Genomic DNA, 115,343 nt, shown 5'->3' on the forward strand with positions numbered 1-115,343 from the left:
ATACCAGCATCCTTTGCTTGTTGAACTCCGGCAGCAATCCCTTTTGAATCCGCTGCTACAATAACAATTAAATCTACTCTTTTAGTAATAAAACTTTCAATTTGTGCAAGTTGTTTGGTTAAATCATATTCGGCACTTTCTACAATTACCTTCGCACCCATATTTTTACCAGCTTCTTTAAACCCTTCTGCTACAGCTACATGATATGGATTATTCAACGGCCCAGCTGACAGTGCAATAGTTAGCTTATCCTTCTTACTTGAGGAAGAACTAGCACTATTACAAGCACTCATTAAACTGATTGAAATGATTAAGATTAAGCCAACAAAAGAATGAATATATTTTTTCAAATTATTTACCTCCTATCATTTTGTAAGTTTCTTTTTACTCTAATAAATTTGAGGATATATATTGCTAATTGAAAATGCATAGCAAATAATCAATTTACTCATAAACTCCTCCTTTTTAAGTTCACATAATAATTAATAGAATACGCTTTCATTTATGAATAAGAAACTAATTCTTCATATCCATCATCCTTTCTAAAATAATAATAAAAACGTAATATATATAATATTATAAAATTTTAAAATATTTAGTCAATATAAAATAAAATTTTATTTTTATGGATATTAATAAAATAAAAAATAAAAGCTAACAAAATTGTTAGTTTCAGACTGAAGACAAACTCGGCAAAAATCGAGTTTGCCTTCAGTCATTTTTGTTTAAATATAAAATTAGCAAAATTTTCTTGAGGTGAAATATATACTTTCAAAACATCATTCAAGTCAAAGAAATCAATTAGAAATGATCACACTTGACCAACTTGTACCTGAGAATCATTTAGTACGTAAAATAGAAGCATCAATCGATTTTTCTTTTATTTATGATTTAATTATTATTCTAGGAGAATACAGCTCCCCCCTCCGTGCAAACGTCTCCTTTTATGGTTATGTTGAAGAGATTAGAGTGAAAATAAGGCTCATTACAATTGCAAATGGAGAACATCTTTTTGATAAGAATTCCAAACATCTAATCGTTTAAGATTTTTTAAAACAGATGATTAAATTACTCCAAACAATAAGTATGAAAATATAGTGAAATTTAAAGCCTAAATGGTTCAAAAAATAAAGAATGTCTCCTTGTCAAAAAACTGACAACAAGACATCCCTTTTCTTTATTATGCGATTGAAATTCCATAAGAGCGGGCAATTATCCCATTCGAATTTGAAGTATTAGCAATAATGACAGTTGTACCTATGTTTACTTGCTCAAAAAGCCATTGGATTTCACTATTGTGCATTCGAACACAGCCTGAACTAACTGATTGCCCTACAGAACTTTCTTTATTGTTTCCGTGGATACCATAAGCAGCACCAACGCTTAATCCTAGCCAGCGGTTACCAAGTGGATTCCTAGGATCGCCTCCAGGAATATTCCCCTTGTACCATGGGCGGTTCTTAACTTTGTTTGAAATGACAAATTTTCCAGTAGGTGTTGGTGTTGATGACTTACCTGTTGCAACAGTAAAAGCTTTAACAAGTATACCATTGCGATAATAATTAAGTTTATTCGTCTTTGTATTAATAATTATCAATTGGCCAGTAGATAGTTTTGTGCTGTTTTGAGCTGTACTTTCCACTGCTGAAATAGAATGTGAAACACGCAATGTATATGGTTTACTTTGATTATTACTTCGATCCAAAACGATAACTTTAAGGATTGAATTCGCTTTTTGTTTAGCAATTTTTACAGTGAACTTTCTGTTTGAGCTAACAGTACTTTTTCCGATTAGATTTCCGTTCATATATACATTTACTGTTGTGAAAGGCTCAGATACTCCAGTAATATTCTGTGAACGATCATTGATAGAAGAAATAGAATGGATAGAAGGTGCAATCGTATCTTTTACACTAACCGTAGTAGGTTTACTTTTTACTCCTTCACTAACCCCGATAATGCTTATATTAGTAAATTCTGTCAATGGTTTAATAGGATCAGTAAATTCACCTTTTTCATTTGTTTTCACGGAATTTATAAATTTTGAATCGATATAAACTTCAACCTGACTATTTGAAAGAAATAACCCTTTAATAGTTGTTGATTGATTTGTTACTTGGTCAATAGTTGGAGTCGGTAAATCTAAAATAGTGAAATTGATTTCTTTATAGTTTACTAAATTTCGATCATTAAATTTAATCGAATCAAGACTATATTCCCCTTTTGTAAATGAACTCGTAATCTTCATTTTTCCAGAAAAAGAGTTTTTAGAAGTTTTTATTAGAGAAATATCTTTTTGATTCGTACCATTTGAAAATGTTAACGAAACTTGTTCAGCATTTTTTTTCGTTTTTAATAAAATCTCAATTGTCTGACCATAAGTAGCCTTTGTCGTGTTTAAGTTCATTTGTTCGATATGATTAGAGAACTCATTATTGTAAAAATGAAACTTAAATGTAGTAGCATTCGCTTTTGGAATGAGGAAAAGGATCAATAAAATTCCCAAAAGTATCCATATAATCTTATTAGACATCGGCTCGCTCCTTTTATCTATTAAATTACTTAACAAGAAGGCTTGAAGATTCAAAATTCATTTTTTGTTAAGTATGAATAACGTTACATTTTTGCAATTGCTATTTTTCATGTATCACACTCCTGAAAACTTATATCTGTATCATAGATTTTAAATGTAACAATTTTTGTCATAGGATGTTTCAAAATTGTAAACATTTCAATTCGATTATTGGCCAAGTTAAATGCAATAAAAAAGCCAAGAAAAAATTCTTGGCTTTTTTATTGAACTATTCTTTTTGGGGGGCTATGTAAAAAAGAAAACAGTAATAGAAGTTTTCTTTTATTACAAGTAACTTACGATAAATGGTATTGTGATGACTGTTATTAACATTAAAATCCAATTATGTTTTTTAAGGTTCTCTTCAAATTTTTGCATTTCATCTGCTGAAATTGGTTGAATGGGCTTCAATTAATCCCACCTTCTTTCTGTTTAAGTAAAATTTAAGGATAAGGTGATTATAATCTATTGATGTGAACTTAATGTGAACTTGTTTTAATTTTTTAAATTAAATATCAATCTTTTAGTTATGATCTAAAAACTCAAATTAAACCAGTATTTAATCATAATACTCATTATGTGTTTGTTACACAAAAATTCAAAATAATAAGATGCTTTAATCTCACTGTTTTTGAGATATATGCTTTAATTAATTCAATATTTTAAGTAAGGTTATGATCACACCTATATGTTCAGATACATGCGATATGTTATAAACTAATAATTCCCCAATTGTATTTGCATTTAAGAAATTTTCTTCTACATGTTTATTAAGTTGACCATTTAAAATATCGTAAATAGAATCAATCTGTCCCTTTAATTGCTCAATTAGTACATTCCATTCAGGTGGTTCATCGTTCCATTCAATTGGTTTTGTACCGTATGAAAAAAATGTTTGATAACTATCTGGTAACATTCTTTTGTTACCAGATAATCCAAGAACAAAGTAATCTGTAGAATAAAGAATATGACCGAATTGCCAATGAATATTATTTTTAAATCCTTCAGGTATCACATCTCTTTGGTTTTCAGGACACTTTTTTAATAAGTCCAACAATTTTTTATACTTTTTACTTAATAATTGAAAAACAAATGTTTCATTCATTTTTGGATCTCCTAATTTTTATCATTTTATTTACAAAATCCTTTTCTACTAATAAATTCTAAAAGAAGAGGCCATGACTTTTGTCATAACCTCTTCTAATCATTAACTTCCATGGCTACCCGTATACCAGATTCAATTGCCCCTTCCATCCAACCAGGTACAGATGATGTATGCTCTCCAGCAAAATGTACTTTTCCTTCCGGCGTTGCAAGGTAGGGACCAAGCTCCTTCAATTGATCCGGTTTTAACATAGAAACAGCCCCCGCTGCAAAAGGGTCAAGTGTCCAACTATAAGGAAAACCGGTAATAAATTCAGAATACACCTGATTACCAAATAAAAATGAGAGATCCTTTAATGCTAATTGAATTTGCTCATTTTCAGATAGACTGTCCCAATACAATGCATCATCTTCCCAAGTATAACTTGCAACAATAGTACCAGGTCCATCAGTACCTAGTCCACTACTAGGATAATATGAAAATCTTATTGGGAGGTCTGTAATTGACATTCCACCATAAATACCATCCTTTTCCCAAAATCTTGTTTTAAATTGCAAACCAATCTTAGTTGCAGCCATATAGTGAATTGTTCGAATCGCTCTCCATTTGTTATAAGAAAAAGAATGATATGGTACAACATCAACAAAATTTAACACAGAGAACGGGACGGTAAGAATAGCTAGATCAGAAGAAGTTTGAAATGATTCATTACTTTTTATATTTAATGTATGAATAACTATCTGTTCATGATTTTGAACCAATTTTGTCATCTTTTGCCCATAATAAATATTATTCTTTAATTGTGATAGAAACGACTTTGGTAACTGATCATTACCACCTGTAATTTCATAAAATGTAGGATTAGTAAAAAATATCATAAATTCTCTAAACACTGCTGTAAATGCCAATTCTGGAAAACCTCTTGTTCCAACATTTGTTTTTATTGATTCCACAGCACCTTGGGACAATGAAACACCGATTGGATTATATTTCAAAAATTGATCCATCGAATAATGATCAAATTGTTTCACTATATTTCCCCAATTCACTTCAGGGTTTTGATTAATATATTCGATTATCGGATTAATAACTAAATTTAATAATTGATCAGAATTAAGACCACTTTCAGATGCTACAACCGGAAAATTTAATATTTCCGGATTTTTGTCATATTTTTCTTTTGTTGTCTTAACGCCATTCACATAAAATAAATCATTTGAAGTAGTATTGATAAATTTATTTATCGGCAAATTAAATTTTTTAATATATTCCATTACAAGCTTATGAGTCTCTGGTATACGCATTGCGCCATAATCCAAGTATTGATCATTTACAAATGCACAACGTTCAGTATATACTCTCCCGCCTACACGATTATTAGCTTCTAGTAGGATGACTTGATGACCTGAATCCATTAGTAATGAAGCAGCCACTAACCCAGCCAAACCTGCACCGACGATTGTTATTCGTTTTGGATTTGTTGATTTAGGCAATCCATTACGTATGATAAATAACATTTGATCTTTAGAAGGATTATTGGCTAATCTCATTTTTATCACTCTTTCCATGATTTTTGTTCGTAGAAATTTTATTCTTAATTAAGCAAATTTAGAATTATTTATCATACAAATGGAGTGAGTGTTCTAATAATATTACGATTATTAATTTACAAGGATTATTATAGGTTACTTTTTCGTGTCACCCTCCAAATATTTTGGATTTTTTTATTTACGTAAATTCTTTCTTAAACTTAGATATCTTACCTACTATTGTTAGAAAGTACTCTATTTTAAACTATTTGATAGATGAGCTTGGATGAGAGTCATTGCCGCGTTTAAAAAGTTTTCACTACCTACTTCTGGTTTATGAATACGAGTTTCTACATAAGCCCCGCTATACAACATTTCTATTTGCGAAGCCAAAGATTCAGGATTTTTCACTCCAGAGTCTCGCGCAATTTGTGCAATTAATCCTTCATGATGCTTACGACATTTCAAAGCCGCTTGATGATTCAGGTGTATAGCATCTGGAAACTCAAGCAATGTATTTGTATATGCACATCCACGAAAATCTTGTTTGAGGATAACTTCTGAAAGTCTTTTAATTAATTCATTCAACTGTTTAATTGGTTCATTTGGGTACAGACTTTTAATTTCATCTATTCTAGCTAGATTTCGACTATGTCGAAGTTCTAAAAAAGCAATAACTAGATCATCCTTCGTCGCGAAATTTCGGTAAAAACTTGATTTTGCAACTCCTGATTCGGCAATTATACGATCTATACCTACAGCACGTATTCCTTCAGAATAAAATAATTCAGAAGCTACTCGTAAAATACGTTCCTTTGCAGTTTCTTTTGTCATTATAGTAACCTCTTTCTATTATAATAAAAAACTTCATTGACAAGAGACAGAACTGTCTGTATCATGTGGATGTACACGGTACAGACCTGTCTCCCTCATTTTAATGAAAGGTACGACAGTTGTCAATTATCTAACAAGAGTTGAAGAGGTGATCACATATATTTCAAAATTTTTTGTACGTAAATGGATTATAAAAAGAATTTCAAATGAAGAATAATCAATAGATAAATGACTTATTTCGTTAATTAAAAAGGAGAAATATTATGAAAAAAATGCTTTGGATTGTGTTACTAATGTCCTGTGGGGCTACATTTATCTCCTCATTATTCCCTTTATATGGGAAGTATTATCAACTTAGCAATTTAGAAATTAGTCTATTATTTGCAGTTTATGCGATTATATTGCTACCTACTTTACTAATTGTAGGAGCTAAAGGTAGTACTTGGGGTTTAAAAAGAGTGCTTCGATTCAGTATATGGATCTCTATAGTGTCAACATTGCTTTTCATTTTTAGTCAAAACGTTTGGATGCTTTACACAGCAAGGATATTAGAAGGATTAGCATACGGTGCTTTTACTGGTACAGCAAGCGCTTTTTTATTAAAGCAAACTACTCAAGATAAAGTAAGTAATGCATTAAAATTTTCAGGTATAATCGTAAATATTGGTTTTGGATTAGGTCCAGCAATTTCTGGGTTGATCGTACAATATATTCAGTTTCAACCTCTTCAGTTGCCGTTTTGGGTATTGATAATAATGCTATTTATTTCATTGATTTTGTTAGAAATATTACCAAAGAATGAAGAAGCTCTTTCAAATAAAAAAGCAAATACAAAAATTTCACTAGGTGTACCAAAAAATATTCGATCACATTTTATTTCTATTATTGGTCTACCTGCGTTTACTTTTTTCATGTTAGGTGGAATTGTATTATCACTAATTCCTTCTTTCGTCAAAATTGTCATTCATACAGACAATCTGGCTATTCCTGGTTTATTAATGTTTTTACTATTAGGAATAGGCTCATTAATACAGTTATTTCCATGGATTCAAAATCCAATTAAACGCATGAGGATTGGAGTAGTACTTCTAGCTATTGGCCCGTGGATTATTGTTGCTTCTGGTCACTCAGGGAACTTATTATTACTCTGGCTTGGTATGCTTGTGCAGGGGATTGGTGCAGGTTGGTCTTTTCAAGCTGCATTAAGATTTGCTGGACAATTACCTAAACCTGAGGAACGTCCTCGTGTCATTTCGGCGTTCTATTTATGTGCATACTCTGGTTTTATAATTCCTCCAATTGGAGTTGGAATACTGACACAATTTTTTAGCTTAAACTTCTCATTAATCATTTTAAATTCAATTGCTGCGGTACTCATTTTCTATGTGTTAATTTATTCAATTAAATTTAAGAAATATTATGAAGCAGTTACAACTCGATAGTAGTTTTAAATGATTAAAGTAAAAACATTTTTGAATCGACTAAAATATCAAAGGGCTGAATTTTCAGCCCTTTGATATTTTCACATTTAAATGTTGAAATCCTCATACCAGTTTTGAACCTCAGACGGAAATATAAATACGATCTTCTTATTGCAACCAATTTAATTCATTAAAGCATTCTTTCTTATTATCTTAGGGAGAAAAAAAATACGCCTTTAAAAAAGGAAAATTGATACTCCTTTTAAAAGAAGTATTAGTAATGCCTTAACTAAATAGTGTTTAAACCATTACAAACTGAGGTTATTGCTTTATAAAGGAGCTAAGCTAATTACACTAATTTAAGTCTGACATCCTGTAATACTCAATGTGCAGATAAAGGAGAATAAATGGAAAAAAGCAGAACCAACTAGATCTGCTTTTTTTAAATGAAATTATCTTACTTTTTATGCCATCGTAAAAATTCATTTTAAGTATTTTATTATTTTTCACTTTTCATTCGAAATTGGTTACAATTACTCCATCCGTATTGTTACCCGAAATTTCATAATTAATTTGATCATTTATGTTTATTTCTCTGCCTTTTGAAATAGGATAATATTTTATTGTGTAATTTTTCCCATTATTGTTAATATTTATTTGTTTTTTTGCCCTTAGGTACGCTAGATATTCTTCTAAAACAAAATTCTTTTCCTTCATTATCGCACTATGTGGCAAACCAACATAGCGGATATGCCAAGGTTCAAATTTAATTCCTGTTACATCCGTTTTATCTCTTGGATAACGTAAAATGAACCCATATTTCCAGGCGTTATTTTCTATCCATTTTCCTTCAGGCGCATTAGCCATCTTCATTTGTGTTGATCCTACATCAATAGACAAGCCTAAATTATGCTCGCTATACCCGGCGGGCAAGGCATATGCAGAACCTATTTCTCGATAAATTTTACTTTGCTTTTCAAAATCTCGATAACCACTATTTATGGTGAAATTAGTAACTCCATCTTGTTCTGCAGCAGCAATCATCTCTGAAAATCTCTGCGCTATTTCTTCTGACAAATAAATTTCGTTATCAAACAATTTGAATCCTACTGTCAATTCATTATGCGTAGATAGATTTATAATATCCGACCTAATACTTTCTTGTTGAACTGGAATTTTACTGTTGACCAACAGCAGATTTCCCTGATAAATTTGTTCTTCTCCAATCGTTATTTTAGGGATATTTTCAGAAGTATTTTTTTCCTCTACTTTGTTATCTACATTTATATGTTTTGGTATTTGACTTACTACTTTTGTTCCAAATAACGGTTCAACATTTATGAAAGTTAAATACACACACATTAGTATTAATAAAAATAGTAATCCCCACTTCTTCATATTTTTAATTTCCTCCCTAATCTATTAATTCATTTTCTCTTCTGATATGGCTGTTATATCTAGTAACCAATGAGAACTACTGCTTTTGGTATTCCGATAACTAAATAATAATTTGTCACTACTTTTTTAGGGATTCATTTTACTTACTCGATTCTTACATTGTTGTAATGTTGAATTATATATAAATTTAACTTTTTGAGCTTTTAGGTGAGAAGAAAAAATACCAAGAAAAAATTCTTGGTATTTTTTGGCGTATTCTTTTATCAATTAAGAAATACATTTTGATAATTATCTCTCGAGAATTACAATTTAAGATAATAAATTGGTAAATGAATCCAAATAAAAGTTAACATTAATAGAAATGGAAAAATAAAGGAGTGTTGAAACTCATGTAAATTGGATCTTAAAAATCTATCTATTTTGCTCAATTAATGTCACAGAAATATAAAATATTGATAGAAAAGTATCGTGTTGTCTTTTATTTATTTAAATAATAATGTTGCAGTCCACATCAACATATAAAATAATGGTTCTGCAATAATTAATAACATAACACCTCCTAGAAATAATATTGCAATAAGTTTCAGGATTGAATTCATTTTTCCCCTCTTTTATGACAAATTAACTTCTCTTTTTTATTTTTGTCTTTATGACTTGGTAAATTTGAAAAATCATATTTGTTTATTTAATTTTTTTATATTAGAATCCAGGTATTTGAACGCTTCTTTATTTAATAATTTTTCTTTTTACACGATCTCCAATGGTGCTTAGTAACTCATTTGTAATCGTGCCAGTCAATGAGGCTATCTCTTCACAACTTATCGTTTCAGAACCGTCTTGTCCAATCAAGGTTACTATGTCACCTTGTCGAATGTTGCTGATTTCAGTTACATCTACGGAAAGTTGATCCATGGAGATGTTTCCTATTATTGAAGCTCGTTGGCCGCAGATTAATACCTCACCTCCTAGTTTAGATAACTGTCTAGGAATACCATCTGCATATCCAATAGTAACCGTCGCAACGACACTTTCACGGGCTGCGGTAAAACTAAGTCCATAACCTACTGAATCCCCAGCTTTTATTTTGTTGACACGTGAAACTCTAGCTTTGAGTGATAAAACGGGCAATAAATTTATTTTTGAGCCCACAGAAGTGTCCTTTTTAGAGAGAACACCGTATATTGCAAGTCCCGGTCTAACCATATCCGATTGCATGTAGGGATGATTGATTATGCCATAACTATTAAGAATATGAATCTTTCCTGGGTTATATCCATTTTCTCGTATGTGTTCAGCTATTTTTTGAAGGCGATTATACTGTACACGCGTGAAATTAACATGTCGATCCTGGAGACTATCGGCTACGGCTAGGTGACTAAAGGTTCCTTTAATTTGTAAATTCTTCTGCCTGTATATCGATAATATTTTGTCTGTACGTACATAAGGTTCACCTAAACGGTTTAAGCCGGTATCGATTTTAACGTGAACTTTTATAAGTTTACCAAAATTCCCAAGACGCTCACCATCTTCTGCATTAACAACTGTTTGAGTTAGGTCGTAAACTAAAAGATCTTCCAAACGGTGTGTTGGCGTGTATCCAAGGATCAGAATTTCTTCTAGTATCCCATAGTTTCTCAGTTTGATTGCTTCATCTATTTCTGCTACGGCAAAATGATGTACCCCGGACTGTACTAACCGTTTTGCAATATCCACACTCCCGTGGCCGTAAGCATTTGCTTTAATAACTCCCATAAGCTCTGTTCCTCTAGGAAGGAGATCCATTAACGCAATAACATTATTTTCGAGCCTAGAAAGATCAATTTCGACCCATGCCCTATAGTCCTCACATATCATTTCCGGTCCCCCCATTTCAAATAATGCGTAGTTACGATAAAACCATCTACGTTATTACCAGAGATTGTCCAGTTACAATCGTTAGCCGGAACTGTAATAGTGGTAAAATTTCGCTCTGCAAACGTGAAATAAATTTCATATAAATGATCACCTAGCTCTAGATATAGATGTTTTTTCCCATATTGAAATTGTTTTATATAGTTGATATATTCTTCCAAACATAAATTCTTCTGATCAATAATGACTGAATGCGGATGTCCTACAAATCGATAATGCCAAGGTTCATCTGCAATACCTGTTATGTCACTTTTTTCATCTTTGTACCTACGGATAAAACCGAATTCAGTGGCTTCTTCTCGAAATTTTCTGCCTACTCCTTTATCTGGGAATTCTGGTCTGATATAATCAGTCTCCAATTGATGAATGCCAACATCCACGGCTAATCCAGTTTGGTGTTCACTCGCACCTGGTAAAGCAACGTACTTCGTAGTGAATTCTTTTCCGTTTTCTATTAAGGATTTACAATAGAGCTTATTCTGTGCTTCCCTCGTTCTGTAACCACTAACGATTGCGATTTCTTCCCTTCCTCCGCAATAATCAATTAAATTAGTAAGCTGAAACGTGCATGCTTTCTCTAATTGAATAAAAGGTTCTTCGGGTGATACGACTTGAAGCATATCTGTTGGCAAATGGATTAAGTCCGGAGAGAGCATCTTAACTGGGTGATTCCTGTTTACCAAAATCAGTTCTCCTTCATGTATTTGATTCTTTTGTAAAATAATGTGGTCAGTTTCCTTTTCTTTAAATTTGGGAACAGAACTCCAAATACTAATAGTTTTCTCCATTAAATCCCTTCTCTCTCCAATGAAGTTTGTATTAAGCGATCGAGTAGCTCTGTAAATCCGATTCCTGCTCCACGCATCATGTTCGGATAACGACTTGTCTCTGTAAATCCTGGAAGTGTATTTACTTCATTAAATAAGAGAGTTCCATCAGGCGTCAGGAATAAATCGATCCTTGCTAGCCCATTACACCCAAATAAGCGATAGATACATAGTGCGATTTCTTTTGCTTCTTTCTCCTTTTCGGGACTAATTCGAGCAGGCATATGAATAGTTGAACTGCTAAGCGTATACTTTTCAGTGTTGTCAAAAAATTCACCTGATAAGGAAATTTCATCTATTAATCCTATAGTAAGATCACGATTTCCCAAAACAGCACATCCTAATTCAATACCTTCAACATGAGACTCGATAATTATTTTGTTATCATGTTCCCACGCTTCATTTAAACCTGCTACCAATTCATCTCGGTTGTAAGCTTTTGAAATTCCAATTGAAGACCCAGATCGAGCTGGTTTAATGTAAAGGGGATAATCCAATCTTTCTGCCTCCAAAATAATATCTACATCCAATACTTCTTTTGTTGCTATAAAAAATGGAGGAACGTGAATTCCTGCCTCTTTAGCCAAAATTTTAGACAGAGGTTTGTCCATACACATTGCTGATGATATAAGATCGCAACCGATGAAAGGTATGTTCGCAAGTTGCAAAAGTCCCTGAATGGTACCGTCTTCACCGTTTATTCCGTGCATTACTGGAAAAACGACATCAAGTGAGGTAAAGCGGTATTCTGTATTAACAAGTTCAATTAATCCCTTCATGGAACGATCAAGAGATAATTGCGCGGGAATACAACCTGAATGGTCACTCCAGCAATCCTCTTTGATGGCTTCAACATCTCCACTGTATCGAAACCAGCGTCCTTGTCTTGTAATTCCGATCATTACCACATCATATTGATCTCTATTTATATGTTGAATAACAGAAGAAGCAGATGAAAGTGATACTTCGTATTCAGTAGAAACTCCACCAAATAATATTCCTACAGTAAGTTTTTTCATTTATATGCACTCCTTTGAGTAAATTTAATTCGTTGTCTTAGACACCTTATTTATATCACTGATGCAACCGGTTAACGTATCGATTAATCTTTCTGTTTCCTTACAGAATTGTAAGGTTTCCATTGTTAATTTCATTTAAGGATCATATGAAAATGGATGTGTTAAGAAATAAAATAGCGATCTATTTAAGCAAACAAAAAATAGCATCCAACCTTTGTAGTTGGATGCAAAAATAAAATCCTATTTTTAGCTCTAGATAAGATGTTTTTTTATTACATTCAAATAACTTTTAAAAATAATAAGGAAATAAACAATCTGATAGAGCAAGAAAGTGCTCAAAACGGTAATCGTGGCAGTGCCAACATCTAGCTTAAAAATCCTTTTCATAGCTTCTAAAGCAACTGTAGAGTGAATTGTTGCAACGATATACGGTAATAAGAACATAACGCCAATTTCAATTGAAATAATTTTTTTCATTTCCTTAAAAGATACCCCTATCTTATGCAATTGTTTATATTTCTGTTTATCACTTTCCTCATCCATATAATATTTGTTATAGATAAAGCTTCCTGTCGCTACAAAGAAAATAATGCTTAAGAAAAACGATAAAAACATAATCGTACCATATGCTCTTTTTTCAGTCTCATAAATATGGGATTTCGACAAAAATAATGAATTAGTATTATTTCCGAAATTTTTCTCAAACTTATCATAAATCGTATAAGTATCTGTCCAATCTTTCACATTAAAAAAATACTGAGCATATTTTGAAGGTATTAAATATTTGTTTTCAATGCGATTAAATAACTCATCATTAATCACATAAAATGAGTAATCTTGTTTTGGTATTGATAGTTCAATACTTTCCTTAATATGAACCTTCACTCCTCCAACCGATTTAAGAATATTTTCGGTTGGATTTTTTGGATTAATGATCTTAATGGCTTCATTCTTCTTTAAGATTAATGGTATTAAGTTTAAATTTTTTGCAAATTGATTATATACACTAGATTTCATTACAACTATTTCAGGGGCATTCTTTTGTTTAAGATATTTATTTTCGACAACTAATTTTTCATAAGATAGACTATTTTTCTTTAATTGATCTTCTATAAAATGAACTTCTTTTGCAGTAAATGGGGCTTCTTTATGATAACTTTCATACGTAAACGCTATCGGATATCTCTTTTCTATATCTCTTAAGGTATTTGTCCAAAAAGTGAAAGAAGCGCCACTTAATATTACAGCTGCTGTAGAAGTGATGGTAATAATGAAATACATTCTGGCATTATCACGTATGCGATGAAATAAATTAGAGACCCAAATTAGATTGGTGCTTCTTAAATAAAAGTATTTATTTTTTTTCAATAAATCAATTCCAAAAATAATGAATTGGGAAAATAATAAATAAGTGGCAATAACGACTATACCGATAATGATTAATATTAATTTCTCTAGAACAAACCCTGCAAAAATACCTCCTTTAGAAATAAGCCAATAAATCCAACTATTCTCTATTAAGTTACCAGAGATAAATACTGCATATATTTGATTTACAAAAAAAGATAATATATATCCTGAAATTAATAAAATAAAGGCTAAGAATGCAATATACTTTGAATATTTAGGAGCAGGACTAGCTGATATTGTTGCTTTTAGTAAATGCAGTATTTCTTTTTCCTTTACAAACAATGATGTGATTAATGAGACGAAAATGCCAAGTAACAAAAAACAAACAAGTGAAATAAGTATAGCTTTTATCGGAAAATAAAACGGTAAAGAAGGAAGCCTAAGAAGTTTTTCGATGATTTCCAAAAATAGTTTGGAGAACACTAAGCCAGTAATGATGCCGCTAATTGTTGCAGCCATACTAATTATCATATTTTCAATATAAATCATCTTAAGAAGTTGTCTTCTTGAAATGCCTAGCGTATATAGAATTCCAAATTCTTTATACTTTTTTTTCAATAATACACCGCTAGAATAAAATACATAGAAAAACAAAAACAAATAAGTAATAAATTCCGCGCCAAAAAGAGATACCTTGATATAGGACTTGAATGTTCCTTTTTCGGAATGAAGTATAAACATGGTCAAAGAGAAAAATAAAGTTGCGGAAATGAATATACTTAAAAAATATGCGAAATAAACCTTGCCATTGCGTATGACTTTTCTGGTCGCAAACTGTTTAAAATCCATAAGGATCTCCACCTAAAAGTGAAAGGACATCAATTACTTGTTGATAGAATTGCAGTCTACTCCCTCCACTATGAATTTCATTATAAATCAAACCATCTTTAATGAATATAATCCTCTCACAATAACTAGCTGCCACAGGGTCGTGCGTCACCATAATTGTTGTCAGCTTTTGTTCTTTATTAACTTTCTCAAACAATTCCATCACAGTTCTAGCTGATCTGGAATCTAAATTTCCAGTCGGTTCATCTGCCAAGAGTAGTGAAGGATTATGAATGATCGCTCTAGCTATTGCTGTTCTTTGTGCCTCACCACCTGAAACTTCATAAGTCCTTTTGTCAAGAAGATGATCAATCCGTAAAGTTTTTGCGATACTATACAACTTACTCTCTTGCTCTAATACGGAAATATTATCTAAGGTAAGTGGTAACACCACGTTCTCTGCAATTGTTAAAGTATCGAGTAAATTAAAATCTTGAAAGACAAAACCAAGCTCCCTACGTCTAAAGAGAGCTAAATCATCACTATTCAACTGTTTTGTATTAATACCTTTAATTTGAATTTCACCAGTTGTTGGTTGATCAACAGTAGAAATCAAATTAAGTAATGTAGTCTTTCCGCTACCCGATGGCCCCATAACTCCGACAAATTCTCCAGGTTCAATTGAAAAACTTATATGTTTTATAGCGTGAGATATTACTTCTTTTCCGTAGTTTTTACTTAAATGACTAACTTTGAGCATTTCCATTTTCTAGCCTCCTTTTAATCAAAATATATATCTATCGTTTCTTTACAAGCGAGTCATATTTATTACTCTATTCTTACATTATTGTAAGGTTTAAGCGTAAATAAAAAGAACATGTATAAAAGTAAAACATGTTCTTTTTATTATTAGATATGATTTGTTAAAATATTATCAAACAAAATACTGACCTTAGTACCTCGGTTCACTTCAGATTCAATTAAAATTTTATGATTTAAGTTTTCACAGATCTTTTTTACAAGATATAGACCCATTCCAGTAGATTCTCCTAATATTCTGCCGTTTTCACCTGTGAAGAAAGGTTGAAAGACTCTCCTAATATCCTTTGGATTTATCCCAATTCCTTCATCAATCACTTCCAATACAACATACTTTTCTTTTCTAAAAGCAGAAACTGTCAAATATTTTCCTTTCCCTTTAGAATATTTGATGGCGTTTGTAATCAATTGCTCAATTACAAATTTAAGCCATTTTACATCGGTATATACTTCAATTGCTTCATCTACTTTTACTTTAGGCATTATATTATTCTTGATAAATAGCTTTTTTTCTTGACTGATACTTTCCAATACTAACGATTTCAAGCTTTTCTTTTCGATCACAAAGTCACTTTCAAAGGAATCAATTCTAGCATAATATAAGGCCATATTTAGTCCTTTTTCAAGCTTTAATGCTTCATCACTCAAACCGTGTGCATAAGCTTCTCCAGCGTGTGCTTCAAGCTGAAGCCGGATGACCGAAAGTGGTGTCTTCATTTGATGTACCCATTGATTGATAAAGGTTAAATGTTCTTGATGTTTTTTGTTTAGTTGATTCATGTTTATTTCAAATAATTGGTATTGCTGCCGTAACAAAGAAGTTAGATGTCTTCCCCAAAAGGAATCACCTTGATCTAAAGAAGTTTCCTCAATAGAATCGAATTTACTTTTGAATAAAATATAGAGGTTTTTAGTTTTAATAAATTTCCACCCTAAAAAAACGGTAAGAATGAAAGAATTGAAAATAAAGATATATATAGTATCAAAAAGTGGAAAATTCCCAGCAAGAACACAATAAAAAGTAGTTAAAATCACGGAGAAATAATAAACAACAATAAACGGTTGGTGCTCCTTTAAAAATAAATTCATTATTCTAACCTCCTACCAACTCTTGTTTAATTTGTAGCCCAAACCCCTTATTGTTTGAATTCCATTCGCAATATTAAGGTCTTGTAGTTTTTTTCTTAGCCTTGTTACATTTACGTTTAGAGTGTTTTCTTCAACAAAATCGGAGTGATCCCACATTTGTTCCAAGAGATAGTCTCGGTTAACCACCTTAGGGTATGTCTGAATCAGACTTTCTAGCAAAATTGCTTCTTTTTTTGTCAAGAGGATCGTCTTACCTTGAAACGAGACTTCTAGTCTTTCAACGTAAAATTTTAATCCTTCCATTTCGATTATCCGCTCACCTAAAGGATTAGCATAATCCCCAATGGCCCGTCTTATATGGCTATTTATTTTGGCCATCACTACTTCATATGAGAATGGTTTTGTAATATAGTCATCTGCACCATTTTCAAGAGCCCTAACTTGATCCAAACCGCTTTCTCTAGCGGAAATAAAAAGTATAGGGACCTTAGATTTTTCCCTTATCCTCCTGCACCAATAAAATCCATCAAACCTTGGTAAATTTACATCAAGTAAGACTAGATGTGGTTTGATGAGAAGAAATTCTTCCATAATGTTTTCAAAGTTTTCAACAATTATAGCTGATAGGCCATATTTATCAATGTGTTCTTTAAGTAAACGACTAATTGAAATATCATCTTCAATAATATAAATCGTATAGTTCATAAAATACTATGCCTCCAAAATTGGATCCACTCCAGAATCTAGGAGCTTAATTCTCAGTAACCAATCCAAATATCTTTTCGTAAAATTAATTCAATAAATCCAATCATATATTAATATAATCTCATGAAAGTTAAATATTAAAACGTCTTTATCGATTTTTCGGTATAGTTTCGATGTATTTATGTTTAAAGACAATTCATCTGCTATATTTTGTTATATTTAACGTTCAAATATGAATAATACTAAAAAAACAAAATATAAAAGAATATCCCTACTCCATAAATTGGAATAGGGATATCTACTAACATTATTTTTTAGTCAAATTCAATCTGTGAACACTGCCACCCTGTGTACCTACAAACAAAAATTGTTCATCAGGGGAAAGTTCTAGTGCTGTAGCGTTCCTATTCTGTAATCCATTGGAAATATTTTTCCAAGTTTTCCCTCCGTCAACACTCATTAATACGCCTCGACCTTTTTTTAGAAGACCGTATTCTCTAAATGCACCCGTGGCTGCATAGATGATTTTGCTATTTTTCGGAGAAATAAGAATATCATTTATTTTTATATGAAGCTCATCACTTCCCACACCTTGTGCTTTTTCAAAGGTTTTGCCACCATTTTTACTTAAATATAAATGGTTTCCACCGACCACTATATGCTTTGGATTTTTAGAATCGATCGAAATACTGTTCACAGAAATATTTTGAATTTTCTCGAAAGTTTTTCCCTTATCCTTAGATAAGAATAAACCTTCGTTTCCACCTGCCCAAATTCGATTAGGATCCTTAGGATCAGCAGCTAATGCAAAGAAGATGTGGTTTTGTTTATACTTTTTCCAATTTACTCCACCATCTATACTTATGATGATTCCACGTTCATTCGTTAATGGAATGTAATAAGAAATGATGATTTGATTAGAATCGGTTGGACTAACTATCAAATCAAGTGGAGGTACTTTAGGTTTAGATTTTAGATCCCATTTTTTACCACCGTCTTTACTACTATAAAAATACGGTCCATCTGTACCTGAGCGTATTTTGTAAACAACATTCTGTTCTTTTGGAGAAGTAGCAATATGTTGTACAGCTTCTCCCACCATACCTTCACTTCCTGATGTTCCCCATTCTAAAACAGACGAATCAACCTTTTTTTGAGTTGGTAAAGGCGTCATGTAAGTATTTGAGATCGTACCTGCAAGTAATTGATATCCTTTAGAGTTACGAGCAATAGCTAAACTGTAAATATTTGCTCCAGGAATTCCAATTCGTTTATAAGACTCACCATCATTTTGAGTCTTATAGATTCCTGCTTGATCAGATGCTACATAAAATTGTCGTTTTTCTTTACCCGTAGATTTTGGACCTAATTCAAAATCAATTTCATACGATCTATACCCAGGGAGTGGTTTTTTCATTACTTTCCATGATTTACCCTTATCGTCACTTCTCCAAATCCCATCATATGCTGTCCCAACATATATATTCCTTTCTAGAATTTCAAGTCGAGATACACTCTTAAATGGTATACCATTGTGTGTTAATTCCTTCCAATCTTTACCTTTATTTAATGAAATGTACATACCATTCTTATCGGTATTAGTTGTACTTGCGATTAAAATATCATCATTTGCGTCAATCTCATTTATAAATGTACCATTTTGTGGAGTATACAATAGTTTTGATTTAGCAACACCAGAGAATACATCTTTAATAACATTTATTCCTTCAAAGTATGAGTAAAAGTAAAGGTCATTGTTATGAAGTTTTGATTTAGTAAGATTTGTCCACGAACCCGGCTTCTTTGTCCAATTGATTCCACGATCCGTGCTAACATAGATTTCGTGTTCAGTTATCATAACTAGTTTTTTCCCTGATTTATCTATCATTAAATCTACTATAAAGACGTTTGGAGAAGGTAAATTTTTCCATGATTTCCCACCGTCATTACTAGTTACTATTTTACCAATGTAAGTAGGATCACTTTGATAAGAATTAAGAGCTACAAACAGATTTTTGTCATTTGTAGGATCAACAACTATTGCTCTACCATCCCCATCTGCCGCAGGAAAATTTTGATACTCATTCCACGTTTTAGCGTTATCTTCAGAACGGAAAAATGATAGATGCTGCTTCCCTAAAACTCTCATTTGATTAGAATTCTTTTTACCAAAATTTATCAAACCAGTATTTGAGTATGGACCAACTGATTTCCAATTAGTCTCTTTTTCTTTATTTGGGGTTAATTTTTCCATATAACCTGAACCGATAATTGTCATTTCTTCATTTAAGGAATTTTTAATTTTCGAACTTGAATCAATTCGATAGATACCTGATTCATCAATTGGTAATTTAGCCTTCCACCATCTGCCTTGGTCTAAAACAGCAGTCACTTTTTTAGTTTTTCCATTTGGAGTTCTTAATGTCACTTTTGGTGCTTGTGACAATTGAACTGGACTGTAAATATAAGCCGTTGATTCATTTACAGTTGAGGGTGTTGGATCTGGTGTAGCAGTAATCTGGAAATGTCTTACAATAAACTGGTATGGTATCCTTAAATGTTGTGAATTTTTCCCAGTTTTAATTTTACCTTCTACCCAACCAGTGATATTCGTATCTTGTTCAGGTCGTTTCATGTTAATATTCACTGTAACATTAACCGGTCTACCGGGTTTTATTTGAATATGTGATGGGTTTACTGTAATAGCAGCTTCTGATTTTATATCGTCTTTAATAGTGAAATCGATCTCAACAGGTTTATCGCCGTAATTATTCAAAGTTAATGTTGCGCTTTTCTGAATTTTAGAATCTTTCAAATCTGCCATGCCGAAATTTAAGGCATTTGGAGATGCAACCACATTGGTTTCTACAGCAGCTTTGATATCCAATCTTCCAGCACCTTGTGAATCGACATCATATGATGAAAGTCGATTCACCGTTTCTTTTAAATTACTAGAAATATCAGTGCTCTTCCAAGTCGGTTTAAGTTGTTTCAATAGTGCAGCTGCACCTGCTACATGAGGGGCTGCCATGCTTGTCCCGCTTAATCTTGTATAACCAGAATCATTGTACTCAGTCTTAATGTACGTAGATTTTATTTCAACACCTGGTGCTACTAGATCAGGCTTTCCATTGAAGTCACCACGTGAACTAAAGCTTGCCATAAGATCCGTTCCGTCTTTTCCTGTCAACATTAATTTAACAGGTCCATTGGCCAAGTTTGACTTTATTTCCTGAGCTGTTGAGTCATCAGTCCCCATAGCAATCAATGAATCAAGCCTTCCATCCATTGAAGAACTTGCTTTGAATTGATGTTGTCCAATGAATTTGCTAAAAGGATTGGATTTTTCTAGAGATGATGTAACATTTCCTATTCCAGCTCCAGGACCAGCACTATCATCCTGGTCTGGCTGGAAAAATACGGTAGCGTATGCACCTTTTTCTTCTGCTCTGATTGACTCTGTATAGGCATGTAAATATGGATTAACATCGTGTGGTATTTGAATAAGTACAATTTTTCCTTTTACATCTTTACCTTCAAATTTTTCAGAACCACCTTTTCCAACATCTACCACCTCACGAGTTGTCGGTGCCTCTTGTGGATTTGCTGAAAAATCAAGGCGACTAACTTTCAAATTCTCTTTAACTGGGGAAATCATTTTCAATTCAGGAACTTTTATGCCACTTAAACTTGCCCCAACAGCAAGTACACCTTTTGCAATTGCTGGTGCTCCGATCGTACCGTAATCAGGGCCATTATTACCGGCAGCAGCAACTACAACTACACCTGCATCAACAGCATTTTGAGCAGCTTTCGAGACGGGATCGTTCTCATCACCTGCACCACCAAGACTCATATTAATAACATCTGCAGGGTATGGATTATCTGGGGATATAGATGCTTCTATTCCTGCAATAACATCGGAGGTACTTCCTCCTCCATTATTGTCCAAAACTTTATAAGCAGTAATCGAAACATCGGGTGCTACTCCCATTAAATTTCCATTCGCTCCGATAATACCAGCGACATGTGTTCCATGTCCTTGGTCATCCATAGGATCAGCATCTTTATTGACAAAATCATAACCACCAACAATTTTATGTCCAGCTCCAAGCGCCCCGCCAAGGTCTGGGTGTGTATAATCGACACCGGTATCAATTACTGCAACTGTGACTCCTTTACCAGTAGCATCTTGATTATTTTTGTCTTTTTTATTCCAAACATCAGTAGCGCCAATTAAAGGAACGCTTTTTGTTAAATTTGCTCGAACTTCCTTATCCGGATAAACTGCTTTTACACCAGGAAGTGAGCGCAATTCTTCTAATTTATTTTTAGGAACCTTTAATGACATACCGTTAAAAGAAAACGTAAATTCATTTGATTTGGTGTATGGAATTCGCTTATCCTTTACTTTTTGTAAGACTTTACCATGTGATTGTCTTAAGCTTTCAATTTGCTGGTTCAATTTTCTTTCTGTGTTACTTGAAGTAGCTCCGATCAGTTCCGTTTTCGGCAAGCTTTCAATGGCAGGTACGCCTTCCATCTCGACTATCACGCTTGTCATCTGATCATCAGGATTAATTTCTTGTGCCTTACTATTTGGAAAATCGAATAAAACATTAGCATTAGAGATTACAAGGGTTGAAGCAACAAAGCCAACTGCGGTTCTTTTCTTTAACCAATTAGTTCTTTTTTTCATTTCGTTATCCTCTCTAATAAAAATAGCATTTTTTTATTTTTGATTAAGTAATTAATTAGATGTTAAATGTTTAATTAAGTATTTTTTTAAAGACCAATTGTTAATTCTGTTTAAAAACGACTTAGCTTCTTCGTACTCCACCTTCCTATCTAAACAATTTACTATCTGCTACTTTTCCTCCTTTTTAAAATATCTGAAGCCATATATAAATGTAATAAATGGTTGGATATGTGAACAATACAGAATTTTAAATGGTTATGATTAAGTATTTAGATAATAAACACTTAAATGAAAAAAACTATGTCATAAGTACTATATTGTTAGAACTAATCACTTTAAAATAGAAAAAAATATTCTTAAATACTCATAAATAATCTAAATGTACTTTTAAAAAAAGGTGTAGTTGAAATTGTTAAAAAAGTGGGCTCGCATTATTAAGTTAATTTGTTGATTGATTTTATTTATTAGTTACGAATAAGCGAGAAAGAGGGATGTTTATACTTTTTAAAAGTTGAATAATATACCACATTATTAAGTACGAGTCCTCAGCTATTTAAGTTTTTTCTTCATAAAAAATACAGTCCCAATTTATTAGGACTGTAACTTAGATAAATAGGCATATTATTAAAAATTATTTTACTAAATCATATTTTCAGGTCTTACAATCCGATCGAATTCTTCCTCCGACAAATAACCAGTTTTTAATGCGGCCTCTTTAAGTGTCAAATTTTCGTTATAGGCTAATTTCGCAATTGTTGCTGCTTTTTCGTATCCAATATGAGGATTTAATGCTGTTACAAGCATAAGCGATCGATTTAGATTTTGTTCAATGATTTCTATATTTGCTTCTATGCCTTTTGCACAATGATCGTCAAATGAACTGACTGCGTCTGAAAGTAGTCTAACTGACTGCAGAAAATTATAAATAATGACTGGTTTGAACACATTTAATTCAAAGTTACCTTGACTAGCAGCAAAGCCGATTGTCATATCATTTCCAATTACTTGTGTTACAACCATTGTTAATGCTTCTGATTGAGTTGGATTTACTTTCCCTGGCATAATGGAACTTCCTGGTTCGTTTGATGGAATTGTTATTTCACCTATCCCACTTCTAGGCCCACTAGCCATCCAGCGGACATCATTTGCGATTTTCATTAAATCTGTTGCCAATGCTTTTAAAGCGCCATGTGTAAAAACAATTTCATCATGACTTGTTAATGCTTGGAATTTATTTTCAGCTGAAACAAAATGAAGTCCAGTTAACGAACTAATTTCTTCAGCCATCATCGTTCCGAAACTCGGATGTGCATTAATTCCTGTACCAACAGCAGTCCCACCAATTGCTAACTCGGCAACATATTTCATACTATCTATTATCATATTTTCACTTTTTTCAAGCATTCGATGCCAACCACTGATCTCTTGACCTAGAGTTATAGGTGTTGCATCTTGCAAATGGGTTCGGCCAATTTTTATAATCTGTTTAAATTTATTCATCTTTTCGTTTAATGTCATTTTTATATTTTTTATTGCAGGAAGCAATTGCTCATTTACTGCTAGAACACTTGCAATATGCATTGCTGTTGGAAATGTATCATTTGAACTTTGAGACATATTCACATCATCATTTGGATGAATTTTTTGATTGATTCCTTTTTCTTCTAAAATTTTATTACCAAGGTGAGCGATTACTTCATTAACATTCATATTTGTTTGTGTACCACTTCCTGTTTGCCATACAACAAGTGGAAAGTGTTTGTCATGCCTACCATTTACTATTTCATCTACTGATTCAACGATTGCATCTGCCTTTTCAATATCTAATATACCTAGTTTATGATTTGTAATTGCTGCACTCTTTTTAATTAGTGCCAAAGCATAAATTAATTGAATAGGCATTTTTTCAGCACCGATTTTAAAGTTTTCAAAACTTCGCTGTGTTTGAGCTCCCCAAAGTTTATCGACCGGTACTTTTATCTCACCTATTGAATCTTTTTCAATTCGATAATCCAATTTTTTGCCTCCTAGTTTATCATTACTAAAACATATGTAAATAGATGGTTTCGAAGTCATAATTTATATCATTTAAAACAACAACTTCATGTTTGTTTATGTATATTGCTTTGCTTAATGAAATAAATTAATGATAGTTTAAAATAAAAGTAAGCTAACCGAACAAAACCGATTAGCTTACTTTTATTTGTCTTTCATTTTCTATTATTTCTTTTTTTCATGTTCAAATTCATTATTTAACATTATATAAATTCTAAAGTGATTAATTAAAATAAAATTGCATCTAATGCATATTTTCCAGGACCAATTAAAGCTAACCCAATAGCAACTGAAATTAATGTTAAGTTGTATTCGTATCCATTAGCTGTTGCCCATAAACCATTTGGCCCATGAACTTTAATAATTGCTATTAACATTGTTGCCGCAATGATTAATCCTGCAACTGGTGTTAATAGACCTAATGCAAGCAAAATTCCAGCGATCAGTTCTGCTAACCCTGCTAAAAGTGCCATCATTACACCCGGTTTCATGCCGATTGAATCAAACCATCCACCTGTTCCTTTTAATCCATATCCACCAAACCAGCCAAATAGTTTTTGAGCTCCATGACCTACAAAAAGTAAACCGATTACTAAACGAATAATTAATAAACCAATATCTATCATCTTTAAATCCTCCTAATTGTTTTTATCTTTAATTAGAGATAATATTTTAAAAAAATTTTTATTAGATTGGTTACTACACAGTATTTAAAAGACCAATTCTATTATGAACCTAATAAACAATATTGCTTTTTACTATATATATTTCCCATATTAGTGCTTAAAAAGTAAAACAAAGAGTTTTGCATTCATTATCCAATAATCACACCTCCAATTATTTCAAATCAAAATATCTTGAATACGAGATAATAATATTATGAAAAAACAAAGATGTCAATATAGATTAATAAAAATTTTTTCTACAAGATTTGAGTTTACATTCTGAGGTTCTTTCTAATAAGTATTTGAATAAATCAATAATAGATGGATGATTACTTGACGTCTTTAGTTTGATCACTTAATCATACGTATTTTGCTTAAAAACAAATTACTAAAAAAAGTAATGGGGGGAAATCACGTTGAAAACAAGTGTTTTTTACAATATGAAGGAAAGTACCGTTCAATGACCTTTCAAATGTGGAGTCCATTCCCTTGTTTCTACATATGGATTTTGTAAATAACAACGTTCAATGATTTGTTTATCTATCTTCAGCCATTTCTAACAAGTTTTGAAAGGCAAGTTCAGGATCAACAGATAAACCAAGAACTTTTGCCCTTTTTTTGCCATAAAAAATCACCCCTTAAAATCAATGTGGATCAACTGTGATTTTATCAACATCTACTTTAAGGGGCATCTACCTTTGTTTTATATTATTTAAGACTTAACCTTTATGAAAAGTTTATAGCATCCAAGACCAATCATTTATTTGGAGTAGCATTAACACCACGGATGCCAATGCGATGTTTTTCATAAATTGGGTTTGTTCTCCCATTTTTTGCATTGGGTCTTCTAATGTCCAGAAATTGTGAACCGTAAATGCTGATATCACCAAGAATAAAACAAGTAATAATACTCCTAGACCAACATAAAAGCCAGTTAATATAGTAGCTCCTCCAATTATTAGCATAAGTCCCGAAACGATAACGGAAGTACCTGGCATAGGAATCTTTTTATATTGAGATGCTTGTTTTAACCCTTGGAAATTAGAAAAATGATTAAAACCCACCATTATAAAATAAACCCCAAAAAGAACACGACCTATTAACCATATAATACTCATTCTAAATTCATCCTTTTTTAGTTATTTGTTTTATCTATCTCGAATTAAAGTATTATTAATTCAAGATAGATGTTAATACTGATGCAAATTTGATTCTCTGCTAATGGAACGATTTGATCATCAAGCTAGCAATCTAGTCCGGCAAAACGAATCTAATGCCACGTCTGACTACAACAAGAAAAATCATACAGATACTAAAGTCCCGTAGAGGCCATTTAATGAATAAACGACATTTTTAGAAATTTGATACCTTAAAGTTTAGTACTACCATGCTCTATAATTATTTTATCGCAGCCTTTTTGAAAGTTTGTAAAAACACATTTACTGGCTGTAAACCTTGAATGATATATTGACCATCAACGATAAATGTTGGAACACTGTGGATACCTTTTGTATTTGCATCCCGTCTATCTGAATCGACTTCCTTAGTAAAAGCATCAGAATCAAGAATTTTTTTAGCTTCTTCCTTATTTAAGCCAACAGAGTCAACAATTTGTAATAATTCCTGTTCGTTATTTAGATTAGCCCCTTCTGTAAATAATCCATAGAAGAATGCTTCAGTTATATCTCTTGCTTTCCCAAACGATGCAGCCCATTTTGTTAAACGGTGTGCCTTTAACGTATTAGATGCCTTCATAATTTCATAATTGTAGTCAAGTCCAAATTGATTCGCTTCGTTTTTTATTTGTGCTGTTCTCAACAGCATCTCTGCCTTTGTTTTATTGAACTTTTTCGCTAACATCTCTACCGTTGGAATAGCAACCTCAGTAGATGCCTCAGGTGTTAACTGAAAAGATTTGAATTCAAATTCAATTTCTTCGTCGCTTTGTTCGATAACTTGATCTAATAGACGTTTGCCTATATAGCTAAATGGACATGTAAAATCAGCATAAAATTGTACTTTCATCATATTTCCCACCTTTTTTTAATATGTTCCTTGTATAAATGTTCCATTTCTATAACTAGCAAATGCTTCATTGATTTCTTCAACTGTATTCATAACAAATGGCCCTCTTGCAACAACAGGCTGTTTAATTGGTTTCCCAGCGAAAATGACAAATTTTGTTCTTTCAGTTGCAGAAAGAGGTATAATGTCTGCTGTTTCATTCTGTTCAAAGTGCACGACATCAAACGTATTAATGTGTTGTTCACTTATCTTAGCTTTTCCTTCTAGCATATATAAATAACTATTGTAGCCAGCTGGAATAGGAAACTCATAGCTTGCACTCTCTTCAAGTGAAACTACGGTGTAAAGGAATGGCGTAAACAGTTTTAATGGAGATGCCACACCATTCACTTCACCTGCATATATTTCAATCTTGCCTCCTTCAATAGGAAGAACTGGTACTTGTCTATATGGTAAATCTTCATATTGACCAGGTACTTTTTTGTCCTCACTCGATAAATTTACCCACAGTTGAAGTACCCGAACGTCTTCACCTGGGTCTGGATTCTCATTATGAATAATGCCGCTTCCTGCTGTCATAATTTGAAAATCCCCCTCATATAATCTTCCACCACCGCCTGTTTTACTATCATAATGTTGTAAATTTCCCTCAAGAACGTATGTCACAGTCTGTATCCCTTTATGTGGATGATCAGCAAATGTATTATGAGCAAATTTGTCATCAGCTAAAATGATAAAGGGATCATTATTCATTAAATTGTTAGGCTGCATCACATAGCGTAAGTGGCGACCATCACCTTGTTGCAATGGAATAGCTTGTGTTGTACGAATAGACAACATTATTAACACCCTCCTCATTATTTTTATGCAAAAATTTTATAGTTTTTGTCCATCAACCTAGTTAGATTTTAGCAATACTTTACCTGGTATTTTCTTTTCAATAATTGCTTCGTGAGCTTTTTTAGCTCCTTCTGCCGTTAATGGAAAAGTCATCGCAGTTTTTAACTTTAATCCCACTCGTTTATTCAAATCAAACAAGTAATTAATTGCTTCTTTTTCAGTCATTGAAGAAGACCTTCCACGCATTCCAATGATTTCAACGTTTTTATTGGACACAGTTGTTTGGGGATCAGTGGTTAACGTAACATAGCGTCCGCCTTCTTTTAATAAATTGACACCATTTTCAACACCTTTACCAAGAAGCGAAGCATCAATGACTACATCTGCTGATCCTTTTATTTTTTCCATCTCTTTTTTTTCATTGTAGTCTACAAATCGATCTGCTCCCAAGGAAAGTACATACTCTTCATTTTTCGTACTTGCAACTCCAATAACTGTCAATCCACAATCCTTTGCTATTTGTGCAGCTATACTTCCTACTCCTCCTGAAGCACCCAGAATCACTACAGTCTCTCCTTTTTTAATACGGCCATACCCAATTAATGCCCAATAAGCTGTAATCCCAACACCAGAAAAACCAGCTGCTATTTCTATATCCATATCCTCTGGCTTCTTAAAAATACGATTGTTATCTGCAACAACATATTCGGCATACCCAGCATTTTGCACCTTTGCAATGACTGTCTCCCCCACGTGTACGTTAGTAACTTGACTACCGATTTTTTCAACGATTCCTAGCACTTCAGTCCCGGGAAAAACTACTCTATTTAAGGGAATCCCTCCAGACCAAGCACCACTACGAACAATGGTTTCTACAGGATGTATGCTAGAATACAATACTTTGACTAAAACTTGATTTGAATTCATTTCAGGTACAATCACTTGAAATTCTTCAAAAACCGAAGGACCACCATATTTACAATAACCTACTGCCTTCATAAGTAACACTTCCTTTTCTGCTAATTGATTTTAAACACGTATGTCACATTCTGCATATCTTTATGCGGTATATGCAAATGCAAATAGATTATGCGCATGCTTGACATCTGCAATAATAATGGTGGGATAAAGGTTCGTTATCCCTTAAATCGTAAGGCTGAATCATATAGCGTAAACTATCAGTTTTTTTGTATACAACACATGTTGTATAATTGAATTATAAAAGGCTAAGCGCCATACTACCATAAACAGTTCTATCCATCTGTCGCTTACACAACATTTCTTGAAAATTGTGGCTAAAAGGCGAGGATATAAACGACTGAGACAAAACAAAATTTGCGAAAAAAAATAGCACACCAAACCCATTGGATTGGTATGCTATGACAACTATTATTTTTAATTTTTTTCAAGGAAAAGGATTAATACTTAAACTAGCTAACATATTATCTTTTTGATTTACTTTTGTTGGTCCAATCCTCTGCTTAGCATTTTCCTTCATAAGTAGCACCAAATGTTATTACATCTATCTCCTCTTAATTCTCGACATAACCTAAGCTACGAGCATCAGGATAAAATAAAGATTCATTGGTGGCTTCAGCCAGTTCAATAATATAGCCCGGTGCCAATAGTAATCGACCTTGAGCGCCCATGATGTTTTCAGTACGTGGTTGCAAGATTGGTATGCCTAACTGTTTCGCTTTTTCATACACTGCTTCAATGGAATCCACCACAAACATACTGTTAGTGTATTGAATGAAATCGGGTAATTCGCTCAACGACTTGTCATCAATCACCACAGCAGACACATTGCCCAATACTGATTGCAAGCCGATTACTTTCAAATTGAAGTATTCTTCCAAGCGAAACTCATACTCCAAAATACCGTCCATGTGCTTAAGATAGTTATTCACATAGGCGAATTCTTGTCCAGGTTGCAAAAAAGTCGTTCATAAGGACCAGAAACCAAGTGGTTATTTAAAAAAGTGTGTTCGACGGAACTATTTTTATGTTTACTCATTAAAATCTCCTCCTATAAACATCTTATCTACAACACATATTGTGAACTGCATCCGGAATTTCGCTGTAACTGAGAAAGTTGTATGGTCTGTATAAATACCATTAAAAACTCACTCCGTTACTAACGGTTAGCGTTGACAACACGTGTTGTATAAATGTATTATAAAATGCTAAGAGCCATACTACCATAAACAGTTCTTTAAATTTGTAGTTTACACAACACTTCTTAAAAGTTGTTGACAAAGGAGAGGTTAAAAAATATGAATACGCAATCGATGGACCCCCGTGCCGTTCGGACACGACAACTGATTATCGACGCTTTCAATCAGCTAATATCTACAAAAAATTTCGATCAAATATCTGTCAAAGATATAACAGCAGTAGCGACAATTAATCGAGCTACATTTTATACTCACTTCGTTGATAAGTATGTATTACTTGATGTGGTGTTAACAGAAAGAATTAAGGATATCATGAAGGGACAATTTAACTGTAATCAGGAACTCAATGAGGAAACAGTCGTGCAAATGTTTAAATCAATTGTGCAAATACACGAAAATATGCATACGCATTGTAGGCGAGGATATAATACATTTACTCAAATGATTGAGGAAAAAGTAAAAGAGCAATTAACGTTGATTGTAACCCATATCCTACAAACTGAAAATCGCTTAGAAGCTGCAATGTTTGCTTGGGCATTGTACAGTTCTTTTGTTGAATGGGAAAAAACAGGTCAAGAGCCAGCCGAACAATTTGCGAAGAAAGCCACAACATCACTACTTCGAATAATCGATTCGCCTCACCATATTTAAAGCAACTCCTATTTATTGCACATAAAATGGAGATAAAAGGTTGTCTAACTAAGTGTAGCTGATTCAAAGGTTGGCAACCGTGTTTTTTAAGCTGTTGTAGACATAGGGTTGATAATTAGTGTTTAACGTGATTTCCCTTTAGTAAAGGTAATGAGACTAATCTAACTTCAAAAAAAATCCCGATATACTCATTAGAGCAATCAGGATTTTTGTTTTGTAAATAATTATTCAAATTATTTAACTAATGTAAACTGAGTTAATTTAAACGAATCAACATTTATTAACTTATTTGTTGCAGCACTAGATTTTGTACCTGTAGCAACAATTTTAATAGTGTGTGCTTTGTTTGCTAGATTTTGAATATCGAAAACATTTACTTTATATTTACGACTAGAAGAGTAAAGATCAATTTGCTTGATTTTTTTACCATCGATATAAACATCAGCTCTACCCATATTCTTATCTTTTAAAGCATAAACAGTTATTCCTGTACCACTAAAATTATATTGAAGTGATCCAGTAGACCCTTTTGTTTGATTAATCGTGCCACCAGATGCACTCGTATATTTTAACTTACTCCAAGTTCCAGAGTATTTAACATTAGCATCAGTGTTCTCTACTGTTTTTGTCGTTTGCACTGAAATATTTAGACTATATTGGCCAGAGCCTTTTACAGCAGATGGTACCATGTAGTACATTCCAGTTTTTGTTGGTTTAAATACAATTTTTTCAGTAGATGTAGTACTAGCAGATTTTTTCAATTCTTTCGCACCATAAATAGTTGATGTACCAATGTTGTATAATGAAAGATCAAAGTTTGCATTGGAAGGGCCAGTTAATGCGATTTCATATGTTTTGCCTGCTAATAAATTTTTAGCCCAAACATCTTTAAAGTCTTTTGCGTCAGGATTAAGACTTCCTTTTGCAGTACCTGTTATATAAATTCTTGCTTTTGTATCATCATCATTTACGTAATTAATAGATTTTGAATATGGTGTCTCAGTTTTATCCTTTGTATTAATTACGACAACATAATTATACGTTTTTCCAGCCGTCATTGCAGTTGTATCTGTATAAGACGTTGTAGTGATCGGTGTTTTATTTAATTGTACATAATCAGTTTGTGATGAATCTTTGCGATAAATAGTATACGATTCAGCCCATTTTGGAGCAGTCCATGAAATAACTGGATATTTTTTTACCGTATCAAAAGATGTTTTTAATGCAATCGGATTATCTTTTACAATGAATCGATCTAAATTGATCCCTGTAGCAGATTTTCTTGCCGCTGGATCATTTTTTCCTGTCCATACAATTCTTATTGAGTGGTTTCCATAAGTTGTAAAATCATATTTTAATAAACTTTGTTTCGATTTTAACGTATCATTATAAAGCGATGGTGATGCAATCTTTTTACCGTCAATATAAACATCGGCAATTCCTTGAGAAGGATTTTTAAAACCTTGCCATTCAATGCTTGACCCAACAAATGAGAAATTAACTTCACCTATAGAATTTAGGACTCCTGCCATTCCTTCAGAGAATTGTTCATTGAATACTGGATTCCATTCTCCATCTAAAGTTACTGATTCTGAATCATCTTCATACGATCCACCGAAATTACCAGAATAAAGTTTGTAGTTTCCTGATCCTTTGAAGTCGTAGACATTTACAAAATAGATTCCAGTTCTAGGAGCAATAAAATTAATCTTCTCTTTTGATGAATTTATGTTCTCTGAGTAAGCAACCATACCATTCTTATTATTTACACTAGTAGTTGACTCATCATATACATACAAATCAAAATCGCTTCCTGCTTGTCCATTCAATGAGAATGTGATGCCTTGGCCTTCTTTTAATGATATTGCATAAACATCATTTTTATCTTTTGTAGAATCAAGACTTCCATTTAATACACTTTTATCTAATGGAATACCAGGTGTATCATTGTCATCAAAGTTATTTAAATTTGATGATTTAACTATTTTTCCTGTGCTTACAAATCCTTTTAGTGTTTCTAATTTTGCTCCTTTTGCACTTGTATATAGTTTAAGCATCTCTGGTGACATATTCGGATGTAAACCTAATAAAATAGCAGCAGCACCCGTAGTATGCGGAGTTGCCATAGATGTTCCACTATAGTAATCGTAGCTTTGTGTATAATCAGAAACATATTTAGAATTAATGACTGTCTTTGGATCATTCGATTGTACATAATCAGCCATGTAGAAAGGGAAATCATATCGATTAACCTCAAACTTAGTATCTTTATAGATCCCTTCAGATAAACCTTCAACATTTAAACTTGGACCCATGTTAGAAAAAACATTTAAATGTAAACTATCCTGTACAAACGATGATTTTTCTTGGCCTTCTAAGGCGTTAATCCCTGTTAATAATAACTTACCACCATTCGAAAGATAATTTTTTAATAACTCAGTATCTGATTTTGTTAAAGTAGCACCTTCTTCAGAGTTAAATCCAATACCATTTCCAGAAAACCAAATTACTGCATCGTATTGTGATAAATCAGTACTTTTCATTGATAAAGAAGATTCAGAACTGATTGTAACTGTATTTACTGAAGAATACTTAGATAACAATTTTTGATATGTCGGTAAATAGTTTTTAAAGATTTTTGATAATTCAGGGATGTCTTTGAGCATGTCTGCAAGATCATTTTCATCATCTTGAACTAGTAAAATCTTTTTATTCGTGTCCGTTAAATCTAAATAACTTAATGCTTTATCAAAAGCAGCCTGTCTTTGTTTTTCAGATATCTTTTCAAATCCAATACCATCAAAGATTGCTTTGTAATTGTCTCCAGCAATTTGAGCTGATGCTCCCGCTTTGTCAATTTTTAATAATTTTGTAATATCATCGATTGGATATTTAGGGATTGAACTTAAAATGTCAACTCCAGGAGCAGCAACATCAACAGATTCTGCACCATAATTCGAGAAAGGAGCTAAGTTACCTTTATTATCAACAGCAGCTACAGATAATATATTTGAACTTTCAAAGCTTGCCGGATAAGCTTCCATTTCATCATTATCCATTCCGTCATTACCTGCAGCGGCTACAAATAAGCTATTAGAATTTGCAATTGCTTCTTCAAGTAATGGATCATATTCTCCACCACCCCAGCTGTTATTTGTAATTTTTACGCCCATACTTTTAGCGTATTCAATTGCTTCAATCGCATCTGCAGAAGTACCTCCAAAAGGACCGATGAACTTTAATGGTAAAATTTTTACATTAGGAGCAACACCAACTACTCCTTTATTATCTTTTAAACTTGGACCTTCTAAAGCTGCAGCAATTGTACCGGATACATGGGTACCATGTTCATCTCCATCAAGTGCATCATAAACGGTATTATCATCGTTATAAAAATCCCAACCATTTACATCATCAACATAACCATTATGATCATCATCAATTTTATTATTAGGAATTTCCTTAGTATTTGTCCAAATTTTACCTGCTAAATCTGGGTGGTTAATATCTACGCCAGTATCGATTACACCAACTACTACTTGCGCTTCGGGTTTTGAAAGTTTTGAACTAAAATTAGTCCAGCTTTCAGGTGCATCGACATCAATATCTACTTTTCCTACACTATCATTAATCGTTTGACCTTTATTATTAAGTCCCCATAATTGATCATAAAAGTCATTCGCATTATTGAAGTCAGAAGCATAATATTTGTAGTTCGGTTGTACCGATTCAACATTTGGATCTTTTTTCAACTTAGTTATGTACTCAGTAGAGCTTTCACCAGTTGGGATTTTTACTACTTCAGCATTTAAATTCTTTAATTTCTTTGAAGACTTTAAAGAATACTTTTTCTGAAGAGTATTAATTTCACCTGAAGTTACTTTCTTTTTGTATTTAACGATTAATTCACCTGTTTGTTCATTATGTTTTGTTACGAACTGTTTATTTTTTAATTTATCTCTTAATTTAGTTTCAATTTTAGATTCTGCCTTTTTCGGGAGTACTTTACCACTTACTTTTGGTACTTCTTTCATTTGGCTTTTTCTAACGTTTTTACCAGAGTCTACCTGATTAGTAACTGAACTATTAGCCCCTGTTACTGATGCTGCTTGAACCGTTCCAGAGTAAATACTTGAAAATAATAGAATGGTAGATACAGGTAGCGCTAAATAATTTTTTTTCTTCATTGTTGAGCCCCTTTTTTAATAGATTCAAAGTAAATTAACTAGACAAACATATGTAACAACTAACCATTTCTCCATTTATTTAAATGATAGATTAGAATTTATCACTAAATGGATTAAACTTTATATATAGTTACATCAGTTCCAAATCAAAACAGTGAGTCCCCTCCTTTCTCTTGGAATTATTTTCTAGTAAACACTCGAAAATACCTTTTAGATTACGCAAAAACAGGAATTTTGGATTTAATAATTTAAATTTCCGAGCAGTTTCAAGGTCAAATTACCTATAACATAATTAACAAAACATGTGTTTTTCTTAATATTAATAGAGTAAAAGCTATAATTGTAACAATCTCTTATTAATCGTAAGGTGTCTATAATAAAATAACATATATTTTAATATTAATTTAAAATAAATAGAAAAAATTTCCTTATTTTTTGATTCCAGGGCAAATAAATTTAATTCAAATTTTTTATACACTAGAATTAAGAGTAAATTGGGGGAATAAAAGCAATTATGTTGCTTATTACATTTAATCGGGGAATTATTAATATATTTAGTGTTTTGTGAAGTGATATTTTGTCGAAGTGTTATTTTGATTTTTTGTACAATAATAATAATGAGATAGCAAAATAGCTCATTACTAAAATAAGAATCCAAACATGTACTTAGGAATACAATTAAAAAGAGTCTCCTAAAATATGGAGACTCTCGCTTTTTAATATTGATCGCTAAAAATTCGTTGATCCAAAATAGAATGAAAAAATTCTTCTATTTCTTTGATGTCCTCAGATGCAATTCCTAGTTTATGTTCCCAGTGTTCTGGATGGTCTATATCTTCTCTGCAAAGTAGAACCATTCTTCCACTTTGAATTGATACAACCATTGCTTTGCCTAGAAATTTTTCTGAAAAGATAACAGCAAAGTCGTAGCGATGGCTACCTGCAGCGATACAGTAATAATGAATGTTTTGGTTTTCTTTCTCTTCCGATATAATGTAGAAATTCATCCCTACCACTCCTTTTTTACACCATATTTTTTACTTTGAGCATCTTACACTTAAATCGAATAGTTGCATCGATTTTTAAAAAGAAAAGAGTGTATGAACCCCCTTACTTATTAATTAGCTAAATATGTCAATTTTCCTTCATTTTAATTGTTAAAATTTTGTGACAAATTAAAAAATATGTCGTAAATGCATCAAAACTATATACAAGTAATTAAATGTAACTTTATCTTTACATATTCAAATTATTTCTCATAAAAAAGTTAAGCATTTAGTTGTTTATCTTAAACTATTTATTTTACTGAATTTAACTTTTCGGCAAATTCTTCTTCTAAGATTGCCAAACAGACATGATCATACCATTTATCTCTAATTTTTAAGTTTTTACGATAATATCCTTCTTTCACAAATCCAACCTTTTCAAGGACGCGTAAAGACGCTAAATTTTCAGGATTTACTTCTGAAGTTACTCGGTGGAACTTCAAATCTTCAAATGCAATTTTCAAAGCAAGTTTCAAAGCTTCCGTCATATATCCATGACCATTAAATTTTTCCCCAATATGATAACCAACCATACAACTTTGTTTTGGTCCTCGTGTGACAAAAATGAACTGTACTTCTCCTATTAAAGTTAGATCATTTTCTTCTTTTTTAAAAATCGCAAAATCATATCTACTATCTTCTGCACTTTTTTCCATAAACTCTTTAATACTATTCATTTGACCTTCAATTGTATAAAAATCTTCCTTTCTTAACGTAGGAGACCATTTCTCAAAATGTTCTTTATTTTCAACATGTAACTGTAACTTAGCTTCTGCATCTTCAAATGTATATGGGCGTACGATAATTTCTTTCAAAATAACTCCTCCAATAACTGATCTATATCTACGATTCATTAACCATTAAATTTTTTGATTAAAATATACGGAAAATTGTTAATAATTAAATTTTATCATAAAAAATGACAAAAATGCTATTTCTTGCACATTATTGGACAAATTAAAAAGGGGTGATTTGATGGAAGTAAAGCCGTTGTCAGAAGTCGAAAAGTTAGCCTTAAAGAAACAAAAAATATTTGACCAAAGCCATCTCCGCTACATTTTAAGAAGTATGCTTGCAAGTATGTTTATTGGATTCGGTGTAATGGTTGCTTTCAAAACTGGGAATGGTTTTTATCTAGTACATTCTCCTGTTGCTTACCCAATCGCTGCATTAACATTTGGTTCAGCAATTGTTTTAATTTGGTACGGTGGTGGAGATCTCTTCACTGGGAATACATTTTATTACACCTATGCTGCATTGAGGGATAAAATGAAATGGCCAAAAGTTGTTGAGCTCTTGGTTTATAGTTATGTAGGAAATGTTTTAGGGGCATGTCTATTTGCTTTGATCATTTATACAACTGGACTTTTTGATACACAAGACTCAAGTACATTTTTATTATCAGTTGTCGAGCATAAAATAGATAATTCTATTTTTCATTTATTCTCAAGGGGCATCTTATGTAATTGGCTCGTCTGTCTTGCCTTTTTCATACCAATGTCATTTGGTGAAACTGAAAATTTAACAAAAATTACAGCGATGATGTTATTTGTGTTTTGTTTTTTTATGTCCGGTTATGAGCATAGTATTGCCAATATGTGCTCCTTTGCGATTGCTCTTGTAATTGACCATCCTGACACAATTACCTTTTCAGGTATGATACGTAATTTAATTCCTGTTACGATAGGTAACCTTATTGGTGGAGAATTTATGATGGCTGTAATGTATTATTTTGCAAACAAACCATTTTTTGATGAAGTAGATTCAAAATAAGATTTTGGAATAATCCAAGATCTTTTTTCTTTTTAAAAAGCCTCTATTAAATTAAAATGTTGATTTTCCAAACTAAAAAAGAGGCTGTCTGTTTAGACAGCCTTTAGAGTTTCTTATTTAACTACCATGGTAGTTGAATTATTCATATCTACTTCCTTTTGCAAATTCGATCCACTTAGGTTCTTCTGACAATAAAACAGAATAAGAGGTACATCTTTGCATCGCATCCAAAAATGAAACAATATTAGCGCTTTCCCATTCCTTCTGGTTATCTAAATTATCTTGTTTCATTATCTCTAAAAATTGAATCAAATCTTTTTTAGACTTAACTTTCTGCTCAATCTCATTAAATTTCAATATGCATTACCTCTCATCTTTGATAACAATTTTAACTTCCTTATCCAACTATTGCATCAATTCGTTGCATAAATGAGTGATTCAGGTCATTAAAAAAGGTAAATCTTTATTTAATAGGACTTACCCTTCTTTACTTCTTCAAAACAAATTGCATGACTTTTTATGTGCCTTAATTTTAGCCATGTATGTTTATTCCCGTATTTTTCCCTATATTGCATTTGAGACATATTAGTTGGTAGCTAATGATTTCTTTAACATCTTTATCATGTTAACAATATCAGGTGAATTTTTATGTTTTGATTTATAACCAAGATATATCTCATTTTTTATGAAACAGTTTGGGAGGCTTATTTTAATCTCCTAATCAATTACAGCATTTTATATATTTCAATAAGGTTCTTATCTGGGTCATGAAAATGTGCAATACGTGATCTCCATTCTTTACGATCGTGTGGTTTAGTAATAAATTCAATCCCATTTTCTCTTAACCGGTTATAAGTCATATCAACATCTTCTACTTCAAATTGAAGTAAAAATTTTGTTTGAGATCCCCCTTCTAAAAATATCTTTTCCTCTCCGACCACTTCTGCCATGGCTTTTCGGGATAAAAGCTCGATTTTCGTTTCTCCATTATTGAAAAGTGCATATTCCATTTCTTCCTCGTACCAACTTATTGAAAGTCCTAATAAATCTTTGTAAAAATTGGAACTTTTTTTAAAATCATTAACCAACAGTCTGATTTGTAATAACTTCAATTCAATCTCCTCCTATTAAAATTCCCTTCATTTATAAAAAAAACCTTATGTAAACTAAACCTGTAGCCCATCTACATTTCTAGTTACCATAAACTAAATATATTTTCTGAATTTAACTTCGATATACTTACGAATAATCCCTTCTCTAAATCAAGAGAATGGCCTGATTGTTGAATAGAATGACTCATCCTTTTTAAAAACTTTTTTGTCACTTAACATCTGAGCAGTAAAATGCACCTTGTATATTACGGTTTGATAAAATTTTCGGTAATCAAAAGAAAAAAGGAGATTTAGAGAAGCTCTCTCTAATCTCCTTTTCCATAGATAGATTCACAATTTCATTAGACTGTTTATTATCCAAATCAGTTAAATAATTATTAATCTATTATTGAAATTTTAAATTTATCCTTTAAAAAATGATAAAATTTACTTTCAATTGGGTTACTAGACATACGTATTTATTACCTCCAACCGAAAGTAATATCAATACAAGAATTACTATCAAGCTTTTTTTGAGATATTTTTATGATATGCCCCCCATTTTATAGATGGATATTGCAAAGTTTAACACATCTATTTTATTCTTGACTCATTCGAACTTTGGATTGATAAAACTCCATCTTCCATATAATATACTTGATCACAATAACTTAGCATTCGTTCATCGTGCGTCACCATAATTGCTGCTTTTTCTCTCTTCTTTACCTCACTAGCAATTAATTTTACAACTTCATGAGCTCGGTTTGAATCTAAGCTTGCTGTAGGTTCGTCTGCTAGAATGATACTTGGTTGATTAAATAGTGCCCTAGCAATTGCTACACGTTGACGCTCACCACCAGATAATTCATTTGGCATTTTTGTCAACTTATTACCTAAACCAAGCTCAGTTAGTAATTCAACTGCATATTGCTGGTCATTTTTAGTTAACTTTCCAGACATTTTTTTTATTAATATTAGCTGGTCATATACAGATAAGTACGGAATTAAGTTAGATGATTGTAAAATAAACCCAATTTCATTTAAACGAAAGTCTGCAAGTTGTTTAGCATTTAACGTTGTTACATCTTGACCATTTACGCTTACTTTTCCTGAAGTTGGTTTTAATAATGCACCAATCATTGATAATAATGTACTTTTACCAGATCCAGAAGGTCCAACAATGGCAACCAACTCACCGGGATTCACAGTAAAAGAAACTTCTTTTACTGCTGTTACAATCGAATGCCCCTCTTTATATTGTTTAGAAACGTGATGTAATTGAATACCACTCATTTATTCCACCCTCCCTAAAGCTGTTAGCGGATCAATTTTTGTAATTTGTCTGACTGAAACAACAGAGCTTAATAGGCTAATGACTAATAACCCTAGTGCATATAAACCAACAAGTTTAGCATCTAAAGTAAAAGGCATATTTTTTGGAAATGCGAGTGCAGTCAAATAAGTTAATATAATGCCAATCACAATCCCGAAAAATGATAAAATAAATACTTGTGCAACAATCGCTTTTGAAATAAATTGATTAGATGCTCCAATCGCCTTCATTACACCAAATTGAGCTGTTTTTTGAATCGTAATAACATAGAAGAAAACTGCTACGATAAATGCTGAAATGACTATTAGAAAAGCAAGCATCATTAAGATTGTTCCATTTTCTTCCTTATACCCTGGCATTTCTTTTACAGCTACTTTTTTTGTTACTGTTTCAATTCCATCTACCTGTTTATCCAGCTTTTTAGCATCCAATTGTGGTGCTTTTAAAACTATGGCTTGAACAGGATTATGAATATCATTGTCAGATCCTGGTGCAGCATATTGATAACTTCTCCAAGTATCAATATTAGCAAATAATACAGGTAAATGATTGAATGTTTCATTTTCAACAAATCCAATAATTTTAAACTTCATTTTAGAATTTGAAACTAGTAATTCATCACCAAGCTTGTACCCTGCATCTTTTAAACTCTTATTTGCAAGAACACCAAATTTGTCATCAGTAGAAAGCTGTTTACCTTCTACTACACTTGGCTCAATAAAAGAACTTACCTCTATCCCAATTATGGCAACATCGGTTTTTTTACTGCTATCATCCGTTTTTTCTTTTGAAACCGATCCTAAAGAGGATCCAAAACTAGCTGCATTTTTCACATCATGATTTTTTTGAATCTCTTCCAATAAATCACCAGAAATAATCGATTTACTAAATGTAGCACCAGCAGTTTTTTCATAAACAACATAGTTGGCATCTAAGTTCTTTATGGATGCTGCACTTAGAGTAGATAGACCATTTCCAAGCCCAGATAAAATAAATACTAGCCAAGCAATTAAAATAATAATAATGCTCATCATTAAATAACGAAATTTTGCATGCTTTAATTCCTTTAATGCTAAAAACAAATCAAACACTCCCTCTAAAATAAGTTACACATATGTCACTTTGAATAAAAAAATAACTTATATGTTTCTACATTGAATAGTATACATATAAGTTACACATATGTCACTTATTTTTTATTACACCACTTAAAATTAAATTCCTTATATAGTCCATCAACTTTTCATCATCTAATCCAGAGTGATTTGGAATTGAAATACTTTGAAAAATAAACCCAAGTAATAGCTCATTAGGTATTTCCATTTCAATAAAACCCTCTTTTTTCCCTTGTTGTATAATATGGACAAGGGGCATATATAATTCTCTGTGCATCAAAGACAGCTTCTTTTTCTTATTCTCGAGATGTGGAGCATCTTTCGTTGGAATAATATCTTGCATGCCAAGTATTAAATGTAAATCCTTGTACATAAAAATTTTTTTCAGCAATAAATCAATCTTTTCTAAAAAAGTTTGTTCCTCTGGAATGGTTTTAAAACTTATCAAAACATTATTCATTTCCTCAATCATAAAATCCAATAATAATTCATCTTTATTTTGATAGTATTTATAGATTGCTGCACGTGAAACGTCTAACATTTTTGCCAATTCTCCGATTGTGAAACCTTCGTACCCAGTTTGTAAAATTAATTTTTTAGTGCAAAGGAACAAATCTACTGTATTAAATTTTCGATCTCTCCCCATTTTTTCCCTACTTTCGATTTATTACTATAGTTTTGTTTTATCCGCTTGTAATATTGTAATTGACACAATTACTTTGTAACAATTATATCCTATTTATTAATTTAAATATAATTCTTTTATATTTAGTTTGGTACCTCTTTTCATTAAATCTTCCATTAATATGATAACATTACTTGAATTACTTAACCCATGATTATTCTAAAGCATAATTTTCAACTCAAGATTTTGTATACCTAACATTTTAGTTTTAATGTTAGTCCGTTTTCATATATTAAGCCTCCTATCACTTCAATATCAAATCAACACTCTTCAAATATTTGTCTCGGTAATTTTCCTTTCTTATTTTCTGATATAAAATTACGCTTGAACTCATCTGTGAAAGTGATTCCTTTCGTACTAACTGACTTTACGTGTTGGTTTTTGGAAAGTAGATTCATTTCTTTATCAGTAAATATTTTATCGCTCATCTACTATTTCCGCTATGCCGTTTTTTCTCATTATAAACAAAAGTACCCTATAGAGGGCACTTTTTTAAGTGTCTACTCTATAGGGTACTTTTTAATTTAGGCGTTTTTTTTTGCAATAACTTAATATGCTCTCTCATATGGTTTTGGAGTCAAAGGTTTCCCATCAAGAAGGATCGATGCTTCGTTTGCCCAATAAGGATTGCTTAACATCCCACGACCAACTGCGATTAAATCTGCTTCTTCGTTGCCAAGTACAGATTCTGCAAGATTTGCATCATCCAATTTCCCTACTGCAATTACAGGGATTTCTACTTCTTTCTTTATTTGTTCGGCCAATTTGACTTGATAGCCAGGATGAGAACCAGGTCTACCTCCTGAACCGATTGGACCTTCACCACCAGAGGAAATGTGGAAAATATCAACACCTGCATCTCGGAATGCTTTAGCCATTTCTACAGAATAATCAAGTCCATAGCCTCCATCAACGTATTCTAACGCTGAAATTCGCATTATAAGTGGCATGTCATCTGGCATGACACTTTTAGCCGCTTTTATGACTTCTTTTCCAAATAAAAATTTATCTTGCCCATATTCATCTGTTCTTTGATTCGTATAAGCAGATGCAAATTGGTGAATGAGATAGCCATGTGCACCATGAAGTTCAATTGTATCTACTCCTGCAAGAACAGCACGCTCTACACCTTTTTTGAACTTTTCAACCATTTCTTTAACTTCTAAAGTTGTTAACTCATGTGGAGTTTTTGAATTCTCGCTAAAAGGGTTTGGTGAAGAGGACACTGGAATTTGGGCATCTTCAGCTTTACGTCCTGCATGAGCAATTTGAATCGCAACTTTTGCACCATATTTATGACATTCATCGATAATACGTTTAAATGCCGGTATATGATCATCACTCCAAATTCCTAGGCAATAATCTGAAATGCGGCCACGATCTTCAACATTCGTCATTTCAATAATGATTAAACCTGTACCCCCAATCGCACGGCTAGTATAATGAACGAAATGCCAATCTGTTGGAATCCCATCTTTTAAATGGACTGAATATTGACACATTGGTGGCATTACGACACGATTTTTTAATTCTAATCCTTTGAATATGAATGGCTTGAATAAATTAGACATAGTCAACGTCCTTTCACAAATTGTTTATTTAAACTTTAATCCCATATTATCCCAACCTTGTAAAAAATTCTATTTAACTGCTCAGTTCACTAAATTTATCTTACCCAAGAAATAGAATAAAAAAGTAGAAAGCATAGAGCCCTCTACTTTTTAGGTTGATATCGTTTCAAAAATTCCAAATCGTGTGATAAGCACGTTTCCATGAAAAGAAAGTGAAAATCATTAGCAAGACTAAGTAAATCATTTCACCAAATGGAATAAAAGTGATCCCCCAGTGAATTAAGGCCAATATTCCCCCTAATAATAAGGCAAACAATATTTTGATACCCGAATTTTGTTGAGCATCCTCAAATGACTCTGAAAATGGGAGTGTTCCTTTAAGATAATTTGAGCAAATAACTGTATATAAAATCGAGCTAACAAAGACAACTAATAAATCGGGAATGATTTTCATACCAAAGATTCCAATAAATAGTATGCTTAAAATAAAATAGACAGGAAAATATAGATTAGCGATAAATACCTTTAAAGTTGCACTATATAAAGGTGCAAGGTTTGATACTGGCGCTGTTTTATAGATCCAAGCTCCTTTATATTTCCCGGAATATTTTAGCATTGAAATTGCATTCGGAATGATTAAGCAAGACATATAAATTGTTAAATAACTCTTACTTACGATTAGATGTTGATAGGAGTGAATTTGTAATTGATTAAATAGAAAAACGATTGGAAGAACGAATGATAATCCTAATGATGGATAAACCTTTAGACGGAATTCCCGCTCATTTCGCATCATGTTATCAGCGAATTTAAAAAATACTTTTTCTTCATTATTACGGCAAAATACGCTAGATAGCCAATTCTTCCACTTACTGACTTTTTTTCTATTTAAACCACTATTATTAGATAATTTTTGAAGATTTTTCTCAAAGGATGGGATCATTAAACTATATAGCATGATTGCAATAATAGGTATAATTACTGCTAAAATAGTAAATCCAATAAGAAATGTATTGGTGTTACGATTTAAAATTAACTCAAATGGTGCCCCAAACCAAATAGGTGGAATTAGAAAATGATACCAAGTTGGTGAAAATGACAGATCAAAATTCACAAAGCTAAACGCTCTAGCAACAAGTTGATAACCTACTGTAATCGAGATTGATAGACCGATTTGAACGTAATTGATAATATCTTTTAATTTTTCACCATCAAAAAATCTTAAAATATAATAATAGATAATCGCTGTTAAAACTACTATAAATAAATTGACAAGAAGAAGTTCTACAATCGCTAAAAATAAAAATAAAATACCGTGTCTAAATGTCCCGACTATTACTGGTAATGCTGTAATAGATGTAGTTATTAATAAAAGATAGATTGATATATGTACCATTTTAGCAGCTGTAATCGTCTTTTTTCCAACCGGTTTTGTAAGAAGGATTCCCTTGTCTTTCACATCTAATAAGACAGTTGAAAAATCCGAGATCATCGATGTCATGATGAGAAACATAACAATGCCAAAGAAAGCGCTCATTTCATATACATAGCTTTTTCCAAAAATCACTAATGGAATGAGCATCAAACTTAGTAAAACATACATTCCTAATGATTTTATTATTCCATTTTCTTCATCTTTCTTTGTTTTCTTATTGTTTTGATTAAAAATGGTCGGTGTCCTACGACGATCCATTGTTAATTTAACGACTAAAATTTTACGCATGATTTGATATTCAACACCAAACAATTCAAATAGCGGTCGAAAAAAGTCTAAGATTTTTAGCATAGGGAAATCCTTCATATTATTCCCCCTTAACAATGGATACGAATTCCTCAGCTAAAGATTGATGTTCATTAAACCCTGTAAGCTGATTGAAAATCTGTTCCAATGATCCTTCTTTATTTTGCTCCTTTAACTCTTTAAAACTACCATCTGCTACGATTTTGCCATCATTGATCAAAATAATTCGATTACTTATTTTCTCTACTACATCCATAATATGAGACGAATAAAAAATCGTTTTCCCATTAGCAGCCAAAATGGCTAGAATTTCTTTAAATACCATTACACTATTAGCATCAAGTCCACTAAGTGGTTCATCCAAAAACAATAGGTCAGGATTATGTATTAAACTGGAAATGATAAGGACTTTTTGCCTCATCCCCTTTGAAAAAGAAGCAATTCGCGATAAGTAAACTTCCTCTAAACCAAATACTTTCATTAACTTCATAGCCTTCTCATCAGCTTCATCAAAATCCATCCCGTATAATTCGCCAACGAATGTTAAATACTCTCTAGCTGTAAGATTATCGTATAATTCAGCAATTTCAGGAACATAGCCAATTCTCTTCTTGTATTCAACATTCTGTTCTGAGATTTCTTCCCCAAAAATCTCAACATTCCCAGAGTAATTACTTTCTAATCCTAATAAAATTTTAATAGTTGTACTTTTACCTGCTCCATTCGGCCCAATGTAACCAATAATTTGTCCACGATGGACTGTTAAATCAATTCCTTTTAAAACAGATTTAGCCCCATAGTCCTTCTTCAAATCCTTTAAACACAATACGACTTCTTCTTTTGCTTCGATGATGATCACCTACTTTTAATTTAATACTTTAATATTAATAGACCATTAATCTTGTTGAAAAGAGTAAGATTTACCATATTTTGGATATTTATTGATATTTTCAGAATGATTTTTTGAAATGTAAAAACATGACATAAGATTTAGGACGTTCATTCGTGCCAATATAAAAAAGCATCGATCTGTATAATCGATGCTCCTTTAAAATTGAGTTTAATCTTTTAGCTTAATAATTATTGTAGTTAAACAGTCTGAAGCGGTGATTTTTCAATTAATGGAGATTTGTTTCCAGAATATAATACAGTCAAATTGTGAAGTGCTCGTGTACATCCAACATAAAGCAACTTAGCTTCTTGTTTCGTTTCTTCATAGTGCACATCATCTACATCGACAAGTATGACTGCATCAAATTCTAGTCCTTTAGAAAGATACACAGGTACTACTGAAATGCCACCTTCGTATTTTCTCTGTTTTGAATGAATAAAGGAAACTTCTTCTCCCGCTTTGCATAATTCACTATGTAAAATGGCACAATCATCTTCTGAGCGGCCAATAATTGCAATTGTATCCATTTTATCCTCTTTTAGTTGTTGAATCGTATTAATAATTACTTGAATTCGATTAGTTTGATCAACTTCTTGTATTTTAACTTTTTCTCCACTTCGAAATACTGGATTTGCTAAGCTAACAGGAATATTTGCCTTTTTTATAATCTCATTTGCAAAATGAATGATTTCCATTGTGGAACGATAGCTTCTATTTAACTCGTAATAAGTTACTTCTTTATCATTGAAAACATCTATAAATTCATTCCAATTATGAATCCCTTGATACTCGTGAATGGCTTGTGATAAATCTCCGAGAATGGTGAATGAATTTCCGATTGTCAATTGTTTTAATAATGCAATTTGAAAAGGTGAAAAATCCTGTGCTTCGTCGACTATTACATGATGGAATTTTTGCTTAGACTCAATTCCATAAAGTCGATTATGAATATAGACTAGCGGAGCCAAATCTTCCTGGTCCATCTCTTTCTTTTTACAATTTAAAGATGTAGATTTAATAATATCTGCTGGTATTTCGTATACAATAGAAGAACCATATGTTGTTGTGAATAAAGTTTTATAAAAGGAAAGTGCAGTATGTTTTGGCCATTGTTTCATATAAGAATTTAAATACTGGGTTGCTTTTTTCTTTTTCTCTTTTCTTCTGTTCGTTTCTTCGATCACTTTTAGCTCATTATCTATCCATTTCTTTAGCCGTGCTACAATGCGTTCTCTTCGTTTGGCAAGTGGATAATGTTTATATTCAACATCAAACCAATGTTTAAGTGTTTCTTTATCAATCATTCTTTTTTTCCATGGTTTGAAATCCTTTTCAGGAACAGCTGAGGCTTCATAAGTATCCAAACATTGATCAATATAGGTTAAAAATTGAGTCGAGCCTTTCCATTTCCCTGGACTATTATGATTAATTTCGATTCGATTGGTGCCAGTTGCGAACCATTTGTTTAAGTTATCTGATGAATCCTTTAATTTTACTTCATAGTCGAGAGTGTTTAATGCCCAATCAGAAAAGGTTGTTTGTTGAATGCCGCCTACTCCTAACTCAGGAAGTACGTTTGAAATATAATCTAGAAACATATTATTAGGTGCAAAAATAATCATTTTATCTGCCCTTAATGTTTCACGGTATTGGTAAATCAGAAATGCAAGTCGATGAAGAGCAACAGTTGTTTTTCCGCTTCCTGCCACCCCTTGAATGACTAAAGGTGTATTTTTGGATGAACGAATAATATCATTTTGTTCAGATTGAATGGTAGATACAATATCCTTTAAGCGATTATCTTTGTTTTCACTTAATCGATATAGAAGAAAATCATCAGTAGTTGATACATCTTGATCGCCTTTTACATATGTATCTACAACGCGTTGGAGATTTTTTTTGCGGATTACTATATTTCGTTTTAAATAGATCGTACCTTCAATCATACCTTCAGGAGATTCGTAATAAGCAGGTTCATCTCCCCCTGTAAACGAATAAAACATACTAGCAACAGGAGCACGCCAATCAATTATTAATGGATTTTCCGTAGCTTGTTCTGATATTCCTACTTTTCCTATGTAAACAGGTACTAACTCTTTCTGTTCCTCTTGAAAATCCATTCGACCAAAATAAGGTTCATTTTTAGCTAAGCGAAGATTTCTTCGATTCGTTTCTCGAATTCCTTCAAGAACTTGTTCGGTTACATCACTACCAGTGTATACGGGAATCCCTTCAAGTTTCGTTAGTTGCCGTTCCATTTCAGATAAAATTTTGTTTAAATACTGAAGTTCTTCATTAAATTGTTGTGTAGACATTTTTCTACCCCCTTTATGCCAATAAATAGCCGAATTTTCAGACGGAAAGCTATTGTATCAAGAAGTTCATTAAAAAGTAAAGAGGTTTTTAAAATAAAATTTATATTAGCTAAACAAATGCAAATAGATGGAAGTAGTATAAAATAAAAAAGAGAACCTGTAGAAAACAGAATTCATCTCCTTTTTAGAGACTTCACGTTATCTTAGGTTCTTCCCTAAATAGCATTTCTACAATAGAGACTTTATTGTTTATAGGTAAAATATCCTGTTTTAGTTCTTCCTCATCAAATAATACTTTCGTGTTTCAATCTTATATTCCTTACATTGATATACCTCTATCAACTAAGATAATTTTAACTTTAACCTTAATTTTTGATTGTTGAAATGCACCAACCCAATCATCCTCTACTTTTTTCCATTCTGAGTATTTAAAGGATCTAGCAAAAAGACCGAGGCCAATTGGATCAACCTTGTCATTTTGCAGAGATTTAACGAAAAGATTTAGTTCTTTTTGCAATTCATTTTCTATTTCTTTTACTAACTTTCCTTCTGACTTGTCATTTAATTTAATTGGAGATTCAGTAATAGCAATCGGTAGTTTGAGATTAATATTAAATTGGTATTTACCATCATCAAATTTCTTTTTTACGTTCCTTTTTATATTTTTAATATAAAAACTGATTTTACTATTCAAGATTGTATTTTCATTTTTTTTATGTTTATTCCCATTTAACCACATAGTTAATTGGCCTGCTTTTCTATCCTGTAAAATTATTAATAGCATTGTTTCCTTTAATGATAGAGTCCTTCGATATTGGTTTTGTTTGTTTAATAATATCGTACCACTTACTTCCAAAGCGTTATCTTTTAAAGTTAATTCTGGTGTATAAGGAGTAATACCTTTTTCAAAATTTATTTTGTAAAAATACCTTAATGGAGTACGCACAGAGACGTTTCTAAAATTTGCAGTTTTTAGTAACTGTGGAATAAATAATGATAAACTTGGCTTATTTTTTGGGCTAAAATCAAAAACATCTGAAACAGAACCATTAACAACTACTAAATCAGCATTAAGACGCATCTTTGGATCTCGATAAAATAAATCTAATAACGAATACCAGTTTTTTTGTTCAATTACTTTTCTACCAATTAAAACCGTCTGTACTTTTCCACCAGCTGTGATTCCTAGTGCTTTTGAATCAATAATATCTCTAGCTTCTCTAAATGATAAACTTTTAACTTTAAAATGTTCATTTTTTTCTTTAACATCTTTACTAAATACAGGACTTGCCATATAAATAACAACATCACCTTGCTGATCTAAATCGATCCCCCATATAAGAGCTATTGTGAGATCTTCAATATTTATTTTATCATTACAACCAGTTAATCCAATTAATAACGTAACCATTAACAAACATTTAGCAATCTTTTTCACTTTGTTGTCACCCTAAACTTATCTTTATTTACTATTCTAGCTACCCATAAAATTAAAGGTATTCCTAAAATAACAATTAGTCCTGTGTTAGAAATTATTTTTAATTGAAGACCAATTAATTTAAAGGTTGGAATGAATAGATAAGTACTAATGGTGATTATGCCAAAAATAATTAACACAAAAAGTGGAAATTTTTTCATTTTAAACAACTCATTAAATCCTACCAACCCGGCCCAAAAATATGTAACCCATGTTTTTGAAATAACCATAAATAATAATGATAATAGGATTACATCCATTCGTTCTAAAAACTGAAATTCAATAATACTTAACATCGCTATAACAGGTGAAAAAATATCCAATATTTCATACGGGTTAGCATTAACAAAACTAATAATTGTTACAAATAAATACATAAACGTACTCATCACATTAGCGGTAATTACACCTTTCATTGCTTTATCCTTTTTTTCTAAATATGGATAGATTAAAAATATTATTTCAATACCTAAAAATGACATTGTCGTTGTAGGTACAGCTTTTATAATAGGAAGCCAACCTTCTTTTATAATAGGAAATAGATTTTTAATGTTTGGCTCTTTTAATGTTAGAAATAGAATAACTATAAAAAAAATAATTAGCGGAAAAATCGTTTCAATATATTTCGCTATTAAATGAATACCACCTGTTATTAATTGATAACTAGGAATAAGAAATAAGAACAAAATGATAAAAGCACTAGTATGTTGAAGTAAATAAGTTTGAACAAATAATACAGATAACATTAATACTAAATAAGCAGCATATAAGAAGAAGATTGCTAGTAAGAAGAGACAAATTTTTCCAAGCACATTTCCTAAATAAATCGTAATTAAAGACGAAAAACTATCGTGTGGAACTTTTTGACTTAACTTTATATATAACATACTAAGTAATGTAGTGATTAAACCTCCCAAAATGATTGAAATCCAACTGCTAGTTCCTGCTATTTCAGCTAAATTACGTGGTAGAGATAACATCCCAATACCGACCTGTACACCAAATATTATTAGAACAAATTGATAGTATGAAATGTTAAATTTGCTTACATTCATTTTCTAATCACATCCAATTTTCACTTAACCCTTTTTAATGTTTTTATTTTGATTTTTCCAAAGATAGTTTAATGGCATTCGTATAAATGTATCCTTTAGCTGAGTAAATATAATTGGTGAAAGTGGTGAAGTATACGAAATATTGTAGCTCTTTAATGATAATCCGTGTACGATTAGGATCATCGTGCTTATTACTAGACCAAAAATGCCAAATAAAGATGCCATTAACATAATTGGAAATCTTAATATGCGTAAACTTGATGCCATTTCATATTTTGGAATAATGAAGGAAGAAATAGCTGTCAATGCTACAACGATAACCATAATATTACTTACAATACCCGCTTGAACAGCAGCTTGGCCAATTACAATTCCTCCAACTACTCCTACTGTCGTACTAATGGGTGCTGGTAATCTTATCCCAGCTTCCCTAAGCATTTCTAATGTAATTTCCATAATAATTGCTTCAAATAGTGGATCAAAAGGGACATGAGCACGTGATTCACCAATTGAAAAAAGTAATTTTAATGGAATAACTTCATAGTTGAACGAAACCATTGCAATATAAATTCCAGGTAAATAAAGTGTAATTAAGAATGCACAAACCCGAAGTAGACGATTAAAGGAAGCTACTAAAGTTCTAGAAGAATAATCATCAATACTTGTAAAGAATGATATAAACTCAGATGGTAAAATAATGACTTCAGATGAACGATCTAATATTAGAACGACTTTTCCTTTTAAAATAGACGTAGCCGCTTCATCTGGTCTTTCCGTCGTTATGATTTGTGGGAATGGTGAGAATTGATTTCTCTCCATTAATTGAGCCAATTGATTGGCATTTAACACTGAATCTACTTTTATTTCTGAAATTGTATTCTCTACAGATAATAAGAGATTCTCGTCAACTACACCATCTAAATAAGCAATCGACACGATGCTTCTATTATCATTTCCAATTTCAGTTTGTTTTGTTCGAAAATCTCTATTTTGAATAAATCTACGGAGCAAGGCAATATTATCTTGATATGTTTCAACAAAAGAAATTCTTGAACCTTTCAACGAATTATCGATATTTGGTGGCATGAATGATCTATGAGGTGGATTCTCTGTAGCATAAATAAAAGCAGATGAGATCCCGTCTAAAAATAAAATGCTCTTACCATCTAATACTGCTTTTTCGATTTTAGCAATTCGAATAGTACATTCCGTATTGTTATTCAAGAATATCTCTAAATCTTTTTTTGGCGAAATAATATTATTAATAAATGAATCAATTTTTTGCTCATTTACTAAACCAGATAAATAAATTAAAAGTGCAGCCTTTCCATCAATCATTAAAATTTTTTTTACAATGTCAGAAGTAGGAAAGATTGATTCGATGATTTCCAAGTTTTCATTGATATTTCCATCAGGATTTATTGTGAAATTATGGATATTATTTTTCTTATTTTTTTCGTTTCTTCCATTTATACTATCCACTTCATATTTCATCCCTTCTCTAAAAACTAAGACTATAAATCAATCGTCCATATAAAATTATCTAGAATAGTATGCGCTTTTTTGTACTTTTTCATTATTTTGAGTATAAATAATTATTTATAAAAAAATTTGTTTTCGAGAAGTTTTTATTCAAATAAAAAGGCATGAATCGGAAAATTATTGGATTCATGCCTAAGTTGTAGCTTGCGTTTTATGTTAGTTTATTAACTATTTGTATCTAATATTTTACTTAAATTATTTTTTGTGAAGTTTCTCTTTTGATTGGAGAAACTAGAATTTGTTTATTTTTCACATCATATAATCCACTTGGCGTTATACGAATAAATGGTAAATGGGTTGCAGAAAAAAATAGCAGGGTAAATGCAGGATCGTCGTATTTATACCCTCTTTCTTGTAACAATTCAATCATTTTTTTCTCAATTTTGATTAAACTGTCCATATCTAAGTTAGACATGCTACCTTTTAAAGATAAAGCTATTTCGTAAACAACTTTGTTATCTTCTACTAGTACTATGCCACCGCCGATTTCTTTCATTCTTTCAAAAGCTTTCAACATATCTGATTTTCTTTTGCCTAAGATTAAAATGTCTCCAGTACCAGAATAAGAACTTGCAAATCCCCCCATATATTGAGCAAATCCTTTCACAAGGGTATTTATTCTCCAAGTACCATCTCTTCCAACCATTAAAAGAAAACATTCATCATGTTCGTATGATAGTTCATCACATTCTACATCGATTTTACTTTCATATGGTTTAGTTATCACATTATTTATCAAGTTAATCCCATATGAGTTTGTAAGGCTCAGATCCTCTTTATGTAAAGTCCACTTTAAATCAAGTTTAGAGAAGTGGTATTTCTCCCAATCAATTGACAAATATTCATCAATCATCATTCCATCTCTCTTAATCCATTTACCTTTTGCTATAACGCTAATAGGTGTTGGATTTTCTTTACTATGTAGTATATTAAGATTTGCAATTCTTCCTGTGGCGATTGAACCATGTAAATGTTCCATATTATAATAGCAAGCTACATTATAACTTGCCATATTATATGCATCAATGACTGGTATTTCGTGACGGATTGCTATTTTAATTAATTCATCCGTCATCCCTTTTTCATAAAAATAGGGGTGTGAACCGTCAGTTGTAAAGAAAAATCGATCAAATTTTTGGATGCCTTGCTCTTTAATTTCCTTTAAAAGCACTTCTAAATCAGGTCGTATCGAAGAATGTCTTAATGAAACGATATAACCTTGCATTAAACGGGAAAGTACTTCTTTTCCTGTCATTGCTTCATGATCGCAATCTGCACCTAATAACATTAATTTAGCTAAAGTGCGTTCTGAAGCCCCAGGAAAATGCCCTTCGACTTTCTTATTTAATTTCTTTGTCTCTTGGATCCAGGTAAGCATTTGGTTGTCACCATTTAATAGCTTTGGCCACGCAGTTAATTCTCCACCTTGTAAAACCAATTCATTTTCAAGCCAAGATATTACATCAGTTGAATTAAATAGCTCATCATTATTTGGAAATTCAGATTGTGCATCAAAACGGCACCACCAATACATGCTTGAAGGAATATGTTTAAAATCATTCAATAGTTCAAATGCAGCATGACTAGGCAATTCTAAGAAGAATTTTAGATTATCGCATATTAATGTTGTTGTACCGAATTGTCCAGCATGTTTTGCTAAAGTAAGAGGATTATAGAGTTGATATGGGTGAGCATGAGGCTCAATATAACCTGGCACTATGTATTGTCCTTCACAATCAACCACTTCAATTTCATTTACGTTATTCGGAAGAGCTTCACCAACATAGACAATCCGATCATGATAAACCCAAATATTCGCATGCAACCATTGATTCAAATATGAATTTAAATACGTTGCATTTTTTAAAATGATATGCGGATTAATTACGCCATCAAGAACATTTACTTGTTTTCTAATCTCTTCATTACTCCATCGATAATTTTTCATCATATCACTCCTATTTTGTTAAGAAACTTATTGTACAAGAATCATATAAACAAACGTCACTCCCGCAATTGAAAGAAGTATCATTCACCTTTATAAATAAAGAATCTCAAAAACATAACAATTTCAAGCTCGTTCGTATTGAATTTTACAAGGTATCCAAAAATTCCTCCAATGAGTAATTTTATTTACAGGGAAATAGGATAAAGTCATGTCGTTTAAAGTTTCAACCATTGATTCTTTGTTGAGGGATTTCATGCCCTTTATCTTCTTTTCGACCGATCATAAGCATCTTCCAATCAAAAAACCTGTATAGACTAATTTCTACACAGGTTTACAAATTCCTATTTTGTCGATTAATATCTTCTTCAACATTTAATATTTCTTGCAATTTCATCCTTATTGTCAAAAACTTAAAAAAAACGAGCTACAGTAAATAATAGCTCGTTTTTGATCTTTATTATAATAAACATTCTTTTGATTTCATTATTTTCATAAAAGTAGCTTGCCTGAAATTGATCCTTTTACTTCTTAATTTCAAATGAAAACTCACCGTCAAATAAATCAACTAAACAGACTGACTATGACTTGTTGATATCTCCATTTCCACATTATTTTTTGATTTCCATAAGATAAAGAGTGAACAAATTACAAACAATATACAAAGTAAATAAACATTTCGAAAACCTGCTATTTGTGCAAAAAGACCTCCGCCTAAATTGCCGACTAAACTTCCGATCGTCGAGCAATTCGCATAAATAGATGCAGAAAAGCCAGGTGAGTTTGGTAATAAGTCGTTAAAATAACTTATTCCATTTCCCATAACAATCGCGATGTATGTTGCCTGTAACAACTGTGCAATAATTAATTCCCACGTATGGGTAGATATGCTTAAGATAAGGTAATAGAGTAAACCAATAAAACAGCCGTAGATCATTAATGCATGATTCGAGATTTTTTTAGAAAGTACTCCTAACACAAGCATGATTGGAATTTCCAAACCTGCACATATACTTACGACTAATCCAACATCAGTATTCGTACCATGTAACTCATTGACAATAAATAGTGGTGTGTTGATCCAATTAATCGAACTCACAGCAAATAATAAGATAAAAGCAATAAATGGTTGTCTGAGCTGTTTTCGTTTAGCTGCTGATACATTTGTCTTGTTTTTCTTTTTTAGATTGTTCGAAACTGGCTTTCTCTTTTCTAAAAAGAAGAATACTAGAAGTGTAATCATGACATAAATGCTAGATGTTCCCCAAAAAAGTCCTTCATATCCTCTTGCTCTTAAAATCAATGTGCCTACTAATGGTCCAATTAAAAATCCTAAAGAAACAAGTGATCTTAAAGTTGATAATGCTAAAGTTTTATCTTTAGATAAACTTGCATTTGCCGATTCCTGTGCGGATGCAAAAATTTGTGGCATAGCTGCTGCGCCTAATCCATTAAATACAGCAACAAAAACTAATAATAAATAATAGTTATGAAATATTAAAAAAGAAGCATAGCCAATTGCTGATGAAATCATCGCAATCATTATGAGCCATTTCCTGTCAATCCCTCGATCAGAACGTTCAGCAATAAATGTATTGACTAAAACACCACTTAATGAAATCACTGCCATGAAGATTCCAAATGCTCCAGAGCTCATCCCTATATATTTTGTAGAATACAAGGATAAATAAGGAGTTGTGATTGAAAGTCCAATCCCTACAAATAACAAGCAGATAACAAATAAACTATACCCTTTAATGGCAAATAGTTCTTTAATCCGTGTAACCAATATTTAGCACCCCTTGCCAAATTCTATATTTTAACGAGTAGTTTAAATTAACAAAAAAAACAACCTTGATCATGTATCATACTCACACATTTAACCAAGGAAAACGTTGATTATTTAGATATCTTTTCTATTATAGTACATTTGACTCTGTAAAAATATATTTTTCGAATGCATAAGCTACACCATTTTCATCATTACTTAATGTAACAACATCACTTGAGAGCTTTACTTCTTCTTCAGCATTACCCATGGCAATTGATAAACCGGCTATATTAAGCATCGGTAAATCATTTTTTTCGTCTCCTATAGCTACAGTATTTTCTAATGGAATATTAAAATATGATGCCATTGCTTTTAACCCATATCCTTTATTTCCATTTAAATGTGTAACTTCAAGATTAAAAGGGGAAGAACTAGTAACATAAGTCTCATCTATTAATCTTAATTTTTGTTCAAGTCTCACCATTTGTTTTGGATCAAGAGTTAATATAAGAAACTTTTGAATCGTAAAATGCTCATTATCGATTATTTCATGAACTTTGTTAAAAAATGAATGTCCGTATACCTTTGGAGATGTAGTAAACATTTTAAAGTGTCTGTTTTCAAAGTATTCTTTAGGAACACGGCCTGATGAAACAACTTGTTCAAAGCGTTGTTCCCAATTACTTGGGGCAAATATCCCCTTATTTGTAGAAATATTATACGGTAAGATTTCTTTCTCAACTTCTAAGGCGATTGCCTGAATTTGAGGTCCTCCTAAAGAATTTAATTCTATTAATTCTCCATTAACATATAATGCCGTCCCGTTATGCCCTCCAATTGGACAATTTAAATCATACTTTGAAAGTTCATCTTTTACTGAGTTTGGTGAACGCCCGGATAAAATCATAACGATATGTCCCGCTGCCTGGGCTTTTTTAATTGAGTTTAACGTCTCTTCACTTATAAATTTATTCGTGTTAAGTGTAGTACCATCTAAATCTAATGCAATTAGTTTCATAAGAATCTCTCCCTTAATGGGTTTTAAATTTCTTAAGTAATAGGTGAAATGATATTATTATAGTTTTGAAGATATGTTTATTCTATTTATTTATGCATATAAAAAATCAGAATTTCTTAGTTAAATACAACTTAACGTTAGTTACAAATCTGTTGATACAAATAATTGGCATCTTTTCCAACTCCATAAAGAAGCCCCGAGCCTCTACGAAATTGCCAAGGTAAACCTAGAAAGTATAAACCTTCAATCGTTGTAACTCCTCTTTGATGAATTGGATCTCCATTTGAATCGATTAGATCATCTATTTGAATCCAAGAATACTCCTCCTTAAATCCAGTAGACCAGATTACGTTATCCACATGCAGTTGAGTGTGATCCTCAAAATAAAACAGGTCATTATGTATGGATTGTGTTCTTGATTTCAGTTCGACTGTAGCATTTTTAATCAAATTTTTAAGTTCTAACCCAAAAATAGGATCGTGTCGCTTACTTAAAAACTGACCCACATTTGTATTAATATTTACATTTAATAAGCCTAATTTATCGAACCACCAAAAAGATTTTTTGTACCGATGGTTTGAGGTAAAAACATCATCTTTTGTCCAATTGACAAATACACTTTTCTTTCTTTTGAGAGTTCTACTGCAATTTGTGCTCCGGAATTTCCCCCACCAACTACTAATACAGATCCTTCTTTTAATTGATTTTGGTTTTTGTATTCAGATGAATGTACTTGGTAAACAGTTGAAGAGAGATTGCTTGAAAATTTTGGGATGAATGGTGTTTGAAAAGGTCCTGTTGCAACAACAATATTTTTTGCATGAAATTCCCCGACATTTGTTTTAATCGTAAAACTATTTCCTGCTTTAGATAATTTTTGAACAGAAGTGTTTAATTGAATAGGTAATGAAAAAAATTTTGCATATGTAGACAAGTATTCGACCACTTCATTTTTTGTTGGATAATCATTTTGATTTCCATCAAAAACGAAACCAGGCAGTGAACTATATGATCAAGGAGAAAATAAAGTTAAAGAATAATATCGTTTTTTCCAAACTTCACCAACTTCTTTTATCCTATCAATAATCAGAAATGTTAAGCCAGATTTTTTCAAATAATACCCCATTGAAAGACCAGCTTGGCCAGCACCAATGATTATTACATCATAATTCATCCAGATCACTTCCATTAATCGTAATATATGAATAGTTGTTCATATATTATTATACTTTTCTTATTTCATTTCTTTCAATACAAGTTTGAAAATAAAATAAAATAAAAAGGAAATAGATTTCTCTATCTCCTTTTACATTACTCGCGAAATTTCGCTTTTATATTGTTTATTAATACTTCACAAAGAAAGCAGTAAAATACATAATTAAAAGCCCTATTGTAAAACCAGCCAGATTTAACCAAGAAACAGACTGTTCATTATGTTTTTTATGGTCTTCAATGAGCATTTTCGTAATGACAAAGATTACTTGTAAAATAGCTCCTGCTCCAATTCCTAGGAAGATCGCTCCCCATATTGGTGAGAAGATAAAGCCACCGAACCAAGTTCCCAAAATTGCAGGTGCACCAGCAATTGCTCCTAAAAGGATGAATGTACTTATTTTTGGTTTTGTTTTGAGTAGCGGTGCTGCAATTCCGATTCCTTCTGTAATATTGTGAAGGGTAAAACCGATGATTAAAAATGTACCTAGTGCTGCTTCACCAAGCGCAAATGACGAACCAATCGCTAAACCTTCTCCAAAGTTATGCATTCCGATTCCTGTTGCCATTAACAGTGAAATACCAAATGGTGTATATCCGATACTTTTTTGTCGTTTTTGTTGATACTGATCAAATCCAATTAATAGTAAAAACGAAAGGACTGTACTGATAATCACAACCATATTCCCTTGGAAAACTGCTGGCGCCTCTGCTCCGATTTCAAATCCATCTGCAATTGTTCCGACAAATAGAAATAATAATAGTCCTACGGTAAGTGCTAGTATTGCATTAATCCAACTTCTTTTTAAGCGCTTCATAAATGGATACCATAATAAACCTAATGCGATTGGAACAATTCCCACATAAAAACCTATTAATCCATAATTCATAAAGTTTTTCCAACTTGGTTCGGGAGTTAAAGTTGCTGCAGCTACTTCACCTTCTGTAACAATTCCATTTGACGTAATTAACTTAATCACGTGAGGATCGCCTTCAACCCAAGGATAATAAATCGTAATCTTACCATCTTGAAATCTCTCTAAAGTCTGACTAGGAGTAACCGTAAAATTCCAGACTGAATCATCAACCATCAACTGGGCAATAGTTAGTGATTCAGGTCCCGTATTTTTAACATCTACTTCAAATCCAGCCTTAGTGATTTTTATTTTTTCAATATTTAATACTTCTATTGGTGCAGCAGGATCTTTTTCAACTCCAGCTCCATTCATAAATATCCAGCTTAATACGACAACCAATAAAACGAATGGGATAAGCCCTATCATAACCCCTTTTAGTTTCATCAACATTCACTCCTTTCTATTCAACCTCAAAGAAGCCCATCCAGCCTAATTCTGCAAATTCACTTACGTGAGCATGGAACATATATTTCCCCCTGTAAGGGAATCGAACCTCAATAATTCCTCGCTCTCCTTGACATTGCATGACTGTATCAGTAAATTGAGTCGGATTTTCATTAATTCCTGTTGGAATATAAGTGAAAAAATTCGCATGTAAATGAAACGAGTTTAATAAATCAAATTCAGTTAGATTACTTAAGTAAATACGAACAAGTTCATCTTTCTTTACCTTAATTGGATGATTCATGAATGCAAAAGCATAACCATTAACTGTGTAAAACTCATTTTCGCCATCTAAATCAAGATCGAATCCATTCATAACCATATTAAATTCTTTTGCTTTATCTCTAGGTTTTTTTGGATCAATAATAAAATTCCCATATAATCCCTTATGAATATGGCGTGCTAAAGGGAGTACATGACAATGATAAATCTGTAATCCATAAGGTTTTGCTTCAAATTCATAAGTAAATGATTGTCCAGGCATAACTGGTAATAGGCCATCCATTTTAGGTGGATGTATACCGTGAAAATGAATAGAGTGTGGATGGCTTCCCTTATTTGTAAAATGGAAACGTAAAAGATCACCTTCTGTACATCTAAAAGTTGGTCCAGGAATCGTCCCATTGAACGTCCAACCTGGAAATTTAATACCTTTGGCAATTTCAATTTCTTTATCAATTGCAACAACTGTATATTCTCGCAATGTTTTACCATTTGAAAGTGTCGATACTTTTCCATAATCAAATTCTGTTAGAAGGCGTTCAGCCATTTTATACCCTTCTGTTTTCGAAGAATCGATCATTGTATCGTGATTCATAGAATGATTGTGTTTATGATTTGTATGTTCTGAAGCGTTTACTTTATTAGTAAAAGGACTTAACGCATTTAAATACATACTTCCAGCAATTCCTAGCATGCCAGTTGTGCCAATCTTTAAAATATCACGTCTTGATACTTTTTTATTAGGCATAGTTTGACCTCCCCTAAAGTTTTTCCCAAGTGCAACTTTATTGTATTTGTCTATACTTTAGGATACGGACGGGTTTATTGTCAATAGAAAAATACACATTACATTAAATTTTTTTAATAAAAAAAAGATTGTACTTTTTGTAATCAATACAAAAAATACAATCTTTCAAATTTTTAAGATCATTATATGGAAAATAGTTGGATTCGAAAAATAAAAATCTAATAAAACATGAATACTTAGATATTCCAATCAACGTGAGTCCTTGGTGTTGAAGAAAATACCTGCGTTGTAGGTATAATAACGATTCCTATGATTCATTTAACTAGGACTATTTCTTCTCACTATGATCCTTATCTTCTATAATATCATTTGTTAAACCTTGAGTTGAGCGTTTAAACTCTTTCAGCGTCTGTCCAAAGGCTTTTCCAATTTCAGGTAATTTCTTAGGTCCAAAAATGATTAAAGCCAAAATTAAGATTAGTATCAACCCTGGTATGCCTATGTTTGCCATTACTTATTCCCTCCCTTTATCTTATTTATTAACTATTCACTAATGTACTTATCTATAAGACCATAAAAATAGTACTACAAAAAGATATTCCTCTTTAATCACATAAATTATAAACAGATTTCAACAAAAAGACCAAGATTTTTTTAGTTGATTCATTTTTTAAGTCATAACTTAAGAACTTAATTGAACGGAATTCTTTTACTATTTTTGACTTAAAAATGTACGCCTAACCATGCCCATTCATTATTCCTAAATTTGTATATATTAATTATACATACGAAAATTTGAATTTAGGAGTGATATGATAACTTCAACTAATAAGTTTGATGATTTTTTATTTGGTCGAAATTATGAGAATAACATTCATAAAAATGAATCAAATAGTGAACATGTAAAAGTAAAGGTTAAAGGTTCCCGTCATAAGAATCTAAAAAGTGTTTTTTCCAATCTACCTCCAGTGCCCGTTGAATTGAACCCTATTCCGTATCAAATTACGCCAATTGGTACGATTCCTATCTATTTCAAAAATTGTTAAAAACATATTTACACTTAACTTTTCTTAAAAAAAGTAATTCTAAAAAAATATAAAAGCCTGCGTTTTTTTATTAACGTAGGCTTTTTTAAATTAAGATTATGATCATTAGTTTATTAATCTTTAAGAGAATTATTTTATCAAGTAATGGACTAAGTGAAATAAATATTCTTCAATATTTTCATGTACTAAAGGAGAGTCCTGTTGATATGCGGCTTCAGGTGAATTTACGACAGGAAGGGGTTCGTATTGAATACAGATTAAAGTAGATGCTTTTATTGCAATAGCTTCCGTATCTGCTATGACAATAGCAACTGGCTCACCATAGTATCGTACTTTTTCAAAAGCAAGTAATGGTCGGTCTTTAATCGTTGTTCCTATAAGAAGCGGATAGTCTGTTCCAAATGATCATCCGTACTCCTTTGACCTTCTATGCTTTCTTTATATAAATATCACGTATAATTGCATAAGCATGAGTACTCGTTACGAGTTTGGCATGTAGTGTACCAACCTCTTGAACATCATCAATATATTTTACTCTCCCGGTTACTTTATCCCAACTTTCTTTTTTAGGAACACTTTTCCCAATGACCCTATTCTGCTTCACGACTTCCCCCTCCTTTTTACCACTATAAATTCCAATTAACCTTTGAATGATGGAGAAAGGTTAATTGAAAAAAGATATGTCACCTTACTACATATCTTTTTCAAGTATCTTCTATAATCCAATTCGATTGCCTTTTTCGAGTCTTTGAATCTGTTGTGAACCAACTTCAGCTAATTCTTGAAATTGTAGGATTGTTTGACGCATTTTTGGCAAAGCTTCTTGCTTAAAGATACTAATCGATTCAAATGCTGATATGACGTTTGTGAATGAAGTTTTTAGTGTTTCAACAGAAACTGCTGACTCCATTGCTTGCTTTTGGATCGCAACTCCTTGTTCCTTTAATAATCTAGAAGTGCCTTCAATAATCGTATTTGTTGTGTGATTTAATGCAGTGATTTTTTGTAAAACAATTTTTTGATTATAAAGAGCACTTGCTACAGTTACTGCTGTATTCAGTGCAGAAATCGTTACTGTTTTTGCACGTTCTACACCTCGAATTAATTCGCGATTATTCCGAATTACAACCTCATAAGACAGATCTCCTTGGTGATTGACAACTAGCATTTGCTGTAAGTCCATGACTCGTTGTCGTAACGGGTAGAGAACTTCTTCTGTGATGAATTTTATTTTTTCTTGATCTACCCCTTCGATTTTTGCTTTTTCAATCTGATTTTCAATTGACTCATCCATCAATGTTCCAAGTTTGATTTCTTTTTCTAGTGTTTTTGAAAGCATACGAAGTGAATGTTGTTCAAGCTCTAATGTCGTGTTATCATTTTCAAGAATTTTTTTCCCTTTATCAAGTGATTTTACGATATCTGCGATTGCGACATCTGCTTTTTCAAATCTCTGAAAATAGGAACGAATCGGATTAAATAACTTACCTAATAGACCCGACTTGGAAAAATTAATAACACTTGGATCTAAGTCCTTTAATTGAACTTGTAGCTCTGCTAATCCTTTTGCAACTTGCCCTCCTTCATCTCCACTTTTTGCAAGTTGACCAAGTGAAACCTTAAGAAGCGAATTTTTGTTCGAAGAAGATTTCATTGTCTGTAAACCAAATGATTCAATTGATTGAAGAATATCCTTTCGTTTTTCATATGTTTCCTTTGAAACCGTGTCTAATTCCATAATCATCGCTACATTTGCATCTGCTGTTTCTTTTAATTTCATTAATTCTTCTGGTACTGGCTTTACTTGCTCTTTTATTACCGCCTTGATTTCCTCTTCATTTACAACTTGCATAGAAAATGACATTTTTATATCCTCCTACTACTTAAAGTTGAACATTAAAGAGATTACGAATTTTATAGATTACGTCATCTGAATCTGCATTAATATTTGCCGCTTCGTTAATATTCGAAATACTTTCAAGCGCTTTAATATTAGCGTTATAACCAATCGTATATATTGGAATTTTATATGCTTTTATAATTTCTTTTACATTCTTTAATGAGTGGCCGTAATTGGTCTCCCCATCAGTAAGAACAAAAATGAGCGGCCTTACATTTGGATTTTTTTTCATTTCGTCTTTTAGCATATTAATTGCAACAAGGATTCCATCATTTGTTGCGGTATCTCCGCCTGCATCAAGGCTAGTTACTGCGCCAACAAATTTTGACTGTTGATTTGCATCATATTTTGCGATAGGAAGATTGATCGTTACGTCGGCCGAGTATGAGATTAAGCCAATACTATTATCTCTTCCTAAATATTTTTGACCTTTTAGTAGTGATTCTTTTAGCTCATTTAATGGTTTTCCATCCATACTACCTGAAACATCTGCTACAAAAACGGCAGCAATTGGATTTGAACTATTTTTCTTACCTTTCCAGAGTTTCTGTGCAGCGCTTAACGTATCTCCATCGATCGTTCTAAGCTCCGAACTGTAATTATTCAATCCGTTAAACCCATATTGCTTCGCTAGTGATTGAAGATTTGATTGACTAGTAAATTCAGCAAATTTTTTCAATATTTCCATTTTTTCATTTGGTAAATTCCCTAAAGCATAAAGTGGACTATCATGTCGTACACCAAATGGTATAAATTCGTAATTATTTCTTAAATCAGGTGAATTAACAAATGTTTGATATTCTAAAACAAAAGCATCTAAGACGCCAGATTCCGCTGCATCACTCATTTGTAAAGTCGTAGAAGCAGTGAACGGTACATTTGCTTGGAAGCTTTCAAACCCTTTTACAGCATTATCACTAAGTACATCATTTGAATCAAAGGAGTTCAAAGTCGATACTAAAAAATTTAATCCTGTTGAACTTGTAAACGGGTCGGTATATCCCATTGATAGTTCATTTTTCGTCATTGCCTCGATAACAGTTTTCGGATCGACTTTACGATACTTTTTCATTAACTCATTATATTTTGTTTTTGAAATGACAATTCCAGGAACATTCCCAACTAATCGCGAGGATACGACTTTAGTTTTCACACCACTTGCTGAAATCATTTGACCCCAAAGTTCATTAGAAGGTGTAAAGGCATCAGGAACATATTTTCCAGATTTAATAAAGTCTGTTGCCGTACCAGATGCAATGTTTCTAATTTTTACAGATACTTGCATACCATTTAGATTGAATTTCGCATCATTGAACTCATTTGCGACTTCGTTTAACCAACCATTTTTTCCATCACTTGATTTTTCAGTAGATGAAAAAATTTCAACAAAATGATCTGTCGTATTGTCGACGGAAACAGGAAATTTAGAAATATCAGGGAGTTCACTTGCAACATCGGCTGAACTTAAGTCAATTTGACCTTTAATTGGTTTTGCTTTTGAAATATTAATTTTCGAAATCATTTTAGCTAATTGTTGATGTTTATTTTTATCAGTAATTTTTACAACTTTATCTCCTGAAGTCAAATTAACTCCAATATAGACAAGAAGAAAAACTACAACGATCACAGCAATCGATGCAAAAAGAAACTTCCTCATTGTTATCATCCTTTCATTCATTGCCTATAAAATTTTGTTTGTTGAATTAACGAATCGATTTCTTTTAAACATTCCATTTTTTCAATATCATCGATCCCTATATCATCTAGTCTTGAAATTTCTAAAATTAATTTATCAATGTTAACTAAAATCTCTTCATTCGATTCAATTGCTCTTTTTACGAAGTTGATATATTCATTTATAAGATTTGTTTTCTCTTGAATTAATGATTTTGAGTATCGTAAGCCGTCTTTTCCCTTTATTTTTTTATAATCAAGTTCATCAAAAGTACTAATCTTATTTATGATGTTTCTTATTCTTAAATAAAATAATGTCTCAACCTCGTCCACAACAGATGCAAACTTGTTGTATGTAATTTCTGTTTTAGAAAATCGATCGGTTAATAAGTTATAAAATACGCCTTTTTTCATTTTCATTCGTTCGATTTGCCCAATTGAAGTAATAATATCTTCTTTTAGTACTTTATTATTTTTATATCGACTTAAAGCAAGAACAAAATCTTCATTTGATTTTAGTTGCTTAATTGGCTTTTCTTTAACAGGTTTAAAATATAGTTGAAACAGACTAAATAGAAGTACTACCAAATTCGCTATTATGAACGATACTCCAAATGCAGTTTGAAATGCACTCGCATTCATTACTTGGATTCCGATTAAACCTGGAGAGAATACGATCACATTCAAAATTGAAATGAAAGTGATTAGCCCCAAAAATTTTAATCCTTTTTTCATCCTTCACTCCTCCGCTACACTCTATTTATGCTCTATTACTCATTTATATTTATCAATTTGAATTTTTAGTTTAATAAAATAAAAGAAATAATGAATTGACATGAAGTTTTTCGATTAGATTCTTTTAACAAATAAAAAAAAGACTGCTAAACAGTCTAAACGACATTCTTCTAGGGTACTGCGCTATTGGGAGCAAAAAGCAGATCCTTTACACTGTCAATTAAGATTTTGCTTTCTCATTTTTTATTAAATACTTTTTTAAGAAAAAATAAAAACACCATTTTAAAACTCCATAAAAAAAAACGCATTGACATTTTTTTTCAATGCGTTTTAACTATTTATTCTGGATTATTTGGATTAGGGACAATTGGATTTACATTTTGATCTCCATTCTCGTCTCCTGTACCCGGTTTTTGATCACCTGGTTTCGTACCTTCTTCTGTCCCGTTTCCATTTCCTTGTCCATTACCATTTCCCTGTCCGTTTTCAGATCCTTGTCCACCTTCATTTATAGGTGGAGTAATTGGTTGTTCAGTTGAAGATAAATCGACAGTTACTGTAACAGGTCCGCTCTTACCTTCAGCATTTGTAGCGATAATCGTTATTTTTACAATATCACCAGGGACAATTCCATTAATACTAGTTGCAGTACCATGAATTTTTTGAGATTGTCCTGCTACACCATTTACAGTATAACTCACTTCAAATGACGTTTTTTGAAGCAGATTTGGAGGATAAGTCCAATTTATTGAAATATTACTTGTAACAGGGTCATAATTTGCCTTCACATTTTTTACAGACTCAATTACAATATCTTTAGGAATATCATCTACTTTTTCTCCTCGAATGTATAATTCATTTCGAATTTCTTCTACTGATGAAGGTTTTCTAAATACTGCGTTTCGATCTCCATTGGCAGCTAACATATCTCTTGCAATGAATTTTGCAATATTTGTTGATCCTTTACCAAGAAAATTATTCTTTTTATTTTTTTCATAACCTGTCCAAACGGCCATTGTAACATCAGAAGAATATCCGATAAACCAACTATCACGAGTTGCGTTATCAGGAAATCCGTATTTTTGTTTTACTTCATCAGTGTAGTTTGTCGTACCTGTTTTACCTGCCATGTCAAGGCCTGGTACATTTGCTCTTTTTCCAGTACCAAGTGATGTTTTTACTACATCGCGAAGCATGTCTGTTATCATATATGCAGTATAATCACTCATTGCTTGTTTAGGCTCAGTTGCAAATACTTTTTCCGTATTATCTGGATAGATAATTTTTTTTACGGAATGAGGTTTATTATAAATTCCGCCATTTCCAAAAGCAGCATATGCTCCTGCCATTTCCATAGCTGATACACCTGTGAATCCTCCTATAGAATAGGACTCATAATATGTATTTTTCGAGAAATTAAACCCTAAACCATTCGCAAATTCTCTAGAGCGATCACTTCCAACAGCCTGGAATGTCTTTAATGCAGGAATATTACGTGAATCAACTAATGCTAATCGAATTGAAATATCACCTTTATACTTTCGATCCCAGTTTCTAATAGGAGTACCATTAGAATAAGAATATGGCTCGTCAAGAATTTGATGATAGGTTGACCATTTTAAATACTGAATAGCTGGAGCGTAATCAAGGATCGGTTTAATTGAAGAACCCGGCTGTCTTTTAATATCAGTAGCAAAGTTTAAACCGCCAGTACTAGTATTTCTACCAGCGCCTACTGCTCGAATTTCACCTGTTTTCGTATCTAATAATACAAATCCAGTTTGAAATTCATCACTAGGATAAAAGCTTTTTCCTCTATTTAAAATTTCATCTGCTTTATCTTGGGCTTTAGGATCTAATGTTGTTTCAATCGTTAGTCCATCAGTATAAACATTTGCATCGCTGTTTTTTTCCACCTCATTTACGACCACATCGATAAATGAATTGTATTTTGTACCCCCAGATTCATGAACCTTTACTAAAGTTTTCATTGGAATTGCTTTTGCATTTGAATATTGTTCCTCAGTAATATAACCATATTTTTTCATTTGACTTAATACAGTATTTCGACGATTTTGCGACTCAACAGGATGCTTTGCAGGATTATAGTTATTTGGAGCCTTCACCATACCTGCTAAAGTTGCTGCTTCTGGTAAGGTAATTTTTGATAAATCTTTACTAAAATATGTTTCACAAGCTTTGGCTACTCCATATACTCCTCGCCCTTTAAGACCGTTTGAAAAGTAAACTTTATTTAAATACATTTCTAATATTTGATGTTTAGAGTATCTTTGTTCTAATTTAAAAGCTAAATACCATTCCTGAACTTTACGCTTAATTGTTTTTTGAGAAGACAAAAATGAGTTTTTTACGACTTGCTGGGTGATCGTACTTCCACCTTGTGAACCGAAACCTCCAGTAATATTCGCTAAAACTGCACCGAATACCCGTCGAATGTCTACGCCTTTATGCTTATAAAACCGCACATCTTCAGTCGCAATAAACGCGTCTTCTACAACCTTTGGAATTTGGTTGTATGACACTTTTGTTCGTTGTTCTCTACCTAATTCGGCTACGATTTTGCCATCCTTATCAACAATAGTAGAAGATAGCGGTACTTTGAGTTTTGATTCATCTAGTGCGGGTGCCCCGCTCACTAAATATGAAAATATTCCTACACCAATCAGTATAAATACAATTACGATTGATAATAATGTTACAGTAATTTTTTTCCATAAGCCTTCAGATTTATCAGTTACTTTTGAAGGCTTTTCCAGCCGTTTACGTTCCTCTCGCGAACGGTATTCATTTGCCATCTTAGTTCGCCTGCCTTTTTAGTAAAATAGATCTTTTTGGGCAAAAACTATACTTTTTTATAAATAGTAGTATTTTCTACACACACAACTTTCATGTACTGAAGAAAATCTTTACCAAATAAAAAAACAGATTAACCGCTCAGGGGTTCATCTGCTTCATAAAAGCTAATTAATTAATTATTTGGAGAAAACGTCTTTTCGATAAAATCAATTACTTTTTTAGTATATGGTTCTGGTTCTTCAATAAAAGTTGTAATATGTCCATGTTCTGTCAGCCATAATGTTTTATCGTTTTCATTAGGAATTTGATCATAGATCATTTCACTGCTACTAAATGGCACTTTCGTATCGTTCTTTCCATGGATTAATAAATAATTTGTAGAATGCCCTTTTTGAACTGATATGACAGGGGACACTTCTTTTGGGTCAATTTTTAATAAATGCTTCATCGAACGTAAAATGATTGAAGTAAAAGGTTTTTTAGGCAATTTTGACCATACACTTAAATTATCTTCCAAATAAGTTTGTAAATCATGAAATGGACTATCTGCAATAACACCTTTAACTTCCGGATGAAGACTACCAACAAGTAAACAGGTAGCCCCTCCCATACTCCATCCAAGCAAAACAATTTCTTGTTGGTTGCGCTCGTTAATCACATATTCTACTGCTGACGATAAATCATGTTGTTCATAATAGCCTATTCCGGTAGTCCTTCCACCTGATTTTCCACTATTACGGAAGTCAAACATCAGTACATTATACCCACGATCATGGATTGATTGCACAATTCGTAGGCCATTAATCTTTTTTTGACTTCGTTCATCGGTGTATCCGTGTGCAGTTATAACAGTTTTTGATGTTGGATTTTTTGCCGGTATCCACCATCCTCTTAGCACAACTTGATCAAGATTACTTTTAAATTCAACCTCTTCAAATTGCAAATTATAATCGGATGGGGTTTGTTCAGTTTTTCTCCTTAATGGATGCGTTAAGATTAAACCAACAAAGATCGGTATTAAGAAGAATAAGACAGGCGACAAAATTAATATCCAAATTAAAAATTTATTTATTTTTTTCCGTTCCATCTTGCACACTCCTTTTGTCTGCTAGCCAAATAGAAGTTCTTCTATTTAAATTATGAAATATGTTATACTTTGTTATTCTTAATGAACTTTTTATTCTGGCTAATCAAAAGATAGGGGTGCCGAATTTTTAGGCACCCCATTTATTCGTTTAATACGATAAAATGTAATGGCAACGATTTCGATTAATAACTAAATCATTGCCACTTCAACATTACAAATTCAAAAAAGCGTTAATTAATTACTAGCGTAAAATGATCATCGATTAAATTTAATATTAAAAACCGTACCATTTGAACTAGTTGTAAAATCAATTGTTGCATTATTTCTCTTAGCAATCGCATAGCAAATGGCTAATCCTAATCCTGTACCATTTTCTTTTGATGTGACAAATGGGGTTGAAATCCTCTCGATTATTTCCGGTGGAATCCCAGTACCTTCATCAATAATTGACATGACAATCTTATCATCTTCACTATAAGTATGTATTTTTACAATTTTTCCAACATCCATCGCATCTAAAGAATTACTAACCATATTTAAAAGAAGCTGACGGATTTCATTTTGATCAATGATTAAATTAGGAATTTTATTTAGCTCTCTAATAATCAATTTGTCCTCTTTTAATGCCCTAGTTTCAAGTAATGGATATAAAGTATTAATGATTTGATTTAAATTATGTTCTTCAAGTTTGTTGGGTTTTTTCTTTGCGATATCGAGAAATTCAGTAATGATTGAGTTTACCCGATTAATTTCATCGATCATTAGTTCAAAAATTGGACTATAGCTTTCAAAATCTTTATTTTGTAACCCTAATTGTAAAAACCCCTTAACAGTAGTGAGTGGATTTCTAATTTCGTGCGCTACACCAGCAGCCATTTCTCCAATTATTTTTAGTTTTTCATAATATTTTTGCTCTTCTTCCAATAGTTTTCTTTCAGATATATTACTGAAAATCGCCAGTATCCCATTTTGATCGGGTATCACCTTTATTTCATATGGGATAAGTGAGTACTCTGTAATTGTTTCGAACGATTGGATTTTTTGTTCCTTATAGGCCTTATTATAGTAATGATATACATCTGTATCCACATAATTAGGCAACGCATCCCACATACAAACACCAATTAACTCTTTTTTTGGCTTTTCAATCATTGCTTCAGCTGCTTTATTAATGAAAATAAATTCCATTTTCGAATTTAAATAGTAACATCCTTCTGCCATATTATTAAAAACTTCATATAAGTCAACATGATTAATTAATTTTTTTTCTTCATTTAATGGTAAATTACTATTTGAAATCAAATTCATCTTACTCCTTTGATGATTAAATATCTAAACTAATATTTATGAATTTTCAGAAATAATTACTATTTATATTTTTCTCTTAAATATAAAAATTTCCCAAAATAATCTATAAACACAAAAACCCCTTCATATTTACCCTTATTACTTAAGGGGAAAGAAGGAAAAAGTTAAAAACTAGTGTTATTTATTCTTTATCTAATTAAAAATTATATATCACTCTTATTTATTATAGCAATTGCTTTTTGGATCGACTGTATAATTCCTGTGTATCCAGTACATCTAGTTAGACTCATCTTCCGTTGAATTTAACTGACGATGAGTACTTTTACAGCCATAATCAAACCAGGAGTACATTATCCACATTCATACCCTCCCATCTTCTAAAAAGCTTACTTAATTAGGATGGAGTTCTACAACGGCTACCCATTCTAGCCCTAAAAGCTTTTTTAAGAAGGTACATATCCCTTTTCCCAATAAGTTTGTAAAAGGGGTCCACCAGCAATTATGCATGAGTCATTAAGAAATTGTTGTTTTAATATGTACGCTTTTTCAAGTGTATCTGGAAACCATAGAACAGGATAATGTGAGTTTACATGTCCTTGTTTAATCTCCATTAAGTACAATCCCCTTCGCTCTTTCATACGCTTCTTTTGTATCGATATCGAAAAAATCCAACCGATTGTCAAATTCAACTAATAAATTATCTAAATTAGTATGATTCCGAATAATTGCTCTTGCTCCTTCATCAGCATTTAACTTGAATAGACTAGGAATCGTATTTTGCGATAGTATAATTGGGGGTCTTGGGACACCTTGAAAACTTGCTGCTAAAAAAGGAAGTGTTGAATTCTCACTTACGCCCTTTAAATAGTTTCGATGTAATTCATTAATAGTTTGAATTGATAGAAAAGGTTGGTCAGCAAGGAGGATCATGATTCCTAAAGGCTTTGTTTTTTGAGCATGAGTTAAACCACATTTTAAAGAGTATGATTGTCCTTTGTTAGCACTAGTACATGGAACATGTGTCCATAAATCTTTATAATTTTTTTGAAATAGATCTTTACTTATCCAATTTAGTGAATCATTTTCTTTTGTTACGACAAAAACATGGTCGATATTAGAATGGATAAATTTACGTAAACCAAAACTTCCAATTGTAGAATCACCTAATGGAAGTGAAATTTTATTCTGTCCCATTCTTTTACTACTCCCTGCAGCAAGGAAAATTGCAACAATTCTACTATTCATGCTTAGATTCCTTCTTGATTCTTTGTCTTTGAATTAATTCAGCAATAATGCTAATTGCAATCTCTTCTGGACCCTCAGCACCAATTTGTAAACCAGCAGGACTATTTATTTCTGAATCTACTTTTTTCCCATCCATTAATCGCTGGATTCGTTTTTTCCCACCAAGAACTCCTAAATACTTTAGATTAATATTTAATAGATGATTTAATATTTCTTTATCTTTTTGGAATTGATGGGTAATGATGATAGCAGAATCAGAAGTAGTCAATTGAAGTCTTGGTATGATTTCACTTGGAAAACCTACAAAAATTTGGTCTGCGTCTGGAAAGTATTCTCTAGAACATAAATCTGCCCGCCAATCGGTTATCGTTACAAAGAATCCTGCAATTGATGCAAGTTTTACTAAAGGAATTGCATCTTTACCAGCTCCGAAAACGATTAAGCGAGGCTTAGGATGAAAAGTATGTAAATACACTTTAGTTGTAAGTGATTCAATTGCTCGAAGCCCACTTTTATAATGAGTATCATGTAATTCGTTTAAAACACTTTTAAGATGATCTAATATTCGTTCATTACAATTTCCAAAAAAGGTATTTTCATTTACTAAGAACAAAGTTTCAACCTTTTTATTATGATCAAATAAAATTTTCATCATCGATACACTCGTACCATTTAATAAGAATTTTTTTAATTTAGTTAGTAACTCAAACAGACTATCATCAATTGGCTCTAAAAGCACGGTAATAATTCCGTTACATCCTGCACCATTACCCCACGTTAAATCATCCTCTGCACTCATATCATAAGTAACAGTTTGAGGCGTTTTCCATACTCTTGTTTCTTGAACGCGATATGCCAAATCTGTTTCTAGACAACCAGCACTTAATAATCCAACCTCTTTCCCATTTCCCTTAAATAACATAGAAGTCCCTTCTTTCCGGTAAGCAGAGCCTTCAACATGTATAATAGTAGCTAATACATCACCTTCTTTTGATGATGTAATCTCATTTAGTATCTCATGGATACTTTCCATTAGATCCCTCCTAAAACCAATCCAACATTTTTAGTAAATATTAATATATAGTTCTATCATGTATGTGTTATGTCAGGATCCAATATTAATTAATCTTAAGAAGCAACAAAAAAAGATTAACCACAATTATGGTTAACCGATTATCAATATTTTTATTATTTTATACCTAACTTCTTCTTTCCAATATCAGCTAGTACAGTTTGTCCATCAATTGTTGGATGTATATCCCCTTGTATAATGTACGTTTCTTGTTTTTCATCAAACGCTGAAAAAGCGTCAGCTATTTTTACATTTTTGTATTTACTTGCAATGCTAGCAATTGTCGGATTAATAACAAACGATAATAATTGATTCGATAAATTATGCATTGGTTGATTATTTACTTGAAATGGATTATAGAAATTGTATACAACGATTGGAGCATCACTAAGTTCACGAATCTCCTGAATTATTTCATTTAAATTTCCTGCTAATTTTGGCATCATCGTAGCAATTTTTCCAGGTAGTTGCTCTATATTATTACTTTTTTTCAAAATATGTAACAAATCATTATTTCCAATATCCAAAGTTATATAGTCTGCATGTTTGACTGATTGTCTGAAATTAAAATCATTTTTTATAGCTTGCAAAAGATGATCTGATGTCCAACCTGGCACACCTAAATCACGAACTTCAAGGTTTGCGTTTTCGCCAATTAAAAAAGGGAACGCATAATCTGAAGGTATTTTATTAGTATTACCCAAATTGAAACCAAATGTTATGGAATCTCCAAGACTTACAAGATCAGTCTTAGTCTTTTCATAAGTATTTACATTATCAGCTTCTTTTGCAAGTGTTGTAGTTGAAACTAAAAAACATGCTAAAGAAAATGTAAGAACCGTACTAACTATTTTTCTTCTTATCAACAAATACGCCCCCTTAAATAAGTTTATTAAGATACTTAACTTCTTTTTATGGGTATAAAAAGTAGTAATTAAAGACTTAAATTACCAATTTTAAGGATTATACTTTAAATACTGTTTTATTAAATTATTTGTCTAAATGAACAAAAACATGTATCCATTTACTTAGTTTTGAAAATAATAGAAGGATTTTTACGAAAATTTGTTTTCAACAACGTAAAAAAGCTAACTGCATTAGTTAGCTTTCTATGAATTCGTTTAATCTAAATATAAATTAATTTGAAACTCCTATTCTCACACTAATTTAAATCTCAGCAACTTTTGAAGGGTTATTTAATTTATATTTAACTTCTTTGTTTAATTTCTTATCAACAACTTTCCCATCAAATTGATAAGATTTACCTACTTCTAGCTCTGCTGCCTTTAATGTTTTACTCAATGAACACCAAGCATTTCCTATTACTAAATCCTGTTCTCCTTTGACAGCTACATTTTCCCAAACAACAATCTCTTCTTCGCTATCATTAAAATGATTATATTTTGTACTAAATTCTTTAACAGAGCCGTTAAAATGAGATTTATCTGTTGGTAATGTAATTGATACTTCCTCTTTCTTATCAACTTTTTTCTTAGTAGCAGCTTTAGAAGTAGTTTCTTTCACTTTTGTTTCTGATGAATATTTCTTCTCAACACTGATTTTTGTTTCACTCTCGCCAACTGTGTATACTTTTTTAAAGCTTGGAGATTGCATTTCTTTTAAATAAGCAGGATGAATACATGTTAAATTGCCATCTTCAAATTCAATAATAATTGTATGATACTCATCCGTAACTCCATAAGTTTCATAGCCAATAAGTTTTACATTTACTTGAAAATCCTGTCCTTTAAATAAAAAATCATGTTTTGGATTTTTATTAAATAAACCCCAAGATCGTCCTTTTTCTAAATAATCTTCATCAGACAAAAACTTTGTAAATTCCCCTTTTGGAGGTATGTATTTTATTAACTCAGTTTTCTCATTTTGAACTAAATTTTCTGCCATTTTATTTACTCCTTTGGTAAATCTTATTTATTTCCAGTTTTTAGTAGTATTTAAATTAATTATATGTAGAAATTATAGTTTAGTTTGGAACTTTTTGTCCATCTTATCGTGTAAAGAATTAATTTTTGTGAATATATTTCGGTACGTGAAATCATTCAAAACGTCCAACTGTTCATTACATTTATCAAATAGTAACTTTTAAGTTCAATAATAAAATTACGGTAAATGAAATTTTTAAAACAAATCCACTATTTTATACTAAAATACAAAAAACGCCGAGATATTAACCGACGTTTTTAAATACTAAAATTCTACCTTATCAAAATGATAACAATTTGTTAAATAGGATGTTTTTGAATTTACGACTAACTTTTGACAATAATCTTCTAAAACTTTTGGTCCTGTAACAAATTTACTCATTGCAAATGTACCTTTTCGATATCGATCTGTTTTATCTCTTGAACTATCAAATCGGTAATAAATTAATTTTCCGTTAAATTGATACTCCGTAATAACTGGATCACCTTTTGAAGTAAATTCAACAAATCGAATAAAGTCAGGATTTTTATTTTTTACATTCTTAATAAATTTTTGAACTCGTTCATTATGATTAGTTGTTTTTCCTATGATGATATCTCCATTTTTTATCGCATCCTTTTTACTATATGATGCCGGGATTTTGTTCGTTGCTTTTTCTCCGTAATTCTCGATTTCTTTTTTTAACATTTCTTTCGTAAATCCACTTGCTTCTGCTACCATGAAATGATCGAAGGAAAAACCAATAAATAGTAAAAGCATCAACGGTATGATTGATTTATACATATTGCCCTCCAATTTACAATTAATAATATTGGTTAGTTTTTCCAATCTGTAATGACTTATGCAATTAAAAAAGGTACTCAAAAGTATTTTTTGACTTTTGAGTACCTTTTTATAACTTATAAAACTAGTCGATTATAAACCTAACTCACTCTTTACAATCTCTAATGTTTTCGTTTTATATTTACTCTCTGGTTTAGGTGCATTTTGTACGGAAGGATTTTGCATTAAATAGTTCTTTTCTACATATGCAAGATCTTTTGCATCTACTGTTCCATCAAAATTAATATCTGCACTTCGTTTATTTGTTCCCCAATATGTTTGAATAGATAACGCATCTATTACGTCAATTACATCATCGCCATTTACGTCTCCACCAAGAAGTGTAGGAAGAACAATCTTTTTATATTGACCTATTAATTCTCCACTTTCATTTTGCATACCAATTTTGAAATCATAAAGACTTTTAAAATGCCCTGGAACTTTTACAGTCATTCGGAGTGATTTGTCAGTAAGGGCTAAATGTAAAGCTTCAATTTTTCCATACTGAGTAAAAATTTGATTATACGTATTCCCCTCAGCATCTTGTAGTGATACATCTGCCCCTATCTTACTGTAATCTCTCCTACTATCAAACGCTCCACCACTTGTTAATAAACCTTGAGCATATAAAACAGATGTCATTTTCGAATAAGTCGGAACTAAATCAACAAAAGGTGCATTTGCGATAAGAGAATTTGTCATACCTGTTCGATTTATATATGAGCCAGAAGTATATACAAGGGAGCTATCAGGTCTTATGTCGAATTTATAATCCTTTACTTTGTATGTAACTTCCACCAATGGGATATCTCCATTTAAAGTTTGCGTATTAGTATCAGCTGCTTCAACCGTTACACTACTTGCTGAAGTTTTGGTTAGTTTCATTTCTCCTAGTTTACTAGAATCAGGATGCAAGTCAATATTTTCAATATATAAATAATCTGAAGCAACACTTAAATTTATCGTACCCATTTTAAAATCTGCTGCATTTTTCAAGACAATTTTTGCATGAATTAAGTCATCTGGTTTTGCAGTGTCTTTATCTACAACCGAAGTCAAATACGGTGTACCATTTTTCACGATTTTAATTGTCTTAGGTATAATACTGCCGTTACCTGCAGAATCGGTTACAATTAATTGAACCACTTTAGTACCTGTTCCAATCGGTACATCGTATTTAAATGTACCATCTTTATTTACAGGTATTTCTAGTGGTACTTCTCCTTGTGCTAGATCATAGACTTTATTCGCAGACTGATCTATCTTCATTCCAGCAGCTTTATTATTCTCAATATCTTGATCAAATACCGAGCCAGTTATTGTAACTGATTTTTGCCCTTCCTCATATTCAATTATATCTCCTACTGGTCCATCGATTGTATACTTAGGCTTTCTATTATCAACTACTACATCACGAATTTCTGTAAACTGTTTTCCAGTATCAGTTGTAGCAAGCATTTTAATCTTATAAAACCCATCCTCTGCAACGACACTTTTAGCACTTATTCCAGAGTTAACAAGCGGATTATACGTACCATTAAAGAGATACATATTAACTAAATCACCTTCGTTTAAACTAAATCCATCTACTGTTCCAATATACCCTATTTCCTGATTCGTTTTTCCATCCTCTAAAATGAAATCAATATTTCTTACATTGGATTTCATTTGAACTTGAGCAGTTATAGCCTTAATTGTGTTAGGACTTGAAGATCCATCTCTATAACGGTCTTCTGATAACCCTAGTGATGATGTTTCGAATAATCCTATACCTTCTTCAACAGCATGTACAGCAAAAGGAATTTTATAAGTTTCCCCAGGATCATTCTGGTTTGTATAAACGATATACCCTTCATAATTACCTTTCTCTGCTGTTTTCGGTATGTAGATGGACGCCTTCGTATTTTTTTGTGAATTTGCAGCTAGTTTAATAGTTGGTTTAATCGAAACTTTTACGCCATTTTTGTCAGCATCTTTTGATCCTCTTAAACCTGATTGAAATTTAACTGCTACATCAAATGTTTTTGTTTTATCACCTGTATTTTTAATGACAACTTTACGCTCTTCATTAACATCGTCGCTTAAATCCACTGAACCAAAACTTAGCGCACCTGTTTCATCTTTAATGGTTTTTTCTTTTCCATTTTTTAAAATTGGTGTTTCATTTTGAACTTTCATTTCAATCGACGAGTGAACCGCTTTATATATATCCGCTCGACCTGCTCCTGATTCAAATACACTATAGTCCTTACTTAAAGGTTCAGCCGTATTCATAAGAATGGCTTTAACATCGCTTGGTTGCAAGCTTGGTTTTGCTTGGAGTAAAAGTGCAGCCATACCTGCAACATTAGGTGTTGCCATCGATGTACCTGAAAGTCGTTCATATGCGTATTTATAATCATTTGGCGTATTTTTATTGATCATATAAGCTGGAACAGTGGAGAATACGCCAACACCTGGAGCCGTAATTTCCGGTTTAATTTCGTACGTAACACGGGCCGGCCCACGTGAACTAAAATCTGCTAATTCGTCTGCTTTTGTTTGAATTTGACCAAGTTCATTAAACGTAAATGTACTTGTTGTATTGATTTTTGATTTCAAAGCTTGGCCTTGGGCATTCGTTAGTGTGAAAGTTGGAATATAATCTAATCCTTCACCTAAATAAGAAGGGATTAAACCTTCATCTGGATTATTATTGAAAAGTAGCGCAGCAGCTGCACCATTTTGTTTTGCAAATTTTACTTTATCTCCCAAAGCAATATTATTTCCGCGACTTATTAATACAACTTTACCTTTTACATCTTTGTTTTTATAATCAGTCGATGCGCCATATCCAACATCAATAATTGAAAATGATTGGCCATTCAACTGTTCAACATGATCTGTGTAACCTTTCGCCATTTCTTGCAAGTCAGCAGAAGTTGTTTCTGTACCTGATTGAAGTACACTCTTATAAGTATGTAAATTATTTGGTTCATTACTTGCACCTACAGTCAGGGCAAGTGCTGCAGTACCTGGAGAACCTAATGTGTACAGATCATTTCCGTTGTTTCCTGCAGCGATTACTGCTGTAACACCGCTTAGTACCGCTTGATTAATTGCTATACTTGTAGAATAAAGTGGATTATTAATTCCTGCACCTAAAGATAGATTAATTACGTCCATTCCATCTGCTACAGCTTTATCGATACCTGCCAAAATACTAGAATCATATCCAACGCCATAAGGTCCTAATACACGATAAGCATATAAGTCTACATCAGGTGCAATACCTTCCATTTTATAATCGCTATCATTCTTTCCTTGACCAGCAATAATTCCTGCAACATGAGTTCCATGTTCAGTATAATACGATGCCCCATTTGCCCAGAAAAATTCGGCTACACCAGATTTTTTCCAATCTTCATATGTAGCTTCCATCGGGTCATTATCATTACCGACAAAATCGTACCCACCTTTATATACATCCTTTAAATCTGGATGATTATAGTCGATACCTGTATCAATGACTCCAACTTTAACTCCTTTACCAGTAAATCCTTCCTGATGAAGCTTGTTTACTCCTAGAAAAGAAAGAGCTGATTGATTACTCGATCCTCCTGTTTGCATTTTTTCTTGATTATTATCCACTTCAGCATGAACTTCTTCATTACTCCAAATTGCTTTAACAGCTTTCGATTTTAATAAGTTTTTAATTTGATTTGCTGGTAGATTCATTGAAACACCATTAAAAGCATGCCTATAAGATTGATTTACTTTATATTTAACTTTTTTATTATTGTCTTCTGTTAATACTTGTCCTAAATCCCTTGAAAAAGTTGCATGATCTTGATCAACTAAGCTAGTTGCCACAGTCTTTGTTAGCTGTTTACCCTTTAAACTTGATTCGAGCTGGGCGACTTTTGCTGGTTTATTATTAAATTCAACAATAACGCTCGTTTGAGTTGTAGCGTCTAAATTAATATCAGGATTAACCTGTAGTCCTGTCTCATTACTCGTTGAAAGTTGATGAAGTGCTGTCCTCTCGGCTTGTGATAAATTTGCTAGCATTTCATCTATTTTCGAAACTGTTGCAGCTTTTGATACAGTTGTTACATGACTTAGAGAGCCAAGAATAAAGCTGGAAGATAACGCTAATACTGATAAACTTTTAACGAACTTACTTCTAGAAATATTCCTTCCCATTTTCAACCTCCAAATTTTCAAAAAATAAAGTCTCTTTCATTATTTGTTATTCCGAATATTCAGTCAATTTGGTGATTCTTTTCCCTATTCATTCAACTTTTAAATGTTTTTTCAATATTTTTGGATGTTTTTCATCAAAAAATTCAAAAAAAGTTTATTAACTTATTTCCTTTTTTTCTATGACTCTGTTATATTTAAACGCGATAAGAAGAGACTGACCCAAAAAGTCATTTTTCAACGACCTTTTGAGTGCCTCTTTTTCAATCTTTAATTCACAAATCTACTACGAGAAAATATTTAGCCCAAGCTGATACTGGGTAATATGTATTCCTTCGCATTCTTATTTTAATCCTAATTGTGTTAAAATGCTGTCTAAAGTAGTGCCCTTATAAGTTGTCTTAGCCTTAGGTGCATTCGGCACAGAGCTGTTTCTCTTTCCGAAGTTTTTCACTACATAATTCATATCGTTTGCATCAACAACTTTATCGAAGTTGAAATCTGCTGATGCTTTATTTGTACCCCAGAAAGTTTGTACTTGAAGTGCATCCATTACATCGATTACATTGTCTTTATTTACATCGCCAGCAGTTAGTAGTGGCGTTACGTAACGTAATGTTCTGCCAACTGTTTCTCCTCGAACCTGATCAGATAATGTAAATTGTACATATTTTGTGAAATGACCTGGTACATCAACTTTAAATGTGTATGGTTTATTATCGGCTTTTACCCAATCAATTGAGAAAGCACCATTTTTAGAAGTAATTGGTATATCATAATTTGTTTTTCCATCATAGGATTTAAGGGAAACTTTAGCACCTATCTGAGTTTGATCAATAGCATAATTGATCTGATTTGTTGTCGGATTGATTAATCCTTCTAGCTGCATGTTTCCATTGAAATAAGATACTTTCGATGTATAAACATAATTTTCAATATAAAAATTGATATTTTTTGTTTCCACACCAGCTTGGTCGATAAAGTTTGCTGATGCTGTGAAAGGCACTCCAATTGATACAGCTTGATCCAATGTTTTTACATCAAAATTAAATAACTGTAAATCCTCTGGTAATTCTTTATCCCCTAAATAAGTAAAGTTAACAGTATATTTCGTTGTACTAGCAGAAGCTTGTGAAGTTGATACTGAAATTGTTGCGTCACCATATTGTTTTACGGCATCATTTAACTTAATGTTTTGAATTTCACCTTGTTTTGTAGCACAACTGATTACGAATGTTGCTTGATTTAAGTTTTTAATATTATTCGAACGAACTGTGTAATTTACAGAATCACCTGTTGTAGCTTTTTTTTCATTTGCTTTGAAATAGTAATAAGGCGTTGTATTTTTCGTAAAGACTACATGGTCGGTTGGCGTTTGATTTCTTGCTGTATCAAATGTGTAATAACTTACATCTAACCATTTAACTTTATCTGAAACATACATTTGCTCTTTATAATTACCATCTTTATCTGTAAAAACTGGTGCATTTGGGAACGGTGAATTATAGAAAAACACAATTCCATTTTTAGATTGGTCGACATTTATTCCATAACCTTTTGCTTCATCAACTTCAGGGTCAAACACATTAAATGTGTAGTCATAAAGCATTTCACCATTTGAATCTAGCTGACTATCTGAATACTCAACTACTTTTTGATCTAGTAAATCAAAACTTGTTGTTACCTTTGGATCTCCAGATTCAAATAATAAATCAGGCGCAGCCGTGAATGTTTTACCTGAAGCATTTGTCCCAATAAATCGTAATTTATAATGTCCTTTTGGAACTAATGCATTTTCAGAGCTAATTGGATTTTTAGCATCCCCAGTAAATGGGTAATACACGCCTTTAAATACTTGCTGAACAGTATATTCGATGTTTTCCTTTGCTAGACTTGCATCCATTGTACCTATATAACCTATATCATCACCTGTATTTGGATCTTGTAAAACGATATCAATTGTCTTCATATGAGATTGTAATGTCAAATATGCAGTAACAAATGGTTGAGCCGTAGCTGGCCAACGGATTTTATCTGTAAAGATTGGGTTATATAAACTAGCAGTTAGACCTTCTTTTACAACTCGTCCACCAAATGGAATTTGATATGTTTCTGTTGGATCGGCAGTATTAGTGAACGTAATATTTCCTTCATATGTTCCCTTTTCAGCTGTTTTTGGAATGTTTAAGTTAAACTTGATTGATTTCTGGCTAACTCCATTTAACTTTACAGATGTAGGACCTGTTAGCGTTACACTATTTTCAGGCGCATCTTTAGATCCTCTTAATCCAGTCTGGAAATTCACATCAACACTAAATGTTTTCGCTTTTTCACTACGATTCTTTAATATAATCGAACGTGAATCTGCGATATCTTGATCATTAAATGCAAATGAACCAAAGCTCATTGCACCTGTTAATTCTTTAATTGATTTTTGTTTACCATTAATAATAGTAGGTGTTTGATCAACTACTTCTAGCTCTACATTTGAGTGGATTGCTTCATATGCATCAACTCGTCCACTTCCAACTTCAAATACGCTATAATCTTTTGATAATGGATCTGCAGTATTCATTAAAATTGATTTGATATCTTCAGGCAATAAATCTTTATTTGATTGAAGTAATAAGGCAGATACACCAGCTACATATGGTGTTGCCATGGATGTGCCTGATAATCTTTCATATGCGTATTGATAGTCTTCTGGTTTTGAACCATCAACTGTTTTATCGTTTACATAGAAAGGTACCGTTGAAAGAATTGATACACCAGGTGCTGTTATTTCTGGTTTAATATCATAATTTACACGAGATGGTCCTCTAGAACTAAATGATGCTAATTCATCCGAAGCTGTTTGTAGTTTTGTGAAATCACCAAATGTGAAGTCAGTTTTACCAGCTTTAATTGCAGCTAAAATGGTATTACCCTCATCATTTGATACTGAAAATGCAGGGATCGCATCCATTGACTCACCTAAAAATGTTTGAATTGCACCTTCAGCTTTATTTGTTTCATCGTTATACATTAATACACCATTAGCACCATTTGCTTTTGCATTTTTGATTTTATCAATTAATGCAATTGTTCCTCGTTTAACAAACGCAATTTTACCGTTTAGATCTTTTCCATTAAAGTCCACTGGATTAGCTAATCCAACATCAACTAATTGATAAGATTTTCCCTTTAATGTTGTGAAATCATCTTTATAATTTCTTGCTAGCTGTCTTAAAGAATAATTTGTACCGTCTTGAACTCCTGCATATTGATAGACATCAAGTGCAATAGATGACGCTCCAACTGTTAATGCCAAAGCTGCTGCACCAGGTGAACCTAATGTATCCATTTGTTCTCCATTATTACCTGCAGCAACGACTGTCGTTACTCCACTAAGAACAGTGTTATTTACAGCCACTGAAGTCGCATATAACGGATCATTTAATGCTGCACCAAGTGACATATTAATAACATCCATACCATTACTAACGGCTTTATCTAATGCAGCGATTATATTTTCCGCTGTTCCACTACCATACGGGCCGAGTACACGATAAGAATAAAGATCTGCGTCTGGAGCCGCACCTAGCGTTTTGTATTCGCTATTTGCAACGCCTCGACCACCAATTATTCCCGCTACATGTGTACCGTGCTCTGTATAATATGGACTTCCACTTACAATTTCAGCTTTTCCTGATTTCTTCCAATCTGCATATGTCGTTTCCATTGGATCATTATCGTTGTCAACGAAATCATATCCGCCTTTATATGCATCTTTTAAATCTGGATGATTATAATCAATTCCCGTATCTAAAATACCAACTTTAATTCCTTTTCCAGTAAAACCTTCCGCATGTAACCGATCTAAAGCATCATATGGTGTATAGTTTTCAACATTTGCTTCATCTGCTTTTAGTTGATCATTTTCTTTTGGTGGATCAATTTTGAACGTCTCATTACTCCAAACTTTTTTAACTGCTTTTGATTTTAGTAGATTCTGAACTTGATTTGCTGGTAATGTCATCGAAACACCATTAAATGCACGTTTATATGATCGATGAACTTTATAATTCACTTTCTTCGTAGTTTCATTATTTACTAATTCTGCAACGTCATTTGTAAAAGTCGTATGATCTTGGTCAATTAAGTCTGACGCTGTTGATGCAGACAATTCTTTTCCTTCTATTGTAGCCTCTAGCCGAGCTATTTTTACTGGCTTATTTGCAAACTCAACGATAACATTTGTTGGTTCTGCAGAAGATTGATCAATCTCTTCGGAAATTTTTGGCCCTGTTGAATCATTAATTTTAATTTGATTAAGAGCATTTCTTTGTTCAGGCGTCAATTTAGCAAGCAATTCTTTAACATTTGAAGCGCTTACAGCTTTTGAAACAGGTACACCTTGTCCAAGAGAACTTATAACAAAACTTGACGATAATGCAAATACAGCCCAACCTTTTCCATTTTTCTTACGTTTCCCCATTAAAACCATTCCTTCCTCGAAGTCACAATAAATTGCTCGAAAAGATCTATTTGAAATACGAACATAAACATTCAATTTTGTTATGAAAGTAATTCAGTTTAGAAACCTTTACATCATCAATTATTAAGAAAATTCGAAATTCGGTCAATTGGGTTAAAATCGAGGCTCTATTTCAATAATTGCAATATTTTCACTGAAAATTCGACTTCTTTCTACTCAATTGTTTATAAACAAATCACGGACCCCTTCCCCCTTCTCTTGGGAAGTATCAAAAAGAAATGATTTAAATTTAGTTTTGGAGACACTAGAGGAAGTGGTACAAAAAAAAACTGCCTCAAATGTCGTTATCCAACGACCTTTTGAGACAGCCTCTTCATTGTCTTGCATTTCATTTTTTAGGAAGAGTATGAGCTATATGAACTTGAATGGCTGCGATGATGACGTCTTGATGATGAAGAGTGTCTGTAATGATGGTTTGATGATGAGTGTTTATTACGTCTTTTATGTTTTCGGTGACGTCGATGGGAACTTCCAAATATTGATTTAAAAAATCCAAGTTGGAAAGTTTCTTCTTCAAGGGAAAATCGTCCGACGTCAACAATTCGTACTTCACCATCCTTTGATAACAATAAATTATGATTATGTAAGTCGAATGCATATAAGCCTGCATTTTGAGCATCAAAAATCGCATGATTAATCTCTTCTTCATATTGTTTACGTAAATTATTACTATGTCCATCTAATTGGTAAAAAGTTTCACCAAATACTCGATCACTTACCATAAAATCATTCGTAAACGCATGAACTTTTGGGTAATATATACTTCGCTCTAGAAGGTGAAGTTTCATTCCATCATCTCGACTTTTTCCATCTTCTTTAAATACTTTTATAACATAATTGTCTCTAGTATAAACATCCCCATCTTTTCCACTTGCTAAGTATTCAAAATGATCTGCATGTTCTCCAAATAAAGTAAAATCCTGTATTTCTTGCAAAAGTGATTGTTTCATTCATAAGCCCCTTTCAGGTGTTAATAATCTTAAAAGTTAAAACTTTCTTTACAAGATATATTCTCTCATTACATTGTTTTTACCTACCAGCTATTTGAATTACAAAAAAGTTTTCTTTAATTTAGTAATTTGTATTAGCTATGAATTTTTTGGGATAATACTCTACTAACAGAGATGATTGGCATTAAGTAAAATTATGGTTCAAATGATACGAAAAAGCGTTGATAAAAAAGGAGTTAGTAAATATGCATGAAGTAATTATGAGCTTAATTGCAGGTTTAATTGTTGGAGTTGTATTTACACTCATTAAATTACCAATTCCGGCACCACCTGTATTTTCAGCAATTTGCGGGATTATAGGTGTATGGGGTGGAATGAAATTAGTTCAGCTATTTATATAATAAACCTGACTTTTATTTAATGATATTTTTATATTGATTGGAAACAATAAGATTGCAAATTAGAAATTATTCTACAATTTTGTAGTTTGGAGGAAAATAAATGTCATATATTATCTCAATCATTGGCATTATCTTGTTACTTATTATTTGCTGGCTATTGTCTAATGATAAAAAGAACATTAACTATAAAGCAGTTGCAATTATGTTAGTGGTTCAATTGATTTTAGCTTGGTTTATGCTAAAAACCTCAATTGGAAGAACCGTTTTACAAAAGATTGTCTCTTTCTTTAATAAAGTTTTATCTTTTGGTAACGAAGGTATATCATTTGTATTCGGTGATTTATCAACAAAGGGTTATTTCTGGATTAACGTTTTAATGATGATCATCTTTGTATCTTCATTATTATCTATCTTGACTTATACAAGAATTTTACCGTTAGCAATTAAATATATCGGTGGTGCAGTTGCTAAAATTACTGGTTTACCGAAGATTGAGTCGTTCGTTGCTGTAAATAGTATGGTATTTGGTGATACCACTGCAATTCTTTCAGTTAAAACTGAATTACATAAACTAACACCTAACCGTTTATTTGTTGTCGTTACATCATCTTTAGTAGCGGTATCATGTTCAATCTTAGGTGCCTATATGCAAATGATTCCTCCAGAATATGTACTAGTTGCATTACCAATTAACGTATTCTCAGGTTTAATTCTTTCTTCAATGGTATGTCCGGTTACTTCAGAACAGGATGAAGAAATTAATGTAAAAGAAATGATTAAAGAAAAATCATTATTTGAAGCCATCGGAAACGGTGCACTTGATGGTGGTAAAGTTGCCTTAATTGTAGGTGCAATGTTAATAACTTATATTGGTTTACTTGCCATGATTAATTTCGTTTTCAATTCAATTATCGGAATGACATTTACTCAAATTTTAGGATATGTTTTTGCACCAGTTGCTTTCATCATGGGGATTCCAACAGACGAATTAGTTCGTACTGGGTCAATTATGGGTACAAAAGTTGCTGCAAATGAATTTGTCGCAATGCTTGATTTCCAAAAAATCATTCCAACTTTATCAGCAAAAACTGTAGCGATTGTATCATCATTCTTAGTATCATTTGCTAACTTTTCTTCAATTGGAATTATATATGGTGCGGTTGCTGCAATTGATAAAAAACAATCAGAGCTTTTTGCTAAATTTGGGTTAAAAGTATTATTAGTTGCTACGCTTGGTTCAGTATTAACAGGAACAATTGTCGGATTATTTGTTAGATAATTCTTTCGATCACAATGAACGTAAAACAAAGCAGCCAATCTTTTTATTAGATTTACGGCTGTTTTGTTTAATGTAATGAATTTTTTATAACTAAAGAAGGAAATACCCTTAAATACTCACCTTCAAAATAAAAACCTCCTTCATTGTTTAGCATTTTCAATTACTATTTTAACCAAATCTCCTAATACGGTACGTGAAATTACAACTAATTTCAACAACATTTTAATAATTGTATTGTTAGTATTTATTTTGAAATAAATTGTTCAAAGAATAACATATTAAACAAACCAAAATCTCGTTAAAATAATCCAAGTAGAAATCTATTTTTGATATGACTGATTTGATTCTTGTCTTTCATGCTTAGATTTAGATGTATTAATTCAAGTTTTAAGGAGATTTAATTATGCAATTTGTTACTATACTCATCCTATTCTTATGTACTTTTTTCCCAATCTTACATATGGTCAATTCATTTCCGATTTTTTATAATAAGAAACGAAATATTGTACGGACTAATAAAAGCATTAGTATACTTATACCTTGCTTTAACGAAGAAAGTATTATCGAAACAGCTATAAAAGGTATAAATAGATTAAATTACTCAGCAAAAGAAGTTATTTACATTAACGATGGATCTGAAGATGGAACCATGAAAATTTTGCATGAACTTCTTCGCCTTACACCAATAGAGCGAAGAAAATCAAATCAGTTAAAGAGTAATAAAATCAAAAACTTCTATAAATCGACTATTTACCCTAATGTTTACGTAATTGACAAAGTAAATGGTGGAAAACATGATGCCTTAAACGCAGGAATCGAATATTCTAAAAATGAATTAGTTGTAACTTTAGATGCAGATAGTATTCTTGCCAACGACTCATTGCATATCCTGAATGAAGTTTTCCAAGATCCTGATGTATTAGCAGCAGGAGGAATGGTGCATCCTCTTCAAGGTGTCCATTTTAATCAGGAGAATATCGAGCGTACTTTATCGGTAAAGCATGTCATTCGATTTCAAATTTTTGAGTTTATAAAAGGATTCTATATTAATAGAGTTTCTCTTGCGAAATTCGATGCACTCTCCGTTATTTCTGGAGCATTTGGTGTTTTTAATAGAGAAATTTTATTAAAAGTTGGTGGATATAGAAAAACTTTAGGAGAAGATATCGATATTACTTTAAAATTTCAACAATACATTTTAAAAAATCCTGGTAAAAGAATGGTATTTGTCCCAAATGCAGTATGCTATACAGAGTGTCCAGAAACCTGGAAGGATTTATTTAAACAAAGGATTCGTTGGCAAAAGGCATTTATTGACTGTGTCATTTATTATTTTCCGATGCTTATAAAGACCTTTTTATTTCGTACAGTTTCTTTCTTCATGCTAATTGATTCATTTATTTTAGGTACAGTTGCTATTTATTTTACGATTTTTAATTTCGGCTATATGTTATTTACCAATATAGGACATGCTCAAAATCTACTATTATTCTATTTGCTTGGAGTCGTATCGTTAAATTTAATTTATAGTATCTTTGCTATGTATTTAGCTAATTATTATGGTGTTCAATTTAAAAGTAAAGATAAGATTAGATTGACAGTTACAATACTATTAGACCTATTTGTCTATCGTTTTGTAACATTATTTTTTGTACTATTTGGTACTGTTTCTTATTTTATAAACCGTAATGATTGGAACAAAGTTTCTCGATCTGGGAGAATTTATGAGCTAGAAAAGGATAAAGGAATGAAGAACGTTGGATAAAAAACTTGTTATTGTATATGCTGTTCTAATATCATCATTTATGATTGCATATCCGTTTATGAAAAGTAGTGCATCTTATTTGTCGGTAGCTAAACAACCAAATAAATCACTACAAACTACAAATTGTAAAACTTTCCAAAGTAAAGTACAAACACCACAAGAAATTCAAAAAACCCAAAATAAAGCTAACATTATTTTTACAATGGATGATGGGTGGGAAACGCAATTTACAAAAGGTTTTAAAATCTTAAAAAATAATGATATAAAAGGAAGTATTGCTGTCATTCCTTCAAAAATAGGTACCAAAGGATATATGTCATTACGTCAATTAAATACTTTATATCGTTCTGGTTGGGACTTGATGAATCATACATATTCCCATCGACATTTAGCAAGTTTAAATAAACAAGAGCAAAAAAGTGAATTAAACGATGCTCGAAAGTGGCTTAATCAACATTGTTTTACAAAAGCAAGTAATATCGCCGTTTATCCATATGGGTCTTTTAATGATGATACATTGAAAACCTTGCAGGAAGAACAATATCGAAGTGCTCGTACCATTAAGGATGGAATTCAAATTAACCAAATTAAAAAATATGAGGTTCGAACGATTAATTTACTTCCTAGTACAGACATTTTATGGGTAAAAGATCAAATTGACTTAGCAATTAAGAAGAAACAATCAATTGTATTTACTAACCATCGCTTTGAAAAAAAAGCTGATAAAGCGGGGATGAATTTTGATCCAGAAAAGTTTAAAACAATTGTTAATTATGTCGTGAGTAAAAAAGATGAACTAAACATTTTGACCTATTCCGAATGGCTAGATATAAAAGAGATTAAATAACTTTATATATTTAATTTCAAAAAGCTGCTGCGGCAGCTTTTTTTCTTGCAAATACGAATAGATGTGGTGGTATTGAATTCCTTTTCATCAGGGAACTTAATTTTGTTCAAGACTAATTTAAATAAGGAGCCGAAAGATCGACTCCTTTTTTTAACCCTTTTATTTAAGAATTTGGCTAATGCCTCCACTACCAAATTATGATCATCCTCTTGAGCTAAGCCTGAAACGGTTATGACGCCAATAACACCCGATCCTTCAATTTTAATAGGAAATGCTCCACCGTGTGCAGCAAATTCAGACGGACTGGCCGAGTAAAATTCGTTATATGATCTATTTTTCATCTCGTTGTAAAGTCTCATATAATAAGAGCTGACATGATGGCGGAGAACAATATTAGATTTTCTCTTGATCCATAAATCTTGATCTGGCGATGTATGATCCATTGCATAATGAAAGATACTTTGACCGTTTTTCAAAATATTTATAGCAATTGGTTTATCAAACCCTTTAGCTGCCTCTATGATGAGCATACCAATTTCTAAAGCATCTTTGTTTGAAAAACTTTGAAAAATTAGATTTTCTTCTTGTTTCCTTACCTCCTCAAGTTTTTGTTGAATCGTTATCTCTTCCATATAAACCTCCAATTAAAGATAGATTACTTTCTTTTCTTCACTACTTTTAAGTGCTGCTTCAATGATCTTAATAACAGATAAACCTTCTATACCTGTAACAGGAGCATTGGAACCATTTAAAATACTTTCAGCAATTTTCTTGTAATACGTCGTATACGAACCAGGAATTGTTTCAATTGTTTCTTCGATTTCTTTTTCGTCACAAACGGTATAGAGCTTGCCATAGAATTGAGGTTCATCTATTCCCCATGTTTGTTCTGTAGGTTTTTTACCTTCTTTAAGTGCAGCTTCTTGCCCATCTAATCCATACTTAATAAAGCTCCCTTTGTTTCCATGTACTTGGAAACGAGGTCCGTTACTTGGGACAATGGAACCAGAATGTAAGATAACACGTAGTTTGTCATATCCTAAAATGATATGAAAATAATCATCGGTTTCAGCATTTTCTCTTTGTGCTATTACATCAGCTGAAATGAATTGAGGTTGTCCAAATAGGTTTAAAGCCTGATCAATTAAATGTGAACCTAAATCATATAACATACCAGAACCAGGACCTTGTTTCTCTCTCCATCGATTTCTTACTTCTGGTCTATATCGGTCAAAATGAACTTGATAAGTATTGATTTCTCCTAATAAACCATCATTTATTAATTTTTTAATAGTTAAAAAGTCATTATCCCATCTTCTGTTATGATAAACGCTTAATATACGATTCTTTTCATCGGCGATCTTAATTAGCTCTTCTGCTTGCCATGTTTCCACTACCATTGGTTTTTCTAAAATGACATGTTTACCAGCTTCTAAACTTTGTTTTGCCATTTCATAATGCATACCACTTGGTGTAGTAATGACAACTAAGTCAATTAATTCATCTATTAGAACCTCATCTAAACTACTGACTATCTCTACATCTCCTAAATCTCTTTGAACAACTTCTTTTTTTGAACTGACAACTTTTCTTAATTCGAATTCTTCTAAAACACTTATAAATGGTGCATGGAATGTAGCTCCCGAAAAACCATATCCAACTAAACCAACATTAATTTTTTTCATTCGAAACCCTCTCACTTTCCTCTTCTTCTAAACTAATTAAATGAATATTGTATTCGATTATTTTTTGTTTAAATGCTTCATCTGGATCTTTGTCTGTAATAATGATGTCTATTCCCTTAATATCAAATACCTTGTGCAGAAAAACCTTTTCAAACTTTGTATGATCTGCTAATAAGACTACTTGTTTTGCACAACTAATCATTTTTTTCTTTAAAAACGCCTCTTCTTCATCAGGTGAAGTGAGTCCATCTTCACTAATCCCGCAAGCACCAAGAAATAGCTGATCAACTTTGTAGTCATTAAGTGTTTCAATCGTCCTAGGACCAACTAAATTTCTATTTTTACGATTAAATTTTCCAGGAAGCATAAAGGTTTGTATTTCTTCATACTCACCTAATAAATCAACTATATCAATTGAATTTGTAATCACATTTACTTGTTTACCTGACATAAATTTCGACATAAGTGCACAAGTTGAAGATGTATCCATCAATAAGTTACTAGTTTCACGTATAAGTAATGCAGCTCTTTGTGCAATCTTTTCCTTGCCTTTAGTTACGATTCGTTCTTTATAATCAGTTAAGTTTCGGTTATTGGTTGGAAGTGTTGCTCCACCCTTTATTCGTATAATTTCCCCGCGTTCTTCAAGTTTAACGAGATCCCTTCTTGCCGTATCCTTTGAAACGCTAAGCATTTTACATATTTCTTCTAAAGTAATCTTACTATTTTCAGCCAAATACTTTACTATCAAAGCTAATCTTTGTTCTTGATACATAAGTTTAGAACCCCTTTTTATTCCTAAAAATCGATTTCTAAAGATATTATATCTAATTCAAATATGTATTTCCACAAATAAACTTATAAAACTTAATTTAATTACGTTTTTTAAGTTTAGTCTAAATTATAAGCACTTAACATAAAAAAAGACGGTAATTTAACTTAACCGTCTTTAAAAAACTTTATAAAAATTTAATTTGGTGGAATGAATGATTTTTTCCATTCCATTCGATTATAAATTCTTCAATCCCTAAAACTGCAGTTTCAGGTTTTGACACTTGATGATCAATCCATTTTTTAAGTTTAGGTAATACAGCATGATGAAATTGAGATTTTGCCTTCTCTGGATAAATAGTTTGGGAGATTGGATAGAAATAAATTCTAATATCCTTATCTCTATTACAAGTAACTGAAGCTACAACAGTTCCGCTGATTTGTGGTGGTCTTGCGCAGCGATTATCGAATTCAAACTTTCTTGTCAGACCAAATATAACACTTGCCTCTTCTTTACTAGGGAGATTCAACTTAATTTGTTTTCTATTTGCAGCATATGTTTCAATTTTATTAAGATTTCTAAAATAAACGATCCTCAATTTCGCACCTCCTAATAATAGCCACAACAATATAATTTCTACTTCATTTAATTTATGCCCCTACTAATAATCATATTGACCTACTTTGAAATAATCACAATAAAAAAAATCGACAAGAAAGTCGATTAAGTTCAAAGCTATTAAACGATTCGAATATGATTGAAATAAATGAATAAGTAAAATTCCTTCCAACTTTTTTCTGCTTTCCTTAATTAAATGAACAAACTTAGATATATTAATCTATAATAAACATCTCGTAAATTTCTTAAAAAAATAAAGAATCATTACCTTATTCAAATACTAAAAAAAGTAATATTATAACCATAATCTTTTCACTTCAACTAAAGACTCACCTTCAAACGTTAATTTATAAATATCTGGCATCGCAAGTTCACTCCAAAAGTTGAAATCATATTTTAAATCAAAATAATTCATAATTAGGACCATCATATTACCATGCGTACCAACAACAATGTTTTTACCAGAATAATTTTTTAATAGTTTGTTAATTGCTTCTATTCCTCTTTTTTGAGCCGTATAATTTGACTCTCCACCATTTAATGATCGATTAAAGTCCATCCAAACTTCTCTGATTTCTTTTTCAAAATCCTCAACCGGCTCAAGTGATAAGAGTCGTTCCTTAAAATTTTCTTCAATCATCATTTCTATACATAATGATTTGGCGATCCCTTCGACTGTTTGAATTGCACGTTTATATGGGCTTGAAATAACGTAGTCGATTTTTTCATTTAATAGTAGTTTAGTTACCTTAAATGCATCAGTAAATCCTCTTTTAGATAATGGTCGGCCCAGTTCATCAGGAGTATAAATTGAATGCGCATGCCTTACTAAGTATAAGTTTGTTCTCATTTGGCACCACTTTCTATCTATCATAATTTTATCTAATTAAATTTCGATATTTTTTTAACGTTTCCTTGTTTTTTCTCTTGTCAATTAGAACATTTCTTTTCCCTTTATCTTTATATAAATTCGAACATTATTTAAAGAATAAATTAAATTTATTCAACTTAAACTAAACAAAAAAATATTAACAATTTAGGGTGAATAGATGAAAAAAATATATATTACTTCATTATTAAGCACTTTCATTTTTTTTAGTACTTCACAGGTAACAACCCTGGCACAAAAGTCGAATGAAGTTTCTGCAACACTTACAGTTCAAGTTGGACCAGCAGCTAACTCTTTAGGAGAATTTGTTCGACCGATTAAAGGTGCTAGGGTTATTGTAATCAATTCATTAGGTAAAATTTTAAGTACTAAATTAACTGATTCAAATGGAATTGCAAAAATAAATGTAATAGTGAACAAGAATCCTCTTTTTCCAAAGAAGCAAATGGGTGAGGTCACTATTATCACTGTAGCAAACGGATATAATGAACAAATCGACTTTAGTGTTCCAATTAATGAATTCAATGATCATACTGGAAAAGATTCGGTGTCACTGTGGATTGTGGATCCAAAAAGAAGAAATGAACCACGATATACAAACGGTTCTTATCATCGATTAACCGTTTTTGAAATGCTAAATGATTATGCAAAGCAGATCGGATTAACGAGACAAAATATTACGATGGATGCTGGGGCAGAACCACCGTGGGGACCAAATTTGAAAAAACACTAAAATCGAAGAAATTACATCTTCCAAATTTATCAAAAAAGATAGACTGTTCAAATTAACAGTCTATTTTAACCCCCTACCATTCCACATCCTTTATATTAAAACTTACTTCATGCAAGAACTAAATCTGTAAAACAAAATCTAGTTTCTCCCGTATAAACATCAGCAGTTAGCTTCTTTTCTCCAACGTTAAAGTCAATGGGATGATTAAAAATAGGACCATCAAATACAAATGAATGGTATTCTCCATTCTCTCCGCAAGGGTCAACCTCTTTTGGAAGATCATTGATTAAGTTCGAATCTATTTCTTTACCAGAAAATTCTTCTGATAATCTAGTTAAATCAACACATGTAATAATCGTTTTATAGCCTAAGGAAATAAAGCGTTCAATCACAATTGACGTACCTTCACCCCATAATGGAAAAATTGGTTTAATTCCTAATGGTTTAAGCATGTCTTCTCGATACTTTCTTACGTCTTCAAGAAATAAATCACCAAATGCAATATATTCAATCCCTTGTTCCTTTAGCTCTAAATTAATCTTTGTCATAATTTCTTGATATTTTTCGTTCGAACAATTTTCTGGAATCCAAATTTTCTTTAATGGTAAACCGATTGAAGTTGCTTGTGCCTCCAATAATTCAACTCTCACTCCATGAATGCTTGTACGATTATATCCTTCCGTTACTGATGCGATTAGTACGACTACTTCAAATTCACCAGAATGCAAAAGATCATGCAATGCCAAAGTTGAATCTTTACCACTAAAAGATACGGCTATTTTTTTCTTATTAATTGCGATTACCACCTTTTTAAGTTACTTTCCTATTAAATAATCATTTAAAAGTCTCCTATATGACTAGTTTCCATCATCTTCCACAAAAAATTATACCATTTTTCAATTAATTACTATCCATTTAAATAACATAAGTTCAGAAATACGATTAAACTTCAATAAAATAGCTAATAAATAACGAAGATGACTTACAAAAAATAAAATTGACATACAACCATAAGGTGTTATAATTTAAATAACACCTTATGGTTGTATAAATAGTATGGTAGGAGGCAACGAGAATGGACAAGCAAGGTCAAGAAATGTTTTTAAATTTTATTTTAGAAAGAGTTCAAGAAGGTAAAGAAGATGAAGCAAGGGAAATCCTTTTAGAGAACTTTAGAAAACAAGATGAGGGTACTTTTTCATTAGATGAAGTTCAACAATTTGTGCCTAAAATGATCACTTTATTAAAGCCAGAAAAACTTGAAGAAGTTAAAGCAGTTGTCATGCAATTTGCTGGAAATTTTATTAAATAAAGTAAAAAAACTCTGTCTACCAGAGTTTTTTCTTTATTTCACCTTCTACTTCTCTAAATGTCTTTCAAAAACAAAAAATGAATAAAGTCGATACATTATTGAAATAAGAGCTAAAATTGACAAATAGATCATTGTATGATTATCAATAAAAAAGGAAGCAATACAAATCGCAAATACTAGAAATGATAGAAAGTTACCCGAGAAACCATTAATCGGTTGATTATTTAAAAAAAGTGTTTTAGTACAGTTTTAGCCAAATTAGTCACCCCAAATAAATTGAACTTTAATCATTAATTCTTTTTTTAAATTTAATTCCTAGTTAACTTTGAATATTTTCCCAAATTTATATAATAAAAAGAAACAACCTATTGATGCATAATCCAAGATTGTTTCTTTTGATCATTTTATGTTTTTTTGATAGTAGATTTAATCAAGATGCTAATTTATTATTATTAATTTTAGAATTTGAAACCTTTTTATTTTTTGGCCCAGAACTAGTAACCCAGTAAGCTGCTCCTACAAATAAACTACCGCCTATAATGTTGCCAATTGTAACTGGTACTAGATTCGAAACCATTCCAGCTAGTGTTACTGTTTCTGGATGTTTTATAAGTAGTGAAATGGATAATAATGTCATGTTTGCAATACTATGCTCAAATCCTGAAGTAATAAATGCAAACAGGCACCAAAATATCATGATTAATTTTCCTGTTTCTGATTTCAGTTTAAATGAACACCAAACTGCTAAACAAACAAGTATATTACATAGAATTCCACGTACTAATAATTCCAAAAATGGTGCATTCATTTTTACTCCGGCCGCATTATTAATAAATTCTGCCACACCGCCATTAGCTAGTCCTGAGTAGACAAATAATAACGCTACTAATACCGAGCCAAAAAAATTTCCTACATAACTATATACCCATACTTTCATCGTATCGATCCAATTAACCTTTTTTTCTAACATACCAATAGACATAACCATATTATTTCCAGTAAATAAATCCGCTCCTGCAATAATGACTAAACTTAATGCAATCCCAAAGGATACACCCATAATAATTTTCGTACCAGCAAAACCAGTGGGTGCCAGTATTCCACCGATCGTAAAGATTAATATGATACCAAGTCCTACAAAAAATCCTGCCATCATTGTAGGGACCATATATCTTAATTTACTTGATTTAATTTGATTTGTCTTCGATATAGCTGCATTCCCAATTGAATTAATAACTTCTTTCACATTGATCACCCTATATTTAGATTTTAACCTTTTCATGTATTCGTTCGATTAGTACTTGACTCATTAATTCATCAAATTGTAAATTCTCACATAGGTAAAATTTTCCGTTTTCTATCGAAATTCGTCTCTTTATTTTTTCAAGAAGTAATCCTGTAAATAATAAATATGGCATCACATAAATCCGTTCAAATTCTTTACTCATTTTACGAATCAAATCGTCTAATTTAGGTTGACCCGCCTGTAAAAAAGCTGTGCGAAGTGGAACGTTCATTTGAGCTTGTACTACATTTCCAATTTGTTCTAGCATTTCAATCGGATCGGGGTCACTGCTTCCGCGTCCGACTAATAAAATTGCCGAGTTACTATTTCCGTGCGCTGCCTGGGTACGTTTGCATACAAGTTGAATCATTTTTTCATGAACACCAAATGGCTCAGTTATGGTAATATTTACATGTGGAAATCGTTTTAAAATACTATTCAAAACGTCCGGAATATCACGTTTATAGTGTCCGGCTGCAAATAATAAAACTGGTACAATTAAAATATTGCTCGCACCTTCTACTATCATTTTTTCCAAAGTTTGTTGAATTGTCGGATCAACTAATTCTAAAAATGCATATTCTTGTTTTTGAATCGGAATCTCTTTGATTACAGATTGAATAAAGTGTAAAAATTGTTGATTACCTTCTTGCCTACGACTTCCATGCCCAATATATACAACAGCATCAAACATACCTTCACTTCCATTCGCCTAACATTAATTCCTTTTGTAAATCTTCATCAACATTCGTAAACCCGCATTTAAATGCATAATCTTTTACTGACTCACCAATATACGCAAATGGTAAATTCATTAATTGACTTTCATTCGTTTTCTTTAATTCTTTCATAAACCACTCAACAGAAGATTGATTTGGAAAAATAATTGATTCCCACTTTGTTTCTTCTAGCATTCTTTGGTTTATTTCATCAAATCGAGTATCTGCAATATTTTCATGTGTAGCTATAAATTGTGAGTTGGCTAATTTTGTATTTTTGTCTACCGATCCTATATATACTGTATTGTTCTGTTCGCCACTTTCCTTTTCTGCCAATATCCCATACTTTTTTAGTTCCTTGCTTGTTTTCGACGATCTATACTCAATTCTAGCTGGAAGTCTACGAACATCGAATTTTGATTCATACATTTTAGTAAAAAATAATTGCACACTTTCTGTTGTACAAAAAACGATTCTTTCTTGTCTTAAAGCATCAACTACTTGTTCATGTTTAATTGGAATTTCAACTGATTTAAGAGTAGGAAAAGTGTACACTTCAGCACCGTTTTCTGAAAGATAAGCTTCTAATCCATTCTTTTCTACTGATGCTGTTCCTTTAGCTAATAAAATTTTTCTACCTATAAATTTCTTCTTTTCAAACCAAGCTATCTTTGAGCGTAATTTGACAACATCTCCAATAATTGTCATAGCTGGATTTGTTATTCCTTCAATCTCAATAACTGATTCAATTGTTTCAATCGTTCCCTCTACAACTCTTTGCTTACCAGTTGTTCCCCACTGTATTACCGCTACTGGTGTATCCTTGGCTTTACCATTCTTTATTAGGTGGGAACATATTTTAGGTAGATTGCTTACCCCCATATAATAAGCAAGCGTATCCCCTAATTGATCAGAACAGTTCGATTCAATAAGTTCTTCATTTTCTATACATTTATGGCCTGTTCTTAACGTAAAACTTGTACTATATTCTCTATGTGTAACCGGGATTCCAGCATATGCTGCTGCAGCAATGCTAGATGTAATACCTGGAATAATTTCAAAAGGTATATTATGCTTTGACGCTTCCTCTGCTTCTTCACCTACTCGACCGAAAACGGATGGGTCTCCTCCTTTTAATCTAACGACATATTTCCTGTCTTTAGCGTAAGCAACTAAAGTTTGATTAATCATTTCTTGACGCATAGTATGTCTGTCCGGAAGCTTTCCGCAGTATATGAATTCACAATTTTCATCCGCTTCACGAAGTAACCTTGGATTAGCAAGTCGATCATATAGAATCACTTCTGCTTCCCTGATACATTTTAAACCTTTTTCTGTAATTAATCCTAAATCCCCTGGTCCAGCACCTACAAATGAAATAAATCCAGATTTATTTGTCATACGTTACACCATCATATATACATAACCGTCGATTACATCAGTTTTATAAGTTTTTACTTTTCCATCATCTGGTTTTTGTACTTCCCCGGTTCGTAATGAAATTTTCCAATCACGAAGAGGGCAGTATACATATTCACCTGAAACAATCCCTTCAGCAAGTGGACCATTTGTCCCAGGACATTTGCTTTCGATTGCACAAACATCTCCATTTGATAATCGAAATAAAGCGATTGCTTCCCCTTTTATAACTACTTCTTTTCCAATTTGAATAGGTAAAGAAGCTAGATCAATAATCTTAATTTTCTCCAGTGTTTTTGTCATTTTGATTGCTCCTTTCAATTTTGAAATTACTTTCTAATAATCTCATATAATTCTAATTGATTGTTAAGCGCTTGGCTCCATGCTTCTTCATATGTTAATCTTGCTTGATCAAATTTCTCTACTAATGCATTTTCTTCTTCCTTGTTTAACAAAACTTCTTTAACTTTTTCCACTCCAATTCGCTCTACCCAAGGAGCTGTTCGTTCCCCGTAAACACCTGTTTGTCGATAATATTGAACGTAAGCCTTTGCCATATGAACTACTTCTTCTTCAGTTGTGACAGTCGTTAAAAAATCGCATTCTCGAACTTCTGTTCCACCATTTCCACCAAAGTAAAGCTGGAAGCCGTTTTCCACACAAATTACGCCAAAATCCTTTGTAAGTACTTCTGCACAATTACGAGGACATCCTGTAACACCCATTTTCATTTTATGTGGCGTATCAACCATTTCAATTGCTTTTTCTAATTGGATACCTAGTCCAAGTGAATCTTGTGTTCCAAATCGGCAAAATCGATTACCGACGCATGATTTAACATTTCTTAAAGACTTAGAGTAAGCATATCCTGAACGCATTCCTAACTCTTCCCAAACTTTAGGTACGTCTTCTTTTTTAACACCATATAAGCCAACACGGCTCGCACCAGTAACTTTTACTAAAGGTACATTAAATTTATTTGCTACTTCTCCTAGTTTAATTAAATCATCACCAGTTGTTACTCCTCCATACATTCGTGGTACGATTGAGAATGACCCATCTTTTTGAATATTTCCTTCCATTCGTTCATTAACGAAACGTGATGATTTATCGTCCTGATAATCATTTGGAAACATCATTCTTAAATAATAATTTAGCGCTGGACGACATTTTGAACAACCTTCTTCATTTTCAAAACCTAATACAATACGAACTTCTCTAGGCGTTTGTAGTCCTTTTTCTTCGATTTCATGGATCACTTCATCACGAGATAATGGAGTACATCCACACATACCAGACTTGGTAGCAGTTGGATCAAATGTATCACCTAATGTAGCAGCTAAAATACTTTCAACCATTCCTTTACATTTTCCACATGATGCACCGGCCTTTGTGCAATTTTTCACATCCTCAAACGTAGTCAGTTCTTGTTCTAAAATTGATTGAACAATTGTCCCTTTCGTAACCCCATTACATCCACAAACTGTATCATTTGCACTCATTGAACGAACAAAATCTTCATCAGAATCCTCACCAGATTTATGAAGAATAGAAGCACTTGTATATTCTTTTATATTTGTTTCATTTTTCAACATGTTGAATAATCGATTTCCATCTGATGCATCTCCATATAACACGACTCCAACAACTTTTTCATCTTTCACAATTACTTTTTTGTAAAGTCCAGTAAATTGGTCATTTACAATGATTGCTTGCATATCTTCTTCTTCATGGATTAATCCAGCAGAGAATAAATCACAGCCAGATACTTTTAATTGAGTAGATAAAATACTTCCTTTATATCCGTTCGTTTCGTTAGCAGTCATATAATCAGCAAGTACAATCCCTTGTTCGTAAAGTGGTGCAACTAAACCATAAGTAGTTTCGTTATGTTCTGCGCATTCACCTACTGCATAAATTGATGGTTCGGATGTTTCCATAAAATCGTTTACAATAATTGCGCGGTTTGTGTTTATTCCTGCTTCTTTTGCTAAAGATATATTAGGTCTGATACCTACTGCCATTACGACTAAATCGCAATCTAATGAAGTGCCATCGGAAAAACTAATCCCTTCTACACGGTCCGTACCATTTATTGAAATTGTTTGCTTCTCCATTAAGAAGTTCATACCTTGTTTTTCTAAATCTTTTTTTAGCATTTTCGCAGCAGTTGCATCTAATTGTTGTTCCATTAAAGTAGGCAGTAAATGAACAACATGTACTTCCATTCCTCGATCAATTAATCCTCTTGCCGCTTCTAAACCTAATAATCCTCCCCCTATTACGACAGCTTTTTTATACCTTTTTGCATAATCCATCATTAATTCAGTATCTTGAATTGTCCTAAAACCAATTACGCCTTGTAGATCATTTCCGGGTATAGGCAGTATAAAGGCACTAGATCCAGTAGCTAAAATAAGCTCATCATACGAAATTGTTTTTCCTTTTTCTGTTTCAACTGTTTTTTCATTAGGAGATATTTTAGTAACTTTTTCGTTTGTAAGTAATGTAATTTGATTCTCTTTATACCAATTCCATTCATTTATATTAATTTCATCGAAAGTTGTTTTTCCTTGTAATACATTTGATAACATAATCCTGTTATAGTTTGGATAAGGTTCATCACCAATTATAGTGATCTCAAATAACTGTTTATTTCTTTTTAGAATTTCTTCTATACAACGCACTCCTGCCATGCCATTACCAATCATCAATAATTTTCTTTTCATCTTTTTTTCCTCCAAGAATAATTTGTGAATTTATTCACAAATATAATTAAAAAAAATCAACTTCATCATTCATTACTTGTTTTTTCCTTCTAAATACAAGTTTAGTATAACGGATAATGTAACTGATTACTGGATAATATTTGACAAAATTTTGAACAAGTCCAAATTCTTTTTTTAAAAAACCTCTAAAGCTAAAATTAGCCTTAGAGGTTTTGAACTTATTTTTTCTTTTTTAATTTTTCTTCAGCTTTTTTTATATCTTCAATCTCTCTATACTTTACAATCTTTTTGATCAAATCAAATGGAAGTGGATCGTTTATTGGAAATTGTACAGATCCTTTAGCGCCTTTATAAACCGACAATTCCTCTTTAAATGCTGCAATTCCACTTGCGCCCGGGTAAAATCCAATATGATTTTTAAATGCAGCAAAATGTAGTAAATTTTTATTTAATACAAATGTAGGCATTTGATAACTAATTCTCTCTACTGCATTTGGTACAACTTCTTTTACAATCATTCTTAAAGCTTGTAATTTTTCCTGGACATCAGGCTGAAATTGTGAAATATATTCATCTACGGTTTCAAATGTTTTTTTAGTATTTTCCATAAGTCTCCTTTAGCAAAATTATCCTGCTTTTTCAGTTTTATCTCCAGTCAGTGAATTAATTTTTCTGAGTGAAGGAAATAAATACATCCATAGTCCTGCAACTAAAATCGTCCCAAGTCCTCCTACAAAGGCCGCTGGTACAGCTCCAATTAAACCAGCCATTGTCCCAGATTCAAATTCCCCTAGCTGATTTGAAGTTCCAATAAATAAAGAATTGACAGCATTTACTCTTCCTCTCATATCATCAGGTGTCTGTAACTGAACAAGCGAGGTACGTATCACTACGCTAACTACATCTGAAGCTCCAATAATAAATAATGCAATTAAAGAGACAACTAAGTTTGTTGAAATAGCAAATAACATGGTTGCTAATCCAAAAATACCTAAAGCTCCAAATAATATTGGTCCAAAAGATTTTTTAAGAGGGAAATAAGCTAAAACAAGAGACATTAATAAAGCTCCAACAGCAGGTGCAGTACGCATCAAACCTAGTCCCCAAGCTTTCGTATGTAATATATCTTGCGCATAAATTGGTAAAAGTGCTGTAGCTCCTCCTAGTAATACTGCAAATAAATCAAGGGAGATCGTTCCTAAGATGACTGGATGTTTATACACAAATTCTAACCCCATAAGCATTGTTCGAAAAGTTACTGGTTCTGATTTACGGATAAATTCACTATCTAACTTTATAAAAAACGTTAAAACTGATGAAAGTAACAAAGCAATTGCTGACGTTGCATATACATATGCTGGTCCTACTGAAAATAATACACCACCAAGAGATGGCCCTAAAATTTGTGCTGTTTGACCTGCAGATGTACTCCAAGAAATGGCTTGTTGTAATATCGATTTTGGCACAACTTGTGGTAATAAGGCCGAAGAAGCAGGACCTTCAAATGATCGGCAAGCACCGAGTATAAAAGCAGCAATTAATATTTCCTCTTTGCTAAGCCAATTAGCAAAATTACCATATAAAAGAAGGCCTGCTATGAAAGCTTCTACCATTTGGCAGATGAAAACAATTTTCCGACGATCAACTCTGTCAGCAACTTGACCAACTACTAAAGTAAGTAAGACCATCGGAATAAATTGTGCCAAACCTACTAGACCTAAACTAAATGCATCATGCGTCAAATCATACATTTGCCAACCAATTGCTACTGAAAGCATCTGAAATGAAGTTGAAGTAAACATTCGTGAGACCCAAAAATTTGTAAATGAGGTCCCTTTAAAGATCGATTTTTTTGAAGCAGACAAATTCAAACTCTCCCCTTTTTAACTCTAACTCATAACTATTGAATATTTATACTGTCAATGAAATTTAAATACAAATCATTATACTATTTTTACTCTGAATTTGTAGATTGATTCAACTTACATTAAATGATTTTTAATAAACTGAAGGCAACTTACAACCTTTCGATTAACTCATGATTTAATTTTTTTTTGCAAAAGATAATAAATATAAAAAAACACTAATCCTTAATAGAAAGATTAGTGAATTCTTTATTTAATCAAGCGAAATCCAATTATTTTTCAATGCAAAAATCACAGCATTTAATCGATCAGATACTTGTAATTTTTGGATTATATTTGAAACATGATTTTTAACAGTTTTACTAGAAATAAATAATTCAGATCCGATTTGAATATTGGAAAATCCTTGAGCTAGAAGTTGTAAAATTTCAATTTCTCTTTTAGTCAAAAGACTATTCATTGCTTCATAATCTTGTTCTTTCTTTATCTTTTCATTGTCATTAAGTCGTGAATTTTCTTGAATGATTAAATGTATTAATCGTGAATCTAAAAAGAATTGACCATTTTGAACTTGTCTTACGATATGAAGTAAATATTGTTCATCAATTTCAGTTAAGCAAATTCCATTTACCCCAATTTCCATCAAACTTTCTATTTCTTGATAATCTATGTTATTTTTTATGATGACTATATTAATGTTCTGATCACGTAACTTTAAAAGCTGAGATTTCAATCCCATCTCTTCATTTTTCACATGACATATAAAAATTTGTTCATTTAAATCACTTGTATTTATTTCATTGAAATCTATTTTTCTAGCATTTAAATTATGATGTATTAAGATTGAACAAATCCCAGATACGAATAGTGTATTTTCAACAAAAATAAATGTTTTATTTTCATGGTGTTTAGATTCTTTGTTAGTAAACATTTTATTCCCAACTTTCAACAGTAATTAATCTCAATTACTGGTATTTCATTGCTTAATCCTAATTAATCCTATAAAATTAAATGGAATTAAGTAGTATTTTACATCGTTTACGTAAGAAATAATATTTCATATATGTTAAGTTATTGTTAAGTAATACTTAACAATATAATGTACTTAAATATATTAAACTATTGATAAGAAAAGTTAGTTTTTATATTAGGAGGTTAATATGAACTTTGAACAACTAGAATATGTTGTAAGTATTGCAAATGAAAAGTCGATTTCAAAGGCAGCGAAAAAATTGCATATTTCTCCTTCTGGGGTTAGTCAAGCTATTAGTCAACTTGAAAGGGAATTAGAAATCAATATTTTTAATCGTTCTAGAGGAGGAATTACCTTAACTTCTGAAGGAGAGGTAGTATTATCTAGGTCGATTGAAATTTTAAATAATTTAAAAGAGTTAAAAGATCAACTTTTAGATTTTAAAGAAACTAGAGTAAAACATATGAAAATTGCATGTGCACCTACGTTTACTTATACAATTCACGATGTTTTAAAAAGATACTCTGGTATTCACAATAGACCTACGATTGAATTAATTGAGCAAGGAACAGCTCAAATCCTTAACAATATAACAAAAGAAGACTATGACTTAGCATTAGTTGTGGCTTCAAAAGCAGAATTAGAAAAGGAAAATAATCTTAATTTCGAATTTTTAAGTAAAGGAAATGTTTGTATTTTAGTAGGTAAAAATTCTCCACTATATGAACTGGATTATGTTACAGCTGAAGATTTACTTTTTCAAAAGGTTGTAATGTATAACTTTTCTAATAAAAATTTTCTCCTATTAACTAAAAAATTTAAAAATGAGATTGTTCTTAAATCAAATCGTACAATGACACTTATAGAAATTATTAAAGAAGGACGTGTATTTACATTTGTACATAATTCTACTTTAAAATATTTTCCTGAAGTAATAAGCGGTGAATTAAAAGTAATTCCAATTCAAGAAACAGATTATATTTATCAGGACTTTTGGGTAATATATCCAAATACAAAAGAGATTACAAGCGACAAAACAGAATTCATCCAATGTGTAAAAGATCATTTAAATGGGATTTCATAATAAAAAACGCTAAATGATACAAAACAAGTTTGTATAATTAGCGTTTTATTTATTATTTAAGCATTAGGAAATATCTTTTTTAAGGATTCCTTCAGATCAGGATTCGATTTAATTGTTGGACGTAAAGATCTAGCCATTTCTTCAGCTTCTTCAATTGTTTCAGCTTTGTTTAATGCAATCAATGCCCCAATTGCCACTGTCCCTGCACGTGTATTACCACCACCACAATGGAAATACACTTTTTGATCATTTTGATAAGCTTCAACTACGTGATCAATCGCTCTTTTTAGTGTTTCTGCTTGTTTTTCTTTATCATCAACAATCGGGCTATGTACACGATTAATTTGAGGATCGACCTCATAATTTTTTACTCTTAAATCAAAAACAATGTCTACATTTTCGTTTTCCATCATGTCTTTCACGTCATCTGCCCCACCGAAAAAGACACGATCTTTTATTAATTCTTGGTATTTCTTATTACTCATATTTTACCCTCCATAATTGCTTTATTTTATTGAATGATTTCACTTAACCTTTCTTTTACATTCCCTTCGAATAATCCCCCATGATAACAAATCACTTTTTCAATATCAAAAGATAATAAAGCTTCAAGTGATTTGATTGATTGTTTAATATCATAAGTGTATTGTGGGTTTGAAGGTTTTAATTGACCATCCTCAACTATTAGTGCATCTCCTGCGATTAATGTTTTCGACTCTTTATGATAAAAGCTTATATGGCCTGGTGTATGACCGGCAGTGTCAATTACAGTAATTCCACCACAAATTGCTAAATTATTTCCTGGTGTAAGAATATGGTTAACTTTACCTTTTGGTGGGTTTTCTAATCTGTTTTTAAATGCTTTTTTAAATTCATCTGGTGTATCTGCTGGCAGTGATGCTACTGCTTTTGCAATTTTTTCTGGTGTAATTTTAATGAGTAACTTTTCACCTTGAATATAAGGTTTTTCTAGTTCACTCGCATACACTTCAATTTTGTTAGTAGACTCTTCTACGATCGCAGAAAGACTGCCAATATGATCAATATCTTGATGAGTAACCAGTATTTTATTAAGTTTTTCAAAGGGTACTCCAACCGATTCAAAGCAATTTTGAAATTCGTTTAATTGTCCTGGGTAACCTGTATCAATTAATACCACATCTTCGTCATCCCAAATAAGTGTTGGATGAATTGTATTCGTCATACCATTTGAATTCATCGTAATACTTAACATTTGGATCTTACTTCTACCAAGCATATCATCACTCCTGAACTATAGTGTGTAATCATTCCCAAGTACTATCGTACCCATTACACCCGAGTCAGTCAACATAAAAATATATTATTATAACATAAATATTTTTATTTGTCAATAGATTAATCGATTTTATGACTTGTAATTTTTAACACTACTCAAAAAAACTAGATATACTAATTCAATGTATATCTAGTCATTTTGTTATAGTAAGAACTTGTTACTTATTCGCAGTATTTGTGTCCACTATTTTTTAAAGTGGGATATTTCCATGTTTCTTCTTTGGTCGAGTTTCACTTTTTGTTCTTAACATTTCTAATGAATGTTTTAAGACTTTGCGTGTTTCTCTTGGATCGATTACATCATCGACCATTCCGTGTGAAGCTGCAACATAAGGATTTGCAAACATTTCTCTGTATTCTGAAATTTTTTCAGCGCGTGTTGCAATCGGATCGATACTTTGATTAATTTCTTTTGCAAAGATAATATTTGCTGCCCCTTCTGGTCCCATTACGGCGATTTCTGCATTTGGCCAAGCGTATACTACATCTGCACCAATAGCTTTAGAATTCATTGCTACATATGCCCCGCCATATGCTTTTCTTAAGATTACAGTAATTTTAGGAACTGTAGCTTCTGAATATGCATATAAGATTTTAGCTCCGTGACGAATAATTCCACCATGCTCTTGGTTTACACCTGGGAAGAAACCTGTTACATCTTCAAATGTAATTAAAGGAATATTAAATGAATCACAGAAACGGATAAATCTTGAAAGTTTGTCAGAAGAATTAATATCAAGACCACCTGCCATTACTTTTGGCTGGTTTGCTATAATTCCAACACTATGACCATCAATTCGCCCAAATCCGATCACGATGTTCTTTGCAAAGTTTGGTTGTACTTCCATGAAGTCTCCATTATCTAGAATTTGCTCAATTACTTTTCTTACATCGTATACTTTCGTAGATTCAATCGGAACTAAGTCAATTAAATCTTCTCTCCAATCATCTTTTTCGAAGAATGGAATTCCTTCTGGTTTTTCATTATTATTTTGTGGTAAAAAGCTAATTAACCTGCGTACTTGTTCTAATATTTCTGGTTCTGATTCTTCGGTAAAATGCGCCACTCCGCTAATCGAAGAATGAACTTTTGCCCCACCAAGGTTTTCCGTAGTAATTTTTTCTCCAGTAATTGTTTCGATTACTTTCGGACCTGTAATAAACATTTGGCTTGTTTTTTCAACCATAAAAACAAAATCAGTAATAGCTGGTGAATAGACTGCTCCACCTGCACATGGACCCATTATGACAGATATTTGCGGAATAACGCCAGAATAAATCGAATTACGATAAAATACATGACCGTAACCGTCTAAAGAAACTACGCCTTCTTGTATTCTAGCACCTCCAGAATCATTTAAACCGATAAATGGAGCACCTACTTTTGCAGCTAAGTCCATCGCTTTTGCAATTTTTATAGCATGCATTTCACCTAATGCTCCACCAAATACTGTAAAATCTTGTGCAAAAACATAGATTAAACGTCCATGGATTTTCCCATAACCTGTGACAACACCTTCACCAGGACTTTCAATTTTATCCATTCCAAAATTCGTAGCACGATGTTTAATAAACGGATTTAATTCGACAAAAGTATCTTCATCTAATAATAGATTGATACGTTCTCTGGCAGTTAACTTCCCTCTATTATGCTGAGAATCTATTCGTTCGTCTCCACCGCCTAGTTCAATTACTCTCTTTCGATCCATTAATTCATTAATTTTCTCATAAGCTGTCGTCATAACTTTATTCTACTTCCTTTCTCAAAAAACACTAGATGATGGTTGGCATAGCTCAAACAATACTTTATTTGTTGAATTTGGATGAAGGAATGCAACTAAGCTATCGTGCGCACCCTTTTTTGGAACTTCATTTATTAGTTTAATACCGTGTTCTTTCATCATTTCAAGCTGCTTCTCACAGTTTTCTGTTTCTAATGCAATATGGTGAATACCTTCGCCTTTTTTCTCAATAAACTTTGCAATCGGGCTCTCAGGGCTTGTTGCTTCTAAAAGCTCAATTTTCACTTCACCGATTTCGATAAATGCTACTCGTACTTTTTCACTCTCAACTGTTTCAATCCCCTTTAGTTTTAAGCCAAGTACATTCGTATACAATTGAATAGAAGTCTCTAAATCTCTTACTGCAATTCCAATATGATTAATTTTTTTAGGACTAGTCTCATTCATTACAGTGTCTCCTTCCTGTTGCCTTCAAAAATGGATAATAAATAGTTTGCAGCTGAAGTTGCTGTTAATTCTCCATTTACAATTGAGTTTTCTATCGTTTTTAAATTTTGTTTCACACTTTCATGATTCATAAAACTTTGTTTCAACTGTTCAAAAACCATGTTGTACATCCAATCAATCATTTGTTTTTGACGTCGCAAAGAAAAGTAGCCAGACTCTGTTGTTAGATCTTTAAACGCATTAATTTCATTCCATATTTCTTCTATACCTTCACCAAGTAATGCGGAAGCTGTATATGCTTTACTTGACCAACCAGGAGTTGAAGGTTGTAATAAATGAAGGATTCGATTAAATTCAGCCTTAGCTGCTTTGGCTTTTAATTTATTTTGTCCATCGGCTTTATTGATAACAATTGAATCTGCAAGTTCCATAATGCCTTTTTTAATGCCTTGTAGCTCATCTCCTGCTCCAGTTAGCATGACTAATAGAAAAAAATCAACCATAGAACGAACTTGTACTTCACTTTGTCCCACACCGACAGTTTCAATTAAAATCACGTCATAACCGGCTGCTTCGCATACTAGCATAGATTCTCTTGTTTTACGTGCAATCCCACCAAGAGATCCACCTGATGCAGAAGGTCTAATAAATGCTTTAGGATTCTTTGAAAGTGAATCCATTCTTGTTTTGTCGCCTAAAATACTACCTTTTGTAATTGTGCTACTTGGATCAATTGTTAAAACGGCTACTTTATGTCCTTGTTCACATAAATATGTTCCAAAGCTTTCTATTAAACTACTTTTACCGGCTCCTGGAACCCCAGTTATTCCAATCCGGATCGAACGACCTGAAAAAGGAAGTAATCTCGTCAACACATTTTGTGCAGACTTCATATGTGATGACGAATTACTTTCTATAAGGGTAATTGTTTGGGCTAAAATAGTTCGATTGCCTTCAAGTACTCCATTTACATAGTCGTCTTCTGAAAGCTTTTTCTTTCTTTTGTTTTCAAATTCCATTTAAATCGAATCCTCAAGACGACGATTAATTTCTTCAATAACCTTTTGTGCTGCAACTGGGATAACAGTACCTGGTCCAAATATTGCCGCAGCTCCGTTCTTCAATAAATACTCATAATCCCCTGCTGGAATTACCCCTCCAGCAACAAGAACAATGTCCTGTCGACCTAATTTTTTTAATTCTTCCATCAACTGTGGCAGTAATGTTTTATGCCCTCCTGCTAAAGAGCTCATTCCGATCACATGAACATCATTTTCAACAGCTTGAAGTGCCGTTTCCGCTGGTGTTTGGAATAAAGGACCGATATCTACATCAAAACCTAAATCAGCAAAAGCTGTTGCGATTACTTTCGCTCCACGGTCATGACCGTCTTGTCCAAGTTTTGCAATCATAATACGAGGACGACGACCTTCTTTTTCTTCAAAATCATCAGCCATTTTACGTACAATCTCTATTTCATCTTTTTCACCGTATTCCGCACTGTAAACCCCCATAATTGAACGAATAACAGCTTTATGTCTACCTACTACTTTTTCATAAGCATCCGAAATTTCACCTAATGTCGCACGAACTCTAGCAGCCTCAATTGCAAGCGCTAACAAATTACCTTCCCCAGACTCCGCTGCTTTTGTAATTGCTGATAATGCTACTTGAACTTTTGCTTCATCTCTAGATGCTCGAAGCTCTTGTAATCTCGTAATTTGCGCTTGTCGAACTGCAGTATTGTCAACTTCTAATACATCTAATGGGTCTTCTTTTTCAAGGCGGTATTTATTAACGCCAATAATGGTTTCTTTACCTGAATCGATGTGAGCTTGACGTCTTGCTGCGGCTTCTTCAATTCTCATTTTTGGTAAACCAGTTTCAATCGCTTTAGCCATACCACCTAATGATTCAACCTCTTGAATATGTGCCCATGCTTTTTGAACTAATTCATTTGTTAATGATTCAACGTAATATGAGCCTCCCCAAGGGTCAACTACATTACAAATTCCAGTTTCTTCTTGTAAATATAGTTGTGTATTTCGGGCAATACGCGCAGAGAAATCAGTTGGTAATGCAATCGCTTCATCTAGGGCATTCGTATGAAGTGACTGAGTATGACCTAACACAGCAGCCATCGCTTCAATACAAGTACGCGTCACATTATTAAATGGATCTTGTTCAGTTAAACTCCATCCAGATGTTTGTGAATGCGTTCTTAACGCCATCGATTTTTCTTTCTTTGGATTAAATGATTTGATCAATTTAGCCCAAAGTAGACGTGCTGCTCTCATTTTTGCGATTTCCATGAAATAGTTCATTCCAATTCCCCAGAAAAACGATAAACGAGGAGCAAACGAATCAATGTCGATTCCTGCTTTTAAACCTGTTCGAACATATTCCAATCCATTTGCTAAAGTATAGCCTAGTTCAATATCTGCAGTAGCTCCTGCTTCTTGCATATGGTAACCAGAAATACTGATGCTGTTGAATTTAGGCATATGTTGTGAAGTATAAGAAAAAATATCAGCTATAATGCGCATTGATGCTTCTGGTGGATAAATATAAGTATTTCTCACCATATATTCTTTCAAAATATCGTTTTGAATCGTTCCTGTAAGTTGTGATTGATCTACCCCTTGTTCTTCAGCTGCAACAATATAAAACGCTAAAACAGGAAGTACTGCACCATTCATTGTCATTGAAACTGACATTTTATCTAAAGGGATACCATCAAATAAAATTTTCATATCAAGAATAGAATCAATTGCAACCCCCGCTTTTCCAACATCCCCTTCAACTCGAGGGTGATCTGAGTCATATCCACGGTGAGTCGCTAAATCAAATGCAATCGATAAACCTTTTTGACCAGCTGCTAAATTTCTTCGATAAAATGCATTACTTTCCTCTGCAGTTGAAAAGCCTGCGTATTGGCGAATAGTCCAAGGTTTGTTTATATACATCGCCGGATAAGGTCCACGTAAAAACGGAGCAATTCCAGAAACATATCCTAAGTGTTCCATCTGATTAAGATCAGTAGAATCATATAATGGTTTTACATCTATTTGTTCTAAAGTTTTCCAATCATCATGATTAACTTGCATCTGTTTAGGAGGTGCTATAGTTGGTGCTGAAAATGTTGTATTAAATGGCATCTTTGTAAAGTCTGTTAGCTTGTTCATTTCAAAATCCCTCCATCCTTTTGAAGAATATGTAACTTCTCGAAATTATTTACATTCATATGAATGAAATCATCAATTCCAACTTCTTTGTATAAATTCATTTCATCAATCGAAGGCTTCCCTGCTAAAAGTACTTTTGTATTCGGATTAATGGCTTTAATCTGATTTGTTATTGAAGGAACAATTTCCGAATATTGATCATCAGTTGAACAAATGACAACAATCGTTGATTCTGATTGCTTAAATGAATCGATTATTTCATCAACAGATGCAAAGCCTTTGTTTTGGAGCACCTTAAATCCTCCGACTTCAAAGAAATCAGTCACAAAGTCCGTTCGTGGTTTATATGCTGCAACTTGTCCAAAATTTGCTACAAACACTTTTGGAAATTCACCTGTACTATTTTTATAGCTTTGAGAATTTCGGCGTAATGATTCATAAGGTTGCGCACCCCGGTGGATGTATAATTGATTAACGCTAGGAATTTCTGAATCTATTACATTCATTACATTAAAAATGTTCGGTATTGTTGCACCATTATTTGCCGCATCAATAATATCTTCAATTGAACCACCGCATTGAAATACGATAGGCTTAGAACTAGCCTCTAAGTTTTCTTTATCCACCTTATCTTCTATACAATCCAATTCTTTTTTCTCTAACTCGTTTTCATTCAGATTTGGATAAATATTTGTCCCAATTAATTTATCTTTTCTATTTTTTATGTTGTTTAATTTTTCTTCTGCAACCTCTCTAACTATTGCTTGTGGGAATCCTTCTTGTATTGCCTTAACCATTCCACCTTTTTCTTCAATCTTTTGGAATAGTTCCCATGCCTTTTCAGCTAAAGAGTAGGTAAGTGATTCAATATACCAAGAACCACCAGCTGGATCAGCTACTTTCGATAAATTCGATTCTTTTTCAAGAATTAAATGTGTATTTCTTGCAATACGTCTAGAAAACTCATCAGATGATTTAATCGATTCATCGAATGGCGAAACATGAAGTGAGTCCGTGCCACCAATCACTCCTGCAAAAGCTTCAACAGTTCCTCTAAGTATATTTACATAAGGATCATAAATCGTTTTCGTCCATGAAGATGTACGCGAATGAATGTTCATTTTTTGAGAAGCATCATTACCACCTAATTCTTTTATAATTCTTGCCCAAATCATTCTAGCTGCTCTTAATTTTGCAATCTCCATAAAGAAGTTCGACCCGATAGAAAACGAGAAAAGTATTTTCGATGCTGCATCATCTAGCGGAATTTGTAAGTTATCCATTTCACGTAAATACTCTAATCCAGTTGAAATAGCAAAGGCTAATTCTTGTACTGCATTTGCACCTGCATCGTGATAAGGGTGTGACTGTACTAAAATATTTCTTAAATTTGTTGTATGTTTAACCGACCATTTTGTGATTTCAGCCATCATTTTGTAAGCATTTTCAAGAGAATACGGAAGTGTCCCATCTTTTACTAAATTACTGATAGGATCCATTCCAATAAAGCCATTTATTTTATTAAAATCATAATTTTGTTGTTGTAAATAGGCGATAAAAGAACCAAAAAATGCTTTCCCGCTTTTTACTGTTTCAATATATAAAGGAACTTCCTCTAAATTTATATTTTGAAAGGCTACTCTAAAATCATTAGTAGATGTTAAAATTAACCCTTTATTATTATTTGTTTCGAAAGATTCGTTAAGTTGAATCTTCAACATCGTTTGCCCTTTGTCTAAATCATGTTTTGCAACACGGTTGAACTCAACTGGCGAAGAACAATCCAATTCCTGACTAATTTCCCACGGCTTTTCTAGATAACCTTGTTCACTTGTTCCTCTAACAAAAGGAAATTCTCCTGGTTGTGAGTTTAAATAAGGATAGTTAGCGATATCTTCTTCCCCATACATTGGCTTCAAAATGATATCTTCATACGTTTTAGTTAAAAGCTTTTCCTCAATAGTGGCTCCTTTTAAGGATTTTTCAACAACATCTCTCCACTCTTGTACAGTAGGCTTTGGAAATTCAGCAAATAATTTCTCTTCCAAGTTATGGTTCGAAGTTTTTGTATTTTCTGACATGTATAAAGCCACTCCTTTCTATCTCTCTTAAAAAGTAAATTTGATCATCGAATTTACCTATGAAATAAAATCGATTTTTCTTTTCATTAAGAATACAAATGCAAAGAATAATTAAAATTTCGACAAACACTTTCAAAAATCCTCTAAAATTATGAAAATTACGTATTTTTTAAATCATCTTATTTATATCTATATTTAGATAATAAATTTAGTAAAAGACTCTATTAAATTGAAAGGTTTGTTTTCGAACTAAAAAAG

At 32.2% G+C, this 115,343-nt stretch carries 93 protein-coding genes and 2 pseudogenes (1 of these 95 only partly in view); 12 read left to right on the forward strand and 83 right to left on the reverse strand.

Translation table 11 applies throughout. The features are described from left to right. Positions 1–350, reverse strand: the start of a protein-coding gene (locus CN925_RS09105; protein ID WP_286138302.1) for a substrate-binding domain-containing protein. Its footprint begins 601 nt before the window's first position; 350 of the gene's 951 nt are visible here — the first part of the coding sequence; it begins with the start codon at positions 348–350; the stop codon falls past the left edge of the window. Between the two features lie 406 nt (positions 351–756). Between CN925_RS09105 and CN925_RS09110 the strand changes: the two genes are divergently transcribed. Further along, positions 757–1,044, forward strand: a complete 288-nt coding sequence (locus CN925_RS09110) for a hypothetical protein (protein ID WP_142339208.1) — start codon at positions 757–759, stop codon at positions 1,042–1,044. A gap of 136 nt (positions 1,045–1,180) precedes the next feature. Here CN925_RS09110 and CN925_RS09115 read toward each other — a convergent pair whose 3' ends face one another. From CN925_RS09115 to CN925_RS09130, 5 genes are all read right to left on the reverse strand, one after another. Beyond that, positions 1,181–2,533, reverse strand: a complete 1,353-nt coding sequence (locus CN925_RS09115) for a L,D-transpeptidase family protein (RefSeq protein WP_098845939.1) — start codon at positions 2,531–2,533, stop codon at positions 1,181–1,183. Positions 2,534–2,857: 324 nt separating this feature from the next. Further along, the gene (locus tag CN925_RS21550) at positions 2,858–2,983 is read right to left on the reverse strand and encodes a hypothetical protein (protein WP_286138303.1); all 126 of its coding nucleotides are present in this window, start codon (positions 2,981–2,983) and stop codon (positions 2,858–2,860) included. Between the two features lie 238 nt (positions 2,984–3,221). Then, entirely contained in the window at positions 3,222–3,677 is a 456-nt protein-coding gene (locus tag CN925_RS09120) for a DinB family protein (protein WP_098845940.1), read from the reverse strand. Between the two features lie 95 nt (positions 3,678–3,772). After that, positions 3,773–5,227: a flavin monoamine oxidase family protein gene (locus CN925_RS09125; RefSeq protein ID WP_098845941.1), complete on the reverse strand. Its 1,455-nt coding sequence runs from the start codon at positions 5,225–5,227 to the stop codon at positions 3,773–3,775. Between the two features lie 234 nt (positions 5,228–5,461). Continuing rightward, complete coding sequence (locus CN925_RS09130) at positions 5,462–6,040, reverse strand: TetR/AcrR family transcriptional regulator (RefSeq protein WP_098845942.1); 579 nt, start codon at positions 6,038–6,040, stop codon at positions 5,462–5,464. 263 nt (positions 6,041–6,303) lie between these two features. Between CN925_RS09130 and CN925_RS09135 the strand changes: the two genes are divergently transcribed. Beyond that, positions 6,304–7,482: an MFS transporter gene (locus tag CN925_RS09135; protein ID WP_098845943.1), complete on the forward strand. Its 1,179-nt coding sequence runs from the start codon at positions 6,304–6,306 to the stop codon at positions 7,480–7,482. 492 nt (positions 7,483–7,974) lie between these two features. Here the strand turns inward: CN925_RS09135 and vanY are convergent, their stop codons facing one another. From vanY to CN925_RS09215, 16 genes are all read right to left on the reverse strand, one after another. Beyond that, the gene (gene vanY, locus CN925_RS09140) at positions 7,975–8,859 is read right to left on the reverse strand and encodes a VanY-A/VanY-F/VanY-M family D-Ala-D-Ala carboxypeptidase (protein WP_098845944.1); all 885 of its coding nucleotides are present in this window, start codon (positions 8,857–8,859) and stop codon (positions 7,975–7,977) included. A gap of 726 nt (positions 8,860–9,585) precedes the next feature. After that, a complete protein-coding gene (vanT, locus tag CN925_RS09145; protein ID WP_180232913.1) occupies positions 9,586–10,713 on the reverse strand; it encodes a serine racemase VanT catalytic subunit in 1,128 nt (375 codons plus the stop codon). Then, positions 10,710–11,558: a D-alanyl-D-alanine carboxypeptidase family protein gene (locus tag CN925_RS09150; RefSeq protein ID WP_098845946.1), complete on the reverse strand. Its 849-nt coding sequence runs from the start codon at positions 11,556–11,558 to the stop codon at positions 10,710–10,712. The genes vanT and CN925_RS09150 overlap by 4 nt, the downstream gene beginning before the upstream one ends. Beyond that, complete coding sequence (gene vanG, locus CN925_RS09155; RefSeq protein ID WP_098845947.1) at positions 11,558–12,616, reverse strand: D-alanine--D-serine ligase VanG; 1,059 nt, start codon at positions 12,614–12,616, stop codon at positions 11,558–11,560. Before vanG ends, CN925_RS09150 begins: the two co-directional genes overlap by 1 nt. A gap of 252 nt (positions 12,617–12,868) precedes the next feature. Next, the gene (locus CN925_RS09160; protein ID WP_098845948.1) at positions 12,869–14,815 is read right to left on the reverse strand and encodes an FtsX-like permease family protein; all 1,947 of its coding nucleotides are present in this window, start codon (positions 14,813–14,815) and stop codon (positions 12,869–12,871) included. Further along, positions 14,805–15,560: an ABC transporter ATP-binding protein gene (locus CN925_RS09165; RefSeq protein ID WP_098845949.1), complete on the reverse strand. Its 756-nt coding sequence runs from the start codon at positions 15,558–15,560 to the stop codon at positions 14,805–14,807. Before CN925_RS09165 ends, CN925_RS09160 begins: the two co-directional genes overlap by 11 nt. A gap of 143 nt (positions 15,561–15,703) precedes the next feature. Continuing rightward, positions 15,704–16,702 (reverse strand): sensor histidine kinase, encoded by a 999-nt coding sequence (locus tag CN925_RS09170; RefSeq protein WP_098845950.1) that lies wholly within the window; start codon positions 16,700–16,702, stop codon positions 15,704–15,706. Between the two features lie 12 nt (positions 16,703–16,714). Then, the gene (locus CN925_RS09175; protein ID WP_098845951.1) at positions 16,715–17,407 is read right to left on the reverse strand and encodes a response regulator transcription factor; all 693 of its coding nucleotides are present in this window, start codon (positions 17,405–17,407) and stop codon (positions 16,715–16,717) included. A gap of 307 nt (positions 17,408–17,714) precedes the next feature. Further along, the gene (locus CN925_RS09180; protein WP_098845952.1) at positions 17,715–22,106 is read right to left on the reverse strand and encodes a S8 family serine peptidase; all 4,392 of its coding nucleotides are present in this window, start codon (positions 22,104–22,106) and stop codon (positions 17,715–17,717) included. 639 nt (positions 22,107–22,745) lie between these two features. Beyond that, entirely contained in the window at positions 22,746–24,122 is a 1,377-nt protein-coding gene (gene fumC, locus CN925_RS09185) for a class II fumarate hydratase (protein ID WP_098845953.1), read from the reverse strand. 266 nt (positions 24,123–24,388) lie between these two features. Beyond that, on the reverse strand, positions 24,389–24,787 hold the full coding sequence (locus CN925_RS09190) for a DoxX family protein (protein WP_098845954.1): 399 nt from the start codon (positions 24,785–24,787) through the stop codon (positions 24,389–24,391). Between the two features lie 776 nt (positions 24,788–25,563). Beyond that, a complete protein-coding gene (locus CN925_RS09195) occupies positions 25,564–25,944 on the reverse strand; it encodes a DoxX family protein (RefSeq protein ID WP_098845955.1) in 381 nt (126 codons plus the stop codon). Between the two features lie 280 nt (positions 25,945–26,224). Continuing rightward, a complete protein-coding gene (locus tag CN925_RS09200; protein ID WP_286138304.1) occupies positions 26,225–26,854 on the reverse strand; it encodes a DsbA family oxidoreductase in 630 nt (209 codons plus the stop codon). Between the two features lie 15 nt (positions 26,855–26,869). After that, a complete protein-coding gene (locus tag CN925_RS09205; protein ID WP_098845957.1) occupies positions 26,870–27,691 on the reverse strand; it encodes a pirin family protein in 822 nt (273 codons plus the stop codon). Between the two features lie 57 nt (positions 27,692–27,748). Beyond that, the gene (locus CN925_RS09210) at positions 27,749–28,690 is read right to left on the reverse strand and encodes an NADP-dependent oxidoreductase (protein WP_098845958.1); all 942 of its coding nucleotides are present in this window, start codon (positions 28,688–28,690) and stop codon (positions 27,749–27,751) included. A gap of 533 nt (positions 28,691–29,223) precedes the next feature. Continuing rightward, positions 29,224–29,628, reverse strand: a complete 405-nt coding sequence (locus tag CN925_RS09215; protein WP_142339209.1) for a VOC family protein — start codon at positions 29,626–29,628, stop codon at positions 29,224–29,226. A 339-nt stretch (positions 29,629–29,967) separates the two neighbouring features. On the opposite strand from CN925_RS09215, the gene CN925_RS09220 reads away from it, so the two are divergent. Then, the gene (locus CN925_RS09220; RefSeq protein ID WP_098845960.1) at positions 29,968–30,519 is read left to right on the forward strand and encodes a TetR/AcrR family transcriptional regulator; all 552 of its coding nucleotides are present in this window, start codon (positions 29,968–29,970) and stop codon (positions 30,517–30,519) included. A 233-nt stretch (positions 30,520–30,752) separates the two neighbouring features. Here CN925_RS09220 and CN925_RS09225 read toward each other — a convergent pair whose 3' ends face one another. The 3 genes from CN925_RS09225 to CN925_RS09235 all read right to left on the reverse strand — a co-directional run bounded on the left by CN925_RS09225 (position 30,753) and on the right by CN925_RS09235 (position 36,567). Next, the gene (locus CN925_RS09225) at positions 30,753–34,706 is read right to left on the reverse strand and encodes a S8 family serine peptidase (RefSeq protein ID WP_098845961.1); all 3,954 of its coding nucleotides are present in this window, start codon (positions 34,704–34,706) and stop codon (positions 30,753–30,755) included. A gap of 716 nt (positions 34,707–35,422) precedes the next feature. Further along, positions 35,423–35,713, reverse strand: coding sequence for an SAV0927 family protein (locus CN925_RS09230; RefSeq protein ID WP_098845962.1), 291 nt, complete (start codon positions 35,711–35,713; stop codon positions 35,423–35,425). A 290-nt stretch (positions 35,714–36,003) separates the two neighbouring features. Continuing rightward, a complete protein-coding gene (locus CN925_RS09235) occupies positions 36,004–36,567 on the reverse strand; it encodes a GNAT family N-acetyltransferase (protein ID WP_286138305.1) in 564 nt (187 codons plus the stop codon). Positions 36,568–36,727: 160 nt separating this feature from the next. Here CN925_RS09235 and CN925_RS09240 point away from each other — a divergent pair, with 160 nt between their 5' ends. Next, entirely contained in the window at positions 36,728–37,525 is a 798-nt protein-coding gene (locus CN925_RS09240; RefSeq protein WP_098845964.1) for a formate/nitrite transporter family protein, read from the forward strand. Between the two features lie 138 nt (positions 37,526–37,663). Here CN925_RS09240 and CN925_RS09245 read toward each other — a convergent pair whose 3' ends face one another. The 20 genes and pseudogenes from CN925_RS09245 to tatA form a co-directional block, all read right to left on the reverse strand. Beyond that, positions 37,664–37,882 carry a DUF7660 family protein gene (locus CN925_RS09245; protein WP_098845965.1) on the reverse strand — a complete coding sequence of 73 codons (219 nt, stop codon included), beginning with the start codon at positions 37,880–37,882 and terminating at the stop codon, positions 37,664–37,666. A 368-nt stretch (positions 37,883–38,250) separates the two neighbouring features. Further along, entirely contained in the window at positions 38,251–38,637 is a 387-nt protein-coding gene (locus CN925_RS09250) for a VOC family protein (protein ID WP_098845966.1), read from the reverse strand. A gap of 573 nt (positions 38,638–39,210) precedes the next feature. After that, a complete protein-coding gene (locus tag CN925_RS09255) occupies positions 39,211–39,909 on the reverse strand; it encodes an ABC transporter ATP-binding protein (protein WP_098845967.1) in 699 nt (232 codons plus the stop codon). Continuing rightward, the gene (locus CN925_RS09260; protein WP_098845968.1) at positions 39,910–41,031 is read right to left on the reverse strand and encodes an ABC transporter permease; all 1,122 of its coding nucleotides are present in this window, start codon (positions 41,029–41,031) and stop codon (positions 39,910–39,912) included. Between the two features lie 103 nt (positions 41,032–41,134). Beyond that, entirely contained in the window at positions 41,135–41,710 is a 576-nt protein-coding gene (locus CN925_RS09265; RefSeq protein WP_098845969.1) for a TetR/AcrR family transcriptional regulator, read from the reverse strand. A 302-nt stretch (positions 41,711–42,012) separates the two neighbouring features. Beyond that, a pseudogene (locus tag CN925_RS21270) lies at positions 42,013–42,177 on the reverse strand (HTH domain-containing protein); the annotation flags it as partial. A 120-nt stretch (positions 42,178–42,297) separates the two neighbouring features. Continuing rightward, positions 42,298–43,320 (reverse strand): NADH:flavin oxidoreductase/NADH oxidase, encoded by a 1,023-nt coding sequence (locus tag CN925_RS09270; protein WP_098845970.1) that lies wholly within the window; start codon positions 43,318–43,320, stop codon positions 42,298–42,300. Between the two features lie 166 nt (positions 43,321–43,486). Continuing rightward, positions 43,487–45,121, reverse strand: a complete 1,635-nt coding sequence (locus CN925_RS09275) for a hypothetical protein (protein WP_098845971.1) — start codon at positions 45,119–45,121, stop codon at positions 43,487–43,489. A 1-nt stretch (position 45,122) separates the two neighbouring features. Then, positions 45,123–45,887 (reverse strand): ABC transporter ATP-binding protein, encoded by a 765-nt coding sequence (locus CN925_RS09280; protein ID WP_286138306.1) that lies wholly within the window; start codon positions 45,885–45,887, stop codon positions 45,123–45,125. A gap of 263 nt (positions 45,888–46,150) precedes the next feature. Continuing rightward, positions 46,151–48,268 carry a HelD family protein gene (locus CN925_RS09285; RefSeq protein ID WP_098845972.1) on the reverse strand — a complete coding sequence of 706 codons (2,118 nt, stop codon included), beginning with the start codon at positions 48,266–48,268 and terminating at the stop codon, positions 46,151–46,153. Between the two features lie 319 nt (positions 48,269–48,587). Continuing rightward, positions 48,588–49,706, reverse strand: coding sequence for a Ger(x)C family spore germination protein (locus CN925_RS09290; protein WP_098845973.1), 1,119 nt, complete (start codon positions 49,704–49,706; stop codon positions 48,588–48,590). Then, positions 49,703–50,800 carry a GerAB/ArcD/ProY family transporter gene (locus tag CN925_RS09295; RefSeq protein ID WP_098845974.1) on the reverse strand — a complete coding sequence of 366 codons (1,098 nt, stop codon included), beginning with the start codon at positions 50,798–50,800 and terminating at the stop codon, positions 49,703–49,705. Before CN925_RS09295 ends, CN925_RS09290 begins: the two co-directional genes overlap by 4 nt. 24 nt (positions 50,801–50,824) lie before the next feature. Continuing rightward, on the reverse strand, positions 50,825–52,282 hold the full coding sequence (locus tag CN925_RS09300) for a spore germination protein (protein WP_180232915.1): 1,458 nt from the start codon (positions 52,280–52,282) through the stop codon (positions 50,825–50,827). A 250-nt stretch (positions 52,283–52,532) separates the two neighbouring features. Continuing rightward, a complete protein-coding gene (locus CN925_RS09305; protein WP_098845976.1) occupies positions 52,533–54,293 on the reverse strand; it encodes an adenine deaminase C-terminal domain-containing protein in 1,761 nt (586 codons plus the stop codon). A 562-nt stretch (positions 54,294–54,855) separates the two neighbouring features. Then, the gene (locus CN925_RS09310) at positions 54,856–56,076 is read right to left on the reverse strand and encodes a sugar efflux transporter (protein WP_098845977.1); all 1,221 of its coding nucleotides are present in this window, start codon (positions 56,074–56,076) and stop codon (positions 54,856–54,858) included. 130 nt (positions 56,077–56,206) lie between these two features. Next, entirely contained in the window at positions 56,207–57,076 is an 870-nt protein-coding gene (locus CN925_RS09315) for a Cof-type HAD-IIB family hydrolase (RefSeq protein ID WP_098845978.1), read from the reverse strand. A 137-nt stretch (positions 57,077–57,213) separates the two neighbouring features. Beyond that, a pseudogene (locus tag CN925_RS09320) lies at positions 57,214–58,250 on the reverse strand (flavin-containing monooxygenase). 169 nt (positions 58,251–58,419) lie between these two features. After that, positions 58,420–59,589, reverse strand: coding sequence for a ZIP family metal transporter (locus tag CN925_RS09325; protein ID WP_098845979.1), 1,170 nt, complete (start codon positions 59,587–59,589; stop codon positions 58,420–58,422). A 16-nt stretch (positions 59,590–59,605) separates the two neighbouring features. Continuing rightward, a complete protein-coding gene (locus CN925_RS09330; RefSeq protein ID WP_098845980.1) occupies positions 59,606–60,619 on the reverse strand; it encodes a multicopper oxidase domain-containing protein in 1,014 nt (337 codons plus the stop codon). A gap of 328 nt (positions 60,620–60,947) precedes the next feature. Further along, a complete protein-coding gene (gene tatA, locus CN925_RS09335) occupies positions 60,948–61,130 on the reverse strand; it encodes a twin-arginine translocase TatA/TatE family subunit (RefSeq protein WP_098845981.1) in 183 nt (60 codons plus the stop codon). 301 nt (positions 61,131–61,431) lie between these two features. Here tatA and CN925_RS09340 point away from each other — a divergent pair, with 301 nt between their 5' ends. Beyond that, on the forward strand, positions 61,432–61,665 hold the full coding sequence (locus CN925_RS09340) for a hypothetical protein (RefSeq protein WP_098845982.1): 234 nt from the start codon (positions 61,432–61,434) through the stop codon (positions 61,663–61,665). 129 nt (positions 61,666–61,794) lie between these two features. On the opposite strand, the gene CN925_RS21710 is transcribed toward CN925_RS09340, so the two are convergent. From CN925_RS21710 to CN925_RS09420, 17 genes are all read right to left on the reverse strand, one after another. Next, a complete protein-coding gene (locus CN925_RS21710; RefSeq protein ID WP_098846121.1) occupies positions 61,795–62,043 on the reverse strand; it encodes a hypothetical protein in 249 nt (82 codons plus the stop codon). Positions 62,044–62,092: 49 nt separating this feature from the next. After that, positions 62,093–62,269, reverse strand: a complete 177-nt coding sequence (locus tag CN925_RS09350) for a hypothetical protein (RefSeq protein ID WP_180232916.1) — start codon at positions 62,267–62,269, stop codon at positions 62,093–62,095. Positions 62,270–62,380: 111 nt separating this feature from the next. Continuing rightward, positions 62,381–63,529: a toxic anion resistance protein gene (locus CN925_RS09355; protein WP_098845984.1), complete on the reverse strand. Its 1,149-nt coding sequence runs from the start codon at positions 63,527–63,529 to the stop codon at positions 62,381–62,383. Between the two features lie 19 nt (positions 63,530–63,548). After that, positions 63,549–65,231 (reverse strand): vWA domain-containing protein, encoded by a 1,683-nt coding sequence (locus CN925_RS09360; protein WP_098845985.1) that lies wholly within the window; start codon positions 65,229–65,231, stop codon positions 63,549–63,551. An 8-nt stretch (positions 65,232–65,239) separates the two neighbouring features. Next, entirely contained in the window at positions 65,240–65,974 is a 735-nt protein-coding gene (locus tag CN925_RS09365) for a hypothetical protein (protein ID WP_098845986.1), read from the reverse strand. A gap of 338 nt (positions 65,975–66,312) precedes the next feature. Continuing rightward, a complete protein-coding gene (locus tag CN925_RS09370) occupies positions 66,313–68,790 on the reverse strand; it encodes a transglycosylase domain-containing protein (protein WP_098845987.1) in 2,478 nt (825 codons plus the stop codon). 173 nt (positions 68,791–68,963) lie between these two features. Beyond that, the gene (locus CN925_RS09375) at positions 68,964–69,878 is read right to left on the reverse strand and encodes an alpha/beta hydrolase (RefSeq protein ID WP_098845988.1); all 915 of its coding nucleotides are present in this window, start codon (positions 69,876–69,878) and stop codon (positions 68,964–68,966) included. A 255-nt stretch (positions 69,879–70,133) separates the two neighbouring features. After that, complete coding sequence (locus CN925_RS09380; protein WP_180232917.1) at positions 70,134–71,180, reverse strand: ATP-binding protein; 1,047 nt, start codon at positions 71,178–71,180, stop codon at positions 70,134–70,136. 449 nt (positions 71,181–71,629) lie between these two features. Then, on the reverse strand, positions 71,630–71,797 hold the full coding sequence (locus tag CN925_RS21275) for a hypothetical protein (RefSeq protein WP_180232918.1): 168 nt from the start codon (positions 71,795–71,797) through the stop codon (positions 71,630–71,632). Further along, the gene (locus CN925_RS09385; RefSeq protein WP_098845990.1) at positions 71,787–72,431 is read right to left on the reverse strand and encodes an NTP transferase domain-containing protein; all 645 of its coding nucleotides are present in this window, start codon (positions 72,429–72,431) and stop codon (positions 71,787–71,789) included. Before CN925_RS09385 ends, CN925_RS21275 begins: the two co-directional genes overlap by 11 nt. Then, the gene (locus tag CN925_RS09390) at positions 72,424–73,464 is read right to left on the reverse strand and encodes an XdhC family protein (protein ID WP_098845991.1); all 1,041 of its coding nucleotides are present in this window, start codon (positions 73,462–73,464) and stop codon (positions 72,424–72,426) included. The genes CN925_RS09385 and CN925_RS09390 overlap by 8 nt, the downstream gene beginning before the upstream one ends. Before the next feature lie 155 nt (positions 73,465–73,619). After that, positions 73,620–74,369, reverse strand: coding sequence for a GDSL-type esterase/lipase family protein (locus CN925_RS09395; RefSeq protein WP_286138307.1), 750 nt, complete (start codon positions 74,367–74,369; stop codon positions 73,620–73,622). A 301-nt stretch (positions 74,370–74,670) separates the two neighbouring features. Continuing rightward, positions 74,671–75,408 (reverse strand): hypothetical protein, encoded by a 738-nt coding sequence (locus CN925_RS21280; protein ID WP_180232919.1) that lies wholly within the window; start codon positions 75,406–75,408, stop codon positions 74,671–74,673. Between the two features lie 303 nt (positions 75,409–75,711). Further along, a complete protein-coding gene (locus CN925_RS09405; protein WP_098845992.1) occupies positions 75,712–76,230 on the reverse strand; it encodes a DUF4362 domain-containing protein in 519 nt (172 codons plus the stop codon). A 132-nt stretch (positions 76,231–76,362) separates the two neighbouring features. Then, positions 76,363–80,454, reverse strand: a complete 4,092-nt coding sequence (locus CN925_RS09410; RefSeq protein WP_098845993.1) for a S8 family serine peptidase — start codon at positions 80,452–80,454, stop codon at positions 76,363–76,365. Between the two features lie 340 nt (positions 80,455–80,794). After that, positions 80,795–84,928: a S8 family serine peptidase gene (locus CN925_RS09415; RefSeq protein WP_098845994.1), complete on the reverse strand. Its 4,134-nt coding sequence runs from the start codon at positions 84,926–84,928 to the stop codon at positions 80,795–80,797. Positions 84,929–85,323: 395 nt separating this feature from the next. Further along, positions 85,324–85,938, reverse strand: coding sequence for a hypothetical protein (locus CN925_RS09420; RefSeq protein ID WP_098845995.1), 615 nt, complete (start codon positions 85,936–85,938; stop codon positions 85,324–85,326). A 245-nt stretch (positions 85,939–86,183) separates the two neighbouring features. Between CN925_RS09420 and CN925_RS09425 the strand changes: the two genes are divergently transcribed. From CN925_RS09425 to CN925_RS09440, 4 genes are all read left to right on the forward strand, one after another. Beyond that, positions 86,184–86,339 carry a XapX domain-containing protein gene (locus tag CN925_RS09425; RefSeq protein WP_098845996.1) on the forward strand — a complete coding sequence of 52 codons (156 nt, stop codon included), beginning with the start codon at positions 86,184–86,186 and terminating at the stop codon, positions 86,337–86,339. Positions 86,340–86,439: 100 nt separating this feature from the next. Next, positions 86,440–87,618: a NupC/NupG family nucleoside CNT transporter gene (locus CN925_RS09430; protein ID WP_098845997.1), complete on the forward strand. Its 1,179-nt coding sequence runs from the start codon at positions 86,440–86,442 to the stop codon at positions 87,616–87,618. 403 nt (positions 87,619–88,021) lie between these two features. After that, positions 88,022–89,383, forward strand: a complete 1,362-nt coding sequence (locus CN925_RS09435) for a glycosyltransferase family 2 protein (protein ID WP_098845998.1) — start codon at positions 88,022–88,024, stop codon at positions 89,381–89,383. Beyond that, on the forward strand, positions 89,376–90,230 hold the full coding sequence (locus CN925_RS09440; RefSeq protein WP_098845999.1) for a polysaccharide deacetylase family protein: 855 nt from the start codon (positions 89,376–89,378) through the stop codon (positions 90,228–90,230). Before CN925_RS09435 ends, CN925_RS09440 begins: the two co-directional genes overlap by 8 nt. Positions 90,231–90,232: 2 nt before the next feature. Here CN925_RS09440 and CN925_RS09445 read toward each other — a convergent pair whose 3' ends face one another. From CN925_RS09445 to CN925_RS09465, 5 genes are all read right to left on the reverse strand, one after another. Next, positions 90,233–90,862, reverse strand: coding sequence for a heme-degrading domain-containing protein (locus tag CN925_RS09445; protein WP_098846000.1), 630 nt, complete (start codon positions 90,860–90,862; stop codon positions 90,233–90,235). A 12-nt stretch (positions 90,863–90,874) separates the two neighbouring features. Then, on the reverse strand, positions 90,875–91,915 hold the full coding sequence (locus tag CN925_RS09450; RefSeq protein ID WP_098846001.1) for an oxidoreductase: 1,041 nt from the start codon (positions 91,913–91,915) through the stop codon (positions 90,875–90,877). Next, positions 91,902–92,690, reverse strand: coding sequence for a DeoR/GlpR family DNA-binding transcription regulator (locus CN925_RS09455; protein WP_098846002.1), 789 nt, complete (start codon positions 92,688–92,690; stop codon positions 91,902–91,904). Before CN925_RS09455 ends, CN925_RS09450 begins: the two co-directional genes overlap by 14 nt. Positions 92,691–92,874: 184 nt before the next feature. Beyond that, positions 92,875–93,285, reverse strand: coding sequence for a hypothetical protein (locus CN925_RS09460; RefSeq protein ID WP_098846003.1), 411 nt, complete (start codon positions 93,283–93,285; stop codon positions 92,875–92,877). A gap of 315 nt (positions 93,286–93,600) precedes the next feature. Further along, positions 93,601–94,155 carry a histidine phosphatase family protein gene (locus tag CN925_RS09465; protein WP_098846004.1) on the reverse strand — a complete coding sequence of 185 codons (555 nt, stop codon included), beginning with the start codon at positions 94,153–94,155 and terminating at the stop codon, positions 93,601–93,603. 199 nt (positions 94,156–94,354) lie between these two features. On the opposite strand from CN925_RS09465, the gene CN925_RS09470 reads away from it, so the two are divergent. Then, entirely contained in the window at positions 94,355–94,927 is a 573-nt protein-coding gene (locus tag CN925_RS09470; RefSeq protein ID WP_098846005.1) for a hypothetical protein, read from the forward strand. A gap of 107 nt (positions 94,928–95,034) precedes the next feature. Here the strand turns inward: CN925_RS09470 and CN925_RS09475 are convergent, their stop codons facing one another. Next, on the reverse strand, positions 95,035–95,733 hold the full coding sequence (locus tag CN925_RS09475) for a Dph6-related ATP pyrophosphatase (protein ID WP_098846006.1): 699 nt from the start codon (positions 95,731–95,733) through the stop codon (positions 95,035–95,037). Positions 95,734–96,002: 269 nt separating this feature from the next. Between CN925_RS09475 and CN925_RS09480 the strand changes: the two genes are divergently transcribed. Continuing rightward, positions 96,003–96,239 (forward strand): hypothetical protein, encoded by a 237-nt coding sequence (locus tag CN925_RS09480; protein ID WP_098846007.1) that lies wholly within the window; start codon positions 96,003–96,005, stop codon positions 96,237–96,239. 430 nt (positions 96,240–96,669) lie between these two features. Here CN925_RS09480 and CN925_RS09485 read toward each other — a convergent pair whose 3' ends face one another. The 8 genes from CN925_RS09485 to CN925_RS21285 all read right to left on the reverse strand — a co-directional run bounded on the left by CN925_RS09485 (position 96,670) and on the right by CN925_RS21285 (position 105,187). Then, a complete protein-coding gene (locus tag CN925_RS09485) occupies positions 96,670–97,485 on the reverse strand; it encodes a formate/nitrite transporter family protein (protein WP_218937225.1) in 816 nt (271 codons plus the stop codon). A gap of 16 nt (positions 97,486–97,501) precedes the next feature. Beyond that, complete coding sequence (locus CN925_RS09490; protein ID WP_098846009.1) at positions 97,502–98,218, reverse strand: sirohydrochlorin chelatase; 717 nt, start codon at positions 98,216–98,218, stop codon at positions 97,502–97,504. 4 nt (positions 98,219–98,222) lie between these two features. After that, complete coding sequence (gene cobA / locus CN925_RS09495; protein WP_098846010.1) at positions 98,223–99,644, reverse strand: uroporphyrinogen-III C-methyltransferase; 1,422 nt, start codon at positions 99,642–99,644, stop codon at positions 98,223–98,225. 3 nt (positions 99,645–99,647) lie between these two features. Next, positions 99,648–99,965, reverse strand: coding sequence for a nitrite reductase small subunit NirD (gene nirD, locus CN925_RS09500; RefSeq protein ID WP_098846011.1), 318 nt, complete (start codon positions 99,963–99,965; stop codon positions 99,648–99,650). A gap of 26 nt (positions 99,966–99,991) precedes the next feature. Then, positions 99,992–102,391: a nitrite reductase large subunit NirB gene (nirB, locus tag CN925_RS09505; RefSeq protein ID WP_098846012.1), complete on the reverse strand. Its 2,400-nt coding sequence runs from the start codon at positions 102,389–102,391 to the stop codon at positions 99,992–99,994. Between the two features lie 218 nt (positions 102,392–102,609). Then, positions 102,610–102,999 carry an iron chaperone gene (locus tag CN925_RS09510; protein WP_098846013.1) on the reverse strand — a complete coding sequence of 130 codons (390 nt, stop codon included), beginning with the start codon at positions 102,997–102,999 and terminating at the stop codon, positions 102,610–102,612. Positions 103,000–103,017: 18 nt separating this feature from the next. Further along, complete coding sequence (locus tag CN925_RS09515) at positions 103,018–104,256, reverse strand: MFS transporter (protein WP_218937226.1); 1,239 nt, start codon at positions 104,254–104,256, stop codon at positions 103,018–103,020. 253 nt (positions 104,257–104,509) lie between these two features. After that, entirely contained in the window at positions 104,510–105,187 is a 678-nt protein-coding gene (locus tag CN925_RS21285; RefSeq protein ID WP_098846015.1) for a response regulator transcription factor, read from the reverse strand. A gap of 229 nt (positions 105,188–105,416) precedes the next feature. Between CN925_RS21285 and CN925_RS09525 the strand changes: the two genes are divergently transcribed. Continuing rightward, on the forward strand, positions 105,417–106,313 hold the full coding sequence (locus CN925_RS09525) for a LysR family transcriptional regulator (protein WP_098846016.1): 897 nt from the start codon (positions 105,417–105,419) through the stop codon (positions 106,311–106,313). Positions 106,314–106,369: 56 nt separating this feature from the next. Here the strand turns inward: CN925_RS09525 and CN925_RS09530 are convergent, their stop codons facing one another. The 7 genes from CN925_RS09530 to CN925_RS09560 all read right to left on the reverse strand — a co-directional run bounded on the left by CN925_RS09530 (position 106,370) and on the right by CN925_RS09560 (position 115,085). Further along, the gene (locus CN925_RS09530; protein ID WP_098846017.1) at positions 106,370–106,798 is read right to left on the reverse strand and encodes a protein-tyrosine phosphatase family protein; all 429 of its coding nucleotides are present in this window, start codon (positions 106,796–106,798) and stop codon (positions 106,370–106,372) included. 26 nt (positions 106,799–106,824) lie between these two features. Then, the gene (locus CN925_RS09535) at positions 106,825–107,571 is read right to left on the reverse strand and encodes an MBL fold metallo-hydrolase (protein ID WP_098846018.1); all 747 of its coding nucleotides are present in this window, start codon (positions 107,569–107,571) and stop codon (positions 106,825–106,827) included. Between the two features lie 250 nt (positions 107,572–107,821). Then, positions 107,822–109,372 (reverse strand): acyl-CoA carboxylase subunit beta, encoded by a 1,551-nt coding sequence (locus CN925_RS09540; RefSeq protein WP_098846019.1) that lies wholly within the window; start codon positions 109,370–109,372, stop codon positions 107,822–107,824. A gap of 21 nt (positions 109,373–109,393) precedes the next feature. Further along, a complete protein-coding gene (gene mce / locus CN925_RS09545; RefSeq protein ID WP_098846020.1) occupies positions 109,394–109,819 on the reverse strand; it encodes a methylmalonyl-CoA epimerase in 426 nt (141 codons plus the stop codon). Then, positions 109,819–110,838, reverse strand: a complete 1,020-nt coding sequence (meaB, locus tag CN925_RS09550) for a methylmalonyl Co-A mutase-associated GTPase MeaB (protein WP_098846021.1) — start codon at positions 110,836–110,838, stop codon at positions 109,819–109,821. The genes mce and meaB overlap by 1 nt, the downstream gene beginning before the upstream one ends. Then, complete coding sequence (gene scpA / locus CN925_RS09555; RefSeq protein WP_098846022.1) at positions 110,839–113,004, reverse strand: methylmalonyl-CoA mutase; 2,166 nt, start codon at positions 113,002–113,004, stop codon at positions 110,839–110,841. Then, entirely contained in the window at positions 113,001–115,085 is a 2,085-nt protein-coding gene (locus CN925_RS09560; protein WP_098846023.1) for a methylmalonyl-CoA mutase family protein, read from the reverse strand. Before CN925_RS09560 ends, scpA begins: the two co-directional genes overlap by 4 nt. Between the last annotated feature and the right edge of the window lie 258 nt (positions 115,086–115,343).

Origin of the sequence: Bacillus sp. AFS055030, from assembly GCF_002574545.1 — a bacterium.
GTDB lineage: Bacteria > Bacillota > Bacilli > Bacillales > Bacillaceae_G > Gottfriedia.

Coding starts and splice junctions, on each gene's coding strand:
- CN925_RS09125 (WP_098845941.1), bottom strand. CDS start 5,227: ATGAGATTAGCCAATAATCCTTCTAAAGATCAAATGTTATTTATCATA.
- CN925_RS09385 (WP_098845990.1), bottom strand. CDS start 72,431: ATGAATAGTAGAATTGTTGCAATTTTCCTTGCTGCAGGGAGTAGTAAA.
- CN925_RS09330 (WP_098845980.1), bottom strand. CDS start 60,619: ATGCCTAATAAAAAAGTATCAAGACGTGATATTTTAAAGATTGGCACA.
- CN925_RS09165 (WP_098845949.1), bottom strand. CDS start 15,560: ATGGAAATGCTCAAAGTTAGTCATTTAAGTAAAAACTACGGAAAAGAA.
- CN925_RS09160 (WP_098845948.1), bottom strand. CDS start 14,815: ATGGATTTTAAACAGTTTGCGACCAGAAAAGTCATACGCAATGGCAAG.
- CN925_RS09315 (WP_098845978.1), bottom strand. CDS start 57,076: ATGAAACTAATTGCATTAGATTTAGATGGTACTACACTTAACACGAAT.
- CN925_RS09525 (WP_098846016.1), top strand. CDS start 105,417: ATGAACTTTGAACAACTAGAATATGTTGTAAGTATTGCAAATGAAAAG.
- nirB (WP_098846012.1), bottom strand. CDS start 102,391: ATGAAAAGAAAATTATTGATGATTGGTAATGGCATGGCAGGAGTGCGT.
- CN925_RS09225 (WP_098845961.1), bottom strand. CDS start 34,706: ATGAAGAAAAAAAATTATTTAGCGCTACCTGTATCTACCATTCTATTA.
- CN925_RS09130 (WP_098845942.1), bottom strand. CDS start 6,040: ATGACAAAAGAAACTGCAAAGGAACGTATTTTACGAGTAGCTTCTGAA.
- CN925_RS09120 (WP_098845940.1), bottom strand. CDS start 3,677: ATGAATGAAACATTTGTTTTTCAATTATTAAGTAAAAAGTATAAAAAA.
- CN925_RS09135 (WP_098845943.1), top strand. CDS start 6,304: ATGAAAAAAATGCTTTGGATTGTGTTACTAATGTCCTGTGGGGCTACA.
- CN925_RS09205 (WP_098845957.1), bottom strand. CDS start 27,691: ATGTTGTCTATTCGTACAACACAAGCTATTCCATTGCAACAAGGTGAT.
- CN925_RS09430 (WP_098845997.1), top strand. CDS start 86,440: ATGTCATATATTATCTCAATCATTGGCATTATCTTGTTACTTATTATT.
- CN925_RS09285 (WP_098845972.1), bottom strand. CDS start 48,268: ATGTCTACACAACAATTTAATGAAGAACTTCAGTATTTAAACAAAATT.
- CN925_RS09325 (WP_098845979.1), bottom strand. CDS start 59,589: ATGAAACTAAAAGGGGTTATGATAGGGCTTATCCCATTCGTTTTATTG.
- CN925_RS09480 (WP_098846007.1), top strand. CDS start 96,003: ATGGACAAGCAAGGTCAAGAAATGTTTTTAAATTTTATTTTAGAAAGA.
- CN925_RS21285 (WP_098846015.1), bottom strand. CDS start 105,187: ATGTTTACTAACAAAGAATCTAAACACCATGAAAATAAAACATTTATT.
- CN925_RS09360 (WP_098845985.1), bottom strand. CDS start 65,231: ATGATAACAATGAGGAAGTTTCTTTTTGCATCGATTGCTGTGATCGTT.
- CN925_RS09270 (WP_098845970.1), bottom strand. CDS start 43,320: ATGTCTAATTTATTCAAGCCATTCATATTCAAAGGATTAGAATTAAAA.
- CN925_RS09355 (WP_098845984.1), bottom strand. CDS start 63,529: ATGTCATTTTCTATGCAAGTTGTAAATGAAGAGGAAATCAAGGCGGTA.
- CN925_RS09435 (WP_098845998.1), top strand. CDS start 88,022: ATGCAATTTGTTACTATACTCATCCTATTCTTATGTACTTTTTTCCCA.
- CN925_RS09115 (WP_098845939.1), bottom strand. CDS start 2,533: ATGTCTAATAAGATTATATGGATACTTTTGGGAATTTTATTGATCCTT.
- CN925_RS09470 (WP_098846005.1), top strand. CDS start 94,355: ATGAAAAAAATATATATTACTTCATTATTAAGCACTTTCATTTTTTTT.
- cobA (WP_098846010.1), bottom strand. CDS start 99,644: ATGACAAATAAATCTGGATTTATTTCATTTGTAGGTGCTGGACCAGGG.
- CN925_RS09425 (WP_098845996.1), top strand. CDS start 86,184: ATGCATGAAGTAATTATGAGCTTAATTGCAGGTTTAATTGTTGGAGTT.
- CN925_RS09405 (WP_098845992.1), bottom strand. CDS start 76,230: ATGTATAAATCAATCATACCGTTGATGCTTTTACTATTTATTGGTTTT.
- CN925_RS09210 (WP_098845958.1), bottom strand. CDS start 28,690: ATGAAGGCAGTAGGTTATTGTAAATATGGTGGTCCTTCGGTTTTTGAA.
- CN925_RS09410 (WP_098845993.1), bottom strand. CDS start 80,454: ATGGGAAGGAATATTTCTAGAAGTAAGTTCGTTAAAAGTTTATCAGTA.
- CN925_RS09560 (WP_098846023.1), bottom strand. CDS start 115,085: ATGTCAGAAAATACAAAAACTTCGAACCATAACTTGGAAGAGAAATTA.
- CN925_RS09450 (WP_098846001.1), bottom strand. CDS start 91,915: ATGAAAAAAATTAATGTTGGTTTAGTTGGATATGGTTTTTCGGGAGCT.
- CN925_RS09150 (WP_098845946.1), bottom strand. CDS start 11,558: ATGGAGAAAACTATTAGTATTTGGAGTTCTGTTCCCAAATTTAAAGAA.
- CN925_RS09530 (WP_098846017.1), bottom strand. CDS start 106,798: ATGAGTAATAAGAAATACCAAGAATTAATAAAAGATCGTGTCTTTTTC.
- CN925_RS09455 (WP_098846002.1), bottom strand. CDS start 92,690: ATGTATCAAGAACAAAGATTAGCTTTGATAGTAAAGTATTTGGCTGAA.
- CN925_RS09170 (WP_098845950.1), bottom strand. CDS start 16,702: ATGAATTTATTTTTAAAGGAGCACCAACCGTTTATTGTTGTTTATTAT.
- CN925_RS09295 (WP_098845974.1), bottom strand. CDS start 50,800: ATGAATGTAAGCAAATTTAACATTTCATACTATCAATTTGTTCTAATA.
- scpA (WP_098846022.1), bottom strand. CDS start 113,004: ATGAACAAGCTAACAGACTTTACAAAGATGCCATTTAATACAACATTT.
- CN925_RS09190 (WP_098845954.1), bottom strand. CDS start 24,787: ATGATAGATATTGGTTTATTAATTATTCGTTTAGTAATCGGTTTACTT.
- mce (WP_098846020.1), bottom strand. CDS start 109,819: ATGAATGAGACTAGTCCTAAAAAAATTAATCATATTGGAATTGCAGTA.
- CN925_RS09535 (WP_098846018.1), bottom strand. CDS start 107,571: ATGCTTGGTAGAAGTAAGATCCAAATGTTAAGTATTACGATGAATTCA.
- meaB (WP_098846021.1), bottom strand. CDS start 110,838: ATGGAATTTGAAAACAAAAGAAAGAAAAAGCTTTCAGAAGACGACTAT.
- CN925_RS09365 (WP_098845986.1), bottom strand. CDS start 65,974: ATGAAAAAAGGATTAAAATTTTTGGGGCTAATCACTTTCATTTCAATT.
- CN925_RS09240 (WP_098845964.1), top strand. CDS start 36,728: ATGGAAGTAAAGCCGTTGTCAGAAGTCGAAAAGTTAGCCTTAAAGAAA.
- CN925_RS09445 (WP_098846000.1), bottom strand. CDS start 90,862: ATGGAAGAGATAACGATTCAACAAAAACTTGAGGAGGTAAGGAAACAA.
- nirD (WP_098846011.1), bottom strand. CDS start 99,965: ATGACAAAAACACTGGAGAAAATTAAGATTATTGATCTAGCTTCTTTA.
- CN925_RS09370 (WP_098845987.1), bottom strand. CDS start 68,790: ATGGCAAATGAATACCGTTCGCGAGAGGAACGTAAACGGCTGGAAAAG.
- CN925_RS09540 (WP_098846019.1), bottom strand. CDS start 109,372: ATGACGACAGCTTATGAGAAAATTAATGAATTAATGGATCGAAAGAGA.
- CN925_RS09340 (WP_098845982.1), top strand. CDS start 61,432: ATGATAACTTCAACTAATAAGTTTGATGATTTTTTATTTGGTCGAAAT.
- CN925_RS09465 (WP_098846004.1), bottom strand. CDS start 94,155: ATGAGAACAAACTTATACTTAGTAAGGCATGCGCATTCAATTTATACT.
- CN925_RS09265 (WP_098845969.1), bottom strand. CDS start 41,710: ATGGGGAGAGATCGAAAATTTAATACAGTAGATTTGTTCCTTTGCACT.
- CN925_RS09180 (WP_098845952.1), bottom strand. CDS start 22,106: ATGAAAAAAAGAACTAATTGGTTAAAGAAAAGAACCGCAGTTGGCTTT.
- CN925_RS09195 (WP_098845955.1), bottom strand. CDS start 25,944: ATGAGTATTATATGGTTAATAGGTCGTGTTCTTTTTGGGGTTTATTTT.
- CN925_RS09420 (WP_098845995.1), bottom strand. CDS start 85,938: ATGAAACAATCACTTTTGCAAGAAATACAGGATTTTACTTTATTTGGA.
- CN925_RS09175 (WP_098845951.1), bottom strand. CDS start 17,407: ATGAACTATACGATTTATATTATTGAAGATGATATTTCAATTAGTCGT.
- CN925_RS21275 (WP_180232918.1), bottom strand. CDS start 71,797: ATGGAGATTAAACAAGGACATGTAAACTCACATTATCCTGTTCTATGG.
- vanG (WP_098845947.1), bottom strand. CDS start 12,616: ATGAAAAAACTTACTGTAGGAATATTATTTGGTGGAGTTTCTACTGAA.
- CN925_RS09490 (WP_098846009.1), bottom strand. CDS start 98,218: ATGTTTGATGCTGTTGTATATATTGGGCATGGAAGTCGTAGGCAAGAA.
- vanY (WP_098845944.1), bottom strand. CDS start 8,859: ATGAAGAAGTGGGGATTACTATTTTTATTAATACTAATGTGTGTGTAT.
- CN925_RS09390 (WP_098845991.1), bottom strand. CDS start 73,464: ATGGAAAGTATCCATGAGATACTAAATGAGATTACATCATCAAAAGAA.
- CN925_RS09510 (WP_098846013.1), bottom strand. CDS start 102,999: ATGGAAAATACTAAAAAAACATTTGAAACCGTAGATGAATATATTTCA.
- CN925_RS09230 (WP_098845962.1), bottom strand. CDS start 35,713: ATGAATTTCTACATTATATCGGAAGAGAAAGAAAACCAAAACATTCAT.
- CN925_RS09305 (WP_098845976.1), bottom strand. CDS start 54,293: ATGATGAAAAATTATCGATGGAGTAATGAAGAGATTAGAAAACAAGTA.
- CN925_RS09415 (WP_098845994.1), bottom strand. CDS start 84,928: ATGGGGAAACGTAAGAAAAATGGAAAAGGTTGGGCTGTATTTGCATTA.
- CN925_RS09375 (WP_098845988.1), bottom strand. CDS start 69,878: ATGGAACGGAAAAAAATAAATAAATTTTTAATTTGGATATTAATTTTG.
- CN925_RS09200 (WP_286138304.1), bottom strand. CDS start 26,854: ATGATGAAAGTACAATTTTATGCTGATTTTACATGTCCATTTAGCTAT.
- CN925_RS09275 (WP_098845971.1), bottom strand. CDS start 45,121: ATGAAGGATTTCCCTATGCTAAAAATCTTAGACTTTTTTCGACCGCTA.
- tatA (WP_098845981.1), bottom strand. CDS start 61,130: ATGGCAAACATAGGCATACCAGGGTTGATACTAATCTTAATTTTGGCT.
- CN925_RS09255 (WP_098845967.1), bottom strand. CDS start 39,909: ATGAGTGGTATTCAATTACATCACGTTTCTAAACAATATAAAGAGGGG.
- vanT (WP_180232913.1), bottom strand. CDS start 10,713: ATGATATGTGAGGACTATAGGGCATGGGTCGAAATTGATCTTTCTAGG.
- CN925_RS09220 (WP_098845960.1), top strand. CDS start 29,968: ATGAATACGCAATCGATGGACCCCCGTGCCGTTCGGACACGACAACTG.
- CN925_RS21280 (WP_180232919.1), bottom strand. CDS start 75,408: ATGGCAGAAAATTTAGTTCAAAATGAGAAAACTGAGTTAATAAAATAC.